104 protein-coding genes and 5 tRNA genes (1 of these 109 running past the window's edge) are annotated in these 113,485 nt (G+C 70.5%); 73 read left to right on the forward strand and 36 right to left on the reverse strand.

From position 1 onward, the window contains the following. Positions 1 to 43: 43 nt before the first annotated feature. Positions 44 to 913, forward strand: coding sequence for a thioesterase family protein (locus AB0I66_RS36820; protein ID WP_363212422.1), 870 nt, complete (start codon positions 44 to 46; stop codon positions 911 to 913). A gap of 236 nt (positions 914 to 1,149) precedes the next feature. Here the strand turns inward: AB0I66_RS36820 and AB0I66_RS36825 are convergent, their stop codons facing one another. The 3 genes from AB0I66_RS36825 to AB0I66_RS36835 all read right to left on the reverse strand — a co-directional run bounded on the left by AB0I66_RS36825 (position 1,150) and on the right by AB0I66_RS36835 (position 3,760). Then, the gene (locus AB0I66_RS36825; RefSeq protein WP_363212423.1) at positions 1,150 to 2,196 is read right to left on the reverse strand and encodes a putative sulfate exporter family transporter; all 1,047 of its coding nucleotides are present in this window, start codon (positions 2,194 to 2,196) and stop codon (positions 1,150 to 1,152) included. Continuing rightward, complete coding sequence (locus tag AB0I66_RS36830) at positions 2,196 to 2,765, reverse strand: cysteine dioxygenase family protein (protein WP_363212424.1); 570 nt, start codon at positions 2,763 to 2,765, stop codon at positions 2,196 to 2,198. Before AB0I66_RS36830 ends, AB0I66_RS36825 begins: the two co-directional genes overlap by 1 nt. A gap of 89 nt (positions 2,766 to 2,854) precedes the next feature. Next, a complete protein-coding gene (locus tag AB0I66_RS36835; protein ID WP_363212425.1) occupies positions 2,855 to 3,760 on the reverse strand; it encodes a LysR substrate-binding domain-containing protein in 906 nt (301 codons plus the stop codon). Positions 3,761 to 3,812: 52 nt separating this feature from the next. Between AB0I66_RS36835 and AB0I66_RS36840 the strand changes: the two genes are divergently transcribed. Next, complete coding sequence (locus AB0I66_RS36840) at positions 3,813 to 4,790, forward strand: YafY family protein (RefSeq protein WP_363212426.1); 978 nt, start codon at positions 3,813 to 3,815, stop codon at positions 4,788 to 4,790. Here the strand turns inward: AB0I66_RS36840 and AB0I66_RS36845 are convergent. Together AB0I66_RS36845 and AB0I66_RS36850 are read right to left on the reverse strand one after the other, a co-directional pair. Beyond that, positions 4,762 to 5,604 (reverse strand): alpha/beta hydrolase, encoded by an 843-nt coding sequence (locus AB0I66_RS36845; protein WP_363212427.1) that lies wholly within the window; start codon positions 5,602 to 5,604, stop codon positions 4,762 to 4,764. The genes AB0I66_RS36840 and AB0I66_RS36845 overlap by 29 nt on opposite strands. Positions 5,605 to 5,674: 70 nt before the next feature. Next, positions 5,675 to 6,316 carry a TetR family transcriptional regulator gene (locus tag AB0I66_RS36850; RefSeq protein WP_363212428.1) on the reverse strand — a complete coding sequence of 214 codons (642 nt, stop codon included), beginning with the start codon at positions 6,314 to 6,316 and terminating at the stop codon, positions 5,675 to 5,677. Positions 6,317 to 6,445: 129 nt separating this feature from the next. Between AB0I66_RS36850 and AB0I66_RS36855 the strand changes: the two genes are divergently transcribed. The 4 genes from AB0I66_RS36855 (at position 6,446) to AB0I66_RS36870 (ending at position 9,715) form a co-directional block, all read left to right on the forward strand. After that, positions 6,446 to 6,601 carry a hypothetical protein gene (locus AB0I66_RS36855; protein ID WP_363212429.1) on the forward strand — a complete coding sequence of 52 codons (156 nt, stop codon included), beginning with the start codon at positions 6,446 to 6,448 and terminating at the stop codon, positions 6,599 to 6,601. Positions 6,602 to 6,753: 152 nt separating this feature from the next. Further along, positions 6,754 to 6,972, forward strand: coding sequence for a DUF4190 domain-containing protein (locus AB0I66_RS36860; RefSeq protein WP_363212661.1), 219 nt, complete (start codon positions 6,754 to 6,756; stop codon positions 6,970 to 6,972). A gap of 48 nt (positions 6,973 to 7,020) precedes the next feature. Further along, positions 7,021 to 8,184, forward strand: a complete 1,164-nt coding sequence (locus AB0I66_RS36865) for a cysteine desulfurase family protein (RefSeq protein ID WP_363212430.1) — start codon at positions 7,021 to 7,023, stop codon at positions 8,182 to 8,184. Positions 8,185 to 8,482: 298 nt separating this feature from the next. After that, positions 8,483 to 9,715, forward strand: a complete 1,233-nt coding sequence (locus AB0I66_RS36870) for a cytochrome P450 (RefSeq protein ID WP_363212662.1) — start codon at positions 8,483 to 8,485, stop codon at positions 9,713 to 9,715. Between the two features lie 24 nt (positions 9,716 to 9,739). Here AB0I66_RS36870 and AB0I66_RS36875 read toward each other — a convergent pair whose 3' ends face one another. Continuing rightward, on the reverse strand, positions 9,740 to 10,417 hold the full coding sequence (locus AB0I66_RS36875) for an N-acetylmuramoyl-L-alanine amidase (RefSeq protein ID WP_363212431.1): 678 nt from the start codon (positions 10,415 to 10,417) through the stop codon (positions 9,740 to 9,742). 61 nt (positions 10,418 to 10,478) lie between these two features. Between AB0I66_RS36875 and mnmA the strand changes: the two genes are divergently transcribed. Continuing rightward, positions 10,479 to 11,615 carry a tRNA 2-thiouridine(34) synthase MnmA gene (mnmA, locus tag AB0I66_RS36880; protein ID WP_363212433.1) on the forward strand — a complete coding sequence of 379 codons (1,137 nt, stop codon included), beginning with the start codon at positions 10,479 to 10,481 and terminating at the stop codon, positions 11,613 to 11,615. Between the two features lie 21 nt (positions 11,616 to 11,636). On the opposite strand, the gene AB0I66_RS36885 is transcribed toward mnmA, so the two are convergent. Next, entirely contained in the window at positions 11,637 to 11,963 is a 327-nt protein-coding gene (locus tag AB0I66_RS36885) for a DUF427 domain-containing protein (RefSeq protein WP_363212434.1), read from the reverse strand. A gap of 80 nt (positions 11,964 to 12,043) precedes the next feature. Between AB0I66_RS36885 and AB0I66_RS36890 the strand changes: the two genes are divergently transcribed. The 17 genes from AB0I66_RS36890 (at position 12,044) to AB0I66_RS36970 (ending at position 34,073) form a co-directional block, all read left to right on the forward strand. Then, on the forward strand, positions 12,044 to 12,589 hold the full coding sequence (locus tag AB0I66_RS36890) for a TIGR00730 family Rossman fold protein (protein WP_363212435.1): 546 nt from the start codon (positions 12,044 to 12,046) through the stop codon (positions 12,587 to 12,589). Positions 12,590 to 12,631: 42 nt separating this feature from the next. After that, a complete protein-coding gene (locus tag AB0I66_RS36895; protein ID WP_363212436.1) occupies positions 12,632 to 13,321 on the forward strand; it encodes an SDR family oxidoreductase in 690 nt (229 codons plus the stop codon). Next, the gene (locus AB0I66_RS36900) at positions 13,318 to 14,313 is read left to right on the forward strand and encodes a methionine synthase (RefSeq protein ID WP_363212437.1); all 996 of its coding nucleotides are present in this window, start codon (positions 13,318 to 13,320) and stop codon (positions 14,311 to 14,313) included. Before AB0I66_RS36895 ends, AB0I66_RS36900 begins: the two co-directional genes overlap by 4 nt. A 30-nt stretch (positions 14,314 to 14,343) precedes the next feature. Continuing rightward, a complete protein-coding gene (ligA, locus tag AB0I66_RS36905; protein ID WP_363212438.1) occupies positions 14,344 to 16,527 on the forward strand; it encodes an NAD-dependent DNA ligase LigA in 2,184 nt (727 codons plus the stop codon). 249 nt (positions 16,528 to 16,776) lie between these two features. Further along, on the forward strand, positions 16,777 to 19,173 hold the full coding sequence (locus AB0I66_RS36910) for a bifunctional diguanylate cyclase/phosphodiesterase (RefSeq protein WP_363212439.1): 2,397 nt from the start codon (positions 16,777 to 16,779) through the stop codon (positions 19,171 to 19,173). A gap of 122 nt (positions 19,174 to 19,295) precedes the next feature. Next, positions 19,296 to 19,592: an Asp-tRNA(Asn)/Glu-tRNA(Gln) amidotransferase subunit GatC gene (gene gatC, locus AB0I66_RS36915; RefSeq protein WP_016642027.1), complete on the forward strand. Its 297-nt coding sequence runs from the start codon at positions 19,296 to 19,298 to the stop codon at positions 19,590 to 19,592. A 5-nt stretch (positions 19,593 to 19,597) separates the two neighbouring features. Continuing rightward, the gene (gene gatA, locus AB0I66_RS36920; RefSeq protein ID WP_363212440.1) at positions 19,598 to 21,103 is read left to right on the forward strand and encodes an Asp-tRNA(Asn)/Glu-tRNA(Gln) amidotransferase subunit GatA; all 1,506 of its coding nucleotides are present in this window, start codon (positions 19,598 to 19,600) and stop codon (positions 21,101 to 21,103) included. Continuing rightward, positions 21,100 to 21,342: a hypothetical protein gene (locus tag AB0I66_RS36925; protein ID WP_361838300.1), complete on the forward strand. Its 243-nt coding sequence runs from the start codon at positions 21,100 to 21,102 to the stop codon at positions 21,340 to 21,342. The genes gatA and AB0I66_RS36925 overlap by 4 nt, the downstream gene beginning before the upstream one ends. Positions 21,343 to 21,358: 16 nt before the next feature. Next, positions 21,359 to 22,870, forward strand: coding sequence for an Asp-tRNA(Asn)/Glu-tRNA(Gln) amidotransferase subunit GatB (gene gatB, locus AB0I66_RS36930; RefSeq protein WP_363212441.1), 1,512 nt, complete (start codon positions 21,359 to 21,361; stop codon positions 22,868 to 22,870). 94 nt (positions 22,871 to 22,964) lie between these two features. Further along, positions 22,965 to 24,257, forward strand: coding sequence for an SLC13 family permease (locus AB0I66_RS36935; protein ID WP_363212442.1), 1,293 nt, complete (start codon positions 22,965 to 22,967; stop codon positions 24,255 to 24,257). 128 nt (positions 24,258 to 24,385) lie between these two features. Beyond that, positions 24,386 to 26,491 carry a phosphocholine-specific phospholipase C gene (locus AB0I66_RS36940; protein WP_363212443.1) on the forward strand — a complete coding sequence of 702 codons (2,106 nt, stop codon included), beginning with the start codon at positions 24,386 to 24,388 and terminating at the stop codon, positions 26,489 to 26,491. Positions 26,492 to 26,705: 214 nt separating this feature from the next. After that, positions 26,706 to 28,949: an MMPL family transporter gene (locus AB0I66_RS36945; RefSeq protein WP_363212444.1), complete on the forward strand. Its 2,244-nt coding sequence runs from the start codon at positions 26,706 to 26,708 to the stop codon at positions 28,947 to 28,949. Next, entirely contained in the window at positions 28,918 to 29,520 is a 603-nt protein-coding gene (locus AB0I66_RS36950; RefSeq protein ID WP_363212446.1) for a GNAT family protein, read from the forward strand. Before AB0I66_RS36945 ends, AB0I66_RS36950 begins: the two co-directional genes overlap by 32 nt. Positions 29,521 to 29,555: 35 nt before the next feature. After that, positions 29,556 to 30,137 (forward strand): hypothetical protein, encoded by a 582-nt coding sequence (locus AB0I66_RS36955; protein ID WP_363212447.1) that lies wholly within the window; start codon positions 29,556 to 29,558, stop codon positions 30,135 to 30,137. A gap of 219 nt (positions 30,138 to 30,356) precedes the next feature. After that, entirely contained in the window at positions 30,357 to 30,542 is a 186-nt protein-coding gene (locus AB0I66_RS36960) for a hypothetical protein (RefSeq protein ID WP_363212448.1), read from the forward strand. A gap of 77 nt (positions 30,543 to 30,619) precedes the next feature. After that, positions 30,620 to 33,736: an AAA family ATPase gene (locus tag AB0I66_RS36965; RefSeq protein WP_363212449.1), complete on the forward strand. Its 3,117-nt coding sequence runs from the start codon at positions 30,620 to 30,622 to the stop codon at positions 33,734 to 33,736. A 79-nt stretch (positions 33,737 to 33,815) separates the two neighbouring features. Then, positions 33,816 to 34,073 (forward strand): DUF6191 domain-containing protein, encoded by a 258-nt coding sequence (locus tag AB0I66_RS36970; RefSeq protein ID WP_363212450.1) that lies wholly within the window; start codon positions 33,816 to 33,818, stop codon positions 34,071 to 34,073. A 24-nt stretch (positions 34,074 to 34,097) separates the two neighbouring features. On the opposite strand, the gene AB0I66_RS36975 is transcribed toward AB0I66_RS36970, so the two are convergent. Next, positions 34,098 to 35,273 carry a PQQ-dependent sugar dehydrogenase gene (locus tag AB0I66_RS36975; protein WP_363212451.1) on the reverse strand — a complete coding sequence of 392 codons (1,176 nt, stop codon included), beginning with the start codon at positions 35,271 to 35,273 and terminating at the stop codon, positions 34,098 to 34,100. Positions 35,274 to 35,397: 124 nt separating this feature from the next. Next, complete coding sequence (locus tag AB0I66_RS36980) at positions 35,398 to 36,390, reverse strand: aldo/keto reductase (protein ID WP_363212452.1); 993 nt, start codon at positions 36,388 to 36,390, stop codon at positions 35,398 to 35,400. Between the two features lie 97 nt (positions 36,391 to 36,487). Between AB0I66_RS36980 and AB0I66_RS36985 the strand changes: the two genes are divergently transcribed. The 6 genes from AB0I66_RS36985 to serA all read left to right on the forward strand — a co-directional run bounded on the left by AB0I66_RS36985 (position 36,488) and on the right by serA (position 46,251). Continuing rightward, a complete protein-coding gene (locus tag AB0I66_RS36985; RefSeq protein WP_363212453.1) occupies positions 36,488 to 37,438 on the forward strand; it encodes a 2-hydroxyacid dehydrogenase in 951 nt (316 codons plus the stop codon). A 361-nt stretch (positions 37,439 to 37,799) separates the two neighbouring features. Further along, complete coding sequence (locus tag AB0I66_RS36990) at positions 37,800 to 40,673, forward strand: EAL domain-containing protein (protein ID WP_363212663.1); 2,874 nt, start codon at positions 37,800 to 37,802, stop codon at positions 40,671 to 40,673. A 233-nt stretch (positions 40,674 to 40,906) separates the two neighbouring features. Next, positions 40,907 to 42,754 carry an acetolactate synthase large subunit gene (locus tag AB0I66_RS36995; RefSeq protein ID WP_363212454.1) on the forward strand — a complete coding sequence of 616 codons (1,848 nt, stop codon included), beginning with the start codon at positions 40,907 to 40,909 and terminating at the stop codon, positions 42,752 to 42,754. A 29-nt stretch (positions 42,755 to 42,783) separates the two neighbouring features. Next, positions 42,784 to 43,311, forward strand: coding sequence for an acetolactate synthase small subunit (gene ilvN / locus AB0I66_RS37000; RefSeq protein ID WP_160507374.1), 528 nt, complete (start codon positions 42,784 to 42,786; stop codon positions 43,309 to 43,311). A gap of 109 nt (positions 43,312 to 43,420) precedes the next feature. Then, positions 43,421 to 44,419 (forward strand): ketol-acid reductoisomerase, encoded by a 999-nt coding sequence (gene ilvC, locus AB0I66_RS37005; RefSeq protein WP_363212455.1) that lies wholly within the window; start codon positions 43,421 to 43,423, stop codon positions 44,417 to 44,419. A gap of 227 nt (positions 44,420 to 44,646) precedes the next feature. Continuing rightward, complete coding sequence (serA, locus tag AB0I66_RS37010; protein WP_363212456.1) at positions 44,647 to 46,251, forward strand: phosphoglycerate dehydrogenase; 1,605 nt, start codon at positions 44,647 to 44,649, stop codon at positions 46,249 to 46,251. A gap of 53 nt (positions 46,252 to 46,304) precedes the next feature. Here the strand turns inward: serA and AB0I66_RS37015 are convergent, their stop codons facing one another. After that, entirely contained in the window at positions 46,305 to 47,867 is a 1,563-nt protein-coding gene (locus tag AB0I66_RS37015) for an MFS transporter (protein ID WP_363212457.1), read from the reverse strand. A 97-nt stretch (positions 47,868 to 47,964) separates the two neighbouring features. Here AB0I66_RS37015 and AB0I66_RS37020 point away from each other — a divergent pair, with 97 nt between their 5' ends. Next, positions 47,965 to 48,561 carry a TetR/AcrR family transcriptional regulator gene (locus AB0I66_RS37020; RefSeq protein ID WP_363212458.1) on the forward strand — a complete coding sequence of 199 codons (597 nt, stop codon included), beginning with the start codon at positions 47,965 to 47,967 and terminating at the stop codon, positions 48,559 to 48,561. Positions 48,562 to 48,653: 92 nt separating this feature from the next. On the opposite strand, the gene AB0I66_RS37025 is transcribed toward AB0I66_RS37020, so the two are convergent. Both AB0I66_RS37025 and AB0I66_RS37030 read right to left on the reverse strand, forming a co-directional pair. After that, positions 48,654 to 49,022, reverse strand: a complete 369-nt coding sequence (locus tag AB0I66_RS37025; RefSeq protein ID WP_363212459.1) for a hypothetical protein — start codon at positions 49,020 to 49,022, stop codon at positions 48,654 to 48,656. 95 nt (positions 49,023 to 49,117) lie between these two features. After that, complete coding sequence (locus AB0I66_RS37030) at positions 49,118 to 50,287, reverse strand: helix-turn-helix domain-containing protein (RefSeq protein WP_363212460.1); 1,170 nt, start codon at positions 50,285 to 50,287, stop codon at positions 49,118 to 49,120. A 180-nt stretch (positions 50,288 to 50,467) separates the two neighbouring features. On the opposite strand from AB0I66_RS37030, the gene AB0I66_RS37035 reads away from it, so the two are divergent. Further along, a complete protein-coding gene (locus tag AB0I66_RS37035; protein ID WP_363212461.1) occupies positions 50,468 to 51,394 on the forward strand; it encodes a proline dehydrogenase family protein in 927 nt (308 codons plus the stop codon). A gap of 49 nt (positions 51,395 to 51,443) precedes the next feature. Then, the gene (gene pruA / locus AB0I66_RS37040; RefSeq protein ID WP_363212462.1) at positions 51,444 to 53,075 is read left to right on the forward strand and encodes an L-glutamate gamma-semialdehyde dehydrogenase; all 1,632 of its coding nucleotides are present in this window, start codon (positions 51,444 to 51,446) and stop codon (positions 53,073 to 53,075) included. An 84-nt stretch (positions 53,076 to 53,159) separates the two neighbouring features. On the opposite strand, the gene AB0I66_RS37045 is transcribed toward pruA, so the two are convergent. Then, a complete protein-coding gene (locus tag AB0I66_RS37045; RefSeq protein ID WP_363212463.1) occupies positions 53,160 to 54,029 on the reverse strand; it encodes an alpha/beta fold hydrolase in 870 nt (289 codons plus the stop codon). Positions 54,030 to 54,115: 86 nt separating this feature from the next. Then, positions 54,116 to 54,484, reverse strand: coding sequence for a MerR family transcriptional regulator (locus AB0I66_RS37050; protein WP_363212464.1), 369 nt, complete (start codon positions 54,482 to 54,484; stop codon positions 54,116 to 54,118). A gap of 74 nt (positions 54,485 to 54,558) precedes the next feature. Between AB0I66_RS37050 and AB0I66_RS37055 the strand changes: the two genes are divergently transcribed. Further along, positions 54,559 to 55,698, forward strand: a complete 1,140-nt coding sequence (locus tag AB0I66_RS37055) for an alkene reductase (RefSeq protein WP_363212465.1) — start codon at positions 54,559 to 54,561, stop codon at positions 55,696 to 55,698. Here AB0I66_RS37055 and AB0I66_RS37060 read toward each other — a convergent pair. Beyond that, positions 55,677 to 56,384 carry a nitroreductase family protein gene (locus AB0I66_RS37060; protein WP_363212467.1) on the reverse strand — a complete coding sequence of 236 codons (708 nt, stop codon included), beginning with the start codon at positions 56,382 to 56,384 and terminating at the stop codon, positions 55,677 to 55,679. The genes AB0I66_RS37055 and AB0I66_RS37060 overlap by 22 nt on opposite strands. A 138-nt stretch (positions 56,385 to 56,522) precedes the next feature. Between AB0I66_RS37060 and AB0I66_RS37065 the strand changes: the two genes are divergently transcribed. Further along, positions 56,523 to 57,050: a GNAT family N-acetyltransferase gene (locus AB0I66_RS37065; RefSeq protein ID WP_363212468.1), complete on the forward strand. Its 528-nt coding sequence runs from the start codon at positions 56,523 to 56,525 to the stop codon at positions 57,048 to 57,050. A 7-nt stretch (positions 57,051 to 57,057) separates the two neighbouring features. Here AB0I66_RS37065 and AB0I66_RS37070 read toward each other — a convergent pair whose 3' ends face one another. Next, on the reverse strand, positions 57,058 to 58,047 hold the full coding sequence (locus tag AB0I66_RS37070) for an NADP-dependent oxidoreductase (protein ID WP_363212469.1): 990 nt from the start codon (positions 58,045 to 58,047) through the stop codon (positions 57,058 to 57,060). Positions 58,048 to 58,148: 101 nt separating this feature from the next. Between AB0I66_RS37070 and AB0I66_RS37075 the strand changes: the two genes are divergently transcribed. Then, positions 58,149 to 59,099, forward strand: coding sequence for a LysR family transcriptional regulator (locus AB0I66_RS37075; protein ID WP_363212470.1), 951 nt, complete (start codon positions 58,149 to 58,151; stop codon positions 59,097 to 59,099). A gap of 191 nt (positions 59,100 to 59,290) precedes the next feature. Then, entirely contained in the window at positions 59,291 to 59,419 is a 129-nt protein-coding gene (locus AB0I66_RS37080; protein ID WP_268251300.1) for a hypothetical protein, read from the forward strand. On the opposite strand, the gene AB0I66_RS37085 is transcribed toward AB0I66_RS37080, so the two are convergent. Then, positions 59,413 to 61,014, reverse strand: a complete 1,602-nt coding sequence (locus AB0I66_RS37085) for a metallophosphoesterase family protein (RefSeq protein ID WP_363212471.1) — start codon at positions 61,012 to 61,014, stop codon at positions 59,413 to 59,415. The genes AB0I66_RS37080 and AB0I66_RS37085 overlap by 7 nt on opposite strands. 151 nt (positions 61,015 to 61,165) lie before the next feature. Here AB0I66_RS37085 and AB0I66_RS37090 point away from each other — a divergent pair, with 151 nt between their 5' ends. Then, positions 61,166 to 62,206 carry a 3-isopropylmalate dehydrogenase gene (locus AB0I66_RS37090; RefSeq protein ID WP_363212472.1) on the forward strand — a complete coding sequence of 347 codons (1,041 nt, stop codon included), beginning with the start codon at positions 61,166 to 61,168 and terminating at the stop codon, positions 62,204 to 62,206. A 244-nt stretch (positions 62,207 to 62,450) separates the two neighbouring features. Next, positions 62,451 to 63,566, forward strand: a complete 1,116-nt coding sequence (locus AB0I66_RS37095) for a branched-chain amino acid aminotransferase (protein ID WP_363212473.1) — start codon at positions 62,451 to 62,453, stop codon at positions 63,564 to 63,566. A gap of 69 nt (positions 63,567 to 63,635) precedes the next feature. On the opposite strand, the gene AB0I66_RS37100 is transcribed toward AB0I66_RS37095, so the two are convergent. Next, complete coding sequence (locus AB0I66_RS37100; RefSeq protein ID WP_363212474.1) at positions 63,636 to 65,060, reverse strand: cytosine permease; 1,425 nt, start codon at positions 65,058 to 65,060, stop codon at positions 63,636 to 63,638. A 162-nt stretch (positions 65,061 to 65,222) separates the two neighbouring features. Here AB0I66_RS37100 and ureA point away from each other — a divergent pair, with 162 nt between their 5' ends. The 8 genes from ureA (at position 65,223) to AB0I66_RS37140 (ending at position 75,077) form a co-directional block, all read left to right on the forward strand. Further along, positions 65,223 to 65,927: an urease subunit gamma gene (ureA, locus tag AB0I66_RS37105; RefSeq protein WP_363212475.1), complete on the forward strand. Its 705-nt coding sequence runs from the start codon at positions 65,223 to 65,225 to the stop codon at positions 65,925 to 65,927. After that, positions 65,924 to 67,645 (forward strand): urease subunit alpha, encoded by a 1,722-nt coding sequence (locus tag AB0I66_RS37110; protein WP_363212476.1) that lies wholly within the window; start codon positions 65,924 to 65,926, stop codon positions 67,643 to 67,645. Before ureA ends, AB0I66_RS37110 begins: the two co-directional genes overlap by 4 nt. A gap of 11 nt (positions 67,646 to 67,656) precedes the next feature. Beyond that, a complete protein-coding gene (locus AB0I66_RS37115) occupies positions 67,657 to 68,694 on the forward strand; it encodes an agmatine deiminase family protein (protein ID WP_363212477.1) in 1,038 nt (345 codons plus the stop codon). 14 nt (positions 68,695 to 68,708) lie between these two features. Continuing rightward, complete coding sequence (locus tag AB0I66_RS37120; protein WP_363212478.1) at positions 68,709 to 69,317, forward strand: TetR/AcrR family transcriptional regulator; 609 nt, start codon at positions 68,709 to 68,711, stop codon at positions 69,315 to 69,317. A 128-nt stretch (positions 69,318 to 69,445) separates the two neighbouring features. Further along, positions 69,446 to 70,705 (forward strand): hypothetical protein, encoded by a 1,260-nt coding sequence (locus AB0I66_RS37125; RefSeq protein WP_363212479.1) that lies wholly within the window; start codon positions 69,446 to 69,448, stop codon positions 70,703 to 70,705. Between the two features lie 366 nt (positions 70,706 to 71,071). Continuing rightward, positions 71,072 to 72,676, forward strand: coding sequence for a citramalate synthase (gene cimA, locus AB0I66_RS37130; RefSeq protein ID WP_363212481.1), 1,605 nt, complete (start codon positions 71,072 to 71,074; stop codon positions 72,674 to 72,676). A 62-nt stretch (positions 72,677 to 72,738) separates the two neighbouring features. Next, complete coding sequence (locus AB0I66_RS37135; RefSeq protein WP_363212482.1) at positions 72,739 to 74,106, forward strand: hypothetical protein; 1,368 nt, start codon at positions 72,739 to 72,741, stop codon at positions 74,104 to 74,106. Between the two features lie 77 nt (positions 74,107 to 74,183). Then, a complete protein-coding gene (locus AB0I66_RS37140; RefSeq protein WP_363212483.1) occupies positions 74,184 to 75,077 on the forward strand; it encodes an alpha/beta hydrolase in 894 nt (297 codons plus the stop codon). Positions 75,078 to 75,081: 4 nt separating this feature from the next. On the opposite strand, the gene AB0I66_RS37145 is transcribed toward AB0I66_RS37140, so the two are convergent. Together AB0I66_RS37145 and AB0I66_RS37150 are read right to left on the reverse strand one after the other, a co-directional pair. Beyond that, positions 75,082 to 75,288 (reverse strand): hypothetical protein, encoded by a 207-nt coding sequence (locus tag AB0I66_RS37145; RefSeq protein ID WP_363212484.1) that lies wholly within the window; start codon positions 75,286 to 75,288, stop codon positions 75,082 to 75,084. Between the two features lie 118 nt (positions 75,289 to 75,406). Further along, the gene (locus tag AB0I66_RS37150; protein WP_363212485.1) at positions 75,407 to 76,399 is read right to left on the reverse strand and encodes an SDR family NAD(P)-dependent oxidoreductase; all 993 of its coding nucleotides are present in this window, start codon (positions 76,397 to 76,399) and stop codon (positions 75,407 to 75,409) included. Positions 76,400 to 76,455: 56 nt separating this feature from the next. Between AB0I66_RS37150 and AB0I66_RS37155 the strand changes: the two genes are divergently transcribed. After that, the gene (locus AB0I66_RS37155) at positions 76,456 to 77,088 is read left to right on the forward strand and encodes a TIGR03086 family metal-binding protein (protein ID WP_363212486.1); all 633 of its coding nucleotides are present in this window, start codon (positions 76,456 to 76,458) and stop codon (positions 77,086 to 77,088) included. A 223-nt stretch (positions 77,089 to 77,311) separates the two neighbouring features. Here AB0I66_RS37155 and AB0I66_RS37160 read toward each other — a convergent pair whose 3' ends face one another. Beyond that, entirely contained in the window at positions 77,312 to 77,944 is a 633-nt protein-coding gene (locus tag AB0I66_RS37160) for a YceI family protein (RefSeq protein WP_363212487.1), read from the reverse strand. A gap of 343 nt (positions 77,945 to 78,287) precedes the next feature. On the opposite strand from AB0I66_RS37160, the gene AB0I66_RS37165 reads away from it, so the two are divergent. Together AB0I66_RS37165 and AB0I66_RS37170 are read left to right on the forward strand one after the other, a co-directional pair. Beyond that, complete coding sequence (locus tag AB0I66_RS37165; RefSeq protein WP_363212488.1) at positions 78,288 to 79,883, forward strand: acyl-CoA carboxylase subunit beta; 1,596 nt, start codon at positions 78,288 to 78,290, stop codon at positions 79,881 to 79,883. Positions 79,884 to 79,927: 44 nt separating this feature from the next. Next, complete coding sequence (locus AB0I66_RS37170; protein WP_363212489.1) at positions 79,928 to 80,125, forward strand: acyl-CoA carboxylase subunit epsilon; 198 nt, start codon at positions 79,928 to 79,930, stop codon at positions 80,123 to 80,125. 83 nt (positions 80,126 to 80,208) lie between these two features. On the opposite strand, the gene AB0I66_RS37175 is transcribed toward AB0I66_RS37170, so the two are convergent. The 8 genes from AB0I66_RS37175 to AB0I66_RS37210 all read right to left on the reverse strand — a co-directional run bounded on the left by AB0I66_RS37175 (position 80,209) and on the right by AB0I66_RS37210 (position 90,726). Then, a complete protein-coding gene (locus AB0I66_RS37175) occupies positions 80,209 to 80,793 on the reverse strand; it encodes an ATP/GTP-binding protein (RefSeq protein WP_190084708.1) in 585 nt (194 codons plus the stop codon). Next, the gene (locus tag AB0I66_RS37180) at positions 80,774 to 81,367 is read right to left on the reverse strand and encodes a DUF742 domain-containing protein (RefSeq protein ID WP_363212490.1); all 594 of its coding nucleotides are present in this window, start codon (positions 81,365 to 81,367) and stop codon (positions 80,774 to 80,776) included. Before AB0I66_RS37180 ends, AB0I66_RS37175 begins: the two co-directional genes overlap by 20 nt. Before the next feature lie 93 nt (positions 81,368 to 81,460). Beyond that, a complete protein-coding gene (locus tag AB0I66_RS37185; protein ID WP_135330751.1) occupies positions 81,461 to 81,874 on the reverse strand; it encodes a roadblock/LC7 domain-containing protein in 414 nt (137 codons plus the stop codon). A gap of 10 nt (positions 81,875 to 81,884) precedes the next feature. Next, on the reverse strand, positions 81,885 to 85,100 hold the full coding sequence (locus AB0I66_RS37190) for a nitrate- and nitrite sensing domain-containing protein (RefSeq protein WP_363212491.1): 3,216 nt from the start codon (positions 85,098 to 85,100) through the stop codon (positions 81,885 to 81,887). 340 nt (positions 85,101 to 85,440) lie between these two features. Continuing rightward, the gene (locus AB0I66_RS37195; protein WP_160507410.1) at positions 85,441 to 86,022 is read right to left on the reverse strand and encodes an ATP/GTP-binding protein; all 582 of its coding nucleotides are present in this window, start codon (positions 86,020 to 86,022) and stop codon (positions 85,441 to 85,443) included. Then, complete coding sequence (locus AB0I66_RS37200) at positions 86,003 to 86,407, reverse strand: DUF742 domain-containing protein (protein WP_363212493.1); 405 nt, start codon at positions 86,405 to 86,407, stop codon at positions 86,003 to 86,005. The genes AB0I66_RS37195 and AB0I66_RS37200 overlap by 20 nt, the downstream gene beginning before the upstream one ends. 119 nt (positions 86,408 to 86,526) lie before the next feature. Next, on the reverse strand, positions 86,527 to 86,946 hold the full coding sequence (locus AB0I66_RS37205; protein ID WP_098244998.1) for a roadblock/LC7 domain-containing protein: 420 nt from the start codon (positions 86,944 to 86,946) through the stop codon (positions 86,527 to 86,529). Beyond that, a complete protein-coding gene (locus AB0I66_RS37210; RefSeq protein ID WP_363212494.1) occupies positions 86,947 to 90,726 on the reverse strand; it encodes a nitrate- and nitrite sensing domain-containing protein in 3,780 nt (1,259 codons plus the stop codon). A 575-nt stretch (positions 90,727 to 91,301) separates the two neighbouring features. On the opposite strand from AB0I66_RS37210, the gene AB0I66_RS37215 reads away from it, so the two are divergent. The 8 genes from AB0I66_RS37215 to AB0I66_RS37250 all read left to right on the forward strand — a co-directional run bounded on the left by AB0I66_RS37215 (position 91,302) and on the right by AB0I66_RS37250 (position 94,649). Continuing rightward, positions 91,302 to 91,499 carry a hypothetical protein gene (locus AB0I66_RS37215; RefSeq protein WP_363212664.1) on the forward strand — a complete coding sequence of 66 codons (198 nt, stop codon included), beginning with the start codon at positions 91,302 to 91,304 and terminating at the stop codon, positions 91,497 to 91,499. A gap of 155 nt (positions 91,500 to 91,654) precedes the next feature. Then, entirely contained in the window at positions 91,655 to 92,443 is a 789-nt protein-coding gene (locus tag AB0I66_RS37220) for a fumarylacetoacetate hydrolase family protein (protein WP_363212495.1), read from the forward strand. Then, positions 92,436 to 93,917, forward strand: a complete 1,482-nt coding sequence (gene gltX / locus AB0I66_RS37225; RefSeq protein ID WP_363212496.1) for a glutamate--tRNA ligase — start codon at positions 92,436 to 92,438, stop codon at positions 93,915 to 93,917. Before AB0I66_RS37220 ends, gltX begins: the two co-directional genes overlap by 8 nt. 219 nt (positions 93,918 to 94,136) lie before the next feature. Next, positions 94,137 to 94,208: transfer RNA gene (locus AB0I66_RS37230), tRNA-Gln, on the forward strand. 21 nt (positions 94,209 to 94,229) lie between these two features. Next, positions 94,230 to 94,302, forward strand: a tRNA-Glu gene (locus AB0I66_RS37235). A gap of 62 nt (positions 94,303 to 94,364) precedes the next feature. Then, a tRNA-Glu gene (locus AB0I66_RS37240) sits at positions 94,365 to 94,437 on the forward strand. 28 nt (positions 94,438 to 94,465) lie between these two features. After that, positions 94,466 to 94,537: transfer RNA gene (locus AB0I66_RS37245), tRNA-Gln, on the forward strand. Between the two features lie 39 nt (positions 94,538 to 94,576). Next, positions 94,577 to 94,649: transfer RNA gene (locus AB0I66_RS37250), tRNA-Glu, on the forward strand. A gap of 43 nt (positions 94,650 to 94,692) precedes the next feature. Here the strand turns inward: AB0I66_RS37250 and AB0I66_RS37255 are convergent. Further along, positions 94,693 to 95,346, reverse strand: coding sequence for a MerR family transcriptional regulator (locus tag AB0I66_RS37255; RefSeq protein WP_363212497.1), 654 nt, complete (start codon positions 95,344 to 95,346; stop codon positions 94,693 to 94,695). Between the two features lie 133 nt (positions 95,347 to 95,479). Here AB0I66_RS37255 and AB0I66_RS37260 point away from each other — a divergent pair, with 133 nt between their 5' ends. Beyond that, positions 95,480 to 95,938 carry a DUF4188 domain-containing protein gene (locus AB0I66_RS37260; RefSeq protein ID WP_363212665.1) on the forward strand — a complete coding sequence of 153 codons (459 nt, stop codon included), beginning with the start codon at positions 95,480 to 95,482 and terminating at the stop codon, positions 95,936 to 95,938. A 99-nt stretch (positions 95,939 to 96,037) separates the two neighbouring features. Here AB0I66_RS37260 and ndgR read toward each other — a convergent pair whose 3' ends face one another. Beyond that, a complete protein-coding gene (ndgR, locus tag AB0I66_RS37265; protein WP_053137572.1) occupies positions 96,038 to 96,754 on the reverse strand; it encodes an IclR family transcriptional regulator NdgR in 717 nt (238 codons plus the stop codon). A gap of 180 nt (positions 96,755 to 96,934) precedes the next feature. Between ndgR and leuC the strand changes: the two genes are divergently transcribed. The 4 genes from leuC to AB0I66_RS37285 all read left to right on the forward strand — a co-directional run bounded on the left by leuC (position 96,935) and on the right by AB0I66_RS37285 (position 100,297). After that, on the forward strand, positions 96,935 to 98,359 hold the full coding sequence (gene leuC, locus AB0I66_RS37270) for a 3-isopropylmalate dehydratase large subunit (protein ID WP_363212498.1): 1,425 nt from the start codon (positions 96,935 to 96,937) through the stop codon (positions 98,357 to 98,359). Between the two features lie 5 nt (positions 98,360 to 98,364). Beyond that, entirely contained in the window at positions 98,365 to 98,958 is a 594-nt protein-coding gene (leuD, locus tag AB0I66_RS37275) for a 3-isopropylmalate dehydratase small subunit (protein ID WP_363212499.1), read from the forward strand. Between the two features lie 239 nt (positions 98,959 to 99,197). Beyond that, the gene (locus AB0I66_RS37280; protein ID WP_363212500.1) at positions 99,198 to 99,434 is read left to right on the forward strand and encodes a hypothetical protein; all 237 of its coding nucleotides are present in this window, start codon (positions 99,198 to 99,200) and stop codon (positions 99,432 to 99,434) included. A gap of 173 nt (positions 99,435 to 99,607) precedes the next feature. Continuing rightward, a complete protein-coding gene (locus tag AB0I66_RS37285) occupies positions 99,608 to 100,297 on the forward strand; it encodes an HU family DNA-binding protein (protein ID WP_363212501.1) in 690 nt (229 codons plus the stop codon). A 73-nt stretch (positions 100,298 to 100,370) separates the two neighbouring features. Here AB0I66_RS37285 and AB0I66_RS37290 read toward each other — a convergent pair whose 3' ends face one another. Then, on the reverse strand, positions 100,371 to 100,574 hold the full coding sequence (locus AB0I66_RS37290) for a hypothetical protein (RefSeq protein ID WP_160507421.1): 204 nt from the start codon (positions 100,572 to 100,574) through the stop codon (positions 100,371 to 100,373). A 13-nt stretch (positions 100,575 to 100,587) separates the two neighbouring features. Next, positions 100,588 to 101,223 (reverse strand): 2-phospho-L-lactate guanylyltransferase, encoded by a 636-nt coding sequence (gene cofC, locus AB0I66_RS37295; RefSeq protein WP_363212502.1) that lies wholly within the window; start codon positions 101,221 to 101,223, stop codon positions 100,588 to 100,590. A 159-nt stretch (positions 101,224 to 101,382) separates the two neighbouring features. Between cofC and AB0I66_RS37300 the strand changes: the two genes are divergently transcribed. From AB0I66_RS37300 to AB0I66_RS37310, 3 genes are read left to right on the forward strand one after another with little or no spacing between them, the layout of a single operon-like run. Continuing rightward, complete coding sequence (locus AB0I66_RS37300; RefSeq protein WP_363212503.1) at positions 101,383 to 102,174, forward strand: lysophospholipid acyltransferase family protein; 792 nt, start codon at positions 101,383 to 101,385, stop codon at positions 102,172 to 102,174. After that, the gene (locus AB0I66_RS37305; protein ID WP_363212504.1) at positions 102,171 to 103,181 is read left to right on the forward strand and encodes an NAD(P)H-dependent glycerol-3-phosphate dehydrogenase; all 1,011 of its coding nucleotides are present in this window, start codon (positions 102,171 to 102,173) and stop codon (positions 103,179 to 103,181) included. The genes AB0I66_RS37300 and AB0I66_RS37305 overlap by 4 nt, the downstream gene beginning before the upstream one ends. Before the next feature lie 34 nt (positions 103,182 to 103,215). Then, the gene (locus tag AB0I66_RS37310) at positions 103,216 to 104,355 is read left to right on the forward strand and encodes a D-alanine--D-alanine ligase family protein (RefSeq protein WP_363212505.1); all 1,140 of its coding nucleotides are present in this window, start codon (positions 103,216 to 103,218) and stop codon (positions 104,353 to 104,355) included. A gap of 16 nt (positions 104,356 to 104,371) precedes the next feature. Here AB0I66_RS37310 and AB0I66_RS37315 read toward each other — a convergent pair whose 3' ends face one another. Together AB0I66_RS37315 and AB0I66_RS37320 are read right to left on the reverse strand one after the other, a co-directional pair. Beyond that, positions 104,372 to 104,854 carry a DUF3515 domain-containing protein gene (locus AB0I66_RS37315; protein WP_363212666.1) on the reverse strand — a complete coding sequence of 161 codons (483 nt, stop codon included), beginning with the start codon at positions 104,852 to 104,854 and terminating at the stop codon, positions 104,372 to 104,374. A gap of 26 nt (positions 104,855 to 104,880) precedes the next feature. Then, positions 104,881 to 105,114 carry an Lrp/AsnC ligand binding domain-containing protein gene (locus AB0I66_RS37320; RefSeq protein ID WP_361720591.1) on the reverse strand — a complete coding sequence of 78 codons (234 nt, stop codon included), beginning with the start codon at positions 105,112 to 105,114 and terminating at the stop codon, positions 104,881 to 104,883. A gap of 209 nt (positions 105,115 to 105,323) precedes the next feature. On the opposite strand from AB0I66_RS37320, the gene AB0I66_RS37325 reads away from it, so the two are divergent. Further along, a complete protein-coding gene (locus tag AB0I66_RS37325) occupies positions 105,324 to 106,292 on the forward strand; it encodes a thiamine-phosphate kinase (RefSeq protein WP_363212506.1) in 969 nt (322 codons plus the stop codon). Between the two features lie 88 nt (positions 106,293 to 106,380). Here AB0I66_RS37325 and rpmB read toward each other — a convergent pair whose 3' ends face one another. Then, positions 106,381 to 106,566, reverse strand: coding sequence for a 50S ribosomal protein L28 (gene rpmB / locus AB0I66_RS37330; RefSeq protein ID WP_160507429.1), 186 nt, complete (start codon positions 106,564 to 106,566; stop codon positions 106,381 to 106,383). Positions 106,567 to 106,784: 218 nt separating this feature from the next. On the opposite strand from rpmB, the gene AB0I66_RS37335 reads away from it, so the two are divergent. From AB0I66_RS37335 to AB0I66_RS37360, 6 genes are all read left to right on the forward strand, one after another. Next, positions 106,785 to 108,452 carry a DAK2 domain-containing protein gene (locus AB0I66_RS37335; protein WP_363212507.1) on the forward strand — a complete coding sequence of 556 codons (1,668 nt, stop codon included), beginning with the start codon at positions 106,785 to 106,787 and terminating at the stop codon, positions 108,450 to 108,452. Between the two features lie 80 nt (positions 108,453 to 108,532). Further along, on the forward strand, positions 108,533 to 110,725 hold the full coding sequence (gene recG / locus AB0I66_RS37340) for an ATP-dependent DNA helicase RecG (protein WP_363212508.1): 2,193 nt from the start codon (positions 108,533 to 108,535) through the stop codon (positions 110,723 to 110,725). Positions 110,726 to 110,795: 70 nt separating this feature from the next. After that, positions 110,796 to 111,389 (forward strand): 16S rRNA (guanine(966)-N(2))-methyltransferase RsmD, encoded by a 594-nt coding sequence (gene rsmD / locus AB0I66_RS37345; protein WP_363212509.1) that lies wholly within the window; start codon positions 110,796 to 110,798, stop codon positions 111,387 to 111,389. A 26-nt stretch (positions 111,390 to 111,415) separates the two neighbouring features. Further along, the gene (gene coaD / locus AB0I66_RS37350) at positions 111,416 to 111,895 is read left to right on the forward strand and encodes a pantetheine-phosphate adenylyltransferase (RefSeq protein WP_363212667.1); all 480 of its coding nucleotides are present in this window, start codon (positions 111,416 to 111,418) and stop codon (positions 111,893 to 111,895) included. A 110-nt stretch (positions 111,896 to 112,005) separates the two neighbouring features. Next, positions 112,006 to 113,091, forward strand: coding sequence for a cell division initiation protein (locus AB0I66_RS37355; RefSeq protein ID WP_363212510.1), 1,086 nt, complete (start codon positions 112,006 to 112,008; stop codon positions 113,089 to 113,091). 166 nt (positions 113,092 to 113,257) lie between these two features. Then, positions 113,258 to 113,485 carry the beginning of a DUF177 domain-containing protein gene (locus tag AB0I66_RS37360; protein WP_363212668.1) on the forward strand. The gene runs 417 nt beyond the window's last position, so only the first 228 of its 645 coding nucleotides appear in the window; the start codon lies at positions 113,258 to 113,260; its stop codon lies beyond the right edge, outside the window.

A 113,485-nucleotide genomic window follows, 5' to 3' on the forward strand; every position in this document is an offset into this window, starting at 1 on the left:
GAATAAGCTACCGCTCAGTAATGAGATGTTGTACGTTGCTGGCATGGCAGAGGCAGCATCCATACCGGCAGCGGTGCCCGCGCGCATCGGCGACAGCGAGTTCGACCGCGACACCGCGGTCACCCGGCGGGAGCCCGGTGTCTACGACATCGATCTCTCCGCGGGCTGGACGATCATCAACGCCGTCAACGGCGGCTATCTCCTCGCGGTCCTCGGCCGCGCGCTGGCCGACGCCCTGCCGCACTCGGACCCCTTCACCGTCTCCGCGCACTACCTGACGGCGTCCCACCCGGGGCCCGCCGTGATCCGCACGGACACGGCACGCGCCGGGCGGACCCTGTCGACCGGGCAGGCCTCGCTCTTCCAGTACGACGAAGAGGGGCGCGAGGTCGAACGCATCCGGGTGCTCGCGTCGTACGGAGATCTGGCGGGCCTTCCCGACGACGTCCGTACGACGGCCAAGCCGCCGGCGCTGCCGCCGCTTGAGCAGTGCTTCGGGCCCCAGGACGCTCCGGACCACCGGCCGGTGCCCGGCAGTTCCGCGATCAGTGACCGGCTCTTCCTGAAGCTGGACCCCTCCACCCTGGGGTGGGCCCTCGGCCAGCCCTCCGGCAAGGGGGAGATGCGCGCCTGGTTCGGCCTCGCGGACGGCCGCGACGCGGATCCGCTGTCGCTGCTGCTCGCGGTGGACGCGTTGCCGCCGACTGCCTTTGAGCTGGGCATTTCCGGCTGGGTGCCGACGGTTGAACTCACGGTCCACGTCCGGGCGAGGCCGGCGCCGGGCCCTCTCCGGGTCTCGATCACCACGCGCAACCTGGCGGGGGGCTTCCTGGAGGAGGACGCGGAGGTCTGGGACTCCGCGGACCGCCTGGTGGCCCAGTCGCGACAGCTGGCGCGGGTGCGGTTGGGCTGAGGCCCGGGCGGTTCCCTGCGGGGCTTTCCCCAATCCCACCCTTTCCCGAACCTGGGGCTCCGCCCCAGACCCCGCTCCTCAAACGCCGGAGGGGCTGAAAGACGTGTCCGGACCGGCGGGAAATCTCAGCCCGTCCGGCGTTTGAGGACGAACTCGGCGAAGCCGGTGATGAAGGCACGCAAGGCCCTCGCGCCAGAGCGAGTTTTTGGGAAGGGGCGGGGTTGGGGACAAATCCCTTACCCCACCAGCCGCACGCCCCCGTAAGAAACCCCCGCCACCACCACCCACGCACACAGCCCAAGCGCCGCCACCCGCCCGCCCGTCCGGGTGAGCGACGGCAGGTCCACCGCCGAGCCGAGGCCGAACAAGGCCGCAGCCAGCAGGAGTTCCTGGACGTGGCCCGCCGCATCCAGGAGCGGCCCCGGCACCCACCCCGTACTGCGCACCGCGACCATCACCAGGAACCCCGCCACGAACAGCGGCAGCAGCGGCGGACGTCGACGGCCGGCCGCCCCACCCGAAGCAGCGGCGGCCCGCGCCCGCAGGGCGAACGCCACCCCCGCCACCAGCGGCGCAAGCATCGCCACCCGCATCAGCTTCACCAGCACCGCATCCCCCAGCGCGCCGGGCCCGGCCGTCTGCGCGGTGGCCACCACCTGCCCCACGTCATGCACACCCGCCCCGACCCACCGGCCGAACTCCGCGTCGCTCAGCCCCAAAGGCCCCTGCAACAGCGGCAGTACGGCGATGGCGAGCGTCCCGCACAGCGTCACGAGCGCCACCGAGACCGCCGCGTCCCGCTCCTCGCTCTCGCTCGCCTCACTGATCGCGCCGATCGCGGACGCCCCGCATATCGAGTACCCGGTGGCGATCAGAAGGGGCTGGTCGCCGGGCAGCCCCATCCGGCGGCCGAGCCACCACGTCCCGAAGAACGTCGCCGCCACCACCCCGAGCACCATCAACACCGTCGCCCAGCCGAGGCCGAGGACATCGTCCAGGCTCAGCTTCAGGCCGAGCAGCACGATGCCGAGCCGCATCAGCCGCTTCCCGGCGAAGGAGAGCCCCGCCTTGCCGGGGCCTCGTACGACCGCGCGCAGACCCGGCACGTGCGCCGCCGCGAGGCCGAGCACCACCGCCGCCGTCAGCATCGGCACGGCCGGGGCCAGGGCGTGGATCGCCCAGGCCGCCACGACACCGAGCGCGGCCAGGGCGAGCCCCGGCAGCGGGCGGGGCCCGAGAGGCGCGGCCGGGGAGATCTGCTGACGCTGTCCCAGGAGCGCCATCAGCGGTCGGCCGGCAGTTCGTACACCCGGCGCACGCTGGTGCCCAGACGGGAGATGTCCGCGCCGTAGACGTGAAGCGAGACCGCCTTCCCCGTACCGCCGTTCCAGACCCGGTGGATGTCACCGGGCGGCGCGAAACCGCATACCGTGCCCTGCCGGTTGACCAGGTCCTCGGTGGCGACGAGCCGGGCAGGGGTGTCGGCCGACGCAGGGACGAGGCGGTAGCGCCGCTCGTGTTCCGCGCCCTCGTGTACGCCGGTGACGCACCACGACACGTGGTCGTGGACCGGCGTGTGCTGGCCCGGCAGCCAGACGATGCCGACCACCGAGAAGCTGCCGTCGTGCTCGGCGTGCAGCAGATGCTGCCGGTAGCGCTCGGGATCGCCGGAGCGTTGCTCGTCGGTGAGGAGATCGGTGGCGCCCAGGTGCGGCGCGAGCCGTTCGCCGACCAGGTACGCCGTCAGATCCGGCGGAAGCCCCCGGCCGACGGCCTCGCGTACGCCGGAGACGAGGGCGTCAAGACGCCCGGTGGTGCGGGCCGCTCGGTACGCGGTGGTGGAGGCACTCATAGGGGCAGCGTCCTGCCGCCCTTCCATCACGTCCAACGACAGTTTCTAAGCCACTCCCCAACTTTTGCTTATGGGTAGGGGGGCCCGCCTCAGCAGCCCACGCGGTTCGCCGCGACCGCCTTCAGCTCGTCGAGCGCCAGCGCCGTCGCCGGAATCCGCAGATGCTCCCGCAGCGCGTACGCCGAGACCTGCCGCCGCGACGCCGGGTCGAGGGCCCGGCCCGTCACCTGGCGGTGGCGCAGGAAGTCGAGGACGAGCCCCGGCATCATCGCGATGCCGAGCCCCTCGGCGACCAGGCTCTGGATGACGAGGTTGTCGTCCGTGGTGAAGGCGATGTCGGGCGTGAAGCCCTGCTCGGCGCACTCGTGCAGGAAGTTGGCACGGCAGCGCAGGCAGCCCGCGATCCAGCGCTCGCCCGCCAGGTCGACGAGCCGGACGGAACGGCGCCGGGCCAGCGGGTGCCGGGACGGCATGAGGACCGTCAACTGGTCCTCCATCAGCGGGATCTCCACCACCTCGTCCGGCACGTCCTCGTGCAGCCCGGGGTAGTGGAAGGCCAGGGTGATGTCGCAGTCGCCGTCCACCAGGCGCTGGAGCGACTCGGGCGGTTCGTTCTCCTGGAGTTCGACCCGCACCCCGGGGTGGCTCGCCGCGAGCCGGGACAGCGCCTCGGGGATGAGGGTGGCGTTGGCGCTGGGGAAGGCGCAGATGCGGACGCGGCCGGTGCGCAGGCCCGTGATCGCGTCCATCTGCTGCTGGGCGGCGTCGATGTTGCCGAGGATGATCCCCGCGTGCCGGGACAGCGCCTCGCCCGCCTCGGTCAGCCGCATCCTGCGGCCTACGCGGGTGAACAGGACCGTGCCGACGGACCGTTCGAGCGCCTTCATCTGCTGGGTGATCGCGGGCTGCGTATAGCCGAGCGAGCGGGCGGCGGCGGAGTAGGAGCCGGTCCGGACCACTTCATGGAATGACCTGATGTGCCGGGAATCGAACACGCCTGAATCATAAGCATGATCCGCGGAGGGCCGACAGGCCATCCTTGACCGCGTGAAATCCGACCGGCTGCTCTCGATCCTGCTGCTGCTCCAGACCCGCGGGCAGGTCCCCGCCCATGAACTCGCCGACCGCCTCGAAGTCTCCGTACGCACCATCTACCGCGACATCGAGGCGCTCTCCACCTCCGGCGTCCCGGTCTACGCGGAGCGCGGGCGGCACGGCGGCATCGCGCTCCTGCCCGGCTTCCGTACGGACGTCACGGGGCTCACGGCGGACGAGTCACGCGCGCTGTTCATCCTGGCCGCGCAGGGCGCGCACGCCGCGCTCGGACTCGACGAGGCGCTCGGCTCCGCGCTGCGCAAGGTCATGGCGGCGCTGCCCGCCCCGCACCGCCCCGCCGCCGAGCTGACCAGCCGGCGCATCCTCGTCGACTCGGCGCGCTGGATGCCGGGGCCCCGCGGCTCGGATGCGGTGACCGTCGATCTCGACGTGCTGCAGGACGCCGTCTTCAGCGACCGGCGGCTGCGGCTGCGCTACCGGCACAGCGGCGACGCGGAGCCGAGCGCCTACACGGTGGATCCGTACGGCCTCGTCTCCAAGGCGGGCGTCTGGTATCTGGTCGCCGACCGGCGCGGCACCCCGCGGCTCTTCCGTGCCGACCGCGTGCAGGCCGCGACCCTCACGGACCAGGCCGTCCGGCACAGACCCGGCGTCGAACTGGCCGATGTCTGGGGCGTCCTGAAGCGCCAGGTCGAGGACCGGCCGGTCGGCGTCGACGTGACGGCACGGGTCGCGCGGGAGCGTTACGCCCAGTTCCTGCGCCTCAAGGGGCAGTTCCTGAGCGCGCCTCCCGAGGACGACGGGGAGAGCGAGTGGATCACCGTCCGGCTCGGGTTCGGCGACGTAGGTGACGCCCGCACGCTGCTCCCGTTCGCCGCCAGTGTGGAAGTCCTGTCGCCGCCCGAGGTCCGCGCCGAGCTGGCGGGCGCCGCCGCCGCCGTCAGCGGCCTGTACGCAGGAACCGGCTGAGCTCGCCGGTGAGCTCGGCGGGCGCGTCCTCCTGCACGAGATGTCCCGCGCCCTCGATCAGCCGCAGCTCGGCGCCGGGGATCAGCTTGGCGAGCTCGTGGCCGCGCTCCACCGGGATCCAGGTGTCGTCCGTGCCCCAGCAGATGAGGACGGGCAGGTCCAACTCCCCGTAGCGTCCCTGGACTTCATCCGTGTACCGCTGGTCGTTCTGCTCGATCTGCCGGTAGAACGCGGGCCTGCCCTCCTCGGTGCACCAGGGCTCGACCAGGCGGTCGAGGACCGCCGGGTGCAGGCCGCGGTGGCTCGCCGAACCGACGTACTCGCGCACGAGTGCCTCGTGCAGGGCGGGCGGCAGCTGGGCGAAGACATCGGCGTGCGCGCCGAGCAGGCGGTAGGTGGGGGAGCCCCAGGGGGCGAGGGCCACCGGGTCGACGACCGCGAGACGTTCGTAGCGGGCGCCGTGCAGGAGGTGGGCGCGCAGGGTGATGCACCCGCCGAAGTCGTGGGCCACGACCGCCGGCCGGTCGAGACCCCAGTGCGCGAGGAGCTCGGTGAGGACGCGGGCCTGCGCGGCCAGGGACACGTCCTGTCCGGAGCGCATCTCGGAGGCGCCGTAGCCCGGCAGGTCCCATACGTACACGCGGTGCTCCCGGGAGAGCGCGCGGGCCACGCCCCGCCAGACGTAAGAGGAGAACGGGGTGCCGTGGACCAGGACGACGGGCGGTGCGTCCGCGGGGCCGACGGCGGTCCAGCGGACGGCACCGGTCGGTCCCGCGAAGGTCTGGTCGAGTGTCCAGTCGCGATCGGTCGTCATGACCGTAAGGCTAGTAGCTCCTTACGGGGGTGTCGAGGGTCCCGGCCGATGGCCGTGTCAGGCGCTCAGATCACTGCTCGTCCAGCCAGTGGCGCCGCCCGAGCGAGACCAGGCGCAGCTGCCTGCGCGCGCCGGCCGCCACCCGTTCCTCGGTGCCGGGCGCCGCCTCCAGAAGCGCGGACGCGGTCATCACCATGTGGTCGACGTACATCCTGGCCAGCATCAGGAGATCGTCGTCGTCCCAGCCCGCGGACGCGGGCTCCAGGGCGAACTGCGCCTTCACCTCCTCGGCGAACAGGGCGAGTTGGTCGCCTATCGCGGAGCGCACGGCCTGCACGCCGCCGTGCTGCTCGCGTGCGATGAAGCGGACGTGCGCGGGATGGGTGCGCACATAGGCGACGATCAACTCGACCGTGGCGGCGATGCGTTCCTCGCCGTCATCGTCCCCGTCGCTGTCGCCGGTCGCCGCGAGGAGCGAGACGAGCGTGGTGTGCAGGCTGCTCAGCGCCTCCTCGACCAGTGCCACACCCAGGTCGGCCATGTCGCGGAAGTGCCGGTAGAAGGCGGTGGGGGCCACGCCCACGGCGCGGGTGACCTCGCGCAGTCCCAGGCTGCTCAGGCTCTGCTCCTCGAGGAGCTGGAGCGCCGCGTCGAGGAGTGCCTGCCGGGTTTTCTGCTTCTGGGCCTGCCGGATGCCGAGAGTGTGACTCATGCCATGCAGTTAACAACTGTTCTCCGGGATTGGAAAGCCGGAAGGGAGGTACTCTCTAACTCAGTGAACAGTTGTCACCACAAGCGTTCACCGAAAGCTTCGGTCGAGACCTCACACGAGAGGCATCCCATGCTGTTCCTCGTCGCCGCCCTCCTGCTGCTCGGTGTCGCGATGGGCTCCGTGGCCCACGCGCCGCTCCCCGTCAGCCTCGTGGCCGCCGTCGTGATCGGCGTCTGGCTCATGGTGTTCGCGGTCCGCGAGCGGCGCTCGCGCCGCCACTTCTGAGCACGCCACCGCATCCACGACCGATCCGCACGGCCCCTGAAAGGAGTCGCACCATGGCACTCACCACCACCAGGCCCAAGGCCGCTTCCGACGCCAACTCCACCTCTCCCGCCCCCGCCCCCACCCCCACGGGCCGGCGCGACACCGACGGCATGGCCGTCGCCTCGTTCGTCCTCGGGCTGCTCGGACTGCTCGTCCTGAACCTCTTCCTCGGCCCGATCGCGATCGTCCTCGCGAGCATCGCGCTCTGGCGCGGGACCCGCCGAAAGGGCCGCGCGATGCTCGGACTCGGGCTCGGTGTGGCCGACCTCGTCGTCCTCGCCGTGCTGATGTCCATGGACGACACCGTGTCCTGGGGTCTCGCGGGCTGACACCGCTTGGACGCGGGGCCCGGCGAGGCTCGTAGAATCGTGCCCACCATGGCCTACCTCGACCACGCAGCGACCACTCCGATGCTTCCGGAGGCGATCGCGGCGATGACCGCCCAGCTCGCCGTCACCGGCAACGCCTCCTCACTGCACGCGGCGGGGCGCCGGGCGCGACGTACCGTCGAGGAGGCCCGCGAGACGCTCGCCGAGTCACTCGGCGCGCGCCCCAGCGAGACCGTCTTCACCGCGGGCGGCACCGAGGCCGACAACCTCGCCGTGAAGGGCCTGTACTGGGCGCGGCGCGACGCCGACCCCGCGCGGACCCGCGTCCTTTCCAGCCCCGTCGAGCACCACGCCGTCCTCGACGCCGTGCACTGGCTCGGCGAGCACGAGGGTGCCACCGTCGAGTACCTCCCCGTCGACGCGTACGGCCGCGTGCACCCCGAAGCGCTGCGCGAGGCGATCGAGCGCGACCCCGACGACGTCGCCCTCGCCACCGTCATGTGGGCCAACAACGAGATCGGCACCGTTCAGCCGATCCGTGAACTGGCCGACGTGGCGGGGGAGTTCGATATCCCGCTGCACGCCGACGCGGTGCAGGCCTTCGGCCAGCTGCCCGTCGACTTCGGCGCGTCCGGGCTCGCCGCGATGACCGTGTCCGGGCACAAGATCGGCGGTCCCTACGGCATCGGGGCGCTGCTCCTGGGCCGCGAGTACAGCCCCGTGCCCGTCCTGCACGGCGGCGGGCAGGAGCGTCATGTGCGCTCCGGGACGCTCGACGTGCCCGCGATCGCCGCGTTCGCCGTCGCGGGGCAGCACGCCGCCGGGCAGCGCGAGTGGTTCGCCCGGGAGATCGGCGGCCTGCGGGACGACCTGATCACCGCGGTGCGCGCGGAGGTCCCCGGCGCGATCCTGGGCGGCGACCCGGTCGACCGGCTGCCCGCGAACGCGCACTTCACCTTCCCCGGCTGCGAGGGCGACTCCCTGCTGCTGCTGCTCGACGCCCAGGGCATCGAATGCTCCACCGGCTCGGCCTGCACGGCGGGAGTGGCCCAGCCGAGCCACGTCCTGCTCGCCACCGGCACCGACCCGGACCTGGCCCGCGGCACGCTCCGCTTCTCCCTCGGGCACACCTCGACCGGGGCGGACGTGGCCGCGGTGGCCCGGGCGATCGGGCCGGCCGTCGAACGGGCGCGGACGGCGGGTCTGAGCTGAGCCGGACGTGCCCCCGCCTTGGGACCTGCCCGCTGTGCGGCAGTGCGTGATGAGGCTAACGCCGGACTGGGCCGACCTCCCCCTGAGTTGATGCCGGTTTTCGGCCGCTATAGGCCGGACAGGCACGGGAGCGGGCGGCGAGGCCCACAGACCGCCGATCTATGCTTGCCGCTCGCGAGTCCGCTCCGCGCGTTCGGGGCCGCACGACAACCCCCTCTTCGGGGCTGCACGACCACCCCTCCTGGAGTTCACATTGAAGGCGAACCTCCGCTCTCGCATCGCCGCGCGGCTCGGACGCATGTACCTCTCGCGGATCCAGCGGAACGGGATCAGCGCCTCCACGATCTCGAAGCTGCCCGAGCCCCTGCTCGCGCCGATGCGCCGCGACGGGCTCGACCCGGTCGCCAGGCTCACCGAGCACCAGGCGGAGCAGCCGATATCCAAGGTGCCGCTGCCGTTCGGCATGGACGCCTGGGTGGTCACCGGCTATGACGAGGTGAAGGCGGTCCTCGGCGCGACCGACGGCTTCAGCAACGACTTCATGAACCTCGCGGGCAACGCCGGAGTGGTCGACGACCACCACCCCGGCGGCCTCGGCTTCAGTGACCCGCCGGTCCACACGCATCTGCGCCGCATCCTCACGCCCGAGTTCACGATGCGCAGGCTGCGCCGCCTCACGCCCAGGATCGAGGCCATCGTCGAGGAGCGGCTCGACGCGATGGAGGCGGCGGAAGGGCCCGTCGACCTCGTCCAGGCCTTCGCGCTGCCGATCCCCTCCCTGACGATCTGCGAGCTGCTCGGCGTGCCCTACGAGGACCGCCACGACTTCCAGCAGCTGGCCATGGAGCGCTTCGACCTCTTCGGCGGCGCGACCGCTCCCTTCGGCGCGATATCCGCCTCGCTCTCCTACTTCCGGGACGTCGTCAAGAAGCAGCGCGAGAACCCGGGCGACGGACTGCTCGGCATGATCGTGAAGGAGCACGGCGACACGGTCGGCGACGAGGAGCTCGCCGGACTCGCCGACGGCGTCCTCACCGGCGGCTTCGAGACGACCGCGAGCATGGTGGCCCTCGGCTCCCTGCTCCTCCTGCAGGACCCGGAGACCGCCGCGCGGCTGCGCGACGACGACGGGGCGGCCGCGCCCTTCGTCGAGGAGGCGCTGCGCTACCTCAGCGTCGTGCAGGTGGCCTTCCCGCGGTTCGCCCGCGAGGACATCGAGGTGGCCGGGGTGTGCATACCCAAGGGCGACCTGGTCCTGTGCTCCCTGAGCGGCGGCAATCGCGACGCCAAGTACACCCCCGACGGCGGCGGCTTCGACCCGCACCGCAAGGCCTCGGGCCACCTCGCCTTCGGCTACGGCATCCACCGCTGCATCGGCGCCGAACTGGCCCGCATGGAGCTGCGCGCCGCCTACCCGGCCCTCGTGCGGCGCTTCCCCGGGATGCGGCTCGCGGTCGCCCCCGAGGAGCTCGCCTTCCGAAAGCTGTCCATCGTGTACGGGGTGGAGTCGCTGCCGGTGCACCTTCGCTAGGTCACCTCACTTGAGGGCGGCACCTCACTTGAGGGCGGCGCGGGCCTTCCCGACGAGCTTCAGATACCGGTCCCAGTCCCAGTGCGGCCCCGGGTCCGTGTGATCCGTGCCCGGCACCTCCACGTGCCCGATGATGTGCTCGCGGTCCACCGGGATGTCGTACCGCTCACATATGCCTGCCGTCAGACGCGCCGACGACTCGTACATCGCGTCGGTGAACGAGGACTTCTTGTCGACGAAGCCCTCGTGCTCGATGCCGATGCTCCGTTCGTTGTAGCTCTTGTTCCCCGCGTGGAACGCCACGTCCAGCTCGCGGATCATCTGGGCGACGTGCCCGTCCTTGCGCACCACGTAATGGGCCGCCGCACCGTGGCCGGGGTCCTTGAACACCTTCAGCGCCGTCGCGTACCCGCCCTGGACGACGTGGATGACGACCATGTCGATGCCGTAGTCATCGGGGCGGTCCGCGCGTCGCCAGTTGTAGTCGGACGCCGCTATCCACTGCGCGCCCCGGGCGTCGACCTCGCCCTCCTTGCGCTTCTTCACCACTCCGGGCATCCGCCACCACAGGCGCCCCAGCTCGTCCGACGCGAGCACGGCCGTGCCGACGGCCGCCGCGGCGCCGCCGATCAGGAGCGTCCGCCGGTTGACGCCCCGGCGTCCCTGCCCCTGCTCCGCTGTCGAGTCCTGTTCTTCCCCCATGTGATCGTCAACGCTTACTCACGGGCGGCTGGTTCCCGCGGGCCCGTACCCTGTTAGAGCTATGACTGAGAACCGGACCCCGCAGCACCCCCGCCCCCTCCGCGTGCTCGCCGCCATGTCGGGCGGCGTCGACTCCGCCGTCGCCGCCGCGCGCGCCGCCGAAGCCGGGCACGACGTGACCGGAGTGCACCTGGCGCTCTCGGCGAACCCGCAATCGTTCCGCACGGGCGCGCGAGGCTGTTGCACCATCGAGGACTCCCGCGACGCCCGCCGCGCCGCGGACGTCATCGGCATCCCGTTCTACGTCTGGGACCTGGCCGACCGCTTCCGCGAGGACGTGGTCGAGGACTTCATCGCCGAGTACGAGGCGGGGCGCACCCCCAACCCGTGCCTGCGCTGCAACGAGAAGATCAAGTTCGCCGCGCTCCTGGACAAGGCCCTCGCCCTCGGCTTCGACGCGGTCGTCACCGGCCACTACGCCACGGTCGTCGTGAACGAGGACGGCACCCGCGAGCTGCACCGGGCCTCCGACATGGCCAAGGACCAGTCCTACGTCCTGGGAGTCCTGGACGACCGCCAGCTCGCCCACGCGATGTTCCCCCTCGGTGACACGCTCACCACCAAGGAGGAGATCCGCGCGGAGGCCGAGGAGCGTGGCCTCGCCGTCGCGAAGAAGCCCGACAGCCACGACATCTGCTTCATCGCGGACGGCGACACCCAGGGCTTCCTCGCGGACCGCCTGGGCAAGGCGGAGGGCGACATCGTCGACGCCGACGGCAACAAGCTGGGCACCCACGAGGGCGCCTTCGGCTACACCATCGGCCAGCGCAAGGGCCTGCGGATCGGCACCCCGGCCCCCGACGGCAAGCCGCGCTACGTCCTGGACATCTCCCCGGTGAACAACACCGTGACGGTCGGCCCCGCGGCCGCCCTCGACGTCACGGGCCTGACGGCGATCAAGCCCCGCTGGTGCGGCGCGGCCCCCACCGGCCCCGGCACGTACACCGCGCAGCTGCGGGCGCACGGCGGCGAGACCTCGGTGCGCGCGGAGCTGGTCGACGGCTCGGAGCTGCGCGTCACCTTCGACGAGCCCGTACGCGGCGTGGCCCCCGGCCAGGCGATCGTGCTCTACGACGGCACACGCGTGGTCGGCTCGGCGACGATCGCCACGACGGAGCGGGCGACGGCGGCTGTCTAGGCCCTCGTAGGGATCAAGGGATCACCCGGCCGTTTCCACCTCGTAGAAGCAGAAGTGGTCCTTGATCTGCGCCACCGCGTCCTTCGGCTCGGGGTACGCCCACACCGCGTCCTCGGCGTCGGGCAGCGACCAATAGGACGCCGTTCCCTTGAACGGGCAGTAGGTCGTCGTGTCCGAGGGGGTCAGGGCGTCGGTGCGTACATCCTCCGGAGGGAGGTAGTAGCGCACCGGGCAGCCCGTCTCGCGCAGCAGCAGCGGGCGGCGGCTTTCGGCCACGACCTCGCCTCCGCGCACCACGCGTACGAGGTCGGTGCCCTGCTCGATGGTGATCTTGTGCCCTGCTGTCACCGCGGTCTCCCTCTGTGAGTGATCAGGCCCTGCGAGCGGCCGTGTTCCACCCAGTCTGGGCCGGATCGTACGGTGAGGCCATGAACATCTGCGTCTTCCTCTCCGCGGCCGACCTCCCCGAGCGCTACACCCGCCCCGCGCGAGAGTTCGCCGAACTGCTCGGCAAGGGCGGCCACACCCTCGTGTGGGGCGGTTCGGAGAGCGGTCTGATGAAGGTCGTCGCCGATGGTGTGCACGAGGCGGGCGGGGGCCTCGTCGGCGTCTCCGTGGACTTCCTCGCCGCCAAGGCCAGGACCGTGACCGCGCCCGACGAGATGGTGATCGCGCGTGACCTCGCCGAGCGCAAGGCACTGCTCCTGGAGAAGTCGGACGCAATCGTGATCATGGTCGGCGGCACGGGCACGCTGGACGAGGCCACCGAGATCCTCGAACTGAAGAAGCACGGCAAGCACACCAAGCCGGTGGTCCTGCTCAACTCGGCGGGGTTCTACGACGGCCTGAAGGAACAGTTCCAGCGCATGGAGGACGAGGGCTTCCTGCCGGTGCCGCTGACCGGCCTCGTCTTCTTCGCCGAGGAGCCCGTGGGCGCGCTCGCGTACCTGGAAGAGGCCATGGGCACCCAGTGACCACACGCTGAGCTGCGGCTGCCGGGGTGCGACGATGGGCGCATGGCAACACATGTGATCACCGGGGCCGGCTCCGGCATCGGCGCGGCCGTGGCCCGCCGCCTCCACGCACGCGGCGACGCGCTCGTCCTGCACGCACGGGACGCGGGACGGGCCAAGGAACTCGCGGCGCAGTTCCCCGGGTCGGCCACGCTCGTGGGCGACCTCTCCGACCCCGACAAGCTCTCCTGGGCGTTCGGCCACCAGTCGCTGCCCGAGCGGGTGGACTCCCTGCTGCACATCGCGGGCGTCGTCGACCTGGGCCCGGTCGGTGACCTCACCCCGAAGTCCTGGCGCCACCAGCTCAACGTCAACCTCATCGCCCCCGCCGAACTGACCCGCCACTTCCTGCCCCAACTCCGCGCCACCCGGGGCCACGTGGTCTTCGTGAACTCCGGCGCCGGCCTGAGCGCCAGCCCCGCCTGGTCCGCCTACGCCGCCTCCAAGCACGGCCTCAAGGCCCTGGCGGACTCCCTGCGCGGCGAGGAGCACGCGAACGGCGTCCGCGTCACCTCCGTCTATCCGGGCCGCACGGCGAGCGCCATGCAGGCCAAGGTCCACCAGCAGGAGGGCAAGGAGTACGTCCCCTCCCGCTTCATCGACCCGGAGTCCGTCGCCACGACGATCCTGATGGCCGTCGACCTGCCGCGCGACGCGGAGGTCAACGACCTGACGGTGCGGCCCGGACAGTGAACGCGTTTCGTTGGGGCCCGGCCACCGGCATCGGGTCCATGCCCGGTGGTGACGCCCGCGAGGCCGCGAAGACCGTCACCGGCAGTTTCGAGGACTTCCCGTATCTGGCCGAGCTGCCCGCCCGAGGGCCCGGCGCCGACATGCTCGGACGGACCGCCGGAATGCTGGTCGAGCTCTACGCGCGCGTAGAGCCCAGCGGCTGGCGGATCGGCGACCGGCCGGGGCGCGACACGCGGCGCGCGAAGGCCTGGCTCGGCGAGGACCTCGACGCCCTGGAGGAGTTCACCCAGGGGTACGAAGGGCCGGTCAAGGTGCAGGCCGTCGGGCCGTGGACGCTGGCCGCGGGCCTGGAGCTGAAGAACGGCGAGGCCGCGCTCTCCGACCCCGGCGCCTGCCGTGACCTGGCCGGATCGCTCGCCGAAGGCCTGCGCGTCCACCTCGCGGACGTACGCCGCCGCATCCCCGGCGCGCAGATCGTGCTCCAGCTCGACGAGCCCTCGCTCATCGGCGTGCTGCGCGGGCACATCAAGACCGCGAGCGAGTACCGCACCCACCGCGCCGTGGACCGCCAGCTCGTGGAGAGCACCCTGCGGGAGGTGCTCGGCGTGCACGACGGGCCCGCCGTCGTGCACTCCTGCGCGCCGGACGTGCCGTTCGCGCTCCTTCGCCGGGCCGGCGCCGACGCGATCTCGTTTGACTTCTCGCTGCTCACCGAGCGTGACGACGAGGCGATCGGCGAGGCCGTCGAGGGGGGCACGAAGCTCTTCGCCGGTGTCGTGGCGGGCGTGGACGGCCCATTGTCAGACCCTGCCGGTAGCGTCATGGGTGTCAGGACGTTGTGGCGCAGGCTGGGGCTGAATCCGGGTTCTCTCGCGGAGTCGGTCGTGGTCACTCCGTCGTGCGGCCTCGCGGGGGCTTCTCCCGCGTACGCACGCGCGGTGCTCGCCCACTGCGCCCGGGCGGCGAGATCACTCGCGGACAACCCTGAGTAATTGGGTATGACGTAACGGGAGGATGTAACGGTGGCTGTCGAACAGCAAGGCTCTGTGCCCGCCGAGGCACGGGATCAGCATGCCCAGCTGGCCGAACAGATCGAGGAGCACCGCTTCCGGTACTACGTGAACGATCAACCGGTCGTCAGTGACGCCGAGTTCGACAAGCTCCTCCGCTCACTTCAGGCCCTGGAGGAGGAGTACAGCGAGCTGCGCACGCCGGACTCGCCCACCCAGAAGGTCTCCGGGGCGTACGAGACCGAGTTCACCTCGGTCCAGCACCGCGAGCGCATGCTCTCCCTGGACAACGCCTTCGACGACGCGGAGCTTGCCGCCTGGGCCGACCGCGTCGGCAAGGAGGTCGGCACCAGCGACCACCACTTCCTGTGCGAGCTGAAGATCGACGGCCTCGCCGTGAACCTCACGTACGAGGACGGCAAGCTCACCCGCGCGGCCACCCGCGGCGACGGCCGCACCGGCGAGGACATCACTCCGAACGTCCGCACGATCGCGGACATTCCGGACCGCCTCAAGGGCGACGACATCCCCGCCCTCGTCGAGATCCGCGGCGAGGTCTTCTTCCCCATGGAGAAGTTCGAGGAGCTCAACGCCCGCCTGGTGGAGGCCGGCGACAAGCCCTTCGCCAACCCGCGCAACGCGGCGGCGGGTTCACTGCGCCAGAAGGACCCGCGCGTCACCGCCACCCGCCCGCTGCACATGGTCGTCCACGGCATCGGCGCCCGCGAGGGCTTCGACATCGACTGCCTCAGCCACGCCTACGACCTCCTGAAGGCCTGGGGCCTGCCCACCGCCCAGCACAACAAGGTGGTCCAAGGGCTCGACGGCGTGCGGGACTTCATCACGTACTTCGGCGAGAACCGCCACTCCGTCGCGCACGAGATCGACGGCGTCGTCGTGAAGCTGGACGAGATCCCGCTCCAGGGCCGCCTCGGCTCGACCTCGCGCGCACCGCGCTGGGCGATCGCCTGGAAGTACGCCCCCGAGGAGGTCAACACCAAGCTGGTGAACATCCGCGTGGGCGTCGGCCGCACCGGCCGCGTCACGCCGTACGCCCAGGTGGAGCCCGTCACGGTCGCGGGCTCCGAGGTCGAGTTCGCGACCCTGCACAACCAGGACGTGGTGAAGAAGAAGGGCGTCTTCATCGGGGACACGGTCGTCCTGCGCAAGGCGGGCGACGTCATCCCGGAGATCCTCGGCCCGGTCGTGGACCTGCGCGACGGCACCGAGCGGGAGTTCGTGATGCCCGCCGAGTGCCCCGAGTGCGGGACGGCGCTGCGGCCCATGAAGGAGGCCGACATCGACCTCCGCTGCCCGAACGCCCAATCCTGCCCCGCCCAGTTGCGCGAGCGCCTCTTCTATCTGGCGGGCCGGAAGAGCCTGGACATCGAGAACTTCGGGTATGTCGCGGCCGCCGCGCTGACCAAGCCCCTGGAGCCGTCCGAGCCGCCGGTCCTGGACGAGGGCGACATCTTCGACCTCACCATCGAGCGCCTCCTGCCGATCAAGGCGTACGTACTGGATCAGGACAGCGGGCTGCCCAAGCGCGACCCGAAGACCGGCGAGGAGAAGATCGCCACGGTCTTCGCCAACCAGCAGGGCGAGGCCAGGAAGAACGCCCTGTCCATGCTGGAGAACATCGCGGCGGCCAAGGAGCGCCCGCTCGCGCGCGTCATCACGGGCCTCTCCATCCGCCACGTGGGCCCGGTCGCCGCCGAGGCGCTGGCCCGCGAGTTCCGGTCCATCGACCGGATCGAGCAGGCCACGGAGGAGGAGCTGGCCGCCGTGGAGGGGGTCGGCCCGACCATCGCCGCCTCCCTGAAGCAGTGGTTCGAGGAGGACTGGCACCGGGAGATCCTGCGCAAGTGGCGCGCCGCCGGGGTCCGCATGGAGGAAGAGGGCGGGGGAGAGGACGAGGGGCCGCGACCGCTCGAAGGCCTCACCGTCGTCGTGACCGGAACGCTGGAGCACCACACGCGGGATGGCGCAAAAGATGCGTTGCAGAGCCGGGGAGCAAAGGTCACCGGTTCCGTTTCGAAGAAGACGGCATTCGTGGTCGTGGGCGACAACCCCGGCTCGAAGTACGACAAGGCGATGCAGCTGAAGGTTCCGGTTCTCAACGAGGAAGGCTTCGCCGTCCTGCTGGAACAGGGACCGGACGCGGCAGCGGAAGTCGCGCTTCCGACCGAGGAGTAGCGGTTGAAGGCCACCCGTTCAGCGCATACCAGATGCATACGGGTGGCCGGGTCGCATTCGGGCAACCGTTGTGGACCGCTGCCCGTGGAAGCCTTCTGCGGCCTACTGTTGAGGTGTGCGCCTGCCGTGCCCCGCTGCGATTGGGGTATCCCCTGCTCATCGGGAGCACGGGGAAGGAGTTTCAGACGCGGCTGACTTCTGGAGCGAGTCCGCGTGGCTTGGGCACCGCCGGCTGTGAGAGGGACGGGAATGGAACCGACCGAGAGCGCCGCACCGGACTCCCGGCTGCGCGCGCGCCTGCGGCGCGGACCGGGCGCGTGGCTCAGCGGACGCAGAGCGGCACGGGGGACACGCGAAGCGGAGAGAGAGCGCCCCGCCGTCCCGAGCACGGCAGTTGAGCGGCGCGAACGCGCATGGAGCACCGTCGGCGGTTACGGCACGCAGGAGCTCGGTGTCGGCGAGAGCGCGGGCGGGCGGGACGCGGGGCCCTGTTCCACCCAGACCGGCGTCGAGGGGCGGCGCAGGCCGCTCTGGCGCGGCGCCGAGGCACACGGCCCGGACGACGGATCGAGCGAGCGGGACCCCTGGCCGGTGCTTCCGGTTGTCGTCGTGACGCTCGCCGCGGTGGTGCTCGGCACGGGCTTCTTCCACGCGTCCACCGGACGGGGCGCCCTGTTCCCCTCCGGCACGGTCGGCTGGTCCCTCGCCGTGCTCACGGGTCTCATCGTCGGCCATCTCGTGGCGCTCGGCCGCGACCGCTGGTGGGGCGGCACGGGATCGGGCGGCGCGCTCACGGTCGCCGTGCTCCTGCTGTACGGCTGGGTGCCCGCCGGAATGGTCAGCCTCACCGTCGTCGTCCTCGTCGGCGTCGCGCGCCGCCACCGCTGGCGCCAGGGCATCCTGCACGGCGCGGTCGACATCCTCGGCATCGGCGCGGGCGCGCTCGCCATGGCCGCGTTCGGCACCGCCCCGACGACGGAGTCGCCCTGGCTGCCCGAGACCTGGGACCTGTACTCCGCCCCCGAGGTGGCCCTCGCCGCCGCGGCGTACCTCGTGGTCACCCGCGTCCTGCTCTGGTACGTCCACGCGCCGCGCACCGGCGCCCTGCCCACGGTCACCCGAACGGCCCTGGTCCGCCAGGGACTCGTCGGCGTCGCGCTGCTCGGCATCGCGCCGCTGATCTGCGTGGTCGCCGCCTCGACGCCGATACTGCTGCCGCTCTTCGCGATCCCCCTCGTCGCGCTCGACTCGACGCTGTGGATAGCGCGGGCCAGGGCCGAGGAGCAGCTGCGCGACCCGCTCACCGGCCTGCCCAACCGCCAGTGGCTCCTCGAACGGACCTGGACGGCACTGGACGACGCCGAGCGGATCGGGGCCCGCTCCGCGCTGATGCTGATCGACATGGACCGCTTCCGGTCGGTGAACGACACCCTCGGTCACCTCGCGGGCGACCGTTTACTGCTGCAGATCGCCGACCGGCTGCGGCTCGCCCTGCCGCGCGGTGCGGAGGCCGCGCGGCTCGGCGGTGACGAGTTCGCCGTCCTGCTGCCCGTCGCCGACTCCACGACGTCCGCCACCCGCGTGGCACGGTCCCTTGTCGCCGCCCTCGGCTCACCCCTCGACCTCGACGGCCTGACGCTGGTCCTGGAGGCCAGCGCCGGACTCGCCGTCTTCCCCGACCACGCCATGGACGCCGAAGGGCTGCTCCGCCGGGCGGACGTCGCGATGTACCAGGCCAAGCGGGACCGCACGGGCGTCGAGGTGTACGAGTCCAAGCGGGACTCCAACACCCCCGACCGCCTCGGCCTGTTGGGCGATCTGCGCCGGGCACTCGACGCGGGCGACGTGGAGCTGCACTACCAGCCGAAGGTCCAGTTCGACGGACGGGTGGCGGGCCTGGAGGCGCTGGTGCGCTGGGTGCATCCCGAGCGCGGAAAGGTGCCGCCGGACGAGTTCATCGCCATCGCGGAGTCCTCCGGCCTCATGCCGCACCTCACGGAGTACGTCCTGGAGACCGCCCTCTGCCAGGTGGCGAAGTGGCAGGCGATGGGCCTCAAGGTCCCCGTCGCGGTGAACGTCTCGCCGCGTGACGTGCACACGCCCGGCTTCGCGGGCGCCGTCGCCGCGCGTCTGGCCCGTCACGGGGTCCCCGCGGGAGCGCTCCAACTGGAGATAACGGAACACGTCCTCCTGGAGGACCCGCAGCGGGCCGCGGACACCCTGGCCGGCCTGACCGGCCACGGCGTCAAGATGTCGCTCGACGACTTCGGCACGGGGTACTCCTCCCTGGTGCACCTGCGGCGGCTGCCGGTGAGCGAACTGAAGATCGACCGCTCGTTCGTCGCGCGCCTGGCCGTCGACAACGAGGACGCGGAGATCGTCCGCTGCACGGTCGACCTCGCGCACTCCCTGGGGCTGCTCGTCGTCGCCGAGGGCGTCGAGGACGACGAGACGTGGGAGCGGTTGCGCGACCTGGGGTGCGACGCGGTGCAGGGATGGCTGGTCGCCGCCGCGATGCCGCCGGACGAGACCACCGCCTGGCTGCGCGCCAGGGGCTCCCGAGGGTGGCGCCGCCCGGTCGACGTCGCCGCCGAGGAGGCCGCCGCCGCGGCAGCGGCCGAGGCCGGGGCCGACATCGCGAAGTAGGCCGGGCGGGCCCCGCGAGGAGGCGGCCCGGCCCGGCCGAGGCAATCCGTTTCACGGGCATGGGGTGTGGCCCCATAGGATTGGGGCCACAAACCACACACTCACCCCCAGAGGATCGCCGCATGCCTGGCATTACGCGCGAGGAGGTCGCCCACCTCGCCCGCCTAGCACGTCTTGAGCTGAAGGACGAGGAGCTCGACCACTTCGCCGGACAGCTCGACGACATCATCGGCGCGGTCGCCCGCGTCTCCGAGGTCGCCGACCAAGACGTACCGCCGACCTCCCACCCGCTGCCGCTGACGAACGTCATGCGCGCGGACGAGGTCCGTCCGTCGCTCACCCCCGAGCAGGCGCTCTCCGGCGCCCCGGCCCAAGAGCAGCAGCGTTTCAAGGTGCCGCAGATCCTGGGGGAGGACTAACCACCATGACGGACAGCAAGATCGACATCATCAGGCTCACCGCCGCCGACATCGCCGCGAAGGTCGCCTCCGGCGAGCTGACGGCCGTCGAGGTCACCGAGGCCCACCTCGCCCGCATCGACGCCGTGGACGAGAAGGTGCACGCCTTCCTGCACGTCGACCGCGAGGGCGCGCTCGCGCAGGCCCGCGCCGTCGACGCCAAGCGGGAGAAGGGCGAGAAGCTCGGCCCGCTGGCCGGCGTCCCGCTCGCGCTCAAGGACATCTTCACCACCGAGGGCGTACCGACCACGGTCGGCTCGAAGATCCTCGAGGGCTGGATCCCGCCGTACGACGCGACCGTCACCAAGCGCCTGAAGGCCGCCGACGTCGTCATCCTCGGCAAGACCAACATGGACGAGTTCGCCATGGGGTCCTCCACCGAGAACAGCGCCTACGGCCCCACCGGCAACCCGTGGGACCTCACCCGCATCCCCGGCGGCTCCGGCGGCGGTTCCTCCGCGGCCCTCGCTTCGTACGAGGCCCCGCTCGCCATCGGCACGGACACCGGCGGCTCCATCCGCCAGCCCGCGGCCGTCACCGGCACGGTCGGCGTCAAGCCCACGTACGGCGGCGTCTCGCGCTACGGCATGGTCGCGTTCTCGTCCTCCCTCGATCAGGGCGGGCCCTGCGCCCGCACGGTCCTGGACGCGGCGCTCCTGCACGAGGTCATCGCCGGGCACGACGAGCTCGACTCGACGTCCATCGACGCCCCGGTCCCGGCGGTCGTCGAGGCGGCCCGCAACGGCTCCGTACAGGGCATGCGGGTCGGCGTCGTGAAGCAGTTCGCGGGCGAGGGCTACCAGGCCGGTGTCGTCCAGCGCTTCCAGGAGTCGGTCGCGCTGCTCAAGGAGCTCGGCGCCGAGATCGTCGAGCTGGACTGCCCGTCCTTCGACCTGGCGCTCTCCGCGTACTACCTGATCGCGCCCTCCGAGTGCTCCTCGAACCTCGCGCGCTTCGACGCCATGCGCTACGGCCTGCGGGTCGGGGACGACGGCACGAAGTCCGCCGAGGACGTCACCGCGCTCACCCGTGAGGCGGGCTTCGGCGACGAGGTCAAGCGCCGCGTCATCCTGGGCACGTACGCACTGAGCTCCGGCTACTACGACGCGTACTACGGAAGCGCCCAGAAGGTCCGCACCCTGATCACGAAGGACTTCGAGAAGGCCTTCGAGCAGGTCGACGTGATCGTCTCGCCCGCGACGCCCACCACCGCCTTCCCGATCGGCGAGCGCGCCGACGACCCGATGGCGATGTACCTCGCGGACGTGTGCACCATCCCGTCGAACATGGCGGGCAACGCCGCCATGTCGCTGCCCTGCGGTCTCGCGCCGGAGGACGGCCTGCCCGTCGGACTGCAGATCATCGCCCCGGCCATGAAGGACGACCGCCTTTACAAGGTCGGCGCTGCCGTAGAGGCCGCCTTCGTGGAAAGGTGGGGTCACCCGCTGCTTGAGGAGGCACCGTCACTATGAGTCCTATGACTGCCAAGGCCCAGGGCTTCAAGAAGTCCAAGCCCGGCGCGTACCTGTCGATGGGCACCACCGCCTTCGGCGCGATCTCGGTCGTCAAGCAGGCCAGGCTGGCCCGCAAGGAGAACGACACGCTGCGTCTCATCGACGCCGCTGTCTCCGCCGCCGCCATCGTCACCGGTCTTGCTCTGCTCTATCGCGAGCTGAAGAAGCTCGGCGACGACGACGTCCTGCTGGGTTGAGAGGGAAAGTTTCACCGTGACTGCCACGACTGACCTGGTGTCGTACGAGGATGCCCTCGCGACGTACGACCCCGTCATGGGCCTTGAGGTCCATGTCGAGCTGGGCACCAAGACCAAGATGTTCTGCGGCTGCTCCACCGAGCTCAAGCAGGACGCCAACAGCCAGACCTGCCCGACCTGTCTCGGCCTGCCCGGCGCGCTGCCGGTCGTCAACGAGATCGGCGTCGAGTCCGCCATCAAGATCGGTCTCGCGCTGAACTGCGAGATCGCCGAGTGGTGCCGCTTCGCCCGGAAGAACTACTTCTATCCGGACATGCCGAAGAACTTCCAGACCTCTCAGTACGACGAGCCGATCGCCTTCAACGGCTATCTGGACGTCCAGCTGGAGGACGGCGAGGTCTTCCGCGTGGAGATCGAGCGCGCCCACATGGAGGAGGACACCGGCAAGTCCACGCACGTGGGCGGTGCGACGGGCCGTATCCACGGCGCCTCGCACTCGCTCCTGGACTACAACCGCGCCGGCATCCCGCTCATCGAGATCGTCACCAAGCCGATCGAGGGTGCGGGCGAGCGGGCTCCCGAGGTCGCCAAGGCGTACGTCGCGGAGCTGCGCGAGGTCATCAAGGCGCTGGACGTGTCCGAGGCCCGGATGGACAAGGGCCAGATGCGCTGCGACGTGAACCTGTCCCTGCGGCCGCACGGCCGTGAGGAGTTCGGTACGCGCTCGGAGACGAAGAACGTCAACTCGCTGCGTTCCGTGGAGCGTGCGGCGCGTTTCGAGATCCAGCGGCACGCGGCCGTCCTGAACGGCGGCGGAACGATCGTCCAGGAGACCCGTCACTTCCACGAGGAGGACGGCTCCACGACGTCGGGCCGCATCAAGGACAACGCCGAGGACTACCGGTACTTCCCGGAGCCCGACCTGGTCCCTGTCGCCCCGGCCCGCACCTGGGTCGAGGAGCTGCGTGCCGGTCTGCCCGAGATGCCGCGCGTGCGCCGCAACCGGCTCCGTGAGGAGTGGGGTGTCTCGGAGCACGACATGCAGTCGATCCTGAACGCCGGTGCGGTCGACCCCATCGTCGCCACGATCGAGGCGGGCGCCGATTCGGCTGCCGCGCGCAAGTGGTGGATGGGCGAGCTGGCCCGTAACGCCAACGAGACGGGCCGGGCCCTCGACGAGCTGCCGGTCACCCCGGCGCAGGTCGCCAGGGTCGCCGAGCTGGTCACCAAGGGCGACCTGAACGACAAGCTGGCGCGCCAGGTCTTCGAGGGTGTCCTCGCGGGCGAGGGCACGCCGGACGAGGTCGTCGAGAAGCGCGGCCTGAAGGTCGTCTCGGACGAGGGCGCGCTGTCCACTGCCGTGGAGGAAGCGATCGCCGGTAACCCCGCGGTCGCGGACAAGATCCGCAGTGGCAAGGTCGCTGCGGCGGGTGCACTGGTCGGCGCGGTCATGAAGGCCACCAGGGGTCAGGCCGACGCCGCCCGCGTCAAGGAGCTGATCCTTCAGAAGCTGGGCGTGGAGGGCTGAGCCCTCTCGCCGGTACGGCCTGAACCGCCGCTCGCGGCGGATCTGCCCCGCCCACCCATCCGATTGCCCCGGAGCGATCGAGTGGGTGGGCGGGGTGCTGTTCGAACCCCCCACCGGGCCACGGAGCGTCCCCCTGAACACCGTCACCGCCGAGGTCCTCTCCGTCGGCCTGCTTCTCGCTGTGCTCGCGTTCGCCGTCATACGGCCCAAGAAGTGGCCGGAGGCCGCCGCCGCGCTGCCCGCCGCGGGGATCGTCGTGGGGCTCGGGGCCGTCTCGCCGGAGCACGCGCTCGCCGAGGTGCAGAGTCTGCTGCCCGTGGTCGGGTTTCTCGCCGCCGTGCTCGTGCTCGCGCAACTCTGCGCGGATGACGGGCTCTTCGCCGCCGCCGGGGACCTCGTCGCCCGGATCTGCGGGGGGCGGACCCGGGCGCTGCTCGGCGGGGTCTTCGGGGTGGCCGCGGCGATCACCGCCGTGCTCAGCCTCGACGCCACCGTCGTCCTGCTCACGCCGGTCGTCTTCGCCACCGCGGCCCGCGTCGGGGCGAGGCCGCGCCCGCACGTCTACGCCACCGCGCACCTCGCCAACTCGGCGTCACTCCTGCTGCCCGTCTCCAACCTCACCAACCTCCTCGCCCTCACCGCCAGTGGGCTGAGTTTCACGCGGTTCGCGCTGCTCATGGCGGTGCCGTGGCTGGTCGCCATCGGGATCGAGTACGCCGTCTTCCGGCGGTACTTCGCCGCCGACCTGGACGCCGGCGCCGAAGAGCCCAAGGAGGCCGAGCCGACCCCCGTACCTGTCTTCACGCTCGTCGTCCTCGGGCTCACGCTCGCCGGATTCGTCGTCACCTCGTTCGCCGGCGCCGAACCACTGTGGGCCGCCCTCGCGGGAGCCGCGGTGCTCGCGGTCCGTGCGCTGCTTCGACGACGTACGAGCGCCACCGCACTCGTCCGCTCCGCGAACCCGCTGTTCTGCCTGTTCGTGCTCGCGCTCGGCATCGTCGTCAAGGCGGTCGTCGACAACGGCCTCGGCTCCGGCATCGAATGGCTCCTGCCGGACGGCGCCTCGCTGCCCGCGCTCCTCGCCATCGCGGGCCTCGCCGCCGTGCTCGCCAATCTCATCAACAACCTGCCGGCCATCCTGGCGCTGTTGCCCGCCGTCGCGCCCGCCGGGCCCGGGCCCGTTCTCGCCGCCCTGATCGGCGTCAACATCGGCCCGAACCTGACGTACGTCGGCTCGCTCGCCACCCTGCTGTGGCGCCGCATCCTGCACGACCACGGCACGGACGCCGAGTTGGGGACCTTCACCCGGCTCGGCATGCTGACCGTGCCCCTCACGCTGGCGGCGTCGACCGTCGCGCTGTGGGCGGGGCTGCTGATCGGCGCCTGAGCACCGGGCATCCGTTCACGTCGACTTCGTCCCCAAGTCTTCACACGGATACCGGACTTCACTAGCGTCCCGCCGAGTAGGCCAATGGATCAGCGGAGAACCATTGGCCGTCGACTGGAGGTCGTTACGTGTCCCCCGAGATTTCGCGCAGGCGACTGATGGCGGTCGGCGGTGGCGCGGTCGGCGCCGCCGCCGTCGGATCCTTCCTGCCGCCGTCGTTGCAGCTGGCACTGGCGCAGGACCGGCACAAACCCGGCAGCGGCGGGCTCGACTCGATCGAGCACGTGGTCATCCTGATGCAGGAGAACCGGTCCTTCGACCACTACTTCGGTGCCCTGCGCGGCGTACGCGGCTTCGGCGACCGCAACGCCGTCAGGCTCCCGAACGGCACGTCCGTGTTCGAGCAGCCGGGCGCGCTGCGCACCGTCCTGCCCTTCCCGGTCCGCGAGGCCGCCGCCGCGCAGAAGAAGGACCTGCAGTACATCGGCGCCCTCGACCACTCCTGGAGCGGCGGCGCCAAGGCCTGGCACGACGGCTGGAACGACGGCTGGATCACCGCCAAGACCGCGGCGACGATGGCGTACTACACGCGCGACGACATCCCGCTGCACTACGAACTCGCCGACACCTTCACCGTCTGCGACGCCTACCACTCCTCCGTCCACACCTCCACGAGCCCCAACCGCAACCACCTGTGGAGCGGCAAGACGGGTTACGAGGCGAACGGCAGGCGCGCCGTCGGCAACGACGCGTACGACGAGGGCAAGCACCCCGGCTACGACTGGGGGACGTACGCCGAGCGCCTGGAGAAGGCGGGCGTGAGCTGGCGGACGTACACGGAGTGGGAGAACTTCACCGACAACCAGATCGAGTTCTTCACCACCTTCAAGGCCATCGCCCGCAAGGTCCTCGCCAAGACCGAGCTGACCTACATGGAGGCCTTCTACGCCAAGGTGCGCGACGCCAAGGACGAGGCCGAGCGGGCGAAGCTGCTCGCCACCCTGGAGGAGGGCGTCGCGACCCTCACCAAGGCGGAGAGGTCGCTGTTCGAGCGCGGCCTGCGGCGCGTGCCCACCGGCAAGCTCGCGGAGGAGTTCGCGAAGGACGTCGCGGGCGGCAAGCTGGCCAAGGTCAGCTATCTCGTGCCCTCCGCCCTGGACTCCGAGCACCCCAGCGTCTCCTCACCGATCCACAGCGCGACCATCGTCTACAAGGTTCTGGACGCCCTCGCCTCGCACCCCGAGGTCTGGCGGCGCACCGCCGTCTTCATCAACTACGACGAGAACGACGGCTTCTTCGACCATGTCCCGCCGCCCGTGCCCGGCACGAATTCCCCCGAGGACCAGGAGGAGCGCTGGGAGGGCAAGCCCACCGGCCTCGGCGTGCGCGTCCCCATGCTCGTCGTCTCGCCCTGGACCGTCGGCGGCTACGTCACCTCCGAGGTCTTCGACCACACCTCCGTCGTGCGCTTCCTGGAGAAGTGGACCGGCGTCAAGGAACCCAACATCAGCGCCTGGCGCCGCAAGGTCACCGGCGATCTCACCGGCGCCTTCGACTTCCGGCGCGGCCACCGGCAGCCCGAGGTCGAACAGCCCGGCGCCATCCCGGAGTTCAGCGGCCGCTGGGCCCCGCAGCCGCCCCTGAAGCAGTCCATGCCGGTCCAGGAGCCGGGCACCCGCCGCGCCCGCCCCCTGCCCTACCAGCCCGACGCGTACGTGAAGCCGGGGCGTGACGGAGCCCTCTCCGTACGGCTGCGCAACGGCGGCCGCTCCAGCGCGCACTTCGCGCTCTATCCGTACGCCGGTGAGTTCGCGGTCCCGCAGCACCTGGACGTCGTGCGCGAGGGCTCCTGGACCGTGCCGGTCGCCAAGGACACGTACGCCTTCACGGTCACGGGGCCGAACGGCTTCCGGCGCGAGTTCGCGGGCGGCAAGGACGGCGGCGCGCAGCTCTCCTCCGCGATCACCCGCCGTGAGCTCCACGTGACCCTGGCCAACCGGGGCCGCAAGGAGCTCGTCTTCACGGTCAAGCCGCTCGGATACGTGGACGAGGACGACGTCAGGAAGCGGACCAGGATCGTCCGGGTGAAGGCGGGCAGCAGCCGCACGATCGCCTGGCGGACGGACGACGAGCACGGCTGGTACGACTTCCAGGTCACGTCCGCGGGCGAGCCCGCCTTTCGGCGCCGTCTGATGGGGCACATAGAGAACGGACGCGCGAGCGTATCGGGCTGAAGCCCTCACTTCTCAGGGTGTGCGAGGTCCCGGTGGGGCCTCGCACACCTTTTGTGCTCTTGTGAGGAAACCCACGAACCGGACCAACGATCTCCAGGCCCTGTCAAAGTGTCTCTGGCGCACATGTCGTCGCTCATACGTTCTTTGCGGGCTTTTCAGGTCATTCACGACTGTTCCCGATGAAGATCCACGAACCACCCCAGGGAGCAGGTCAGTGGCAGCACTCGCACGGTGGTGTGTGAAGCATCGCCTCCTCGCAGTACTGCTCTGGCTCATCGCCCTCTTCGGCGCCGCGGGCGCCGCGGCGCTCGCCGGCTCCGCGTACTCGAACGACTACGAGGTGCCGGGCACCGAGTCCGGCCGTGCGACCGAGCTCCTGAACGAGGGGTTCGAGGGACTCGGCGGCGACAGCGACACCGTCGTCTGGCGGACCGAGGCGGGCGCGACGGTGCGCGCCGCCGACGTCGAGCAGACGATGACCGACACCCTCGACCGCATCGATGACATGCCGGCTGTCGCCTCCGTCAGCAGTCCGTACGGACAGCACGGCGCCGCGCAGATCAGCGGCGACGCGCGCATCGCGTACGCGACCGTCACCTTCCGCGAGCAGGCCGACGCCATCGAGAAGGCGGACGCGCAGGCCCTCGTCGACACCGCGAAGGCCGCCGATTCGGACCACCTGGAGGTGGAGCTCGGCGGCAGCGCCGTCGCCCTCACCGAGTCCAAGAGCGCGCAGACCGCCGAGATCGTCGGGGTCGCCGTCGCCGCCGTGGTGCTCTTCCTCGCCTTCGGCTCGCTCGCCGCCTCGATCCTGCCCATCGCCACGGCGCTGGTGTCGGTCGGCACGGCCTACGCGGGCATCGTGCTGCTCGGGCACGTCATGACCGTCGCGGACTTCGCCCCGATGCTGGGCACCCTGATCGGACTCGGCGTCGGCATCGACTACGCGCTGTTCATCGTGACCAGACATCGCAAGGGCCTCAAACAGGGCCTTCCGGTGGCCGTCGCCGCCGAGCGCGCGGTCGCCACCACGGGGCGCGCGGTCGTCTTCGCGGGCGCCACCGTGTGCATCGCGCTGCTCGGCATGCTCATCCTGCGGCTCAGCTTCCTCAACGGCGTCGCCATCGCCGGATCGCTGACCGTGCTCCTCACGGTCGCCGCGTCGGTGACCCTGCTGCCCGCGCTCCTGTCCTGGATCGGGCCGCGGGCGCTCAGCCGCCGCGAACGGCGCGCCCTCGCCGAACACGGCCCGGCCCCGGAGCTGCCCACCGGGCTCGCCGCCCGCTGGTCCGCCTTCGTCGAGCGGCACCCGAAGCTCCTCGGCGGGATCGCCGTCGCCGTCATGGCGGTGCTCGCCCTGCCCACGCTCTCCCTCCACCTGGGCACCTCCGACCAGGGCAACAACCCGGCGTCCGCCACCACCCGGCAGGCCTACGACCTGCTCGCGGACGGCTTCGGCCCCGGCGTGAACGGCCCCCTCACGCTCGTCACGCACGTCGACGGAGCGGGCGACCGGCTCGCCCTCACCAACCTCGGCAACACCCTCGAATCGACCCAGGGCGTTGCCTCCGTCAGCCCCGTCACGTACGGCGCCGACGGCACGGTCGCCCACCTCACCGTCGTACCGGACTCGTCCCCCCAGTCGCAGCGCACCAGCGATCTCGTCGACCGGCTGCGCGACGACGTCCTTCCGCGAGCCGAGGCCGACACCTCGCTGGACCTCAAGGTCGGCGGTGTCACGGCGAGCTACGACGACTTCGCGGAGATCATCGTCGGCAAGCTGCCGCTCTTCGTGGGCGTGGTCATCGGGCTCGGCTGCGTCCTGCTGCTTCTCGCCTTCCGGTCCATCGGCATCCCGCTGAAGGCCGCCGCGATGAACGTGGCGGCGGTGGCGTCCGCCTTCGGGGTCGTCGTCGCGATCTTCCAGTGGGGCTGGGGGAGTGAGCTCCTCGGCCTCGGCTCGGCAGGACCGATCGAACCCTTCCTGCCCGTGATCATGGTGTCGGTCCTCTTCGGGCTCTCGATGGACTACCAGGTCTTCTTGGTCAGTCGGATGTACGAGGAGTGGCTGGAGACCGGCGACAACCGGCGGGCCGTCCGCGTCGGCCTCGCCGAGACGAGCCGCGTGATCAACTCCGCGGCCGTCATCATGATCTCGGTCTTCCTCGCCTTCGTCCTCAGCGGCGACCGGGTCATCGCGATGTTCGGCATCGGCCTCGCGGCAGCGGTCGCGCTCGACGCCTTCGTCCTGCGCACGCTGCTCGTGCCCGCCCTGATGCACATGCTCGGCGGCGCCAACTGGTGGCTGCCGCGCGGCCTCGACCGCTGGCTGCCGCGCATCAGCATCGAGCCGCCGGAATGTCGTTCGAGTAAAACCGTCCCTGGTGCGAGGATCCCCGTACTGCCGGACGGAGTGAAGGAGCGGGATGTTCGCGATATCGCTGGGAGAGGGCGCTGAGCTGCGGCCCATCGAGCCGTGGCAGGCCGAGGAGTTCCTCGCGCACGTCGAGCGCGCGCGGGAGTACGCGGGGCCGTGGGTGCCCCTGACCGTGCGGGCGAAGGACCTCGACTCGGCCCGGGAGCTGCTCCAGATGTTCGCGGACAGGCAGGCCGCCGACACGGGGCGCCTGTACGGCGTCTGGCTGGACGGCACGCTCGTCGGGGGAGTGCTCTTCCGGATCTTCGACACGGCCATGGAGAGCTGCGAGGTCGGCGTCTGGCTCGAGCCTTCGGCCGCCGGGCGCGGTCTGATCACCAGGGCGAGTGAGGTCCTCGTCGACTGGGCGGTGTTCGAGCGCGGCATGCACCGCGTGGAGTGGCTGGTCTCCACGGCGAACGACCGCAGCAAGGCGGTGGCCAAGCGGCTCGGGATGACCAAGGACGGGGTGCTGCGGGAGTGCTTCCCCTGGCAGGGGGTGCGGCACGACATGGAGGTGTGGTCGGTGCTCGCGCCGGAGTGGCGCAAGGCGCGCGAGGCGCGTGAGACGGCGGGCGCCGGGGGCCCCGATCACACGGATGTGGCTCGTTAAGAAAGCTCTCAGACTCCGTCCGTACGGTGCGGGGCATGGGAACTAAGACAGAGGACGAGACCGCGGCCGAGGCGGCCGCGAAGCCCGCAGAGCCGGAGGCCGCGGACACCAAGGACGCCACGAAGGTGGACGCCACGAAGGTGGACGCCGTCGAGGCCGATGACGTCGAGGACGACGACGCCGATGAGCTCGTCGTGGTGGAAGAGGTCGCCCCGGCCAAGTCCACCGGCGTGTTCCAGGGCGCCGCGGCCGTCGTCTCCGCCGCTCTCGGTGTGATCGGCCTGTCCGGCGGCTGGCTCGGCACGGTCGCCGCGGCGCGCTCGAACATCGTCGGGCAGCTGGAGACCAAGCAGTCGGCGAGCGTCGCCGACCAGATCCAGGCGCTGTACGGCGACTCCTGGCAGGTCACGGCGCTGATCGCCGGCGCCTTCGCGCTCGCCGCGCTGGTCGTCGGGTTCGTCGTCCTGGTCCGGCCCGCGTTCGGTGCGCCCGACCAGGTGCAGGCACCGTGGATCAAGTCGGGCGCGTGGGCGGGTGTCGCCCTGGGCGTCATCGGCCTGCTCCTTGCCATCGCCAAGTACTCGGACCTGATCTACGGGCTGCCGTCGACGAGTTGATGACGGGCCAGGTACTCAGAACGCCGAAGGGGCTGCATCGCAGCCCCTTCGGCGTTTTCGCGTACCTGAGGAACGAGAGTCCTAAGGCCCCCTCCCACCCTCCTAAGGCCCCTTGAGCCCTCAAGATGCGGCACTCTCCCGATGTGCCACCCCTCCCTGGCAGACGAAAGTAGCGGTCAGAAGGAAGCCAGCAGCCACTCAGAAAGCCAGGGAGTTCTCATGTTCGAGTACGAAATGCACCAGCTGCGCGCCGCCGACCTCGTCCGTGAGGCCGACCGCCGCCGCCTGCTGCGCGAGGCCCGTGCGGCCAAGGCGGCCCGCGCAGCCCGCCGTTCGGCCCGCCACGGAACCGAGGGGCAGGTGAGTACGGCCCAGTGGAGAAGCCTCTTCTCCCGGGCCGCGTGATGAGCGCGGCGGGGGCGAACGGAGCGGCGGTCTCTGCCCTTGGGATATCCGCTGCCACCGAGCACTCACCCTGTGCAATGCTCACCGCTGTGGAGACCAGGTCCGTAAGTCCCGTGTTCGTCGGCCGTTCCGACGAGCTGGGCGTACTGAAAGACGCACTCGCCCGTGCCAAGGGGACGACCCCCGGCACGGGCGAGCCGCAGGCCTTGCTGCTCGGCGGCGAGGCCGGCGTCGGCAAGACCCGCCTCATCGAGGAGTTCACCGCGGCGGCCCACGCCGAAGGCGCCGTCGTCGCCCTTGGCGGCTGCGTCGAGATAGGCGCGGACGGCCTGCCCTTCGCCCCCTTCTCCAGCGCCCTGCGCTCCCTGCGCCGCCAGCTCCCCGACGAGGTGGACGCCGCCGCCGCCGACCAGGAGGGCGAGCTCGCCCGGCTCCTTCCCGAACTCGGCGAGGCACCGCAGCGCCGCCGGGGCACCGACGCCCAGCACGACGAGGAGGCCATGGCCCGCCTCTTCGAGCTGACCGTCCGCCTCCTGGAACGCCTGGCCACCGACCGCCCGGTGGTCGTCGCCCTGGAGGACCTGCACTGGGCCGACGCCTCCACCCGCCACCTCCTCGCCTACCTCTTCCGCACGCTGCGCAGCGGCCGCCTCGTCGTCGTCGCGACATACCGCGCCGACGACATCCACCGCCGCCACCCGCTGCGCCCGCTCCTGGCCGAGCTCGACCGCCTGCGCACGGTGCGACGCATCGAGCTGTCCCGCTTCAGCAAGATCGAGGTCGCCCGCCAGATGGCGGGAATCCTCAGCGCCGAGCCCGCGCAGAAGCTGGTGGACGACATCTTCGACCGCTCGGACGGCAACGCCTTCTTCGTCGAGGAGCTCGCGGTCGCCACGCATGGCGGCAGCTGCGCCGGCCTCACGGACTCCCTGCGCGATCTCCTGCTCGTACGCGTCGAGGAGCTGCCCGAGGACAGCCAGCGGGTGGCCAGGATCGTCGCCGAGGGCGGCTCGACCGTCGAGTACCCGCTGCTCGCCGCGGTCGCGGGCCTCGCGGAGGACGACCTGATCGAGGCGCTGCGGGCCGCCGTCGGCGCCAACATCCTGCTGCCGTCCCCCGACGGCGACGGCTACCGCTTCCGGCACTCCCTGGTGCGCGAGGCCGTCGGCGACGACCTGCTGCCCGGTGAGCGCTCCCGGATCAGCCGCCGCTTCGCCACGGTCCTGGAGGCCGACCCCTCACTCGTGGCCGCCGACCAGCGCGCCGCCCGCCTCGCCAGCTACTGGTATCACGCGCATGACGCCGCCAAGGCGCTCCCCGCGGTCCTGCGGGCCTCCGTCGAGGCCCGCCGCCGCTACGCGTACTCCGAGCAACTGCGCCTCCTCGAACGGGCGATGGAGCTGTGGGACGACGCCCCCGAGGACATACGCCTCGCACTGCGCCCCCTCGACTACGCCGAGGTCTACCCTCCCTGCGCCTGCGACCCCGCCACCACCCCCCTGCGCTACCTCGACCTCATGGCGGAGGCCGCCGTCGCGGGCCGCCTCAGCGGGGAGCGGGAACGCGCCCTGAAGATCACCAAGCGTGCGCTGCGGCTCCTCGAGGACGAGCAGGACCCCCTGCGCGCCGCCTGGTTCTGGATCCAGCGCTCCCGGCTCACCTCCACGCTCGCCCGCGGCGACGGCTGGGCGGAGATCGCCACCGCGCAGGACCTGGTCCGCGGCCTCCCGCCGTCCGAGGTGCACGCCGAGGTCCTCACGAACGTCGCCTCCTGGGGCATGCTCCACAACCCCGGCGCCGAGACCCTGGCCGCGGCCCAACGTGCCGTCGAATACGCCCGGATGGTCAAGGCCGAGGAGACCGAACTCAACGCCCGGCTCATCCTCGGCGGCCTCATGGTCGACGCGGGCGACGTCGAGGACGGGCTCGCGGAGATGTACGCGGTGCGGGACCGCTGCATGGAGCCGCCTCCCCTCGTCTCCCGTGTCCCGCACATCCACGTCAACCTGCCGTCCGTGCTCGAAGGGGCGGGCCGCTCCCTCGAATCCCTGGAGGTCGGCGAACAGGGCCTCGCGCTCTGCCGGAAGTACGGCCTCACGGACACCGAGAGCTGGGTCCAGGTCAACAAGGCGGAGACCCTTGTCTCGCTGGGCCGTTGGGACGAGGCGGTCGACGCGTCCGAGGCGGCCCGCCGCGGCGCGCTCAGCGTCAAACCGCGGGGCGGCGCGGCCCTGCAGCTCACCTCCGTCGCCCTCGGCCGCGGTGACATGGCCGAAGCCGCCGCCCAACTGGCCACGGCCCGCGCCCACTACGGCTCGCACGACCTGATGCCGCAGTACTCCCTGCCCATGGTCACCGCCGCCATCGGCATCGCCGCCGCCGACCCCGACCGCGCGGCCGGGGTCGCCGAGGCACGCGCCGAGCTCGAACGGGCCGTTGCCACGGGCTTCCCGCCCGGCACCCAGCGCTACACCTGGGCCCTGCTGCTCGCCGCCGCCACCTCGGAGGCCGAATCGCGCGGCCTGCCCGCCGCCGAGCCCGGCCGGGCCGAGGCCATCGACAGCATCCGCCGGGTCGCCAAGAACCTCCCCTCACCCGTGCCGGTCTGGGTCGCCCACGAGAAGTGGGTACGCGCGGAACTCCTGCGCGCCGAGGACCGCGACACCCCCGACGACTGGTCCGCCACGGTCACCGCCTTCGAACCCCTCGGCCGCCCCTACGACGTGGCGCGGGTCCGCCTCCGCCTCGCCGAGTCCCTCCTCGCGACCACTGCGGGGACGGGCCCGGCCACCGAAGCGGATCGCGAGCGCGCCGCCGGGCTGCTGAGACAGGCCCTCGAAACCGCCGAGGGGCTACGGGCCCGGCCCCTCGCCGAGTCCGTCGCCGGGCTCGCCCAGCGTGCCCGCCTCGTCCTGAACGACGACGATCACCACACCGCGAGCCCGCACCTCACGCCGGTCGACCCCGCCGAGGCCCTCGGCCTCACGAGCCGGGAGCGTGACGTGCTCCGCCGCGTCGCCGCCGGCCGCAGCAACCGGCAGATCGCCGAAGAGCTCTTCATCTCCCCGAAGACGGCGAGCGTCCACGTCTCCAACATCCTCGCCAAGCTGGGCGTCGCCGGCCGGGGCGAGGCGGCGGCCCTGGCCCACCGCCTGCGCCTGTTCCCCGCAGATCGCGCACAGTCCACGGGCTGACCTGCGCTTTCCCGCCCCCGGAGGGTTTCGCGGCCGCTCGCTTACGCTGGAAGGAGGAACCCGGCCGCCAGGAGGCGCAGTGTTCAACCCGATCGAGCTTTTCCAGCCCGGCCGCAAACACACGGACGACGAGCAGAAGCGGCTGGAACTGAGCCGGGTCGACGTGGCCGACGGCGACCCGAGCCGCGGCCCCATAGACCTGACCTCCGGCAAGGTAGTGGTGAGGGTCCCGCAGCAGCCGACCCAGGAGCCCCAGGAACCGGCCGCCGCAGCCGCCCCCGCCGACACCGCCGACACGCCCCCGGAGACCGCGGCGTACACCGAGCACCAGCGTTAGCCCAGCCCCACCCCCGGCGGTTCCCTACTTCACCGTCACCTCGAGAATCTTGTCGTCCCCCTTCTCCGGGGTGCCCCGGGAATCCGTTTCGTTCGTCACCAGCCACAGCTTGTCCTTGCCCGCCGCGACCACCGTGCGCAGGCGGCCGTGCTTGCCCTTCAGGAAGGACTGGGGCTCCACGGTGCCGTCCACGCCGCGGACCGGAATGCGCCAGAGGCGCTCGCCGCGCAGGCCCGCCATCCAGATCGACCCCTCGGCGTAGGCGATGCCGCTGGGGGAAGCGTCCGAGGTCTTCCACTGGGCCACCGGGTCGTCGTAGCCCTCCTCGTCGCCCTTGCCCTCCACCTCCGGCCAGCCGTAGTTGCCGCCGGCCTTGATTTCGTTCAGCTCGTCCCAGGTGTCCTGGCCGAACTCCGCCGCCCAGAGCCGCTTCTCCTCGTCCCAGGCCAGCCCCTGCACGTTCCGGTGGCCGTACGAATAGACGGGGGAGTCGTCGAAGGGGTTGCCGGGGGCCGGATCGCCGTCCGCGGTCAGGCGCAGGATCTTGCCGCCCAGTGACTTCTTGTCCTGGGCGAGACCGGTGTCACCCGTCTCGCCCGTGCCCGCGTACAGCATCTTGTCCGGGCCGAAGGCAATCCGGCCGCCGTTGTGGACCACGCCCTTGGGGATGCCCTTGAACACCGTGTCGGGCGCGCCCAGTTGCTCGCCGGAGGGCTTCTTCTCGTCGTACAACATGCGGCTGATGCGGTTGTCCGACTCGGTGGTGAAGTACGCGTAGACCATGTGATCCGACGCGTACGAGGGAGAGACGGCCAGGCCCATCAAGCCGCCCTCGCCCGCGGGGGAGACGCCGGGGACCGAGCCCAGCTCCGTCTTCTTGCCCGTCTCGCCGTCGACGCGGGTGATGGTCCCCTCGTCGCGCGAGGAAACCAGCAGGTCCCCGCCCGGCAGTGGTGCGAGGCCCCACGGCGACTTCAGGTTCTCGGTGAGTGTCTTGGTGACCGAGGCCGAGCCCTTTTTCGGCGGGGCGTCGCCGGCGCGCGCCTTGCCCGAGGGTGTCTCCTCCGGCCCCTCCGACTTCGCGGGGCTCGACTCGGCGCTCTTGCCGTTGTCCGGCGTGTCCGAGCCCCCGGACGAGCAACCGGCCGTGAGCACGAGGGCGGCGGCAGCCAATGCGGCCGTGACAGCAGTCCGTTGCACGATCAGGTTCCCTTCGACGCAGCGCTTCTACTGTTCATACACCGCTCGGTCCCCGCAGGTTCCCAACCCTGCTCCACCGTCTCGCGGATGCCACCGACCCGCGACCGTAAGCGACGAGCGGACGTCACTCCCAGGATCCCATCGCCGACGGCAGCGCAGCGATCTCGGCCAGGTCCGCCCCGGTCAGCCGCACCACCGCCGCCCCCGCGTTCTGCACCGCCCACCGCTCCCGCTTCGCCCCCGGTATCGGCACCACATCGCGGCCCTGCGCGAGCACCCACGCAAGCGCCACCTGCGCCGGAGTCGCCCCGTGCCGCTCGGCCACCCGGCGCAGACCCACCACCAGCGGCTGGTTGGCGGCCATCATCTCGGCGGTGAAACGCGGGTGCCGGGCCCGCAGGTCGTCCGGCTCGAAGCCCTGCCCCGGCGTCAACGTCCCCGTGAGGAAACCGTTCCCCAGCGGCATCGCCGCCAGGAAACCGATCCCGCGCGCCGCACACCACGGCAGCAGCGTCTCCAGGGCCTCGCGCGACCAGACCGAGAGCTCCGCCTCGACCGCGCTGACCGGAAAGACCTGCTGGATCCGCTCCAGCTGCCGGATCGTTCCCTCGTGCAGCCCCATGCCCTCGCGCCGGGAGGCCCGCGCCCCCACCGCGCACAGCCCGAGCGCCCGCACCTTCCCGGCGGCGACGAGCTCGGCCATCGCGCCCCAGGTCTCCTCGACGGGCACCTCGGGATCGGCGCGATGCAGCTGGTACAGGTCGATCGTCTCGGTCTGCAGCCGCCGCAGCGACGCGTCGCAGGCCCGCTTCACATAACCGGGGCGGCCGTTGGCGACGATGTGCTGCTCACCCACGAGGAGCCCGCACTTGGTGGACACGAAGGCCTCGGCCCGCCGCTCCTTCAACGCCCTGCCCACAAGCAGCTCATTGGTGAACGGCCCGTACATGTCCGCGGTGTCGAGGAGGGTCGAGCCCTGGTCGAGCGCGGCGTGCACGGTGCGCAGCGACTCCTCGCCCCGCTGCCGTGAGCCGGTGTACGCCCAGCTCATCGGCATGCAGCCGAGCCCGACCGCACCCACCTCGAGCGCTGCCGCGCCGATCGTCCTGCGGTCCACCTGGCCGTGCCCTCCCACCTCATGTCCGAGCGGCCCCCAACGTAACCTCTGCCTCCCTCCACGCGGCGTGCGCCCTCCGCGCATTAGCCTCCTGACCATGACGACAGACGTATGGCTCCCCTATGCCGAGGACGAGATCGAAGGCCTGCCCCCGGCAGCCGAAGCGGGGATCAACTACCGCTTCTGGGACGGCGGCGCGGACTTCCCCGCGGACCCGGCCGACTGCGCCTTCTATGTGGTGCCCTATCTGAAGGGTCCGGAGGTCGCCGTACGCCCCCTGCCGGAGATGACATCCGTGCGCGCCGTACAGACACTCTCCGCGGGCGTCGACCAGATGCGGTCCGGGCTCCAATACCTCGCGCCCGGCGTGCAGTTGTGCAACGCCAAGGGGGTGCACGAGGCCAGCACGGCGGAACTGACGCTCGCCCTGGTCCTCGCGTCGCTGCGGGGCATCCCCCGCTTCGTGGAAGGGCAGCGGCTGGAGGACTGGCGGTCCGGTTTCTATCCGGCGCTCGCCGACAAGTCCGTGCTGATCATCGGATACGGATCGATCGGTTCCGCCATCGAGGACAGGCTCGCCCCCTTCGAGTGCGCGCGGGTGGCGCGCGTCGCGCGCTCTGCCCGTGCCACGGAGCGCGGCCCCGTGCATCCGCTCGCCGAACTGCCGTCGCTGCTGCCCGACGCCGACGTGGTCATCCTCTCCACGCCCCTCACCGACACCACCCGAGGCCTGGTGGGCGCCGATTTCCTGGCCCGCATGAAGGACGGCGCACTGCTCGTGAACGTCGCGCGCGGCCCCGTCGTCGACACCAAGGCGCTCCTGGCCGAACTGGAGAGCGGCCGGATCACCGCCGCCCTCGATGTGACCGACCCGGAACCGCTGCCCGCAGGTCATCCCCTGTGGCAGGCTCCTGGAGTGCTCATCAGCCCGCACGTGGGCGGATCGACCTCCGCCTTCCAGCCACGCGCCAAGCGCCTGCTCGCCGCGCAGCTGACCCGTCACGTGGCCGGGGAACCCCTCGGCAACGTCGTCCTGACGACCGAGTAGGTCACCGAGCCACGGTCACTCAGGGACCGTTCGAGCACACTCCGCACCTGTTTGTGTGCGCCCCGTGTCCACAACACCTCCGACCGTCACGGAGCGTAGAGAAGCTATGTCCCTGAGTGACGAGACTGGTGTATCGTCCCGACAGGGGCTGCGCCGTGGAGAGTTCGTCGGCGCCGGGGACGAGACAGCAGACGCGAGGGGGGCGACGGGCGATGGACGGCCAATGGGCGAACCATCCGACGCGGCGAGGCCGCCGACGACGACTCTCACGCGGACCGGCGCCACGGATCAGGGCGGCCCGGTGAGCACCCGCCCGTCAGCCGCCACCGCCCTGGAGGGCGGCGGAGGGCTGACGGCGCCGATGCCGCCCGGCTCGCCGCTGACCCGGCGACCCGCCTCCGGCGCGAGCCTGGCCTCGCAGATCGCGCTCCTCGTGGTCTGCGGCGGGTATGCCACCGGAGCCGCGTTCGGCTGGGGATCACCCCGGGCCGCGCTGATCATGGGCGACTTCGGTCTGAGCATCGCGGCGGCGGCCGCGGCGGTCTCCTGTTTCCGCTACTCACGCACCCGGCGCAGCCGCTTTCGACCCGCATGGCTGCTGTTCGCGCTCTCCTCCGCGATGGCGGCCCTGGGCAACGGCGTATGGGGCTGGTACGAGGTCGTGCTCGAACAGCCCGTGCCGAGCCCGGGCCTCGCCGACCTGTTCTTCCTCTGCTTCGCGCCGCCCGCCATCATCGGCCTGCTCGTGCTCGCCAAGCGCCCGGTGACGAAGGCCGGTTGGGTCTGCCTGTCGCTCGACGCCTGGCTCATCGGCGGCTCACTGCTCACGCTCTCCTGGAGCCTCGCGCTCGCGCACACGGCACAGTTCGAGGGCCAGAGCGTCGCGCACGCCGCGCTCTCGCTCGCCTATCCGCTCCTCGACATCGCGCTGGTCAGCATGGTCCTCGCGCTGCACTTCAGACGGTCGTCCGCCAACCGCACGGCGGTGAACACGGCGATCGGCGCCCTCGCACTGACCGTCATGTGCGACGCGATGTTCACCTCGCCGCTCCTGCACGCCAGTTACCGCTCGGGGCAGATGCTGGACGCGGGCTGGTTCGCCGGCTCCCTGCTCCTCGCGTACGCGCCCTGGGCGGTGCCCTGGCACAAGCAGGGGGAGGACGCGCAACCGCACGCGCGCGTGCGCCGCGAGGACGCCCCCAAGGACGCCCGGTCCGCCCCCACCCGGCCCATCGCCGGGTCGCTGGCCGCACTGACGCCCTATCTGGCGGCCGCCGTATGCACGTTGGGAATCCTCTACAACGTGCTCAGCGGCCGCAGCGTCGACGAAGTGGTCCTCTTCACCGCGGGGACGGTCGTGCTCGCCCTGGTCGTGCGCCAGGGCATCATGCTCCTGGACAACATCACCCTCACCCAGGAACTGGCCCAGAAGGAGAACCACTTCCGCTCCCTGGTCCAGGGCTCCAGCGACGTCATCATGATCGCCGCGCCGAACGGCATACTCCACTACGTCAGCCCGGCCGCCTCAGGGGTCTACGGCCGCGAGGCCGAGGAGCTCGTCGGCTCCGAACTGGCCTCGCTCATGCACCCCGAGGACCTGGGCCGCGTGGTCCACGAAGTCCGCAGATTCCTCACCGCGAACCCCGCCGAAGAGCCCACGACCCGCATCGAGTGCCGCTTCAAGTCCGGCCACGGCGACTGGCTGAACGTGGAGTCCACGGTCAACCGCCACCAGGGCGGACTCCTCTTCAACAGCCGCGACGTCACCGAACGGGTGCGCCTGCAGGCGCAGTTGCAGCACAACGCCGAGCACGACCCCCTCACCGACCTGCCCAACCGCTCCCTGTTCACCCGCCGGGTGGGCCAGGCGCTCACCGGCCGCAGGGTCACCGACCGGGGCACCGCCGTGCTCTTCATCGATCTCGACGGGTTCAAGGCGGTCAACGACACCATCGGCCACCAAGCAGGAGACGAACTCCTGATCCAGGCGGCCCGCCGCCTTCAGGAGGCCGTCAGGTCCGGGGATTGCGCGGCCCGGCTTGGCGGCGACGAATTCGCCGCGCTCATCGTGGGTGACGGCACCCGCGACCAGGCCGCACGCGAGCAGCACATCTACGAACTCGCCGACCGTCTCAGAATCACCCTCTCCCAGCCCTACGCGATCGACGGGAACGACGTACGCGTGGCGGCTTCCATCGGCGTGGCCTTCGCCGAGCCCGGCATCGGCGCGGGCGAACTGCTGCGCAACGCCGACCTCGCGATGTACCGCGCCAAGGCCGCCGGAAAGGGCCGTGTCGAGCTGTACGCACCCCAGATGCAGGCCGACGTCGTGCGCAAGGCGGAGCTGGCGACACGGCTGCGCACCGCCCTGCACGACGGCGAGTTCGCGCTGCTCCACCAGCCGGTGGTCTCCCTGGACGACGGTCGCATCACCTCCGTCGCCGCCCAGGCGCGCTGGCGCTCGGCGCAGGGCATCCTCTTCACGCCCGCCGAGTTCCTGCGCGTGGCCGACTCGTCGGACGCCCAGGAGGGCGCCCGTACCGCCGAGCTGGGCCGCTGGGTGATCGAGGAGGCCGTCCAGCAGGCCGCCGAGCGCGGCCGCACGGGTCATGCGACGCCCGTCGCGGTCCGTATCAGCGCGCGCCGCCTCCTGGACCGCTCCATGCCGCTCGGGTCCATCGAGGCGCTCCTCACGCGGTACGGACTGCCGTCCGGGGCGCTCATCATCGAGCTCGCCGACAGCGACCCGCGGGTGTCCCTCGACGACCTGGAGCGCAGGCTGACCACCTTGCGCAGGCTCGGCGTACGGATCGCCCTCGACGGCTTCGGGAGCGGCTATGCCGCCATCACCGCACTGCGGCGGCTCCCCGTGGACGTACTGAAACTGGACCGCGGTCTCATCGAGGGTGTCGTCGAGTCCGCGCGGCTGCACAAGATCACCTCTGGTCTGCTGCGCATCGCCGGCGATCTGGGGCTGTGCTCGGTGGCCGACGGCGTCGATCTCCCGGAGCAGGTCATCGCCCTGCGCGCGATGGGCTGCACGCACGGGCAGGGCATGGCGTTCTCCGGTCCGCTCGACGAGTACCGCCTGCGCCGCGCGCTGTCGATCGGGCGGTATCCGGTCCCGCACGGGCCCGCGGAGCCGGTCCTCGCGGGCGGTCCGCAGGTGGCGTACGGGGGAGGTGTCGAGGCGTTCGCCCGCTCACATAATGAGACCCCCGTCCCACCTACTTGACAGGCACAGTGCGCCGGGGAGAGGGTCAATGCCATGCGCACCCGAATTCTCGTACTTGGAAAGCGCGTCGGCTGAAGCTGGGACCCACCGGTTCGAACTCCGGAATCCCTGCACCCGCTCCGACGCGCTCCCCTCGCTTGCCTCACGGCACGAGGGGTTTTTTGTTGCACAGGCACCTGCCAAATCCCCGCAAACACCCCGCAAAAACCCTCAGCTTCGAGAAGAGAATGCCGATGACCGAGCAGGCCACCGGGGCCCACCATCCGCAGCCGCGGCCCCGATCCTCAGGACAGCAGCCCGCCCCCGTCGAGCACGTCACGGGTGCGAAGTCCCTCATTCGTTCTCTCGAGGAAGTCGGGGCCGACACGGTATTCGGCATTCCCGGCGGTGCCATCCTTCCCGCGTACGACCCGATGATGGACTCCACCCGCGTCCGTCACGTCCTGGTCCGTCACGAGCAGGGCGCGGGCCACGCCGCCACCGGTTACGCGCAGGCCACCGGCAAGGTCGGGGTGTGCATGGCGACGAGCGGCCCCGGTGCCACCAACCTGGTCACCCCGATCGCCGACGCCCACATGGACTCCGTCCCCCTGGTCGCGATCACCGGCCAGGTGGCCTCCAAGGCCATCGGCACGGACGCCTTCCAGGAGGCGGACATCGTCGGCATCACGATGCCGATCACCAAGCACAACTTCCTGGTCACCAAGGCGGAGGACATCCCGGCGACGATCGCCGAGGCCTTCCACATCGCCTCCACGGGCCGCCCCGGACCGGTCCTGGTCGACATCGCCAAGGACGCACTCCAGGCGCAGACCACCTTCCAGTGGCCGCCCACCCAGGACCTGCCCGGCTACCGCCCGGTGACCAAGCCGCACGCCAAGCAGATCCGCGAGGCCGCCAAGCTGATCACCGCCGCCAAGCGGCCCGTCCTCTACGTCGGCGGCGGCGTCCTGAAGGCCCAGGCCACCGCCGAGCTGAAGGTTCTCGCAGAACTGACCGGAGCGCCCGTCACCACCACACTGATGGCGCTCGGCGCATTCCCCGACAGCCACCCGCTGCACGTGGGAATGCCGGGCATGCACGGTGCGGTCACCGCCGTCACCGCGCTGCAGAAGGCCGACCTGATCGTCGCCCTCGGAGCCCGCTTCGACGACCGCGTCACCGGCAAGCTGGACAGCTTCGCGCCCTTCGCGAAGATCGTCCACGCCGACATCGACCCGGCCGAGATCGGCAAGAACCGCGCCGCCGACGTGCCGATCGTCGGAGACGCCCGCGAGGTCATCGCCGACCTGATCCAGGCGGTCCAGGCCGAGCACACCGCCGGGGCGCAGGGCGACTACACCGCCTGGTGGGCCGACCTCAGCCGCTGGCGCGACACCTACCCCCTCGGCTACACCCAGCCCGAGGACGGTTCGCTCTCCCCGCAGCACGTCATCGAGCGCGTCGGCCAGCTCGCCCCCGAAGGCACGATCTTCGCGGCGGGCGTCGGCCAGCACCAGATGTGGGCCGCCCACTTCATCCAGTACGAGAAGCCCGCCACCTGGCTCAACTCCGGCGGCGCGGGCACGATGGGGTACGCGGTCCCGGCCGCGATGGGCGCCAAGGCCGGAGCACCCGACCGCACGGTCTGGGCGATCGACGGCGACGGCTGCTTCCAGATGACCAATCAGGAACTCACCACCTGCGCCCTGAACAACATCCCGATCAAGGTCGCCATCATCAACAACGGCGCCCTCGGCATGGTCCGCCAGTGGCAGACCCTGTTCTACAACCAGCGCTACTCCAACACCGTGCTGCACAGCGGTCCCGAGGACATCGGCCCCAACAAGGGCACCCGCGTCCCGGACTTCGTGAAGCTGTCGGAGGCGATGGGCTGCGTGGCGCTGCGCTGCGAGCGCCCCGAGGACCTCGACAAGGTCATCGCCGAGGCCAACGCCATCAACGACCGCCCCGTCGTGGTCGACTTCATCGTCCACGAGGACGCCCAGGTGTGGCCGATGGTCGCCGCCGGCACCTCGAACGACGAGGTCATGGCCGCCCGCGGGGTCCGCCCCGACTTCGGCGACAACGAAGACGACTGAGACCGGACGCGAAAGAGAGACCACGAGTCATGTCCACCAAGCACACGCTCTCCGTCCTGGTCGAGAACAAGCCCGGTGTCCTCGCACGGATCACCGCCCTGTTCTCCCGCCGCGGCTTCAACATCGACTCCCTGGCCGTGGGCGTCACCGAGCACCCCGACATCTCACGCATCACCATCGTCGTGAACGTCGAGGACCTGCCGCTCGAACAGGTCACCAAGCAGCTCAACAAGCTCGTCAATGTCCTGAAGATCGTCGAACTGGAGCCGGCCGGCGCCGTGGCGCGCGAACTGGTCCTCGCCAAGGTCCGCGCCGACAACGAGACGCGCTCGCAGATCGTCGAGATCGTCCAGCTGTTCCGCGCCAAGACCGTGGACGTCTCGCCCGAGGCGGTCACCATCGAGGCCACCGGATCCAGCGACAAGCTGGAGGCGATGCTCAAGATGCTGGAACCCTTCGGCATCAAGGAACTCGTCCAGTCCGGCACCATCGCCATCGGCCGCGGCTCCCGCTCCATCACGGACCGCAGCCTGCGGGCGCTCGACCGCTCGGCCTGAATCAGCCGGCCGAGCCGTCGGTCCCGCCCGTATGGCGAGACCTGAAAACTTTCTTCCCCCCGCCCGCCGTACGGTGGGTCGCAACACCAGCACACATAGGAGATTTCCAGTGGCCGAGCTGTTCTACGACGACGACGCCGACCTGTCCATCATCCAGGGCCGCAAGGTCGCGGTCATCGGATACGGCAGCCAGGGCCACGCCCACGCGCTGTCGCTCCGTGACTCGGGTGTCGACGTCCGTGTCGGTCTGCACGAGGGCTCCAAGTCCAAGGCCAAGGCCGAGGAGCAGGGCCTGCGCGTGGTGACTCCCTCGGAGGCCGCCGCCGAGGCCGACGTCATCATGATCCTGGTCCCGGACCCGATCCAGGCCCAGGTCTACGAGGAGTCCATCAAGGACAACCTCAAGGACGGCGACGCGCTGTTCTTCGGTCACGGCCTGAACATCCGCTTCGGCTTCATCAAGGCCCCCGAGGGCGTCGACGTCTGCATGGTCGCCCCGAAGGGCCCCGGCCACCTCGTCCGCCGTCAGTACGAGGAGGGCCGCGGCGTTCCGTGTATCGCGGCCGTCGAGCAGGACGCGACCGGCAACGGCTTCGCGCTGGCTCTCTCGTACGCCAAGGGCATCGGCGGCACGCGTGCGGGCGTCATCAAGACGACCTTCACCGAGGAGACCGAGACCGACCTGTTCGGTGAGCAGGCCGTGCTCTGCGGTGGTACCGCGGCGCTGGTCAAGGCGGGCTTCGAGACGCTGACCGAGGCCGGCTACCAGCCGGAGATCGCGTACTTCGAGTGCCTCCACGAGCTGAAGCTCATCGTCGACCTCATGTACGAGGGCGGCCTGGAGAAGATGCGCTGGTCGATCTCCGAGACCGCCGAGTGGGGCGACTACGTCACCGGTCCGCGCATCATCACGGACGCCACCAAGGCCGAGATGAAGAAGGTCCTGGGCGAGATCCAGGACGGCACGTTCGCCAAGCAGTGGATGGACGAGTACCACGGCGGTCTGAAGAAGTACAACGAGTACAAGACCGCGGACTCCGAGCACCTCCTGGAGACCACCGGCAAGGAGCTCCGCAAGCTCATGTCGTGGGTCGACGAAGAGGCCTGAGGCACCCCGGAAACGCCGGAGGGGGCGCTCTCCCTCCGGCGTTGTCCACCTCGTCCAGCCACGGACGAGTGATCCTTCCGCGGAGGCGTAAGACAGCCTCCGCCGCGCCACTAGACTGCTTTCAACATTCGCGTCGGGCCCACAGCGTCGTGCGTCTTCCACGCGGCTAAGCGACACCGCATGCGGCCGTCGGGACGGCCGTCCGCATTGGACTTGTGAGGACTCACGTGAGCACTGCTGCCAACGGCAAACCGGTCGTACTCATCGCTGAAGAGCTGTCGCCCGCCACTGTCGACGCTTTGGGCCCGGACTTCGAGATCCGGCAGTGCAACGGCGCGGACCGCGCCGAGCTGCTGCCCGCCATCGCCGACGTCGACGCGATTCTGGTCCGCTCCGCGACCAAGGTCGACGCCGAGGCCATCGCGGCCGCCAAGAAGCTGAAGGTCGTCGCCCGCGCGGGCGTGGGCCTGGACAACGTGGACGTGTCCGCCGCCACCAAGGCCGGCGTGATGGTGGTGAACGCACCCACCTCGAACATCGTCACCGCAGCCGAGCTCGCCTGTGGCCTGCTCATCGCCACCGCCCGCAACATCCCCCAGGGCAGCCAGGCCCTGAAGGCCGGCGAGTGGAAGCGCTCCAAGTACACGGGCGTCGAGCTCGCCGAGAAGACCCTCGGTGTCGTCGGTCTCGGCCGCATCGGTGCTCTTGTCGCCCAGCGCATGAGCGCCTTCGGCATGAAGGTCGTCGCCTACGACCCGTACGTGCAGCCCGCGCGTGCCGCGCAGATGGGCGTCAAGGTCCTCACGCTCGACGAGCTGCTCGAGGTCTCTGACTTCATCACCGTGCACCTGCCCAAGACCCCCGAGACGGTCGGTCTGATCGGTGACGAGGCCCTGCACAAGGTCAAGCCCGCCGTCCGCATCGTGAACGCCGCGCGCGGCGGGATCGTCGACGAGGAAGCGCTGTACTCGGCGCTGAAGGAGGGCCGCGTCGCGGGCGCCGGTCTGGACGTGTACGCGAAGGAGCCCTGCACGGACTCCCCGCTGTTCCAGTTCGACCAGGTCGTCTGCACGCCGCACCTCGGTGCCTCGACGGACGAGGCGCAGGAGAAGGCCGGTATCGCCGTCGCCAAGTCCGTGCGCCTCGCGCTCGCGGGCGAGCTCGTCCCGGACGCCGTGAACGTCCAGGGCGGCGTCATCGCCGAGGACGTGCGTCCCGGTCTGCCGCTCGCCGAGAAGCTCGGCCGCATCTTCACCGCCCTCGCGAGCGAGGTGGCCGCCCGCCTCGACGTCGAGGTGTACGGCGAGATCACCCAGCACGACGTGAAGGTGCTCGAACTGTCCGCGCTCAAGGGCGTGTTCGAGGACGTCGTCGACGAGACCGTGAGTTACGTGAACGCGCCTCTCTTCGCCCAGGAGCGTGGCGTCGAGGTCCGCCTCACCACGAGCTCGGAGTCCCCGGACCACCGCAACGTCGTGACGGTGCGCGGCACGCTGACCGGCGGCGAGGAGATCTCGGTCTCCGGCACGCTGGCCGGCCCCAAGCACCTGCAGAAGATCGTCGCCATCGGCGGGTACGACGTGGACCTGGCGCTCGCCGAGCACATGGTCGTCCTGCGGTACGCGGACCGTCCCGGTGTCGTCGGCACCGTCGGCCGCGTCCTCGGCGAGGCGGGCATCAACATCGGCGGCATGCAGGTCGCTCGCGCCGACGTCGGCGGGGAGGCCCTTGCCGTCCTCACGGTGGACGACACTGTGCCGCAGTCGGTCCTCAACGAGCTGGCCGAGGAGATCGGCGCGGAGTCCGCGCGTGCGGTGAACTTGACCGACTAGGGGACCCCGAAGCCTCGGCCGCCGGTTCATCACCGGCTCCGCCGAGTTCGTCCTCAAGCGCCGGACGGGCTGGACATCTCCAGCTCGTCCGGCGTTTTCCGTGCGGGCTCGGACCGCCGCAGCGTCACGGCCGCCAGTACCGCCGACGCGAGCAGCAGCACCGCCCCCGCGAGCGCCGCGACATGCATCCCGCTCGTGAACGCCTCCCGGGCCGTGTCGACCAGAGTGGCAGCCGCCTTGTCCGGCATCTCGCGGGCCACCGCCAGCGCGCCGCCCAGCGTCTCGTGGGCCTCGGCCGGGGCCGTGTCCGCGATCTCGTTCCGGTAGACCGCGTTGCCGATGGAGCCGAGCAGGGCCATGCCGAGCGCGCCGCCGAACTCCTGGCCCGTCTCCAGGAGCGATGAGGCGGAGCCGGCCTTCTCCGCCGGGGCCGAACCCAGGGCCAGATCGGTGAGTTGAGAGCCGACGATCACGGCGCCGCAGGCGAGGAGCCCGGCGGCCGTGAGGACCGTCCACATCGAGTCCGTGCCGGTCAGGGCCAGCAGGCCGAATCCGCACGCCGAGACGGCGAAGCCGGACGAGACGACATGGGCGCGGTTCATCCCCCGCTGCACCATGGCCGTGGCGACCGGAGCGGCGAAGCCGATGAGGACCGAGGGGAGCAGGGCCCACAGGGCGGCTTCCATGGCGCTCTTGCCGAGGACCGACTGCAGGTACTGCGTGGTGAAGTAGGCCGAACCCATCATCGCCAGCGCGGAGACGAGGTTCAGGAGGACGGCGGGGGCGAAGCCGCGGCCCCGGAACAGCGCGGGGGAGATCAGCGGGGATTCGGCCGTGCGCTGGCGGTGCACGAAGAGGGCGGCGAAGGCGAGGCCGACGGCGAGCGACGCGACGTACACGGGGTCGGGGCCCTCGGCGGCGATCTCCTTGACGCCGTAGACGACGGGCAGCACGGCGGCCATGGACAGCGGGACGCTCAGCAGGTCGAAGCGGCCCGGCCGCGGGTCCCTGGACTCCGGGATGAGGACCGGGGCGAGGATCAGGAGCAGCACCATCGCGGGCAGGTTGACCAGGAAGACCGAGCCCCACCAGAAGTGCTCGACGAGGATGCCGCTCATCACCGAGCCGAGCGCGACCCCGGCGACCATCACGCCGCTCCAGATGCCGATCGCCTTCGCGCGCTGCCCGGCATCGCGGAACATGGTGCGGACGAGGGCCATCGTGGACGGCATCAGAGTCGCGCCGCCGATGCCGAGGACCGCGCGGGCCGCGATGAGCAGCTCGGCGCTGCCCGCGTAGGCGGCGGTCAGGGAAGCCGCGCCGAAGGCGAGCGCCCCGAACATGAGCAGCTTGCGGCGGCCGATGCGGTCGCCGAGCGACCCCATCGTCATGAGCAGGCCCGCGAGGACGAACGCGTAGATGTCGAAGATCCACAGCTGCTGGGTGCCGCTCGGCTCCAGGTCGGCGCTGATCGCCGGTACCGCGAAGTAGAGGACCGAGACGTCCATGGAGACCAGGAGCAGCGGCAGCATCAGGACGGCGAGAGCGGTCCACTCCTTGCGGCCCGCGCGCTCGGGGACCGCCGAATTCGCTTGGTCGTGCGTCGAGTTCGTCATGCCGAGGACTGTACGAGCGTCATAAACACTTGTCTAGTACGAGCGTATAAAACAAGCGTCTAGTACGTGCGTATGGACGGGCGGTACGCTGGCGCGCATGGGACACCGTGAGGATCTGCTCGAAGGCGCCAAGCGCTGCCTGCTGGCGAAGGGCTTCGTGAGCACGACGGCCCGTGACCTCGTGAAGGAGTCGGGCACGAATCTGGCATCGATCGGCTACCACTACGGGTCCAAGGACGCGCTCCTCGTGGAGGCGTTCATCGCGCTGGTCGAGAAGGCCGGCGATGGTTTCGACGACGCTCCCGCAAGGGAGAGCGGGACGAGCGGCGAGACGAAGGGTGGCTCGCTGGAGCGTTTCGAGCAGATCTGGGCGAACGTCCTGCGCGACTTCCCCCAGTCCCGCTCCATCTGGATGCTGACCTTCGAGGTCATCACCCAGGGGGAGCGCCTCGCCGGGGTGCGCGAGCTGCTGGTCAAGGCGCAACGGGAGGGCCGCAGCGGGCTCGCGGCGGCCTTCACCGGGATCGAGGAGAGCGACATCCCCGACGACGTGGTGGAGACCGAGGGCCGCCTCTACACGACGCTGCTCAACGGCCTGATGGTGCAGTGGCTCTTCGACCCGCAATCGGCGACCACGGCCGAGCAGTTGACCGAGGGGATGCGGCGGGTCATGGGGCGCATGTCCGAGGAGTGAGGCGGACGGCCGGGGAGAGGAACGAGAGGAGCGGTGCGGGCGGCTGGTGAGCCGCCCGCACCGCTCCTCTCATGCTGCTGAGACGTCCTTGGCTACCACTTCATGCAGGCGCGGGGGACGTACCCCTTCTTGTTCGTGCTGTTCGTGATGCCGTAGAGCCATTCGGTGCTCGTCTTGCCGCAGAGCGTGTACTTCTGGCCCTTGATCGACTTGCCGTCGTTGCAGATGAAGCCCTTCTGGCCCTTGGCCCACAGGCCGACGGCCGTGGCGCTCAGCTTCGGCGACGTCCGAATCTTGACGCTTTCCTTGGCCGGCACGTTCGTGAGGCCGTTGCCGCAGCTGGGCGCCGCGGTGGCGGACACGGGCGCCGAGGGCGTCTGCGCCACGGCGATGCCGCCCGTCAGGGTGGTGCCGACGAGGGCCGCGGCGGCGACGGCAGGTGCCAACAACTTGAATCGCATGGGGTGTTAGGTCTCCCTGTGGAGTGGTGCCTGAGTGATCAAGGCGAGACGCTACCCGGCCATGGTCACGTCAGAAGCCGCCTGTAGCCGTGCTCTTACAGTCGTGACGCCTTCAGGACCATGTGCAGGAGCAGGCGGTCCTCGCCGTCGTCCAGGTCCAGGGTCGTGAGTTGCTCCACGCGGGAGAGGCGGTAGTAGAGCGTCTGGCGGTGGATTCCCAACTCCGCCGCCGCGCGGCCCGCTTGGCCCGCGCAGTCCAGGAACACCTCTGCGGTGCGGGCGAGTTCGCGGTGGGCGGGGGAGAGCAGGGCGCGGGCCGCCGGGTCCTGTGCCGCCTCCGCGGGCAGGGAGGTCAGCAGGCGGTAGGGGCCCACCTGCGACCACTGGGCCACCGGGGCGAAGCGGGGTTCGGCGCGGGCCGCGCGGGCCGCCGTCGACGCCTCCCACCAGGCCGCGCCCAGCTCGTCCAGGCCGTGCCGGGCGTTCGCGATGCCCGCCGCCGCGTGCGGTGCCGTCTCCAGGAGCCGAGTGGCCGCCGAGACCGCCGGGGTCGGTACGTCCGCCGAGCGCAGCCGGACCAGGATCGCCAGGCTCTGGCCCGCCGTGCCCCACGGCACGGTGCACAGGGCCGTCGCCCCCTGCACCGTACGGACGGAAGGGGCGGAGTCCGGGTCGGCGGAGGGCCACGGGGCCACGCACACCACCGCGTGCAGGCCCTCGGCGCGCGGGCCGAGCGCCGTGCGCAGGTCGGCCACGGCCATGTCCCGCTGCCAGCCCCGCTCGGCGGTGAGGACGGCCCGGAACTCCCGGGTCAGATCGGCGCCCGCCTGCACCTCGTCGGCAAGGAGTGCGCCGATGCGGGCGGCGACCTCCATGGCGGCGGTCAGCTGGGCGTCCGTGGGCCCGGAATCGTCGTCGAGCAGCCATACGTAACCCAGGGCGAACCCCCGATGCCGTACGGGAAGGCAGATCCGCCCGCGGTGGACGCCCGCCTCCGGAGTGGGCGGGATGCGGACCGGCCCCGTCGCGCGCGTGATGCCGAAGCTCTCGAACCAGGTGCGGACCCCCGCCGTCGAGCGGCGCGTGAGGATCGAGCGGGTGCGCACCGGGTCGAGCGCCGCCGCGTCGAAGTCGCTGTCGCCGCCGCTGTCGTGCGCGCCGAAGGCGATCAGCTCGAAATCGCGGTTCTCCAGCGTCGCGGGCGCGCCGAGCAGGGCTGAGATCTCGTCGACCAGTTCCTGGTAATCGCCTTTCACGCTGTCCATTCTGACGTAGTTCGCCCCCCGCTTCAGACAGATGTCTGAGATCCAGGGCACGGATGCGTGACAGGTGTCGATGGCCCCGGATCGGAGGGATCCTTAAGTTTCACGGTGGTTCTCCGTGCCGTACCGCTTCGTTACGCATATCCAGGTACGGCCCTGTTTCTACTCTCCGTGGAGGTGCCCGTGCTGGGTCCCGTGATCCTCGCCGCGTCGCGCAGCGACCAGATGCGCCGCTTCGTCTCTGCGGCCCCGGGCACCAAGCAGGTCGTGAGCCGCTTCATCGCCGGTGAGACCGTCGACCAGGTCGTGCCGATCATCACGGACGCCGCCGACAAGGGCCTCGAGGTCACCCTCGACGTCGTCGGCGAGGACATCACCACGCCCGAGCAGGCCGCCGCCGCGCGCGACGCCTACCTGGAGCTCGTCGAGCGCCTCAAGGACCTCGGCCTCGGCACGAAGGCCGAGATGTCCGTCAAGCTGTCCATGTTCGGCCAGGCGCTGGAAGGCGGGCACGAGCTCGCCCTCGGCAACGTCCGCCCGGTCGTCGAGGCCGCCGCCGCCATCGGCACCACGGTCACCCTGGACGCCGAGGACCACACCACCCTCGACTCGATGTTCGCCATCCACGAGGAGCTGCGGAAGGACTTCCCGCAGACCGGCTGCGTCATCCAGTCCTACCTCTTCCGCACCGAGGACGACGCCCGCCGCCTGGCCGCCGCGGGCAGCCGCGTCCGCATCGTGAAGGGCGCCTACAAGGAGCCCGCCGAGGTCGCGTACCAGGACAAGGCCGAGATCGACAAGGCGTACGTGCGGATCATGCGCATCCTCATGGAGGGTGACGGGTACCCGATGATCGGGTCCCACGACCCGCGCCTGATCTCCATCGCCCAGGAGCTCGGCCGCCGTGCCGGTCGCAAACTGGACGAGTACGAGTTCCAGATGCTGTACGGCATCCGCAGCGACGAGCACCTGCGGCTCGCGGCCGAGGGCCACCGGATGCGCGTGTACACCGCCTACGGCACCGACTGGTACGGATACTTCATGCGCCGCCTCGCGGAGAAGCCGGCCAACCTGCTCTTCTTCGCCCGCTCCATCCTCACCAAGGGCTGAGCGCTCCTCTCCCGACTTCCCCCGACCCCCCTTAAGGAGAACGGAACTCATGGACGCCGTCACCCAGGTCCCCGCGCCGGTCAACGAGCCGGTGCACGGCTACGCCCCCGGTTCCCCGGAGCGTGCCCGTCTCGAGACCAAGCTCAAGGAGCTCTCCGAGAACCCCATCGAGCTGCCGATGACCATCGGCGGCGTCAAGCGCCTCGGTGGCGGTGAGCCCTTCAAGGTCGTGCAGCCGCATAACCACCAGGCCGTCATCGGCACCGGCCGCGGCGCCACCAAGCAGGACGCCCAGGACGCGGTCGACGCCGCGCTCGCCGCCGCCCCGGCCTGGCGCGCGATGTCCTTCGACGACCGCGCCGCGATCATCCTGCGCGCCGCCGAGCTGCTTTCCACGACGTGGCGCGAGACCCTCGCCGCCTCGACGATGCTCGGCCAGTCGAAGACCGCCCAGCAGGCCGAGATCGACACGCCCTGCGAGCTCATCGACTTCTGGCGCTTCAACGTCAAGTACGCCCGTGACCTGCTCGCCGAGCAGCCCCCGGCGAACGCGACCGGCGTCTGGAACCGCCTGGACCACCGCCCGCTCGAGGGCTTCGTCTACGCGATCACCCCCTTCAACTTCACCGCCATCGCGGGCAACCTCCCCACCGCCCCGGCCCTGATGGGCAACGTGGTCGTGTGGAAGCCGTCCCCGACGCAGACGCACGCCGCCGTGCTGCTCATGCAGCTCCTGGAAGAGGCCGGTCTGCCCAAGGGCGTCATCAACCTCGTCACCGGTGACGGCATCGCCGTCTCCGAGGTGGCCCTGACCCACCGCGACCTGGCGGGCATCCACTTCACCGGCTCGACCCCGACCTTCCAGCACCTGTGGAAGACGGTCGGCGAGAACATCGCCAACTACCGCACGTACCCGCGCCTGGTCGGCGAGACCGGCGGCAAGGACTTCGTCGTCGCGCACCCGTCCGCGGACCGCGCCATCCTGAAGACCGCGCTGACCCGCGGCTCCTTCGAGTTCCAGGGCCAGAAGTGCAGCGCCTCGTCGCGTGCGTACGTCCCGGCCTCGATCTGGAACGACGGCTTCAAGGAGGAGTTCGCGGCCGAGGTCGACGGCATCAAGATGGGTGACGTCACCGATCTGTCGAACTTCATCGGCGCCGTCATCGACGAGCGCGCGTTCGCCAAGAACAAGGCGGCCATCGACCGCGCCGCGGCCGACCCGACCTGCACGATCGTCGCGGGCGGCACGTACGACGACTCGGTGGGCTACTTCGTCCGTCCGACGGTCGTCGAGTGCTCGGACCCGGCCAACGAGGTCTTCACGACCGAGTACTTCGGCCCGTTCCTGGCGATCCACGTCTACGAGGACGACAAGTACGAGGAGATGCTGACCCAGATGGAGTCGGCCTCGGACTACGCCCTCACCGGCTCGGTCATCGCGGGCGACCGCGCCGCCGCCGCGCACACGATGGAGAAGCTCCGCTACGCCGCGGGCAACTTCTACATCAACGACAAGTCGACCGGCGCCGTCGTCGGCCAGCAGCCCTTCGGCGGCGGCCGTGCCTCCGGCACCAACGACAAGGCCGGCGCCCCGCAGAACCTGCAGCGCTGGACGCTGACCCGCGCCATCAAGGAAACGCTGGTCCCGCCGACGGAGTACTCGTACCCGCACATGGGCTGACGCCCCCAGGGGCCTCGACGCCCCCTCTGAACCCCGCCTCCGACCTGGGCCCCACCCCGGTCGGAGGCGGTGCTGCTTCCCGGCTCAGGGCAGGCGCCGGGTCAGGAAGCCGTCGATCAGCGCGGCGATCTGCGCCGCGTGGGTCTCCAGGGCGAAGTGGCCGGCGGGCAGCAGATGCACCTCGGCCTGCGGCAGATCGCGGAGGAAGGCGACGGCGCCGCCCCGCACGAAGATCTCGTCGTGGGCGCCCCAGGCCGCGAGCAGCGGGACCTGGGAGGCGCGGAAGTACTCCTGGAACGCTGGGTACAGCGCGATGTTGCTGCCGTAGTCGCCGATCAGGGAGAGCTGGATCTCGTCCTGGCCCTCGCGCGCCATCAGTGCGGCGTCGTGCAGCCAGGCGTCGGGGCTGACCAGGGTCGGGTCCGGAACGCCGTGCGTGTACTGCCACTTGATGCCTTCGGGGGAGCGGATCTCCCGTACGGGCGCGGCGGTCTTCTCGTTCGGGTCCGCGATGTACGCGAGGACGGGTGCCCAGGCCTCGGTGCCGAGACCCTCCTCGTACGCGTTGCCGTTCTGCGTGACGATCGCGGTGACGCGCTCGGGGTGCGCGAGCGCCAGGCGCAGGCCGATGGGAGCGCCGTAGTCCTGGATGTAGAGCGCGAACCGCGTCAGGCCCAGTTTCTCGGTGAACTCCGCGGTGAGGTCGGCGAGTTCGGCGAAGGAGTACGTGAAGTCCTGTGTCGACGGGGTGGCGGAGCGGCCGAAGCCCAGATGATCAGGGGCGATGACGCGGTAGCGGTCGGCCAGGAGCGGGATGAGGTCGCGGAACATGTGCGAGCTGGAGGGGAAGCCGTGCAGCAGGAGGAGGACGGGGGCGTCGGCGCGGCCGGCCTCGCGGTAGGCGATCTCGTGGCCCCGGACGGTGATGGAGCGGTGGTGCGTTCTGTTGCTCATCTCTAACCCCTCAGGCGCGTTTTGGTGGTTGCCTCGGAGATGAGTAGAGCACGCGTCGACATAACCAGTCAACACGCTTTAAGGGGTTAGGCGTTGCTCTTCCCCGCCGCCGCGGTGATCACTTCGTCCAGCACGTCTCTGGCCCGCAGCAACTCCTCCACCATGCCGTCGATCCGCGCCCGCTCCACCGAGAGCTCCTCCACCAGCCACGGCGTCGCCTTCTCCGACGGGCCGCCGTCCTGGTCCCGCATGCAGGGCAGCAGCTGCACGATCTTCGCGCTGCACAGGCCCGCCGCGAACAGCTCCTGGATGTGCACGACCCGGTCGACCGCGGATTCCGGGTAGTCGCGGTGGCCGCCCGGTGTACGGTCCGCGTGCAGCAGGCCCTGCTTCTCGTAGTAGCGCAGGGACCGCTCGCTCACAGCGGTACGCTTCGCCAGCTCGCCGATCCTCATGTCACGCGTACCTCCGCACTTGAAGTACCTCCGCACTTGAATCTGACACCGGTGTCAGCTTCTACCGTTCCGGCATGACGAACACCAAGCTCCTCACACCGTATTCCGCCCCCACCGCCCACGGCCTGCGTCTGCCCAATCGCATCGTCATGGCCCCCATGAGCCGCCACCGCGCCACGGAGGACGGCACCCCGCTGCCGGTGGTCGCCGACCACTACGCCCAGCGTGCGAGCGCCGGCCTCATCGTCACCGAGGGCATCTGGCCCAGCAGCCGGGGCCAGAGCGGCTGGCGCTTCCCCGGCCTGGAGACCGCCGCGCACATCGAGGGATGGCGGCGGGTCACCGAGGCCGTGCACGCCGCGGGCGGCCGCATCTACGCCCAGCTGATGCACGGCGGCAGACACGGGCACCCGCTGTCCCGGATCGACGAGGACATTCCCGCGGCGCCGTCCGCCGTGCTCGTCGACCCGAGCCGCGTCCACGTGCGTGACGGCGGCAAGGCCGACCCGGTCACCCCGCGCGAGATGAGCGTCGACGAGATCCACACGGCGGTCCGGGACTTCGCCGACGCCGCGCGCAACGCCATCGCGGCGGGCTTCGACGGCGTCGAACTGCACGGCGCCAACAGCTACTTGATCCACCAGTTCCTCGCGGACAACTCCAACCTCCGTGACGACGAGTACGGCCGGAACACGATCGCCGACCGCATCCGCTTCGCCGTGGAGGTCGTCCGCGCCGTCGCCGACGCCATCGGCGCCGAGCGCCTGGGCCTGCGCCTCTCCCCGGGCAACCCGCAGTTCGGCATGACGGAGGCGGACCCCGGCCCCGTCTACCGCGCGCTGCTCGACGAGATCGACGGCCTCGGCCTTGCCTACCTCCACCTCACCGACAACGACAGCTACCCGGCCCTCACCGACCTGCGCCCCCACTGGCACGGCACCCTCATCGGCAACGTCGGCGAGAACGGCGACCCGACCACACGGGAGGCCGGGGAGGCGGTGCTGGCCGAGGGTCTCGCGGACCTCGTCTCGTACGGCCGTGCCTTCATCTCCAACCCCGACCTGCCGGAGCGGTTCGCGGTGGGCGCGCCGCTCCAGGAGATCGACGCGAGGCACCTCTACACCCACGGTGCCGAGGGCTACACCGACTACCCGTCCCTGGAGAGTCTGTTGGTCTCCGCTCAGGCCTCCGCTCAGACCTCCACGAGCACCTGATCAAGGGACTTCCGTACGAGGTCGGGGACCTGGCAGTCCGGCGCCGGGTAGCCCACGGGAATCACCGCGAACGCCTTCTCGTTCTCCGGCCTGCCGAGCACCTGCGACAGGAACCGCATCGGGCTCGGCGTGTGGATCAGCGCGGCGAGGCCGGACAGATGCAGCGCGGACAGCAGCATTCCCACCGCGATGCCCACCGACTCGTCGACGTAATAGTGCTTGTGCTTGGTGCCGTCCTCGCCCAGCCAGTAGCGCTGCTGGAAGACGACGATCAGGGCGGGGGCGTCCGTCAGATGCGGCTTCACCTCGTCCGTGCCCAGCGGGCGCAGGGCCGCGAGCCACTCCTCGCCGAGCCGCCCGTCGTACGAGACCTGCTCCTCGTGCTCGGCGGCCTCGCGGATACGGCGGCGCACCTCCGGGTCCTGGACGAGGACGAAGGTCCACGGCTGCTGGTGCGCGCCGGACGGCGCGGTCGCCGCGCACGCGACGGCGTCCCGCACGACCTGCGCGGGCACGGGGTCCGGGGCGAACTGCCGTACGGTGCGGCGCTCCCGCATCCGCTCGCGCAACTCGGCGGAACGGGTCAGGGACTGCGACTCGGGCATGCGCTCGGGGCGGTACGGAACGGAGCGGTAGGGCTCGCCGTGGATGGGGGTCCAGGGCCGTTCTGCGGTCTCGTCAGCCATGGTCCCGAGTGTGCCCCGGTCAGCTCCACCCCGTCACGATCAATGAGAGCCCGAGCGTGAATCCGCCCCCCAGCAAGGCCGGATACCGCCCGGGAAATCGGCGTGCGTACTCAGATATGGCCTGAGTACGGTGGAGAGGTGACCACGTTGCGTACGGCCCATACCTGTGACATCGACCCGGCCGAACTCCGTGCCGCCCGCGCCCTGATGGACGAGGCGTTCGACGGGGACTTCAGTGACCAGGACTGGGAGCACGGACTCGGCGGCATGCACGCGCTGGTGCACGACGACTCCGGCCTTCTCCTCGCGCACGGCTCCGTGGTGCAGCGCCGCATCCTGCACAACGGCCGTTCGCTGCGCGTCGGTTACGTCGAGGCGGTCGCCGTCCGCCCGGACCGGCAGCGGCAGGGTCTGGGCGGGCAGGTGATGGGCGCCCTGGAGCGGGTGATCGACCGGGCGTACGTCCTGGGCGCGCTCTCGGCGTCGGACGAGGGGGAGCGGCTCTACCTCGGGCGCGGCTGGCAGCGGTGGAAGGGTTCGGTCGGCACCCTCGGCCCGCAGGGCGCGGTCCCCATGCCGGACGAGGAACCCCCGTTCCTGTGGGGCGCCGACCTCGACCCGGCGCACGAACTCCTCATCGACTGGCGGGACGGTGACATCTTCTAGGCTCGTCTCAGGCGGTGACGATGATCTTGCCGAGGTTCTCGCCCCGCAGCATCCCCAGGAACGCGTCCACGATGGAGCCGAAGCCCTTCACCACGGTCTCGTCGAGCCCGACGTGCCCGCTCTGCAGATGCGGCACCACGAACTCGTACAACTCCTCCTGCACCGCGTAGTGGTCGCGGACCAGGAAGCCCTCCATGCGCAGGCTCTTCTCGACGATGTCGGGGAGGTTGCGCAGGGCGTACGGCGTGCCGGTGCTGTTGTACTGGGCGATCGTGCCGATGCGCACGATCCGTCCGAACTCGCGCAGCGAGGAGATCGCCGCTTCGAGGTGCTCGCCGCCGACGTTGTCCATGTAGAGGTCGATTCCCCCTGGCGCCGCCTTCGCGAGCAGCTCGGCCGTCGGGCCCGCGTGGTAGTCGAAGACCGCGTCGTAGCCGACGTGTTCCGTCAGGTACGCAGCCTTCGCAGCGGTGCCCGCGCTGCCGACGAGCCGCCCCGCGCCCATCAGCCGGGCGAGCCGCCCGGTGGCCGTGCCGACCCCGCCGCCCGCCGCGGAGACGAACACGTCCTGTCCCGGGCGGAGTTCGGCGATGCGGGTGAGGCCGACGTAGGCCGTGAGGCCGGTGCCGCCGAGGATGCTCAGGTGCGCGGAGAGCGGTACGCCCTCGAAGCGGGGGACGGCGCGTGCCTCCTCGGGGGTGACGACGGTGTGCGTGCGCCAGCCCTGCCGGTGGAAGACGATCTCGCCCTCGCGGAGCGCGGGGTCGCGGGACTCGATGACGCGGCCGAGGGTGCGGCCCTCCAGGGGTGCGTTCAGGGCGAAGTCGCCGTCCATCATTTCGCGGTGGTAGGGGTCCACCGACCAGTACAGGTTCTCCACCAGGGCGGTGCCCGGCCTGGGCCGGGGCAGCGCCGACTCGACGAAGGCGAAGTGGTCGCGGGTGGGGAAGCCGTGGGGGCGGGCGGTCTGGTGCACGGTGAGCGCGGTCTCGGTCATGGCGGTGACCGTACGGAGGAATGCGGGGGTGGGGCAGTGGGTTGCGCTCATGGAACGGCCCGAACCATGAAGAGCCCTCATAGAAGCAGGTGGAACCCCCGATGAGTGCTGCCGGAACAGCGCGTACGGCGAACACGGCGAGTGCGACCGCCGCCGCCACCGACCTTGCCCCGCACGAACTGCGCATCCTCGTCGCCGTCGACCGCGAGCGCGGATTCTCGGCGGCGGCCCAGGCGCTCGGGGTGACCCAGTCCGCGGTCTCGCACTCCATCCGCGGCACGGAACGCAAGGTCGGGGCGGTGCTCTTCGAGCGCGGCCGCAAGGGCGCGACCCCGACCCCGGCCGGCGTTGCCGCCGCCGCCCATGCCCGGCGCGTCCTGCGGCTTCTGGACACCCTGGCCGCGGAGGCCCGCGGCGCCGCACAGGGCACGGCCGCGGGAGTGCTGCGCATCGCCGCCTTCCGCAGCGTGGCCCTGCATCTGCTGCCGCCCGTCCTGGAGCGGCTCACCGCCCGCCATCCCGGCATCGAGCCGCAGGTGCGCGTGGTGCGTGAGCTGGGGTCCGGGACCGCGGGTGAGGTCGCCGAGGGGCGGGCGGACGTGGGCATCGCGACGATCGGAGCTTCCTCGCCGGTGCCCGCCGGGCTCATCGGTGACGTACTCATCGAGGAGCCGTACTCGCTGGTGCACCCGGCGGGACACCCCGACCCGCGCTCCCTGCCCCTCGTGGACTGGCACGAGAACTGCGGCTCCTACACCCGGCAGTGGTGGGCCGGACAGGACTGGATCCCGAGGGCGACCGTGCTGACCGAGGACGACGGAGCGGTGCTCTCGATGGTGAGCAGGGGGCACGGCATGGCGATCATGCCCGCGCTCTCGCTGAACGGAGCACCGGACGGAATCGAGATCACCGATCTCGGTCCGGAGCGCCCGACGCGTTCCGTGGGCTACGTCACCACGCCGGAGCTGGCCTCCACGGTCGCTGTCCGCGCCCTCATCCGCGAGCTCAGGGCCTCCAAAGGAGGGGCCGTGGAAGAAGGCCGTCTCAGATAGTAGGAAGTCCGAGTAATTGTGGAGACAGACGCTCCGTCCTCGCTTAGCTTTGTAGGAGCCGAACGTCTCGCTCGATCAAGCGAATGGCGGTCGTGAGCCGGAGCCCCTTGCAGGCAACCCCTGCGGGCTCCACCGCTCCCCGCCCCTCCGGCGTCTCGAAATACCCCCTTCCCTCAAGGAGTGGATCCCCCATGGCCGAGACGACCGCACGCCGAGTCCGCCACGCCTCCCGTACCAGCGATTCCGACCGCAGGAAGGCCGCCGCAGCCCTGCAGCGCGCCCTCGACCGCAGGGACAACGGCGGCGAGACGGGTCACTGAACCCCGCGCACCACCTCGAAGTGGTCCACGCGCTCTCCGCTCTCGGCGAGCGCGGAGACCGTCAGCTTCGGGTGCGCGCCGGCCGTCACCTCCACCGCGAGGAACGAGAAGCCGGTGTACCGCACCCGTGACCACTCGACGCTGTCCGGATCGTGCCGGCGCGACTTGGTCCAGTGGAACGACTTGATCGCATCCCGGTCGTCGACGTGGCCCTCGTAGCTGTCCTTCACGCCCGCCGGAAAGCTGTAGAGGTCCTTGCCCGCGCCGCCCGCGGTGACGTACACGATGCCGTCGCGCGTCGGATCAGTCGACGCGCCGACCGGTACGGGCTTGCCGACCTCGCTGCCCCTGATCGCGTCGGTGCGTTCGTAGACGTGGTTGTGGCCGTTGACGACCAGGTCCACCTGGTGCCTGGTGAACAGTTCGAGCCACGCGTCGCGCACCCCGCCGTCGGACCCGTGCGTCGCCGTCGAGTACATGCAGTGGTGGAAGAAGACCACGACGAAGTCGATGCCCTCCTCCGCCCGCAGCTCGCCGAGGCGCTTGTCCAGCCACGCCGTCTGCCTGCCGTCCGTGTAGCCCTTGTTGGCCGGGATCTCGTACGAGACGTCGTTCGCGTCGAGCGCGACGACGCCGACATTGCCGTACGTGAAGGAGTAGACGCCCGGCGCGTTCTTCGGGTCGAAGCCGTTCTCGGGCAGTGACCAGCGGGCGGACTGCCCGCCGTAGCCGTTCGGCGAGTACCAAGCCTCCATGTCGTGGTTGCCGGTCGTCACCATCCACGGGACCGACTTCGCCACGGACTCCGTCTGCGCGAGGAAGGTGTCCCAGACGCGTGCGTCGTACGTGTCGGACTCCTTGCCGTGCCCGGTGCTGTCCGCGTAGCAGATGTCGCCCGCGTGCAGATGGAAGGACGGGTTCTGGGCCAGGATCAACTGGTCGTTGGCGAGCGCGTCGTAGCTCACGCCCTGGTCGCCGAAGGCCGTGAAGACGAACTTCTCCGCCGTCGCCGGCGCCGTGCGGAAGGAGCCGATCGTCGCCATCCGCTCGGGCGAGGCAGGGTCGAAACCCTCGTGGCCGACGCCGTAGTAGTACGTCGTGCCGGGCCGCAGGCCGTCGAGCGCCGCGTGCAGGTAGTACTGCTCGACCGCGGGCAGCTTCTTCGACAGGGACGGGGTGTGCAGATCGCGCACCTCCGCCTCGATCTTCCGGCTCAGTTCCCAGGGCTTCAGCCCCACCCGCAGATACGGGGACCTGACCGCGAACGGCACCTGCCAGGAGACGCGCATCTGCGTCTTCGGGTCGGCCCCGAAGGCGAGATGCCGGGCGAAGGGCGCCACCAGCCTGCCGTCGACCTTGACCGGCGCGGACGGCGCGGAGGTCGCGGTGAGCGGGCTCGACGCCGAAGCGCTCTCGCCCTGGGTGCCGCCCGAACTGCCCGCGAGCAGGCCGATGCCGCCGACCGTCCCGGCCGCGGCGAACGAACCGGCCAGGACCTTGCGCCGGGACAGCTTCCTGCGCAGGTACTCGTGCTGCTCCGGCATGCTCATCCCGGCCGCGAGCCGTTCCGGTATGCCGACGTTGGGGGTGTCCATGTCCCTACAAGTTCCCGGTGACTTCCAACTACCGCCAGGCCTGAGGGTGAAGGGCGGGTGGCCATGTGGTGACGCACCCATGGCGTGACCAGGGGTGTCCGCATGCCGGACTGCGTGTGTCATCCCCTGGGACGACGCGTACGCTGCTGGCATGTCTCGCAGCATCAATCTCGCAGTGATCCCCGGTGATGGAATCGGCCAGGAAGTCGTGGCCCAGGGGCTCAAGGTCCTCAATGCCGTCCTCCCGCAGGATGTGAAGCTGGAGACCAAGGAGTTCGACTTCGGCGCCAAGCGCTACCACGCGACCGGTGAGACCCTCACCGACGCCGACGTCGAGGCCCTCAAGCAGTACGACGCGATCCTCCTCGGCGCGATCGGCGACCCCTCGGTCCCGTCCGGCGTCCTGGAACGCGGCTTCCTGCTGAAGCTCCGCTTCCTCTTCGACCACCACGTCAACCTGCGGCCCTCGAAGCTGCTCCCGGGTGTGGCGACCCCGCTCAAGGGCCAGCCCGAGATCGACTTCATCGTCGTACGCGAGGGAACCGAGGGCCCGTACACGGGCAACGGCGGCTCGATCCGCACGGGCACCCCGCACGAGGTCGCCACCGAGGTCTCCGTCAACACCGCCTTCGGTGTGGAGCGCGTGGTCCGTGACGCCTTCGCCCGCGCGCAGGCCCGCCCGCGCAAGAAGCTGACGCTGGTCCACAAGAACAACGTCCTCGCCTACGCCGGTCATCTCTGGACGAACGTCTTCAACGAGGTGGCGAAGGACTTCCCGGACGTCACCACCGACTACATCCACGTCGACGCCGCGACGATCTACCTCGTCACCGACCCGGGCCGTTTCGACGTGATCGTCACCGACAACCTGTTCGGCGACATCATCACCGACCTCGCGGCCGCCGTCTCCGGCGGCATCGGCGTCGCGGCATCGGGCAACATCAACCCGAGCCGCGAGTTCCCGTCGATGTTCGAGCCCGTGCACGGCTCCGCGCCGGACATCGCGGGCCAGGGCAAGGCCGACCCGTCGGCCACCGTCCTGTCCGTCGCGCTGCTCCTGCGGCACCTGGGCCACGAGGACCAGGCGGCGCGCATCGAGACCGCGGTCTCCACCGACCTGGCGGAGCGCGGCGACACGGTCCGCACCACCGAGCAGATCGGCGACGCGCTCGCCGTACGAGTAGCCGGCTGACCCGGCGGCTCATCCCTTTGCACAGAAGCCGCCGGGTCTGGTTCACCACCCGGCGGCTTCTCGTATGCGGCTCCGGGTGCCACCATCGACCCCTGGGCCGCATTCACGCTGTTTCTTCCTCGGCGCCCCGCGAGCGATAATCGAACGTGGGGCCGCGGAATGCAGGGTTACTCGGACGTCCTAGTACGACAAGTACTGGCGTGAGCGCGGTCCGTCACCATCACACCGTGAAGGACTAGTACTCATGACGACGACGCCGACACCCACGATCGAGCTCAAGCCCACCTCGAGCCCGCTGTCCAAGGCGGAGCGAGAGGCGATTTTGGCCAACCCCGGGTTCGGCCGCCACTTCACCGACCACATGGTGACGATCAAGTGGACGGAGGGGCGCGGCTGGCACGACGGCCAGCTCGTGCCGTACGGCCCGCTCTCCCTCGACCCGGCGACCAACGTCCTGCACTACGCGCAGGAGATCTTCGAGGGCCTGAAGGCCTACCGGCAGCCCGACGGCTCGGTGGCCTCCTTCCGCCCCGACGCCAACGCGGAGCGCTTCCAGCGCTCCGCGCGGCGGCTCGCGATGCCGGAGCTTCCGGTCGAGACGTTCATCGAGGCGTGCGACGCGCTGGTGAAGGCGGACAAGGCGTGGGTGCCGGCGCACGGCGGCGAGGAGTCGCTCTACCTGCGGCCGTTCATGATCGCCAGTGAGGTCGGCCTGGGCGTGAAGCCCGCCAACGAGTACCTCTTCATCGTCATCGCCTCGCCCGCGGGCGCGTACTTCCCCGGTGGCGTCAAGCCCGTCTCCATCTGGCTGTCGGAGGACCGCGTGCGCGCCGTCCCCGGTGGCGTGGGCGACGCCAAGACCGGCGGCAACTACGCGGCGTCCCTGCTCGCGCAGGCCGAGGCCGCGGAGAAGGGCTGCGACCAGGTCGCCTACCTGGACGCCGTGGAGCACAAGTGGGTCGAGGAGCTCGGCGGCATGAACCTGTACTTCGTGTACGGGGCTGAGTCCAATGAGAAGCCTGTGATCGTGACGCCGACCCTGACGGGCTCGCTGCTCGCCGGGATCACCCGTGACTCGCTGCTCACGGTCGCCCAGGACCTCGGCTTCAAGTCGGAGGAGTCGCGGGTCTCGATCGACCAGTGGCAGGCGGACACGGCCGAGGGCACGCTGACGGAGGTCTTCGCGTGCGGTACGGCCGCGGTGATCACCCCCGTGGGCACGGTCAAGTGCCGCTCGGGCGAGTGGACCCAGAGCGGCGGCGAGCCGGGCCCGGTCACGATGAAGCTGCGCGAGGCGCTGCTCGACGTGCAGCGCGGCACGTCGGAGGACAAGCACGGCTGGATGCATGACCTCGGCTGAGGGCTTCACCCAGTAGGACCGCAGGAGGCCGGGCCCGGAAGCAGAACTTCCGGGCCCGGCCTCCTGCGTCTACGGCGTCGGCACGCTGACCGCGGGTTCACCGGCCGGTTCGGGCGCCCCCTGGCGTTCCAGGACCGCGTACGCCACACCCCCCACCACCCCCGACAGCAGGAAACTGCAGTCCACCCCGCCGGTGAGGGAGAGCAGTGGCCCCTCGTAGGAGGGGAGCGAGACCGCCGCGAGGCCGACCACCGCGCCCAGCGCCCAGCTCACCGTCGCCGGGATGTTCCAGCCCGCGCGGTACCAGTAGATCCCGCCCCGGGAACGGCGGTTGAAGACCTGGAGCGCCTCCGCGTCGTACGCGCCCCCGCAGCGGACGAAGCCGATCAGGGTGATCACCGCCCACGGTGTGCCGATGGCGGTGAGCAGGAGCACGAAGGACGTCATCGCGTCCTGTGCCTCCCACGCGTAGTGCCCCACGAACACGCACCCCGTGGCGACCACCGCCACGGTGTACGTCGCGCGGGCCCGCGACGCCCGGGGCAGGATCGCGTCGAGGTCCAGGCCCATCGAGTACAGCATCAGGCCCGCGTTGCCGACCGAGCCCGCGGAGGCGGCCAGGAGCAGCGGGACCAGGTACCAGCCGGGGGCCGCCGAGACCAGCGGCCCGGCGTAGTCGAGCGCCGCGCCCGCCGCGTACGCCGTGAACGTGCCGAAGAGCTGGGGGACGAGGAGCCCGGCGAGCAGGCCGGCCCACGACGCCCGCAGCACCGTGCGGGAGCTGTGGCGGGCGGGAGAGACGTAGCGCGTGTAGTCGCCCAGGAGGGTGATGAACGCGATCGGGCCGCTCAGGCCCGCCGCCACCAGGGCGAGGAGCCACGTCGGCCAGAACGAGCCGAGGAGGTAGCCGCCCGCGTCGGGGAGCGGCGACGTCGTGAAGTCGGGGGCGTAGGCCACCGCCCCGAGGATCAGGAGCGCCGTCATGCCGACCGCGAGGACGCGCGAGAGGCGCAGCAGCACCCGGTAGCCGTAGACCGCGCCCGCCACCGTGGCGGCGGCGAGGAGCGCGTACACGAGCCCGTACGAGAGGCCGTTCGCGGGAAGTCCCGTCAGGCGGTGCAGCACGCCCACCATCACGTCGCCGCCGATCCAGACGGTCAGCGCGGTGTAGCCGAGGGACAGCAGGAGGCCGACGACCGAGCCGACAAGCCGGCCACGCACGCCGAACTGGGCTCCGGACGAGGTGGAGAGGTTCGTGCCCGTACGGAGCGAGACCAGGGCCAGCGGCGCGGTCAGGGCCGTGCCGATGACCGTGCCCGCCACCACCGAGGTGACCGACGCCCACCAGCCGAGGCCGAACGACACCGGCAGCCAGCCGAAGACGATCACCCCCAGGCAGAGGTTGGAGCCGAGCAGGATCGAGATGAGATCGCGGGGGCCGCTGGTGCGTTCCCCGTCCGGGATGGTGTCGACTCCGCGCTGTTCTATCGGCATGAGGGTGCCCCTGACGCTCGATCGTGGCCGCCTGCGCACACAGGCTGCCGGACGACTGTTTGAGTGCCGCTCAATGTGACCTGAGTCAAGCTCACACGTCAATGTTTCCGCCGCATCAATCTCATGGTTAGAGTGTCATTCAAACGATGGAGGTGTGGTGGCGTGCGGCTTACCCCCACGGAACGCGACCGGCTGCTGCTCTTCGGGGCCGCCGAGCTGGCCAGGGCCCGCAAGGCGCGCGGCCTCAGACTCAACGTCCCCGAGGCGACCGCCCTGATCGCGGACACGGTGTGCGAGGCGGCCCGCGACGGGGCCAGGCTCGCCGAGGCGATCGAACGGGCCCGCTCGGTCCTCGGGCCCGACGACGTCCTGCCGGGCGTCGCCGACGTGGTGACCGAGGTGCATGTGGAGGCCGTCTTCGACGACGGGTCCCGGCTCGCGGTCGTCTCGCAGCCCATCGGGGAGGGGCTCGGCAGCGAGGCGCCGGGCGCGCTGCTGCCCGGTGCCGAGCACGAGGAGCCGTCGCCCGTCGCGACGATCGCCGTGCACAACACGGCCACCGTGCCCGTCTCCGTGACCTCGCATTTCCACTTCTTCGAGGCCAACCCCCGGCTCGACTTCGACCGCCCGGCCGCGTACGGCATGCGGCTCGCGGTGCCCGCCGGGTCCTCGGTCCGCTTCGGGCCCGGCGAGAGCGCCGAGGTCGGGCTTCTTCCGATCGGCGGCGAACGGATCGCGATCGGCTTCGCCGGTCTCGTCGACGGGCCGCTGGACGCGCCGGGTGCCCGCGAAGAGGCCCTGCGCCGCGCCGCCGCCTGCGGCTACCTCGGCATTCCGGAAACGACTGAGCAGGAGGTGGAGCGATGAGCCGCCCCGGAGGACACCCCGCCGAACCGCGCCGCCTCACCCCGTACGAGTACGCCGCCACGCACGGCCCCCGGGCCGGTGACCGCGTCAGGCTCGGCGACTCGGGCCTGACCGTCCGCGTGGAGTCCGACGCGCAGAAGTACGGCGAGGAGTTCCTCGCCGGGTTCGGCAAGACCGCCCGCGACGGACTGCACCTGAAGGCCGCCGCGGTCCGCGAGACCTGTGACGTCGTGATCAGCAACGTGCTGGTGATCGACGCGGTGCAGGGCATCCGCAAGGTGTCGATCGGCATCCGCGAAGGCCGTATCCACGCCATCGGGCGCGCCGGCAACCCGGACACCCTCGACGGTGTCGACGTCGTCGTCGGCACCGGCACATCCATCGTCTCGGGCGAGGGGCTCATCGCCACCGCCGGAGCCGTGGACACGCACGTCCACCTGCTCTCGCCGCGCATCATGGAGGCCTCGCTCGCCTCCGGCGTCACCACGGTCATCGGCCAGGAGTTCGGGCCCGTGTGGGGCGTGGGCGTCAACTCGCCCTGGGCGCTGCGGCACGCGTTCAACGCCTTCGACGCCTGGCCGGTCAACATCGGCTTCCTCGGCCGGGGTTCGTCCTCGCACGACGCCCCGCTGATCGAGGCGCTCGCCGAGGGCGGGGCCTCGGGCTTCAAGGTGCACGAGGACATGGGCGCCCATACGCGTGCGCTCGACACCGCACTGCGGGTCGCCGAAGAGCATGACGTGCAAGTCGCCCTGCACAGCGACGGGTTGAACGAGTGCCTCTCCGTCGAGGACACCCTGAAGGTCCTCGAAGGCCGCACCATTCACGCCTTCCACATCGAGGGCTGCGGCGGCGGGCACGTGCCCAACGTCCTGAAGATGGCGGGCGTGCCGAACGTGATCGGCTCCTCCACCAACCCCACGCTGCCCTTCGGGCGCGACGCCGTCGCCGAGCACTACGGCATGATCGTCTCGGTCCACGACCTGAAGACCGACCTGCCGGGCGACGCCGCCATGGCCCGCGACCGCATCCGCGCCGGGACCATGGGCGCCGAGGACGTGCTGCACGACCTGGGCGCCATCGGCATCACCTCGTCCGACGCGCAGGGCATGGGGCGCGCGGGCGAGACCGTACGCAGGACCTTCGCGATGGCCGGGAAGATGAAGGCCGAGCTCGGCCCCATGGCTGGCGACGGCGACGGCGACGACAATGCGCGCGTCCTGCGCTACATGGCCAAGCTGACCATCAACCCCGCCATCGCCCACGGCCTCGCCCACGAGGTCGGCTCCATCGAGGTCGGCAAGATGGCCGACATCGTGCTCTGGCGGCCCGAATTCTTCGGCGCCAAACCGCAGTTGGTCCTCAAGTCGGGCTTCCCCGCCTACGGCGTCGTGGGAGACCCGAACGCGGCGACCGACACCTGCGAGCCCCTCGTCCTCGGCCCGCAGTTCGGCGCGTACGGCTCGACGCCCGCCGACATCTCGGTGGCCTTCGTCGCCCAGGCCGCCGTCGACCAGGGCAACGACAAGATGCCCACGCGCCGCAGAAGGGTCGCCGTGCGCGGCACCCGCGGCATCGGCCCCGCCGACCTGCGCCTCAACTCCCGCACCGGGGCCGTCGACGTCGACCAGCGCTCCGGCCTGGTCACGCTCGACGGCGACCCGCTCCGGTCCGAGCCCGCCGACTCCGTCTCCCTCAACCGCCTCTACTTCCTTTAAGGGTGTACGTCATGAGCGCAGCCGCCGACGGCTTCCGCATGCCCGCCGAGTGGGCCCCGCACGAGCGCACCTGGATGGCGTGGCCGTGCCCCAACCCGACCTTCGACGACCCCTCGGGCCTGGACGAGTCCCGCCTCGCCTGGGCGAACGTCGCCCGTGCCGTACGCCGCTTCGAGCCGGTCACCGTGGTCTGCGGACCCGCGCAGTCCGCGTACGCGAGCGAGCTCCTCGGCCCGGACATCGAGGTGGTGGAGCGGGAGCTCGACGACGCCTGGATGCGGGACATCGGGCCGACCTTCCTCACCGACGGGAAGGGCCGTCTTGCCGCCGTCGACTGGACGTTCAACGGCTGGGGCGCCCAGGAGTGGGCCCGCTGGGACCACGACGCGAAGATCGGCGCGTACGTCGCCGACCTCGCCGGGGCCCGGACGTACCCCTCGACGCTGGTGAACGAGGGCGGCGGCATCCACGTCGACGGCGAGGGCACCGTCCTGCTCACCGAGACGGTGCAGCTGGGCCCCGAGCGCAACCCCGGGTGGACCAAGGAGCAGGTCGAGGCGGAGATCCACGCCCGCCTCGGCACCACGAAGGCGATCTGGCTGCCGCGCGGCCTCACCGCCGACTATCCCGGGCACGGCTTCGGCACCCTCGGCCACGTCGACATCGTCGCCGCCTTCGCCGCGCCCGGTGTCGTCCTCGTGCACGCCCAGCGCGACCCCGCACACCCGGACTTCGAGGTCAGCAAGGAGGTCGTCGCCGCCCTGACCGGACAGACGGACGCGCGCGGCCGCACCCTGCGGATCGTCGAGGTGCCCGCCCCGACCGTCCTGAAGGACGACGAGGGCTGGGTCGACTACTCCTACATCAACCACTACCTCTGCAACGGCGGCGTCGTCCTGTGCGCCTTCGGCGACCCCCACGACGAGCTCGCCGCCGGCATCTTCCGCGGCCTCTTCCCCGACCGTACGGTGACGCTCGTCGACGCCCGTACGATCTTTGCCGGGGGTGGTGGCATCCACTGCATCACCCAGCAGCAGCCGAAGGTGTGATCAAGGAGAACGCAATGGCAGGCCAGGCCCGCGCGCGGAAGAACGCCCCACCGCGCGAGGACGTCCTCGCCGCCGCCATGGAGATGATCGCCGAGCGCGGCCTGGAGAAGCTGACCATGGCCGCGCTCGGCCGTGAGGTCGGCATGAGCAGCGGCCATCTCCTCTACTACTTCCGCACCAAGGACGAACTGCTCCTGCGCACCCTGGAGTGGAGCGAGTCCGCGCTCGGCGCCGAGCGCGGACGGCTGCTCGCCCGGCAGGGCACGGCCCGCGAGCGCCTCGACGCGTACGTCGACCTGTATGTACCCGACGCCCCCGGCGACCCCCACTGGACGCTCTGGCTGGAGGTCTGGAACCGCTCCCTGAACGCCGACGACGACGAGCGCGACCGGCAGGTCGCCATCGAGAGCGCCTGGCACCGCGACCTGGTGGCGCTGCTCGCCGAAGGCGTGTCGCGGGGCGAGTTCCGCGCCCTGGACCCCGACCGGTTCGCCGCCCGGCTGCGGGCGCTGCTCGACGGCTTCTCCATCCATGTGGCGATCGGCCTTCGCGGCACGGGACGTGACCAGATCCTGGGCCACGTACGGGAGTTCCTCGACGGAGCGCTCGGCTCAGGATCGTAAGACCCGGAGAACCCCGTCTAGGTTGTACGCATTTCTGCGGATTGTGTGTTTCCTGGTGGTGCGCTTGTATCCCCGTGGGCCCTTGGTCCATCCGCACCGAACTCTGATCAACCACGGGGGAATTGAGCATGCACAGCACCAAGCGCCGCGCCGCGCTGGCCGCCGCCGCACTCGTCGCGGCGGTCACCGCCACGACGTTGCCCGCCGCCTTCGCCGCGCCCGCCGCCGACGCGCCCCGCACCGAGGGCGTCAGCGTGACGGCCGAGGGCAAGGCCGCCGACGACCGCTCGGCGGGGGCCGTGATCAGCCGCAACGGCAGGTACGCCGCCTTCGACTCCGCCGCCACCGACCTGGCCGCGGGCGACGCCAACGGCCAGAACGACATCTTCGTACGCGATCTGCGCACCCGGAAGACCGAGCGGATCACGCTCGAAGGGCGCGACGTCAGGAGCCCCTCGCTGAGCGCCGACGGGCGTTACGTCGCCATGATCACCAGCCCGGCGGACGCCTACTCGGTGACCGACGTCCGGCTCTACGACCGCAGGACCAAGAAGTTCGAGCGCCTCGACGTCGAACTGCCCGACGGCTACCCCGGGGACAGTGCGGGCGGTGTCTCCCTGAGCGCGAACGGCCGCTACGCCGTGTTCAACACCGACGGGCCGCAGTTCGACGGCACGGCGGTCTTCCTGCGCGACCGGAAGACCGGCACCACCGAGAAGGTCAGCCACCCGTACACGGGCGGCGACGGGGAGCGCAACGCCCACTCGCCGACCGTCAGCGACGACGGCCGGCGCATCGCGTACGCGACCTCCTTCGTCAACGGCCCGCGCGGCGACGACTGGAGCGACCTCTGGGTGCGCGACCGCGGGACCGGAAAGGTGACGCAGGTCGACCGTTCCCACGACGGCTCCAAGACCGAGAAGGAGTCCCTGGACGTGTCCATCAGCGGCGACGGCCGCACCGTCGTCTTCGAGTCGCGTGACACCCACCTCGTCCCGGACGACGACGACGTCGCCTGGAACGTCTTCGTGCACGACCTCGCGTCCGGCGAGAACCAGCGCATCCACGGCACCCAGGGCGGCCCCGGCGAGGCCTACACCCGCTCGCCCGCCATCAGCGCCGACGGCCGCCATCTGACGTTCATGTCGGAAGTCACCGAAGCCGGTTCCGAGTACGGCAAGGAGTGGCCCGTCTACCTGCGCGACCTGAAGAAGGGCGGCACCACGCTGCTCACGCCGGACACCACGGGCGGCGCGGCCTCGGCGAAGGTGGCTCCCGGCGGCATCTCGGCGGACGCCCGCCGCATCGCCTTCCTCAGCGGCGACGCGACCCTGCTGAGCGGCGACACGAACGACGGCTACGACGCCTTCGTGCGCCACGTGCGCTGACGCCTCACCGCCGTGCGGGCGGCGCGTCCCACGCGCCGCCCGCATCGAGGTGTCCCATGACGTCCACGTACGCCCGCATCGTGAGACGGGGCAGCGCGGTGTGTGCGGCCTGTGGCAGGCTGCCACCGTGCTCTCGTTCGCCATGATTATTGGCAGCAGGCGCGCCGGTCCGCAGTGACCGTCTCGTACCACCATGTACGGGCGGACACCGTCGTCTCTCAGACCCGCGCGCAAACCTCTCGTACCCACGAGGGGTTTTTTCGTTTCCTGGCCCAACATCAGCCGGACGCGGAGCGCGGGGGATCATTGAGGCGGTGGAGCCGGTCATTCCGGTAGACCGAGATCCGACACAGGAGCCAGATCAGCATGACGGAAACCAGCACACCCGACGATTCGTTCCACGTCTTTGACACCACGCTGCGCGACGGCGCGCAGCGCGAGGGAATCAACCTGACCGTCGCGGACAAGCTGACCATCGCCCGGCACCTGGACGACTTCGGCGTGGGCTTCATCGAGGGCGGCTGGCCGGGCGCCAACCCCCGCGACACCGAGTTCTTCGCCCGCGCCCAACAAGAGATCACCTTCCGGCACGCCCAGCTCGTCGCCTTCGGCGCCACGCGCCGCGCCGGTGGCTCGGCGGCCACGGACCCGCAGGTCAATGCCCTGCTGGAGTCCGGCGCCCCGGTCATCACGCTCGTCGCCAAGGCCCATGACCGGCACGTCGAGCTCGCCCTGCGCACCACCCTGGAGGAGAACCTGGAGATGGTGCGCGACACCGTCTCCTACCTCCGCGACCAGGGGCGGCGCGTCTTCGTCGACTGCGAGCACTTCTTCGACGGCTACCGCGCCAACGCCGAGTACGCGAAGGCCGTCGTCCGCACGGCCTGTGAGGCGGGCGCCGACGTCGTCGTCCTGTGCGACACCAACGGCGGCATGCTCCCCGCCCAGGTCAAGGCCATCGTCGGCACCGTCATCGCCGACACCGGCGCACGGCTCGGCATCCACGCGCAGGACGACACGGGGTGCGCGGTCGCCAACACCCTCGCCGCCGTCGACGCCGGCGCCACCCACGTGCAGTGCACCGCCAACGGCTACGGCGAGCGGGTCGGCAACGCCAACCTCTTCCCCGTCGTCGGCGCCCTTGAGCTCAAGTACGGCAAGCAGGTCCTGCCCGAGGGCGCGCTGCGCGAGATGACCCGCGTCTCGCACGCCATCGCCGAGGTCGTGAACCTCACCCCCTCCACCCACCAGCCGTACGTCGGCGTATCGGCCTTCGCCCACAAGGCGGGCCTGCACGCCTCCGCGATCAAGGTCGACCCGGACCTCTACCAGCACATCGACCCGGACCTGGTGGGCAACCGCATCCGGATGCTCGTCTCGGACATGGCGGGCCGTGCCTCCATCGAGCTCAAGGGCAAGGAGCTCGGGATCGACCTGGGAGACGACCGGGCGCTGGTCGGCCGGGTCGTGGAGCGGGTCAAGGAGCGCGAGCTCAGCGGATACACGTACGAGGCCGCCGACGCGTCCTTCGAGCTGCTCCTGCGCGAGGAGGTCGAGGGCCGGGCGCGCCGCTACTTCCGCGTCGAGTCCTGGCGGGCCATCGTCGAGGACCGCCCCGACGGCACGCACGCGAACGAGGCGACCGTGAAGCTGTGGGCCAAGGGCGAGCGCATCGTCGCCACGGCGGAGGGAAACGGCCCGGTCAACGCGCTCGACCGCTCGCTCCGTGTCGGCCTGGAGCGGATCTACCCCCAGCTCGCCAAGATGGAGCTGGTCGACTACAAGGTCCGCATCCTGGAGGGCAAGCACGGCACGTCGTCCACGACCCGGGTGCTGATCTCCACCAGCGACGGTGACGGCGAGTGGTCGACGGTGGGCGTGGCGGAGAACGTGATCGCCGCTTCGTGGCAGGCGCTGGAGGACGCCTACACCTTCGGTCTGCTGCGGGCCGGCGTCGAGCCGGTGGAGTAGTCGCCGAACATCTGTGTGGTCACGGACCGCCGTCGGGGGCCCGGCTGAGTTAGCTTCGAAGTATGAGCAATGGGGCGAAGCGAATATTTGTCGCGCTGTCCGGGCTTCTCGTGTCCCTGGGTGCCGTGTCCTTCACGGCGGCGCCCGGGGCCGCGGCCGCCACCAGTGTCCCGGCTGTGGCCGACGCCTGGGAGAAGAGCCCGGTGTACGTGGATCCGGCCGCCTCGGACCAGCTGTCCGGGGCCGATGCGGATGCCATCGCGGAGAAGATCAAGGACGCCGACAAGCCCGTCTTCGTGGCGGTGCTGCCCTCGGACTTCCCCAAGCAGGACCTCTTCCAGAAGCTGCGCACCGAGACCGGCGTGACGGGTGTCTACGGGATCCGGCTCGGCGACGCGTTCGACGCCAAGGCCGATGAGCAGGTCCTGAGCAAGGCGGCCGTCTCGAACCTCGTCACGACGTACGGGGACGAGGCCGACACCAAGACCCAGCTCAACGCCTTCGTCGACCAGGCGGTGAAGGACGCCCGCGGCTCGGCGCCGGCCTCGTGGGACGCCGGCGGCTCCGACAGCGGCACTCCCGTCGGCGCGCTGATCGGCGTCGGCGCGGTGCTCGTCGCGGGCGGCGGTGCCGCGTACGCGGTGGTCCGGCGCAACCGGCGGCGCAAGGCCGAGGAACAGCGCGTCGCGCTGGAGAAGCTGCGGGTCGTGGTGGACGAGGACATCACGGCGTACGGCGAGGAGCTGGACCGGCTCGACTTCCACCCCGCCGAGGCCGGTGCGGACGACACGATGCGCGCGGACTACGAACGGGCCCTCGACTCGTACGAGAAGGCGAAGTCGTTCATGGCGGCGGCGGAGCGGCCCGAGGAGGTACGGGCCGTCACGCAGTCCCTGGAGGACGGCCGCTTCTCGCTCGCCCTGCTCGCCGCCCGACGTGAGGGCCGGCCGCTGCCGGAGCGCCGCGCCCCCTGCTTCTTCGACCCGCGGCACGGCCCGTCGGTGAAGGACGCCCAGTGGGCGCCGCCGGGCGGGGCCGAGCGGACGGTCCCGGTGTGCCTGGCGGACGCGACGCGCCTCGCGGACGGCGAGGAACCGATGTCCCGGACGGTGGCCACGGAGTCGGGGGAGCGGCGGCCGTACTGGGAGGCGGGCCCGGCGTACGGACCCTGGGCCGGCGGCTACTTCGGCGGCGGCATGCTGCCGGGCCTGCTGGTCGGCACGATGCTGGGCAGCATGATGGCGAGCCCCGCGTACGCCGCGGACTACGGCGGCGGTTACGGCGACTTCGGCGGGGGAGCGGGCGCCGGGTACGAGGGCGGCGACTACTCGGGCTCGGACTTCGACCCCGGCGACTTCGGAGGCGGCTTCGGGGGCGGGGACTTCGGCGGGGGTGGGGGTGGTGGGGACTTCGGGGGAGGCGGGTTCTGAGGGGTTGACGGCACCGGGGCTTTGCGAGACGATACGTATCGTCTCAGCTAAATGTCCGTTGCTACGGAAGGTCCCTCATGCAGCCACAGCAGCAGTACGTCGATGCGGCCCCCGGCATCCGCCTCTGGACGGAGCGGCGTGGCGCGCCCGACGCCCCCGCGCTGCTCCTGGTCATGGGCGCCCAGGCTTCGGGTCTCGGCTGGCCCGACGCCCTGGTCGACGAGCTCGCCGCCCGCCATCAGGTCATCCGTTACGACCACCGGGACACCGGCCGCTCCACGACCACCTTCGACGAAAACCCGTACCCCATCACCGACTTGGCCAGGGATGCCGTGGCGGTCCTGGACGCCTGGGGAGTGGAGCGTGCGCACCTGGTGGGCATGTCCCTCGGCGGCATGCTGACCCAGCTGGTCCTCGCCGACCACCCCGAGCGCGTCCTCAGCGCCACGCTCATCGGCACCTGCGCCCTCAGCGAGACCCCGTACGTGGCACCGGACGGGACCAGCGTCCCCGTGGGCGAACTCCCCGGCATCGCCCCGGAGGTCCTGGAGATGTGGTCCCGCCCGGTCGAGGACACGGGAATCGAGGGCGAGCTCGACCGCAGGGTGGAGCACTGGCGCGTCCTGAACGGCCGCCAACTCGACGTAGAAGACGCGTACTTCCGCGACCTCGAACGCCGGATCATCGAGCACACCGGCACCCACGTGGCCTCCACCGCCCACGCCCGCGCCGACGACTCCCACATGGTCCGCACCGACGAACTGGCCCGCACGAAGGTCCCCACGCTCGTCGTGTCCGGCCCGGCCGAGCCGGTGTTCCCGCCCCCGCACCCGCACCACCTGGCACAGGTCATCGGCGGTGGCAGCGCGCACGTGGTGGAGATCGCGGGCATGGGCCACGCGCTGCCCCCGGCGGTCCAGGGCCCGCTCGCCAAGGCGATCCTGGCCCACACGGACTCCGTCCACACCTAGGGCGCTACCGTCCGTACCGCCGTTCCGCCGCCGCGTGCCACCAGCCGGGCGGCGAGGGGCCGACCACGCGAGAGGCAGGCTGGGTCGGGTGCAGACCCAGCGGGCGCAGGGCGTCGGCCCGGACATGGATCACGAAAGAGCCGCGCCAGCGACCGTCGGGACCGGGGCCGCACATGAGGTCCCAGTACACCTCTTCCGGTGTGAACGGCATCCAGTCGATGCCCCGCTCACGCAGTCAAGCGCGGACGGCCGCCGGGGGCCGCGGGCGTCCGGACGCGTTCTCGTACGACGCGATGGTGATCCACTCGTGCTGGTCCGGGTCCATGCGGTCATGGTGTCAGATGCCCCAACTCCGTTCCGCACCCCGTCAGTTCGGCGGAGAGCCGCCACAGGCGCGCCGCCGCATCGGGGTCGGTCGCCCACGGCTTGACGCCGCCGATCAGCATGTCGTCCGTCAGGGCGGGCTCCGCCACATCGCAGTCCTGGCAGTACGCGCCGCCCCGCGCGTCGAGCAGCGGTGACGTCGCCGCCCACACCGCCGTGGCCGCACCCTGCGCCGGGGTCTTGAAGCCCTGCGCGGGTGTGCCGTCGGCGCTCATCCAGCCCTGCGCGATCTGTTCCTCACGGGGGATGTGGCGCTGGAGGGGCGTGAGAATGCTGCCGGGGTGTACGGAGAAGGCACGCGGGCCGCTGCCCGCCGTGCCCAGGGAGTCGAGGTGCACGGCGAAGAGCGCGTTCGCCGTCTTGGACTGGGCGTACGCGAGCCAGCGGTCGTAACCCGCGTCGAATTGCGGGTCCGTCCAACGGATGTCGGAAAGAAAATGCCCGGACGAGGCCACCGACACCACCCGTGCGGCCGTGCCCCGACTCAGCGCCGGGTAGAGGCGGTTGACCAGAGCGAAGTGGCCCAGGTGATTGATCGCGAAGTGGGACTCCCACGCGCCGCCGGGGCCGACACGGGCCTCTGGGCAGGCCATGACGCCCGCGTTGTTGACGAGGATGTCGAGGGTGCGGTGGGCGGCGAGGAATTGTTCCGCGAAGTGCGCGACGCTGCCTTGGTCCGCCAGGTCCATCGCCCGCACCTCCACGCGGTCCATGCCCCGCATGGCCTCCTCCGCGACACGAGGCCTGCGCGCCGGGACGACGACGCGCGCGCCCGCGTTCGAAAGTGCCCGGGTGATCTCCAGGCCGAGCCCGGAGTAACCGCCGGTGACCAGCGCCGTCCTGCCCGAGAGGTCGATCCCGTCGAGCACGTCGTCCGCCGTAGTGAGCGGGCCGAACCCGCTGCCGATCCTGCGCTGTCGCTCCTGCTGTGTGGTCATGTGCGCGACGCTAGAAGCTGGACCGCGCTCTAGGGCAAGGTGAGGTGGTCCGGTCGGTGGGTTCCACGAGAGGCGGGGACGACGTGAGCGAGCACGGCACGACGAACACCAACTGGGCCATCCTCGACGACGCACACGCGGCACTCCGCGCGGCCGTTCGGGGCGTACCGGCAGGGGACTGGGAGCGCCCGACGCCCTGCGCGGAGTGGAACGTCACCCAGGTCCTGCAGCACGCCGCGGGAGACCAGCTGGGCTACGCGTCGGCCCTCACCGGAGGCCCCGGCCCGGAAGAAGACCCCTTCGCCCCCTCCGGCAAGCTGACGGATTCCCCGGAGGCCCTGCTCGAACCGGCGCTGACGGCGGCAGCCGAAGCCTGGGCGGCGGTCGACGAGGCGTCGCAGGAGGTACGGGTACCGCTGCCGCCCGGCACCATGACGGCCACCCTCGGGGTCGGCGCCTGCGCACTGGACGCGGCGGTCCACGCCTGGGACCTAGCGGTGGCCACAGGCCAAGGTTCCCCACTCACCGACGAGTTGGCCCGCCCCCTGCTGGAAGTGGCCCACCAAATAGTCGAACCCCTCCGAGCCTTCGCTTTCGCACCACAGGTAGAGCCATCGCAGAACACCGAACCCGAGAGCGAAACAGCAGCGCTACTACGTTACTTGGGCCGCAACCCAACGTGGCCGTAGCGCAAAAGCAGCCGAGGCTACGCACGCCCCAACAAACGAACCCACCCACCCCAAATCCCGAACGCCCCAACCCCACCTACCCGCCCACCCCAAGTCGCGTACGAAAGCAACGAACCCACCCACCCCACCCCTGTTACGCGGGGTAATCGGGTGGGTGGGTGGGCAAGCATCCGTCGCGAAGCGGCGGCCCAGAAACCGCCCAAGGCTCAGGAGCCAGCAAAGGTCAGGAGCCAGAGCGAATCGCCGAAATGTCAAAGCGCAGCTTGATCTTGTCCGAGACCAGCACCCCGCCCGTCTCCAGCGCCGCGTTCCACGTCAGGCCCCAGTCCGAGCGCAGGATCTCCGCCTTGCCCTCGAAGCCGACCCGCTCGTTCCCGAAGGGGTCGGTGGCGGAGCCGTTGAACTCCAGGTCGATGGAGAGCGGCTTCGTGGTGCCGAGGATCGTCAGGTCACCGGTGATGCGGTAGTCGTCGCCGCCCAGCGCCTCCGCCTTCGTGGAGCGGAAGGTCATCTCGGGGAACTCCTCCGTCTTAAAGAAGTCCGCGCTTTTCAGGTGACCGTCACGGTCGGCGCTGCCGGTGTCGATGCTCTCCATCTGTACGTCGATGGAGGCCGTCGACTGACCGGGGTCCGTGCCGTCCAGGTGCAGCGTGCCGGCGACGTCGGTGAAGGAACCCTTGACGTTCGTGACCATGGCGTGGCGGGCGACGAAGCCGATCGACGTGTGCGAGGGGTCGATCGCGTAATCGCCGGTGAGGGCGGCAAGCTCCGGGCTGACCGGGGCGATGGCCGTGGCGGTGGCACCGGCGGAGGAGGACGAGGTGACGGTTTCGTTCTTGCGGCCGAAGAGACCCATGACTGCTCCTTGGGGACGAGCTACGGGCGGGAGGCCCGAGCTGCGAGCTACGGGGGATGAACCTGTTGAATGTTCAACGAGATTGACTCTAACGCGATTCAGTTCAACATTCAACCTATAGCTTTGCGTGGTGCACCACTCACTCTCAGCACTCACGCCTCACCCGCCCTGTGAGCTGTCTCTCACGCACCCCTTTGTGGAATCCCTACAGCCGCAGACCGCCCTGAGCAGTCACTTCGCGCGTACGGCGAAGGGCTTCTGTTCGGGGGTGCCAGGAAAACGGGCCGGAGACTGTGCAGAGTCGACGGTCCGTTTCTCTAGGTGCACTTCGTAAGGTCACTACATGACCGTTTTGGACGACACCGCTTCTTCTCCCGAAGGCGAGCCCACCGACGCACGCGGCCGCGTGGCCGAGCTGCACGCGATCCGTGCCGAGGCGCTGCGCGGCCCCAGCGAGAAGGCGACGAAGGCCCAGCACGCCAAGGGCAAGCTGACCGCGCGCGAGCGGATCGAGCTGCTTCTGGACGCGGGGTCGTTCCAGGAGGTCGAGCAGTTGCGCCGGCACCGGGCGACCGGTTTCGGCCTGGAGGCGAAGAAGCCGTACACCGACGGTGTCATCACCGGCTGGGGCACGGTCGAGGGCCGCACGGTCTTCGTGTACGCCCACGACTTCCGCATCTTCGGCGGCGCCCTCGGCGAGGCCCACGCCACGAAGATCCACAAGATCATGGACATGGCCATCGCGGCCGGTGCCCCGCTGGTCTCCCTGAACGACGGCGCCGGCGCCCGTATCCAGGAGGGCGTCTCCGCGCTCGCCGGCTACGGCGGCATCTTCCAGCGCAACACCAAGGCCTCCGGCGTCATCCCGCAGATCAGCGTGATGCTCGGCCCGTGCGCGGGCGGCGCGGCCTACAGCCCCGCCCTGACCGACTTCGTGTTCATGGTCCGCGAGACCTCGCAGATGTTCATCACCGGACCGGACGTGGTCCGCGCGGTGACCGGCGAGGAGATCACCCAGAACGGCCTGGGCGGCGCGGACGTGCACGCCGAGACCAGCGGCGTCTGCCACTTCGCGTACGACGACGAGGAGACCTGCCTCGCCGAGGTCCGCTACCTCATCGCGATGCTCCCCTCGAACAACCGCGAGAACCCGCCCACCCACGACTCCGACGACCCGGCGGACCGCCGCTCGGAGGTCCTGCTCGACCTGGTCCCGGCCGACGGCAACCGTCCCTACGACATGGCCAAGGTCATCGAGGAGCTCGTCGACGACGGCGACTTCCTGGAGGTCCACGAGCGCTGGGCGCGCAACATCATCTGCGCCCTGGCCCGCCTGGACGGCAAGGTCGTGGGCATCGTCGCCAACCAGCCGCAGTCGCTGGCCGGTGTGCTGGACATCGAGGCCTCCGAGAAGGCGGCCCGCTTCGTCCAGATGTGCGACGCCTTCAACATCCCGATCGTGACCCTCCTGGACGTCCCCGGCTTCCTGCCGGGCGTCGACCAGGAGCACGGCGGGATCATCCGGCACGGCGCCAAGCTCCTGTACGCGTACTGCAACGCCACCGTGCCGCGCATCTCGCTGATCCTGCGCAAGGCCTACGGCGGCGCCTACATCGTCATGGACTCCCAGTCCATCGGCGCCGACCTCACCTACGCCTGGCCCACCAACGAGATCGCGGTGATGGGCGCCGAGGGCGCCGCCAACGTCATCTTCCGCCGGCAGATCGCGGCCGCCGAGGACCCCGAGGCCATGCGGCAGAAGATGGTCAAGGAGTACAAGGCCGAGCTCATGCACCCCTACTACGCGGCCGAGCGCGGCCTGGTCGACGACGTCATCGACCCCTCCGCCACCCGCGAGGTACTGATCAACTCCCTCGCGATGCTCCGCAACAAGCACGCAGATCTGCCGTCACGCAAGCACGGCAACCCCCCGCAGTGACCACGCAGTAATTCCTGCAGTAGCCCACAAGGAGAACGCTGCACATGAACACTCCCGACATCCGCGTCGAGAAGGGCCACGCCGAGCCCGAGGAGGTCGCCGCCATCACGGCGATCCTGCTGGCCCGTGGCGCCGCCGCCACCGCGCAGGCCCCCACGCCCCGCCGAGGCCGCGACAAGGCCGGCTGGCGCCGCCTGGAGCGCTCACCCGGCTTCCGCGCCCCGCACAGCTGGCAGGGCTGAGCCCCAGCCGCCTGACGGCACACGTCGAAGGCCCCGGTACTCCTCGGAGTACCGGGGCCTTCGCGGCGTATGGGGGAGAACCGCTAGCGCAGGCGCGCCATCAGCGCGTGCTCCACGAGCGTGATCAGCCCGCTCTTGGCGTCGGCGCGGTGCCGCGCGTCCGTCGTGATGATCGGGGTGTCCGGGCCGATCTGCAGCGCCTCGCGCACCTCGTCCGGCGTGTACGGCTGGTGGCCGTCGAAGCCGTTGAGGGCGATGACGAAGGGCAGGCCGGAGTTCTCGAAGTAGTCGACGGCGGGGAAGCAGTCGGCGAGCCTCCTCGTGTCGACCAGGACCACCGCGCCGATGGCGCCGCGGACGAGGTCGTCCCACATGAACCAGAAGCGGTCCTGTCCGGGCGTACCGAAGAGGTACAGGATCAGGTCCTGGTCCAGGGTGATGCGGCCGAAGTCCATGGCCACCGTGGTGGTGGTCTTGTCGCCGGTGTGGGTGAGGTCGTCGATGCCCGCGGAGGCGGACGTCATGACGGCCTCGGTGCGCAGCGGGTTGATCTCAGAGACCGCCCCGACGAACGTGGTCTTGCCCACGCCGAAGCCGCCCGCCACCACGATCTTCGCGGAGGTGGTGGAGCGAGCTGTTGCTCCGCCGCTAGAGCTTGCGAAGTCCACTGAGCACCCTTTCGAGCAGTGTCACGTCTGGCTGGCCGCCGGCGGACTCGTCGCCGCCAGGCTGATGGATGGCGACAAGTCCGGCCTCCGCCAGGTCGGCTACGAGGATTCGGGCGACGCCGAGAGGAATGGTGAGAAGTGCCGAGATCTCAGCGACTGACTTGATCTCGCGGCACAGATTGCAGATCCGCTGATGCTCGGGCAACTGGCCCTGCAACTGGTGCGGTTGGGCGGTGGTGTGCACCAGCGCCTCGATGGCGAGCTGGTACCGGGGCCTGGTGCGTCCGCCCGTCATGGCGTACGGGCGCACCAGGGGGTTGCTCGCAGCGGGCGCCGACTCGGGCGCGCGTCGCTGTGGTTGCACTGGCTGGATCCTGGGGGTGTGAGGCTGCTCGTACGGGCTCTGGCGGGGGCCCGGCTGCTGCGGCTGCTGGTAAGGCCTGCGGTGCTGGCTGGGTGCGGAGGGGAAGTTGTAACGGTTGGGCGCCCCGTCGTGCGGTCCCTGCCCCTGGCCGTGACCAGGCGACCAGTTGGCCGATGACGAACCGTCCGGGGGTGTTCCTGAGCCTGCCACGTACTCCTCCTCCGACTGTGCCGGGCACCATCATTCTGGAGCCGCGTCCCGAAACCTTACGGCCACGGGACGCGAAAACGCACCGTACGTCTACTAGTTGAGAAGGCTCCCCTGCAGCTCCGCACGCAGGTCGGGCGTGAGTACGGTGCCGGCACGGTCCACAAGAAGTGCCATCTCGTACCCAATGAGACCGATGTCCGCATCCGGGTGGGCGAGGACGGCCAGCGAGGAGCCGTCAGAGATGGACATGAGGAAGAGAAATCCTCGCTCCATCTCCACAACGGTCTGGGTCACGGAACCGCCCTCGAAGATCCGGGAGGCCCCGGCGGTGAGGGAGGTCAGACCGGATGCGACGGCCGCGAGCTGGTCGGCCCGGTCGCGGGGGAAGCCTTCGGACATCGCCAGAAGGAGTCCGTCGGCGGAGACCACCACCGTGTGGGACACCCCAGGGGTGTTGTCCACGAAGTTGGTGATCAACCAGTTCAGGTTCTGCGCCGCCTGGCTCATCGGGCTCACACTAACGCTCCTGGTTGTAGGTGCTGTCAGGGCCGAGGCCCTGGCCATTCGTGGTGTCACTGCCTGCGCTGCGTCCCCGCTGGACGCCGCGGCGCAGGTTGCTCAGCCGACCCCGAACGTCCTCGGGGTCGCGGGAGACCTGAGGGCCGCCCTGTGGGGTCTGTTCCGCCGTGCCCTCGACCAGATTGGCCTTGGGCACCCGCTTCGGGAGACCGGACGGGGTGACGCCACCCGCCTTGGGCTCCTTCAGCGACTCGGCGCGCAGCCAGCGGTCGTCGTTGGACGACGAACGCCAGTTGCTCTCGCTGTTGCCGACATTGTTCCCGAACGCGTCGCCGGAGGTGTTCCCGAACGCGTCGCCCATCGGGGCCGAAGCGCTGTCGTTGCCCGTCGCACCGGTGGACCCGCGGCGCGGGAGGCCCGCGGCGGTGGTGTCGTGGACTGCGGACGGGACCGGTCCGGGACGCTCGAAGCCTACGCGCTCGGCGCCGTTCGCGGGAGCCGCCGGACCGGATTCCGGTTCCGGAGAGTACTCGGCCTGATACGCACCCGAGTTGTTCTCGTATCCGTCGTTCGACGGCCAGTCGTCCTGGTGAGAGCGGTCGGGGTAGGCCGCGAACGGCTCGGAGACAGCACCCGTACGAGCGGCGTGATCGTCGTGACCGGCCTCCGTATAGGGGGCGCCCTGGTATCCGTCGCGCGCCGGGTAGTACGCGTCGTCGTACGCCGGCTGCGCGGCCTGGCCCTGGTTGTACTCGTCGTACGCCGGGGCCTGCTGGTCGTACCCGGGCTCGTAGTTGCCCTGCTGCTGCTCGAAGCCCTGCTGCTGCGGGGATATCTCGTCGCGGAAGAGCGGGCGGCCGTCGGTGGACTGCGCCTGCGCCTCCAGGGCGGCACGCCGCTCCTCGCGCATCAGCGAGCGGCCGACGGGGTCGAGGTCAGCGGGTTCGACGGCGTCGCCGTTGTACCGGCTGTCGTCGAAGCCCAGTTCGGCCGCCGTACGCATCGGCTGGTGGTTGAACGCGGGCTGCTCCGGGGCCTGCTGCTCCGGCATGATCGAGGAGACCGTGAACTCGGACTCGGGCAGCTGGTGATCGCCGCCGCCACCGTGCGTGATCCCGTCGGGGAGCATGACGAGCGACGTCGTGCCGGCCTGCTCGCCCGAGGGACGCAGCTGGACGCGGATGCCGTGCCGGTCGGAGAGGCGCCCGACCACGAACAGACCCATGCGCTGGGAGATCGCGGCGTCCACCGTCGGCGGGTTGGCCAGCTTGTGGTTGATGTCCGCGAAGTCCTCGGCGGTGAGGCCGATGCCCTTGTCGTGGATCTCGACCATGATGCGGCCGTCGGGAAGACGGGTCGCGGTGACGCGGACCTTGGTCTGCGGCGAGGAGAACGTGGTGGCGTTCTCCAGGAGCTCGGCGAGCAGGTGCACGAGGTCGGTCACGGCCAGGCCGTGGATCTCGGCCTCCGGGACACCGGAGAGCTCGATGCGCTCGTACTGCTCCACCTCGGAGGAGGCGGCGCGCAGCACGTCGACCAGCGGGACCGGCTGGTCCCAGCGGCGGCCCGGCTCCTCGCCGGAGAGGACCAGGAGGTTCTCGCCATTGCGTCGCATACGGGTCGCCAGGTGGTCCAGGCGGAAGAGGCTCTCCAGCTGGTCCGGGTCGGCCTCGTTGTTCTCCAGGTCCGTGATGAGGGTCAGCTGGCCCTCGATCAGGGACTGGTTGCGGCGCGAGAGGTTGGTGAAGATCGCGTTGATGTTGCCTCGCAGCAGGGCCTGCTCGGCGGCGAGCCGGACGGCCTCGCGGTGCACCTGGTCGAAGGCGCGGGCGACCTCGCCGATCTCGTCCGTGGAGGAGATCGGGATGGGCTGCACCCGGGTGTCCACGCGTCCGGGGTCGGTGCGCGAGAGCTGGTCGACCAGCATCGGGAGGCGCTGTTCGGCGATGCCGAAGGCGGCCGTACGCAGCTGGCGCATCGCCTTGGACATCTGGCGGGCCATCATCCCGGCCAGGATGAACGCGGCGAGCAGCGCGATCACGACGATGGCGCCGGTGATGTACGCGTTGCGCTGGGCGTCGGAGGCGATGTCCGAGGCCTCGGTCACCGCCTTGTCGGCGAGGTCGGACTCGATGGTCCGGTACGCGTCGAACTTGGCGGATGTCGTGGCCCACCAGGCTTCCTTGGTGACGCCCTTGCCGGCCAGGGTGACGCGGGCGCTGGGCTGCGTGCTCGGCAGCGTCGCGATGGCCGAGACCATGTCCTCGGCGGACGGCGGCGGGACGAACGTCTTGCCCTGGGCCTTCGCGGCGGCGGCGGCCTGCTTGGCCTGCTTCTCGCCGTCGGCCTTCAGCTTCTTCTTGGCGGCCTCGAGCTTGGCGACGTCCTGCGGGGTGCCACCACCGGTGTACTCCTCGATGGCGATGCCTTCGAGGTACGCGTACGAGGAGAGGGCCACCTTCTGCTTGCCGAAGCTGCTCGCGGTGGGACCCGGCTTGACCAGCAGGTGCATGCCGATGGAGCGCTCGAGGGAGAGCGCGGCCTTGGTCAGCGAGATGGCGTAGACGGTCCGGCCGTAGCTGGTGATGTTTCCGGTGCCCAGACCGAGCTCGTTGGCGAACTCCATCAGGGGGTGCTGGATGCCGACGTAGGCCTCTTCGGTCTGCGCGCCGGGAAGCTTGGAGGTGTACGCGGCCTGGCGCAGGGACTGGAGGCCCGGCTCGACCTTGTGGAAGCCGTCGAGGCGGCGCTTGAGGCCTTCCTTCTGCGGCATGTTCTCGGCGGCGGCGTCGAACTCGTCGGCGGCCTTGTCGGTGGCCTTGCGGGCCTTCACGACGGCCGGGGCGTTCTTCTCGCCGCGCAGCAGCGGCGCGGCGGAGATGTCGCGCTCTTCGATGAGGCGGTTGCCGTAGTTCAGCGAGGCCTGCACGAGGCGGGCCGTGTTCTCGGCGTCCTGGGCCTCGCTCCAGGTGTCGATCGAGCCCTTGACCTGGAAGCCGCCCATGACGAGGCCGACGAGCACGGGTATGAGGAGGATCGCGTTCAGGCGGGTCGGCACGCGCCAGTTGCGCGGGGACATTCTGCCGCCGGAGGGCGCCGGCGGTTCCATGCCCTGCACATCGGCGGGGGACGCCGCTGTGCGCGGCGGCGGGGTGAAGTTGCCCCGCGTGTCCCGCGTCTGCGGCGGTGCGGGGCTCGTCTTGCTTCGCCTCACTCGACCAACAACCTCTCGGCGGCGGGACCTACACCGGTCCCGCTGTCGTCTCCAAGGCCCGTGCTACTGGGCAGTTCAGCGCATTCCAGCACGTCAGGGGGTCCTCTACCAAACAGTGGGAAGGGTAACTTCCGAGTGGTGTAAGCCTCAGATAAAACGGTCAAAAAGAGCGAGCCCCGCCAAAAGGCGGGGCTCTTGTGCGCGCAGCGACACCGAATGACCGCGACGCGTGGCGGCGCCCGGCGAATTCTCTGTCGAAACGTTATGAACAGAGCGGTCATCCGTGTCAAAAGACACAGACCACTCTGTGGAATCTACGGCAACTGCCGTACGCCCTCGTCTACTTGAGTCGGGCCATAAGTGCGTGCTCGACCAGTGTGATCAGGCCACTCTTTGCGTCCGCACGGTGTCGGGCGTCGGTGGTGATGATCGGGGTGTTGGGACCGATCTGGAGAGCTTCGCGCACTTCATCGGGGGTGTACGGCTGGTGGCCGTCGAAGCCGTTGAGGGCGATGACGAAGGGCAGGCCGGAGTTCTCGAAGTAGTCGACGGCCGGAAAACAGTCGGCGAGACGGCGGGTGTCGACGAGCACGACGGCGCCGATGGCGCCGCGGACGAGGTCGTCCCACATGAACCAGAAGCGGTCCTGTCCGGGTGTACCGAAGAGGTACAGGATCAGGTCCTGGTCCAGGGTGATGCGGCCGAAGTCCATGGCGACGGTCGTCGTCGTCTTGTCGCCGGTGTGGGTGAGGTCGTCGATGCCCGCGGAGGCGGACGTCATGACGGCCTCGGTGCGCAGCGGGTTGATCTCAGAGACCGCCCCGACGAACGTGGTCTTGCCCACGCCGAAGCCGCCCGCCACCACGATCTTCGCGCTGGTGGTGGAGCGGCCTCCGCCGCTGCTAGAGCTTGCGAAGTCCACTGAGCACCCTTTCGAGCAGTGTCACGTCTGGCTGGCCGCCGGCGTTCTCGTCGCCGCCGGGCTGGTGGATGGCGACGAGCCCGGCCTCGGCCAGGTCGGCCACGAGGATTCGGGCGACGCCGAGCGGCATGGAGAGCAGCGCCGAGACCTCGGCCACCGACTTGACCTCGCGGCACAGGTGGCAGATGCGCTGGTGCTCCGGGAGCAGCCCCATCAGCTGCGCCGGGTCGGCCGTCGTGCTCACCAGCGCCTCTATCGCGAGCTGGTAGCGGGGCCTTGTCCGGCCGCCGGTCATCGCGTAAGGACGCACCAGCGGCTGGTCGCCTTCATAGCCGTACGACGCCTGAGAGCCGTACGGTTCGTGAGAGGCGTTGGGCGGGGTCATGGATCCTCCGGGCGGGACAGCAGGTGGTCTGCGTGCCGTCTGATAGAGCCGGTGGGGGGCACCAGGTTGGCCGGACGGTGGTCAGTACGTTCGGTCGGTGGGGCGGCCGATGAAGAGAGCTAGTGCAGCAGGCTGCCCTGCAGTTCGGCGCGGAGGTCCGGGGTCAGGACGGCGCCCGCGCGGTCGACGAGGAGTGCCATCTCGTAGCCGACGAGGCCGATGTCGCACTCGGGGTGCGCGAGCACGGCGAGGGACGAGCCGTCGGAGACCGACATGAGGAAGAGGAACCCCCGCTCCATCTCCACCACGGTCTGGGTGACGGCGCCGCCCTCGAAGATCCGCGAGGCCCCGGCGGTGAGGGAGGTCAGCCCCGACGCGACTGCGGCCAGCTGGTCGGCACGGTCACGCGGGAAGCCCTCGGACATCGCCAGAAGGAGGCCGTCGGCGGAGACCACGACGGTGTGGGACACCCCGGGGGTGTTGTCCACGAAGTTCGTGATCAACCAGTTCAGATTCTGTGCCGCCTGGCTCGGACTCAACTAACGCTCCTGCTGGTGAGTGGGGAAGCTGCCGGTCTGGCCGGTACCGGCCTGGCGACCCTGCTGGATGCCCCGACGGAGATTCGTCAGCCGGCCGCGCACGTCGTCGGGCGCACGCGAGACCTGCGGACCTGTGCTGTCCTGCTGCTGCTGAGCGGTGCCCGCGACGAGGTTGGCTCGCGGGACGCGGCGCGGCAGGCCGGATGTGGTGACGCCACCGGCGGACGGCTGCCGGACGCGCTCGGCCTGGCGGCCCAGCTCGTCGTTGGGCGAGGTGCGCCAGGAGGCGGCACTGCCGTTCGTGACGTGGCCGCCGTTCCCGCCACCGGTTCCGTTGGCCGTCGACGGGGCGGGCGTTCCGGCCGGGCGCTGGGGCGCGGCCGGGTTCTGCGGCTGCTGCCGCTGCGGGCGCTGGGGCTGCTGCTGCTCGGGCGCGCCGCCCTGGGGCTGCTGCTGCCCTTGCTGCTGCTGTTGCTGCTGGAACCAGTTGGTCTCCAGCGTGTCGAACAGCGGGGTACGGCCGTCACCGGGGCCGGCGGGCGGCAGCTCGTCCGGCTGCGAGGGCCGTACGGGCTGCTGGGGCTGCTGGGGCTGCGGAGGCACCGGCGGAATGCCGAGCTGACCGCCCTGGCTTTGACCGCCCTGGCTCTGACCGCCCTGGCCCTGCGCACCCTGGCCCTGGCCGGGGTTCTGCCCGCGCCGGGGTGCCCCGCCGTTGTAGCCGGGAGCGCTGGTGCCGGGACGCTGGAACTGGTTCGTGCCCGAGGAGGCGTCCTGGCCACCGAAGACGTCCGGCCGGACGAACTGACCGGTGCCCTGCTGACCCTGGCCCTGGCCTTGGCCCTGACCCTGCTGGCCCGCGTTCTGCGGTGAACCCGTGCCGGGCGGCGGCCCGTTGAAGTCAGGCCGCGCGAACTCGGCGGTCGAACCGGGGCCTTGTGCGGCGCCGGCCGAGGGGTGCGGGAACTGTCCGGTGGACTCCGGCTCCTCGTGCCCACGGGGGGTGTCGAACGGCTCGCGCGATATCTGCGGCTGCGCGTTCTCGTCGCTCCAACTGGGCACGCGCGGCTGCGGGTTGCCCCCCGGAAGCTCGGCACGCGGCCCACCGCGCGGCGGCAGCTGCGGCCTGCGCCCCTGGTCCCCGGCGTCGTTCGCGGAGGGGCGCGCCGGACCTGTGGGGTTCGCGGGCCCAGCGGGGTTCACCGGGTTCGTACGCTGCTGGGGCACCGGAGGCTGCGGCGCGGAGGCCTGACCGCGGCCACCGCCCTGCCCGCCCCCGAAGAGGCTGCCACCGGACGAGCCGGGGGCGCCGGCACCCTGTCCGGGCGGACCCTGGCGGGGAGGCTGCTGACCGGACGGCGGGCCCGCCGGAGCGGACGGCGAACCGTTGCGCGGCCCCGGTCCCGCGTCACGCGAGGGCAGCGCGGCACGCGGTCCCGTACCCGTGACCTGACCACGGGGCGGACCGGCGCCGAGCCTGCCCTGGGAACCGGCCGAGCCGGGAGCACCGTTTCCGGGCGCGCCGTTTCCGGCACCGACTCCGCGGCGTGCTGCCGCGGCACCCGCGGACGCCTGCGCGGCGACCGGGCCACCGCCCTGGCCGGGGCCGGGCGCACCGGGCTTGTTCGGCGCCTTCTTGCCGCCCTGGGCGACATCGATGGGCAGCATGACCAGCGCGGTCGTGCCGCCGGAGTCCGACGGGCGGAGCTGGATGCGGATGCCGTGACGCTGCGACAGACGACCGACCACGAACAGACCCATGCGGCGCGAGACCGAGACGTCCACGGTGGGCGGCGACGCGAGCCGCTCGTTGATCGCGGCGAGGTCCTCGGGGGAGAGGCCGATGCCGGTGTCGTGGATCTCGATCAGCACACGCCCGTCGGGCAGCGCGTGACCGGTGACCTTGACCTTGGTCTGCGGCGAGGAGAACGACGTCGCGTTCTCGAGGAGCTCGGCGAGCAGGTGCACGAGGTCGTTGACCACGCGTCCGGCGACCTCGGTCGTCGGGACCGCGGAGAGCTCGATGCGCTCGTACTGCTCCACCTCGGACGCGGCGGCACGCAGCACGTCGACGAGCGGGACGGGCCGGGTCCAGCGACGGCCGGGCTCTTCACCCGCGAGGACGAGGAGGTTCTCGCCGTTACGGCGCATGCGGGTCGCGAGGTGGTCGAGCTTGAAGAGCGAGGAGAGCTGATCGGGGTCGGCCTCACGCGACTCCAGCTCGGAGATAAGAGACAGCTGGCGCTGGATGAGGCCTTGCGAACGGCGCGAGAGGTTGGTGAACATCGCGTTGACGTTGCCTCGCAGGAGCGCCTGCTCGGCGGCGAGGCGGACGGCCTCGCGGTGCACGTCGTCGAAGGCCGCGGCCACCTGGCCGATCTCGTCCCGGGAGTGCACACCGACGGACTCGACCGAGGTGTCGACGTCCTGCGGGTCGGCCTCGGAGAGCTGCTTGACGAGCTCGGGCAGCCGGTCCTGGGCGACCTTGGTCGCGGTGTCCTGGAGGCGCCGCAGCGAGCGGATCATGGACCGGGCCACGACGAAGGCGCCGACGAGCGAGACACCGAGGACGAGCAGGATCAGCGCACCGTTGAGGATGGCGGCCTGCTCGGACTCGTTGCGCAGCTCGCGGGCCTTCTGCTCCATCTCGTTGAGCAGCGTGAGCTCGATCTTGGACATCGCGTCGATCTTGGTGGTGTCGGCGTCGACCCAGTCCTTGTACGACCGCTTGTCCTGGAGCTTGATGCCGCCCTCCTGCTCAAGCACACGCTTGGCGTAGGAGTCGGCGCCCTTGATGGAGGAGTTGCCGCCGTCGATGGGCTTGGTCAGCTCGTCGGGATTGCCCGAGTAGATGCCCTTGAAGGCATCCAGTTCGGAGTTCTCCTTGTCGAGGGCGGACCAGCCGTAGCGCCGGTCGGTCTCGGAGATCTTGCCGAACGTGCTGTCACCCGCGGGGAGCGAGGCGGCGATCACGGCGCGCTGGACCGAGGCGTACTCCTTGGCGGAGGAGAAGGCCGTCAGGGCGCGGGTGCGCTGGATCATGTCCGGGTTGCTGGTCGCCTGCGCCATGTCCGAGGACAGGGTGAGCAGCTGCTCGATGAGCTGGCTGTAGGCGTCGACCGTCTGCGACGTGGAGTTCTTGTCGTCGTAGGCGCTCTTGCGTACGTCGTTGATCTTCTGCAGCTGCTGGGTGATCTCGACGGTGTTCGCGCGGACGCCGAGGAGGCCCTTGTCGCCGTCGGTGTTGTCGAGGTCCTGCGTCTCCTGCAGGAAGCGGTTGTACGCGCGGTCGGTCTTCTGCCGGGCGCCCTTGACCACGTAGTCCGAGGAGTTCGCGCCGTGCGCGAGGGGGCCTGCCGAGCGGTCGCGCTCCTCCTGGAGCGCGGAGGCCAGCTCGGTGGCGCGCTTGGTCATGTCGGTCAGCAGCTTCATGTTGTTGAGCTGCTGGATCTCGTCCATGGACTCGTTGATGCGGAGCGCACCGAGGGAGGTCGCGGTGATCACGGGGAGCGCGAGCAGCGAGACCAGTCGGGTGGAGATGCGCCAGTTGCGCAGGGCTATTCGCGAGCCGGGCCCGGTGGGCGACTTCACGGTGCCCGTCGTGCCGCCCGACGACGCGGTGGCCGTGGGCAGGCTCACGCCGCCGACTGCGCGGCCGGTCTCTCCGGACGGTACCTGCCCGGGGTTCTGGGCGTGCTGGGCCGAGGAGCCGCGGTCGGTCCCGCCGCGCTCCGGCTCTGCCGCAGCGCTGCTGCCATCCCTCTTGAAACGTCCCTGCACTAGCGTCGCAACCTCTGGACCAGGCGTCCCTCCGCACAAACGGCGGGACGGTGTCGGCGTCGTGGGGCGCAGAACGCCCCATGGTGGTCGTGAGTGACCGGCGCTGGCTCCCCTTTCCCGCCGCCACTCGGCGCTGCGTTGCGCCCCTGCGCGCCGGTTCGATCCCGCGGCGGTCCCGGGAATTCCAGCACAGTGCAGGATCTCCAACAAGGCCCGTGTGCCGCGTCGCGACCGCCGTGACTGGGCGTGAGTGGCGCGTCACGAGACGTAGAAAGTGATCTGGGGCAAAACGGTCCATTGAGCCCAGTAAAGCTATGGCCGACGGGTGTCCCAGTGTTCATGATCGGGAGCGGAATGATGGGTTCAGTGGCGCAATGTCCGATTCCAACAAGGCCTTCACGGGCCTGAATTGACCCTTTTGCCCGCTACCTCGTGAGCAAACTCACATCAAGATCAAGGCCTCAACCGGTCTTTGGGCGGGAATTGGATGTTTAGCCTGACGCTTTACAGGGATGGCGAATCCGACAACCGGCGTCCACCACACGGCGCCTCAACTGACAGGGCACGAACAGCAGATGAAGACCGTCAAGTCGGCGATGTTCCGCAACATAGCCAACCCGCGCCGCACCACCCTCGCCCACCTCACGGACGCGCAGGAGGTCGCCCCGGCCGCCGGGCAGCCGGACCACGCGACGGAACTCCCGGCGGTGACGGCCAACCCGAAGCGCACGATCCTGATGGACGCGCCGGAGCAGTTCAGTCCGGCTGTCTGAGCAGACAGGCCCGTCCGGCGTGTGAGGACGAGCTCGCGCAGCGGCGACGGACGGGGCGCCGACGCGGGGTCACGTGAGATCCGGTCGCAAGCCGGCCGCAGGCCACCGCGTTAGCCTGGGGTGTCAGTCTCCCCCTCCAGCAAAGGGCACCGCTCTTGCGCATCGCCAGGTTCTCCATCGACGGCAACGTCGCCTTCGGCGCGGTCGAGGGCGAAAGTCCCCCCGGAACGACCGACGGGCTCGTCCTCGACATCATCAAGGGCATCCCGTTCGCGGACTTCGAGCTCTCCGGCACGAAGGTCCCGCTGAGCAAGGTCAGGCTGCTGCCTCCGGTGCTCCCCAACAAGGTCGTCGGCATCGGCCGCAACTACGCGGACCACGCCAAGGAGCTCGGCAACGAGGTCCCCGACATCCCGGTCGCCTTCTTCAAGCCGTCCACCTCGGTGATCGGCCCCGGCGACGCCATCGCGTACCCCTCCTTCTCGCAGGAGGTGCACTACGAGGCCGAGCTCGCCGTGGTCATCGGCCGCATGTGCCGCGAGGTCCCGCGCGAGCGCGCCCGCGACGTCATCCTCGGCTACACCTGCGCCAACGACGTCACCGCGCGTGACGTCCAGCAGCGGGAGAAGCAGTGGGCCAGGGCCAAGGGCTTCGACAGCTCCTGCCCGCTCGGCCCCTGGGTGGAGACCGACCTCGACCCCTCCGACCTCACCATCCAGTGCACGGTCAACGGCGAACAGCGCCAGCTGGGGCGTACGACCGACATGGTCCGCTCCATCGAGGACCTGATCGTGCACATCTCCGAGGCCATGACGCTGCTCCCGGGCGACGTCATCCTCACGGGCACCCCGGCAGGGGTCGGCCCCCTGAACGTCGGCGACGAGGTCGCCGTCACCATCGAAGGCATCGGCACTCTCACCAACAAGGTGATCAAGCGTGGCTAACGCGACTTCCGTACGCGTACGGTTCTGTCCCTCGCCGACCGGCAACCCCCACGTGGGCCTGGTCCGCACCGCTCTCTTCAACTGGGCCTACGCCCGGCACAACGAGGGCTCCCTGGTCTTCCGCATCGAGGACACCGACGCGGCTCGCGACTCGGAGGAGTCGTACGAGCAGCTCCTGGAAGCGATGCGCTGGCTGGGCTTCGACTGGGACGAGGGCCCCGAGGTCGGCGGCCCGCACGCGCCGTACCGCCAGTCGCAGCGCATGGACATCTATCAGGACGTCGCCGCCAAGCTCCTGGAGTCGGGCCGCGCGTACTACTGCTACTGCTCCACGGAGGAGCTGGACGCCCGCCGCGACGCCGCCCGCGCCGCCGGCAAGCCGTCCGGCTACGACGGCCACTGCCGCGACCTGACCGCCGAGCAGCGTGCCGCGTACGAGACGGAGGGCCGCAAGCCCATCGTCCGCTTCCGCATGCCCGACGAGGCGATCACGTTCACGGACCTGGTCCGCGGCGAGATCACCGTCCAGCCGGAGAACGTCCCGGACTACGGCATCGTCCGCGCCAACGGAGCACCGCTCTACACCCTGGTGAACCCGGTCGACGACGCCCTGATGGAGATCACCCACGTCCTGCGCGGCGAGGACCTGCTCTCCTCGACCCCCCGCCAGATCGCCCTCTACAAGGCGCTCGCGGACCTGGGCATCGCCAAGGAGACCCCGGTCTTCGGCCACCTCCCGTACGTCATGGGCGAGGGCAACAAGAAGCTGAGCAAGCGCGACCCCCAGGCCTCGCTCAACCTCTACCGCGAGCGCGGTTTCCTCCCGGAGGGCCTGCTCAACTACCTCTCCCTCCTCGGCTGGTCGTTCTCGGCCGACCAGGACGTCTTCTCGATCCCCGACATGGTCGCCAGGTTCGACCTCGCGGACGTGAACGCCAACCCGGCCCGCTTCGACCTGAAGAAGGCCGAGGCGATCAACGCCGACCACATCCGCATGCTGGACGTGAAGGCGTTCGCGGCGGCCTGTGAGCCGTGGCTGAAGGCCCCGCACGCCAACTGGGCGCCCGAGGACTTCGACCAGGCCGCCTGGGAGGCCATCGCCCCCCACGCCCAGACCCGCATCAAGGTCCTCTCCGAGATCACGGAGAACGTGGACTTCCTCTTCCTCGACGCACCCGTCGAGGACGAGGCGTCCTGGACGAAGGCCATGGGCAAGGGCGACCCCGCCGCGCTCCTGACGACGGCCCGCGCCAAGCTGGCCGACGCCGACTGGTCGGACCCGGAGTCCCTCAAGAACGCGGTCCTGGCCGCCGGCGAGGAGCACGGCCTGAAGCTCGGCAAGGCCCAGGCCCCGGTCCGCGTCGCCGTCACCGGCCGCACGGTCGGCCTGCCCCTCTTCGAGTCCCTGGAGATCCTGGGCAAGGAGAAGTCGCTGACCCGCATCGACGCGGCCCTGGCGAAGCTGGCCGCGTAGCCGCGAGAGCCGCGCGTACGCCGACGGAAGGACCCGGGAGCCACCATGGCTCCCGGGTCCTTTCTGCTGTGCCGACTGCCCTTGGTGCTCCGCGGCGATACCCGTTTTGGAGCGCCGTCCACCTTCGGGTAATGTTCTTTCTGCGCCGCCCGAGAAGGCCGAAAGGTCCGACCAGGAGGCGCAAGTCGAGCAAAACCCCCGCGAGGGGTTGCGTATCGATGGCCTATGGTGTAATTGGCAGCACGACGGTTTCTGGTTCCGTTAGTCTAGGTTCGAGTCCTGGTAGGCCAGCTCGCAGAGCTTATCTGCAACGCCCCCGTTGTGTAGCGGCCTAGCACGCCGCCCTCTCAAGGCGGTAGCGCCGGTTCGAATCCGGTCGGGGGTACAGATCCTTCCCATGGAAGCAGTCAGGGTCGCACCCACTGCTACCGATGCAGGATCGCTAGGGCCCCCGTTGTGTAGCGGCCTAGCACGCCGCCCTCTCAAGGCGGTAGCGCCGGTTCGAATCCGGTCGGGGGTACGCAGTGTCTAGCTGGTCTAGACCACAGTGGGCTATGGTGTAATTGGCAACACGACGGTTTCTGGTTCCGTTGTTCTAGGTTCGAGTCCTGGTAGCCCAGCGCAGTACAGCAGGACGACGCAGTACAGCAGTAAAGCTAGCCCCCGTTGTGTAGCGGCCTAGCACGCCGCCCTCTCAAGGCGGTAGCGCCGGTTCGAATCCGGTCGGGGGTACAGAAGAGAAGGGGCCTTCCCGCAAGGGAGGGCCCCTTCGTCGTTACTCCGAAGTCCCTTGCCCGAAGCGGTGGTTGGACTCCTCCGCCTGGGCGATCCGGCGCAGCGCGAGCAGTACCGGCTCGTACAGCACGGTGAGCGCGACGGCCGCCTGCAACTGCTCGTCCGGGGACTCGTACCGCTCGATCAAGTCCAGGTCCGCGACGGCCAGTTGGCGTCCCGCGCGCGCGTAGGGCGCCAAGTCGTCGACGGAGCACGGGTATCCGAGCCTGGCCAGGCTGGTGACCGCGGTCACCAGCATCCCGTACGCCGGTGAATGGGCCCCGTATGCCTGGGCGTACTCCCAGTCGAGCCGTTCGAGCAGTGCGTCGACCGTGCGCCGTGCCGCCTGCGCGTGCGCGTCGTCCTCGGTGGACTCGGGTCCGTGGGGGAGTGCCCAGACCGCCGTGCCCAGGCGGGAGTTGTGGTCCAGGGAGTCGTCCTCCAGGGCGGTGAGCACCTCCCTGGCCGACGCGATCGGGACGCGCCCCACCTGGATGAGTGCCCGCACCAGGCGCAGCCGCCGCAGGTGCTGCTCGTCGTACTCGGCCTGGGTGGCCGTCACGCGGCGGCCCGGCGGGAGCAGCCCCTCGCGCAGGTAGTACTTGATCGTGGCCGTCGAGACCCCGCTGCGCGTGCTGAGCTCAGCCAGTCGCATCGGCTCGCTCCTTCTCTTGGTTCTCTCTTGCGCTTCCCTTTGGGGAGTGCCACTATCCAAGCATGGATAGCAAAGCTATCCAACGCTTTCCGAAGGGGGATCCGTCGTGAGCACCAAGCCGATCGAAGGGCGCATGACCGCCGACGCGCAGGGGCCGGTCACCGTCTTCAACATCGGGATGCGCATCAACAACTTCCGTGCCGTGCGCAGCTGGTGGCCGGTCTTCCGGGCGATGCCCCGGATGCTCAAGGAGCTGTCGCAGGACCCGGGGAGCGGCATGCTCGGCTATCAGCTGCTGCTCGGCAACCCCCGGCTGCTGTACGTCGTCCAGTACTGGGAGTCGCCGGAGAAGCTCCTCGCCTACGCGTCCGAGCAGGGCAAGGAGCACCGGCCCGCCTGGGCCGCCTTCAACCGGCGGCTGCGGGAGGGCAAGGGCAAGGTCGGCTTCTGGCACGAGACCTACGTGGTGCCGCCGGGGGCGCATGAGGCGGTCTACATCAACATGCCGGAGTTCGGTCTGGGCAAGGCCGTCGGCGTGGTGCCGGTGGGGCGCCGGGGGGAGAGGGCCGCCGACCGGCTCAAGGCGGTCTGAGGGCGTCCCGGAGACGTACGGAAAAATGCCCGAGGGGCCGCCGCGGCGTTGAGGCGGCCCCTCGGGCGTTTCTGTGTGCGGGGACGGGAGCGGTGCGGGTCAGCCCGTGCGGCGCAGGGCCTCGGACAGACGTCCCGCGGCGTCGATGATGGCCTGGGCGTGCATCCGGCCCGGGTGGCGGGTCAGGCGCTCGATCGGCCCGGAGACCGAGACGGCGGCGACCACGCGGTTCGAGGGGCCGCGCACGGGGGCGGAGACGGACGCGACGCCCGGCTCCCGCTCGCCGATCGACTGGGCCCAGCCCCGGCGGCGTACGCCCGAGAGGGCCGTGGCCGTGAAGCGGGCGCCCTGGAGGCCGCGGTGCAGGCGCTCCGGCTCCTCCCAGGCCATCAGGATCTGCGCGGACGAGCCCGCTTTCATCGTGAGCGTCGAGCCGACCGGGACCGTGTCCCGCAGGCCCGAGAGGCGCTCGGCCGCCGCGACGCAGATGCGCATGTCGCCCTGGCGGCGATAGAGCTGCGCGCTCTCGCCCGTCACGTCACGCAGGTGCGTGAGGACCGGGCCCGCCGTGGCGAGCAGGCGGTCCTCGCCGGCCGCCGCCGCGAGTTCCGCGAGCCGGGGGCCGAGAATGAAACGGCCCTGCATGTCGCGCGCCACCATCCGGTGGTGTTCCAGTGCCACGGCGAGACGATGTGCCGTGGGTCGTGCGAGTCCGGTGGCCGCGACCAGCCCCGCGAGGGTGGCCGGACCGGACTCCAGGGCGCTCAAGACGAGAGCCGCCTTGTCGAGAACGCCGACGCCGCTAGAGTTGTCCATGCGTCGATACTCGCGTCTCACTCTGTGAAACGCAAGTTCAATTTTCGATGGAACACGTCACCCTGTAGGTGCGATCCGCGGACCAACGGAAAGCGGTCCACGCGCGGCACGAGGGGTACGGGCGTGGACGAACAATTCTCTAGTTGGGCCGGCCCAACACAGCCGGTCGGAGGGAAAGCGATGGGTAGGACACTCGCGGAGAAGGTCTGGGACGACCACGTCGTCCGGCGCGCCGAAGGCGAGCCCGACCTCCTCTTCATCGATCTGCACCTGCTGCACGAGGTGACGAGCCCGCAGGCCTTCGACGGCCTCCGCCAGGCAGGCCGCCCGGTGCGGCGTCTCGACCTCACCATCGCCACCGAGGATCACAACACCCCGACCCTCGACATCGACAAGCCCATCGCGGACCCCGTCTCGCGGGCGCAGTTGGAGACGCTGCGCAAGAACTGCGCGGAGTTCGGCGTGCGACTGCACTCGCTGGGCGACGTCGAGCAGGGCGTCGTCCACGTGGTGGGCCCCCAGCTGGGCCTGACCCAGCCCGGCACCACCGTGGTCTGCGGCGACTCCCACACCTCCACGCACGGCGCCTTCGGCGCGCTGGCGTTCGGCATCGGCACCTCCCAGGTCGAGCACGTCCTGGCCACCCAGACGCTGCCGATGGCCCGCCCGAAGACGATGGCCATCACCGTCGACGGCGAACTGCCCGACGGCGTCACGGCCAAGGACCTGATCCTCGCCATCATCGCGAAGATCGGCACCGGCGGCGGCCAGGGCTACGTCCTGGAGTACCGCGGCTCCGCCATCGAGAAACTCTCGATGGAAGCCCGCATGACCATCTGCAACATGTCGATCGAGGCCGGTGCCCGCGCGGGCATGATCGCCCCCGACGCCACCACCTTCGACTACATCGAGGGCCGCGACCACGCCCCGAAGGGCGAGGAGTGGGACGCGGCGGTCGCGTACTGGAAGACCCTGAAGACGGACGACGACGCGGTCTTCGACGCCGAGGTCTACATCGACGCCACCAAGCTCGCGCCGTTCGTCACCTGGGGCACCAACCCGGGACAGGGCGCGCCGCTCTCGGCCCACGTCCCCGACCCTGCTTCGTACGAAGACGCTTCGGAGCGGTTCGCCGCCGAAAAGGCCCTGGAATACATGGGGTTGACCGCGGGACAGGCGCTGCGCGACATCAAGGTCGACACCGTCTTCGTAGGTTCGTGCACCAACGGACGCATCGAGGACCTGCGTGCCGCGGCCTCGATCGTCGAGGGCCGCAAAGTCGCCGACGGCGTACGCATGCTGATCGTCCCCGGCTCGGTCCGGGTCGCCCTGCAGGCCATCGAGGAGGGCCTGGACAAGGTCTTCGTCGCCGCGGGCGCCGAATGGCGGCACGCCGGCTGCTCGATGTGCCTGGGCATGAACCCCGACCAACTGGCGCCCGGCGAGCGCTCCGCGTCGACCTCCAACCGCAACTTCGAGGGCAGGCAGGGCAAGGGCGGCCGCACCCATCTGGTGTCGCCCCAGGTCGCCGCCGCCACCGCGGTGACGGGCCACCTCTCCTCGCCCGCCGACCTGACCGACGCCCCCGTCACCGCCGGAGTCTGAGAGCCATGGAAGCATTCACCACGCACACCGGCCGGGCCGTTCCGCTGCGCCGCAGCAACGTCGACACCGACCAGATCATCCCCGCCCACTGGCTGAAGAAGGTCACCAGGGACGGATTTGAGGACGGGCTCTTCGAGGCCTGGCGCAAGGACGGCGAGTTCATCCTGAACAAGCCCGAACGCCAGGGCGCCACGGTCCTGGTGGCAGGACCCGACTTCGGTACGGGCTCCTCGCGAGAGCACGCCGTCTGGGCGCTGCAGAACTACGGCTTCAAGACCGTCATCTCCTCGCGCTTCGCCGACATCTTCCGCGGCAACTCGCTGAAGAACGGCCTGCTCACCGTGGTGCTCGACCAGAAGATCGTGGACGCGCTCTGGGATCTGACGGAGGCCGACCCGCAGGCCGAGATCACCGTTGACCTGCAGGATCGCCAGGTCCGCGCGGAGGGCGTCACCGCCGACTTCGAGCTCGACGAGAACGCCCGCTGGCGTCTCCTGAACGGCCTGGACGACATCAGCATCACGCTCCAGAACGAGCCGGACATCGCCGCGTACGAGGCCGGCCGACGCTCGTACAAGCCGCGGACCGTGCAGGTCTGACGCCCCCGCAACACCCTGGTGTACCCCCAATCGTGGACGGTTGGGGGTACATCTGTGTCCGGGGCCGGGAGGGGGGCCGCTGACCTGAACGGGTGGTCTCAACTCCCTTGATCCGGACGGCAGAAGAGGCTTGAAATCCCCTTGTACTCGGTCTGCTCGGGTACCCTCAGGAGGGCGCCGGATGTGGGTAGTTACCCCCTGCGGAGGCGACAACTCGCCCCAGATGGCACAATCGGTGCATGGAACGTGACAGCCAACTCGAGCTCTACGGGCTTGTTGCGGACCAACTGAAGGAAGCGCACTCAAGGGTGCGTGCACTGCAAGTCCCGGAGGGCGTACGGATGGCGCTGACCCGGAAGCTGCTGGTCATTACGGCCGCGGCCAAACACGATCTCGCCGATGCGGCAAGGCGTCTGGAGCGATTGATGGCGTCCCTCGACGAAGCTGAAGAGGGCCGATTCCCCGAAGATGCCTGAGCCGCAAGGCTCAAACGGCCCTTCGAGGAACCTTCGAGGAACTCATGGACAGCCGAGTTCGTTGCGGCACAAGGGTGATTAGCCCGTTTCGTGTTTGATTTGCGGTATATATCTGCCTAACGTGCGAAAAAGCCTGGCGAATACGCTCGGGCGAGGTCTCCGAAGGGGAAGACGTGAACAAGGCGCAGCTCGTAGAAGCGATTGCCGACAAGGTGGGCGGCCGCCAGCAGGCCGCCGACGCCGTGGACGCGGTTCTGGACGCAGTCGTCCGTGCCGTGGTCAGCGGAGACCGTGTTTCGGTCACCGGCTTCGGCTCGTTCGAGAAGGTTGACCGTCCGGCCCGTTACGCCCGCAACCCGCAGACCGGGGAGCGCGTTCGGGTCAAGAAGACCTCGGTTCCGCGCTTCCGCGCCGGTCAGGGCTTCAAGGACCTGGTGAGCGGCTCGAAGAAGCTCCCGAAGAACGACGTCGCGGTCAAGAAGGCGCCCAAGGGCAGCCTTTCGGGCGGCGGCGCCTCGGCGACCGTCAAGAAGGCCGCGGCCAAGAAGGCCACCACCGCCAAGAAGGCGACGGCGAAGAAGGCCACCACCGCCAAGAAGGCCACCGCCAAGAAGACCACGGCGACGGCGAAGAAGGCGGCGACCGCCAAGAAGGCCACCGCCAAGAAGACCACGGCGACCGCCAAGAAGGCGGCCACGGCCAAGAAGGCGACGGCCAAGAAGGCCACCCCCGCCACCAAGAAGGCCACCGCCAAGAAGACGGCGCCGGCCACCAAGAAGGCCACCGCCAAGAAGACCGCTCCCGCCAAGAAGTCGACGGCGCGCAAGACCACCGCCAAGAAGGCGACCGCCCGCAAGAAGTAAGGGCACCAGGGCACTCACGCGCCGGGCCGGGCTCCCCACTGGGAGCCCGGCCCGCGGCGTGTGCGGGGGCTTGTCAGAAGGTCTGCAGCGTCACCAGCGTGATGCGGCGGCCCTCGCCCTCCCCCTCGACCTCGATCCGCACCCGCTGGCCGGGCCTGAGCAGCCGCAGGCCGCCCGCGTCGAACGCCGGGGGATCGAAGGGCACCGGAGTGCCGTCGTCGAGCAGCACGCTGCCGCTGCGGGTCTCGGAGTCGTACGTGTACGCGGTCGCCTGCATGGGGGAAGCGTACTCAGTCGGCGATCAGCAGCCTCGCGGCAGCCGCCGCGGTGCGCGGCCCCACGCCCAGCGCGAGCGCGGCCCGCAGGTCGTCGCCGGTGTCCACGTCCTGGCGCACGGAATCGACGCCGCCGAGCCGAAGTTCCACCGCCCCCGAGGCCGTGTGCCGGGAACGGGACGCCGCGCCGAATGCCGGACGCAATTCGATGCCGGGGGCGGCGGAGAGCAACGTCGTACCTATTTCGGCGGCATCCGCGAGGAAAGAACGGGGAAAACGGGCCGCGCTGTCGAGTACCCGGGTCAATTCCGCGGGGCGCAGTGCGGGGAGATCGGCATTCAGCGCCGCGACGGCTGTCGTGGGCCGTCCGGCGCGCACGTCCGCCGCTCCGTGCGCCAGCGCCGCGTTGAGGCCCCCCGCGGGCTCGTCACGGACGATCCTGGCCCCCAGCGCCGCCAGCTCGCGCCCGGCGAGGCCGTCGTCCGTGACGACCACCACATCCCGCACCGCCGGGCAGGCCGTCGCGGCGGCCACGGTGTCCTGCGCGAAGGCGAGGGCGAGGCCGGGCCGCATCGTGTCTCCGGTGGCGGCGGTGAGCCTGCTCTTGGCGCGCTCCAGCGGTTTCAGGGGTATCACCAGGGTCCACTGCACGGGTGGCGGCTCCGTCCTTCGCGTCGCGCCCATTGTGACCTGCTGGGCGGGGCACTACCGGGGCCGGGCTCCGGGCGCGGGCGTACGGTGTTCTCGACAGACAGACAGCCTGGGGCGACACTTGTGCGGCCGACCAGGTTCATGGAGGAAGGTGTCCGAGTGTCCCGCCGCAGAATCGGCTTCTGGTACCGCCTGGCGGCGGTCATCGCAAAACCGCCGCTGGTGGTTCTGTTCAAGCGGGACTGGCGCGGAATGGAGCACATTCCGGCCGACGGTGGATTCATCACGGCGGTGAATCACAACTCGTATATCGACCCGCTCTCGTACGCGCATTTTCAGTACAACACCGGACGAGTCCCTCGTTTCCTGGCAAAGGACGGCCTTTTCAAGGACGGCTTCGTCGGCAAGGTCATGAAGGGCACGGGCCAGATCCCGGTCTACCGCGAGACCACGAACGCGCTCGACGCCTTCCGTGCCGCGGTCGACGCGATCGAGCGCGGCGAATGCGTGGCGTTCTACCCCGAGGGCACCCTCACCAGGGACCCCGAGATGTGGCCGATGACCGCCAAGTCCGGTGCCGCGCGGGTCGCCCTGCGGACCAAGTGCCCGGTGATCCCCGTCGCCCAGTGGGGCGCCAACCTCGCGCTTCCCCCGTACAGCAAGAAGCTCAGCCTCTTCCCGCGCAAGAAGCTCCAGGTCCTCGCGGGCAAGCCGGTCGACCTCTCGCGCTTCTACGACAAGGAACCCACGCCCGAGATCCTGCGGGAGGTGACCGAGGAGATCATGGCCGGGGTCACCGAACTCCTCGAGGAGATCCGGCAGGAGAAGGCCCCCGCGGTTCCCTACGACCCGCGCAAGGCGCGGCTCGCGCAGCGCCGCAAGGCGACCGGCCTGAGCGGTTCAGGCGTCCCCGAGAACAGCCCCGAGAACACCACGGAGGACAGCAAGTGACGAACCCGGTGAGGGCCGCCGTCTTCGGAACCGGATCGTGGGGAACTGCCTTCGGCATGGTGCTCGCCGACGCCGGCTGCGACGTCACCCTGTGGGCCCGCCGCGCCGAACTCGCCGACGCCGTCAACTCCTCGCACAGCAACCCGGACTACCTCCCCGGTGTCGAACTCCCGGACAACCTCAGGGCGACCGACGACCCGGCCGAGGCCGCCGCCGGCGCCGATTTCACCGTGCTCGCGGTGCCCTCGCAGACGCTGCGCGGCAACCTCGCCGAGTGGGCGCCGCTGCTCGCCCCCGACACCGTGCTCGTCTCCCTCATGAAGGGCGTCGAACTGGGCTCCGCGATGCGGATGAGCGAGGTCATCGAGGACGTCACGAAGGTCGCCGCCGACCGCGTCGCCGTCGTCACGGGCCCCAACCTCGCCCGCGAGATCGCCGCGCGGCAGCCCGCCGCCGCCGTGGTCGCCTGCCGGGACGAATCGATCGCGCAACGCCTGCAGACCGCCTGCCACACCCCGTACTTCCGCCCGTACACGAACACGGACGTCGTCGGCTGCGAACTCGGCGGCGCCGTCAAGAACGTCATCGGTCTCGCCGTCGGCATCGCGGACGGCATGGGTCTGGGCGACAACACGAAGGGCTCGCTCATCACGCGCGGGCTCGCCGAGACCACCCGCCTGGGCATGGCGATGGGCGCCGACCCGCTGACGTTCTCCGGACTCGCGGGCCTGGGCGACCTGGTGGCCACCTGCTCGTCGCCGCTCTCGCGCAACCACACCTTCGGCACGAACCTCGGCAAGGGCATGACCCTCGAGGAGACCATCGCGGTCACCAAGCAGACCGCGGAGGGCGTCAAGTCCTGTGAGTCGGTGCTCGATCTGGCCCGCAGGCACGGCGTCGACATGCCCATCACCGAGACGGTCGTGGGCATCGTGCACGAGGGCACGCCCCCGGTGGTCGCCCTCAAGGAGCTGATGTCGCGCAGCGCCAAGCCCGAGCGCCGCTGACTCTCCCCGGGCCAGCGGGTACCCTCAAGCCGATATGAGCAGCGAGAACCTCCCCCAGAGCCCCAAGCCGCGTGTGGCCGTCGTGTTCGGCGGCCGCAGCTCGGAGCACGGCATCTCGGTCGTCACGGCGGGTGCCGTACTGCGTGCCATCGACCGCACCAAGTACGACGTCCTGCCCATCGGCATCACGACGGACGGCCGCTGGGCCCTGACCGCCGACGATCCCGACCGCATGGCGATCACCGACCGGCAGGTGCCCAACGTCGACGCGCTGGCCGAATCGGCCGAAGGCGGCGTGGTGATGCCCCTGGACCCGAGCAACCGTGAGGTCGTCTACAGCGAGCCCGGCTCCGTGCCCAAGGCGCTCGGTGAGGTCGACGTCGTCTTCCCGATGCTGCACGGCCCCTACGGAGAGGACGGCACCCTCCAGGGACTCCTGGAGCTCTCCGGAGTGCCGTACGTGGGCGCCGGAGTGCTCGCCTCGGCCGTCGGCCAGGACAAGGAGTACATGAAGCGGGTGTTCACCTCCTTCGGGCTGCCCGTCGGCCCGTACCTGGTGATCCGCCCGCGCGAGTGGGACCGCGACCAGCAGGCCGCCCGCAAGAAGATCGCCGAGTTCGCCGGCGAGCACGGCTGGCCGCTGTTCATCAAGCCCGCGCGCGGGGGCTCTTCGATGGGCATCACGAAGGTCGACTCCTTCGAGGGCCTCGACGAGGCGATCGAGGAGGCCCGCCGCCACGACCCCAAGATCCTCGTCGAGTCGCTGCTGCGCGGCCGCGAGATCGAGTGCGGGGTCCTGGAGTTCGAGGACGGGCCGCGCGCGAGCGTGCCCGCCGAGATCCCGCCGGTGCAGTCGCACGACTACTACGACTTCGAGGCGAAGTACATCGACTCGACGCCCGGGATCGTGCCCGCCCCGCTGACCCCCGAGCAGACCGCCGAGATCCAGCGGCTCGCGGTCGACGCCTTCGAGGCCACCTCCTGCGAGGGCCTGGTGCGCGCGGACTTCTTCCTCACCGAGGACGGGTTCGTGATCAACGAGATCAACACGATGCCGGGCTTCACGCCCATCTCGATGTACCCGCAGATGTGGGAGGCGAGCGGCGTCAGCTACCCCGAGCTGGTGGACCGCCTCGTCCAGGCGGCCCTCAACCGGTCGACGGGGCTGCGCTAGCCCCTCGCGGGAGGCGCTAGGCGATCCCCTTGGGGATCGTCTTCTTGACGGGGGCGGCGAAGTCCGTCAGCGGGCTCACGCCGCTCCCCGCGCGCTCCTCGGGCAGCGTGATCTCCACGTACGCCTTGCGCAGCGTGGACGTGAAGCGGAACGAACCGTCGTCCTGCTGCTCCATCAGCCAGTTGACGCCGTCAGCCGTCACGCCGTCCGCCTCGGGGTCGTTCATCTTCGGCGGTCTGGCGACACCGCAGCGCAGTATGATCGCCGGGTCTCCCCACCCGGCGGTCAACTCCGACTTCGGCTCGGGATCAACGCGCTTCAGACCGTCGACCTTCTTCGGCAGCCGCTTGTCCAGGTTCCGGCACAGTTCGGTGACCTTGCCGTCCGGGGAGGGAACCGCGGCCTTCACCGTTTCGTCTGCTGAGGAGCAGCCCGCGGACGCGATCAGCAGTGCGAGGGCGGGAGCGGAGACGAGGCAGCGACGCCGGCGACGGGAAATCTTCACCGGCCAAGGGTAGACGGGGGCTACAGGTGCACGACGGGGCAGGTCAGGGTCCGGGTGATGCCGTCCACTTGCTGGACTTTGGCGACCACCATGCGACCGAGTTCGTCGACCGTGTCCGCCTGGGCGCGCACGATGACATCGTAGGGTCCGGTCACGTCCTCGGCCTGGATCACTCCTGCGATCTTGCCGATCAGCTCGGCGACGGTCGACGCCTTGCCGACCTCTGTTTGGATCAGGATGTACGCCTGTACCACGGAACCTCCAGGGCGGCCACGAGGATCATGTGGGGAGAAGGGACGCCACGGTACCGCGTCGCCGCTTCTCACGGGGAGACCCGGGGGAGCTGTGGCGCGCACATCGCGGTGGACGGACAACCGAAGTTGACGGTCATATCGACCGTACCTATGACAGTGACGGCTCGCGACCGCAAGCCGAGCAGCGTGAAAGGGCATGGTGAGTCCCGGTGAAGGGAACCGTCGGCGAGTTGGGGGAGTTCGGGCTCATCAGGGAACTCACCTCCCGGCTCACGTCCACCCCGGCCGTCCGGCTCGGACCGGGCGATGACGCCGCCGTCGTGTCGGCCCCCGACCGCAGGGTCGTGGCGAGCACCGACATCCTTCTTGAGGGGCGGCACTTCCGGCGCGACTGGTCGACCGCGTACGACGTGGGCCGCAAGGCAGCCGCGCAGAACCTCGCGGACATCGCCGCCATGGGCGCCGTGCCCACCGCGCTCCTGCTCGGCCTGGTCGTGCCCGCCGAACTCCCCGCCAGCTGGCCCACCGAGCTCATGGACGGCCTGCGGGACGAATGCCAGGTCGCGGGAGCGGCGGTCGTGGGCGGAGACGTCGTACGGGGCGACACCATCACCGTCGCGATCACCGCGCTCGGCGATCTGCGCAACCACGAGCCGGTCACCCGCGCGGGAGCGCAGCCCGGCGATGTCGTCGCCGTCACCGGCTGGTTGGGCTGGTCCGCGGCCGGGCACGCGGTGCTCTCCCGCGGCTTCCGCTCTCCGCGCGCCTTCGTGGAGGCCCACCGCAGGCCCGAACCGCCGTACCACGCGGGCCCCGCGGCCGCCGGTCTCGGCGCCACCTCCATGACGGACGTCAGCGACGGACTCATCGCCGACCTCGGCCACATCGCCGACTCCAGCAAGGTGCGCATCGACATCCGCTCCGGAGACGTCGACGTGCCCACCCAGATGAACGACATCGGCCAGGCCGTCGGCGTCGACCCGCTGCAGTGGGTGCTCAACGGCGGCGAGGACCACGCCATCGTGGCGACGTTCCCGCCGGACGTGAAGCTGCCCGCCCGCTGGAAGGTCATCGGCGAGGTCCTCAACCCCTCGGCGCTGCCCCAGGTGACGGTGGACGGCGCACCCTGGACCAGCAAGGGCTGGGACCACTTCGGGGACAACGGAGACGTCGAGTGAGCACCTGAGCGAGGGCACACGAAAGAGCCGGCCCCCCGAAGGGGACCGGCTCTTTCAGCAACCAGCTAGGTGGCCGCGCTTACATGCGTCAGCGCGAGACCTTGCCGGCCTTGATGCACGAGGTGCAGGCGTTGAGCCGCTTCGGCGTCCCGCTGACCACGGCACGAACGCGCTGGATGTTCGGGTTCCAGCGACGGGACGTACGGCGGTGAGAGTGCGAGATGTTGTTGCCGAAGCTCGGCCCCTTGCCGCAGACGTCGCAGTTGGCAGCCACGGGTCACTCCAAGACTTCAGATGCACTTACGGGTAATCCCGGCATGCCGGGATCAGTGCAATGATCGTGGGTGGCGTTGCCAGGAGGATTGGCCCGATGGGTATCGGGCAACCGGAGCAGCATACAACGACTGCTTCGGTAGAACGAAACTACCATGTCTCGCCCCGGCCCCGCCCCGGGCCTTTGGCCCTTCCCGGTCTACGCTGCGTCCATTCCGGATGCCCTTAGGAGGCGAGCAGGTGCCGCAGAACCTCGACGCCGTCGCGGTGCGCGCCTGGTGCGGCCTCGCTCTGGACGCCCTGGGAAGGGCCCGCGAGGAGATCGACGCGATCAACGTCTATCCGGTCGCGGACGGAGACACCGGAACCAACCTCTACCTGACCGTGGAATCGGCGACCCAGGCGGTCGACGCCGCCTTCACCGGCCTCGATCCGACCCACCCCACCCTGGCCGAGGCCGCGCGGGCGATGGCCCACGGGGCGCTGATCGGGGCCCGCGGGAACTCGGGCACGATCCTGTCGCAGCTGCTGCGGGGCATGGCGCAGGTCTTGGGCGCCGACCGTGACACTGCTCACGCCGACGGCCCGGCGCTGGCGCTCGCGCTGCGCCGGGCCGCCGAGGCGGCCTACCAAGCGGTGGCCCACCCCGTGGAGGGCACGGTCCTGACGGTGGCGGCCGCCGCAGCCGACGCGGCCTCGGGTGCCGACGGCGACTGCGGGACTGTGGCACGGGCCGCGTACGACGGAGCGTGCCGGGCACTGGACGCGACGCCGGAGCAGCTCGCGGTGCTCGGCCGCGCGGGAGTGGTGGATGCCGGGGGGCGCGGGCTCGTGGCGGTGCTCGGAGCGCTCGTGCGAGCCCTGTCGGGCGGGACGCTGCCGCCGAGGGCCGCGTCCTCGCGGACGGCAGAGAGCGCGGGCAGCGCCGCCGTCGAGTGCCAGGACGCCCCGGCCGACGGAGCGGCCCCCGCCTTCGAGGTCATCTACCTCCTGGAGGCCGACGACACGGCCGTGGACCGGCTGCGGACGCGGCTCGACGGGCTCGGGGACTCGCTCGTCGTCGTCGGCGGCGACGGCCTGTGGAACGTCCACGTCCATGTGGACGACGCCGGTGCCGCCGTCGAGGCGGGCGTCGAGGCAGGACGGCCCCACCGCATCCGCATCACGCACTTCGGGGTGGGCGACGCGCACACCGCGGGGGCCGCGCAGCCGCCCCGCGAGCGCGTGCAGCGCGGGATCGTCGCCGTCGTGCCGGGGGAGGGGCTCGCCGGGCTCTACGCCGACGCCGGGGCGACCACCGTGCCCACGCGCCCCGGGGAGCTGCCCGCCAGCGGCGAGCTCGTCGAAGCGATCAGGCGGGCCCACGCGCGCGAGGTGGTGCTCCTGCCGAACGACGCAGAGCTGCGCCACACCGCGGCGGCCGCGGCCGAACAGGCCCGCACCGAAGGGGTACGGGTCGCGCTGATCCCGACCCGGTCCGCGGTCCAGGGCATCGCGGCGCTGGCCGTGCACGAGTCGGACCGCCGCTTCGACGAGGACGTCGTCGCGATGACCTCGGCGGCCGGCGCGACGCGATACGCCGAACTGGCCGTCGCCGAGCGCCAGTCGTGGACCATGGCGGGCATCTGCCAGGCCGGGGACGTCCTCGGCCTGATCGACGGCGATGTCGCGTTGATCGGCGACGACACCACGCGCACCGCACGGTCCGTCCTAGACCGGATGCTGGCGGCGGGCGGCGAGATGGTCACGCTGGTGCTCGGCGACGACGTGCCCGACAGCCTCGGCGACGACCTGGAGAAGCATGTGCGCGAGGTGCATCTGGCGGTCGACACGGTGGTCTACCGAGGCGGACGCCAGTCGGCCCTGCTGCTGATCGGCGTCGAGTAGCGTGCGACAGCCGGGCCTTCGGCCTTCCTGACCAGCGGATTTCGGGGACGTACGCCGAATTGTCAGTGGCGTGGTGTGCAATGGATCTCGTGCCCGCGCTCGAAGAACCCCTGAAGAAAGTGGTCGGTCCCGCCACCGCGAAGGTGATGGCCGAGCACCTGGACCTGCACACGGTCGGCGACCTGCTGCACCACTACCCGCGGAGGTACGCGGAGCGGGGCGAGCTCACCCGCCTCGCCGATCTCCCGCTGGACGAGCACGTCACGGTGGTCGCCCAGGTAGCCACCGCGCGCATCCTGACGTTCAACGGCGGCAGGGGCCAGCGCCTCGAAGTGACGATCACCGACGGCAGCGGCCAGCTCCAACTGGTCTTCTTCGGCCGGGGCATCCACAAGCCGCACAAGGATCTGCTGCCGGGCACGCGCGCGATGTTCGCGGGCAAGGCATCGGTCTTCAACCGCAAGATGCAGCTCGCACACCCGGCGTACGAACTGCTCAAGGGCGACGCCGATGAGGCGGTCGACTCCTGGGCGGGCGCCCTCATCCCGATCTATCCGGCCACGGCGAAGCTGGAGTCCTGGAAGATCGCCAAGTCCGTCGACGCGGTCCTGCCCAGCGCCCAGGAGGCCGTCGACCCACTGCCGCCCAGCCTGCGCGAGGGACGGGAGCTGATCCCGCTCCCCGAAGCGCTCCTGAAGATCCACCGCCCGCACACCAAGGCGGACATCGAATCCGCCCGCGCCCGCCTGAAGTGGGACGAGGCCTTCGTCCTCCAGGTGGCGCTCGCGCGCCGGAGGTACGCGGACGCGCAACTCCCCGCGACCGCCCGCCGCCCCCGCGAGGGCGGCCTGCTCGACGCCTTCGACGCCAAGCTGCCTTTCACCCTCACCGAGGGCCAGGAGAAGGTCTCCAAAGAGATCTTCGACGACCTGGCAACCGAACACCCGATGCACCGCCTCCTCCAGGGAGAGGTGGGCAGCGGCAAGACGATGGTCGCCCTGCGCGCCATGCTCGCCGTCGTGGACGCGGGCGGGCAGGCCGCGATGCTCGCGCCCACCGAAGTCCTCGCACAGCAGCACCACCGGTCGATCACCGAGATGATGGGCGAGCTCGCCGAGGGCGGCATGCTCGGCGGCTCGGATCTGGGCACCAAGGTCACGCTGCTCACCGGCTCCATGGGCGTCGCCGGCCGCCGTCAGGCCCTGCTCGACCTGGTCACCGGTGAGGCCGGGATCGTCATCGGGACGCACGCGCTGATCGAGGACAAGGTCCAGTTCCACGACCTGGGCCTGGTAGTCGTCGACGAACAGCACCGCTTCGGGGTCGAGCAGCGCGACGCCCTGCGCGGCAAGGGCAAGCAGCCCCCGCACCTCCTCGTCATGACGGCCACGCCCATTCCGCGCACGGTCGCGATGACGGTCTTCGGCGACCTGGAGACCTCGGTCCTCGACCAGCTCCCGGCCGGCCGTTCACCGATCGCCAGCCACGTCGTGCCCGCCGAGGACAAACCCCACTTCCTGGCACGCGCGTGGGAGCGCGTGCGCGAGGAGGTCGAGAACGGCCACCAGGCGTACGTGGTCTGCCCCCGGATCGGCGACGAGGACGACGACCCGAAGAAGGCCAAGAAGAAGGCCGAGGAGGAGGCCACCGCCGAGAAGCGGCCGCCGCTCGCCGTCATCGAGGTCGCCGAGCAGCTCGCCCGCGGACCGCTCAGCGGTCTCAGGGTCGAGGTCCTGCACGGCCGCATGCAGCCCGACGACAAGGACGCGGTGATGCGCCGCTTCGCCGCGGGCGAGACCCAGGTCCTGGTCGCGACGACGGTCATCGAGGTCGGCGTGAACGTCCCGAACGCCACCGCCATGGTGATCATGGACGCCGACCGCTTCGGCGTATCGCAGCTGCACCAGCTGCGCGGCCGCGTCGGCCGTGGCTCGGCCCCCGGCCTCTGCCTCCTGGTCACCGAGATGCCGGAGGCCAGCCCCGCCCGCGGCCGCCTCGGGGCGGTGGCCGCCACGCTCGACGGCTTCGAGCTCTCCCGGATCGACCTGGAGCAGCGCCGCGAGGGCGACGTCCTCGGCCAGGCACAGTCCGGGGTCCGCTCCAGCCTGCGCATGCTCGCCGTCATCGAGGACGAGGAGATCATCGCCGAGGCCCGCGAGGAAGCCGTCTCGGTGGTCTCGGCCGACCCGGACCTGGACAACCTGCCCGAGCTGCGCACCGCCCTGGACGCCCTCCTGGACGACGAGCGCGAGCAGTACCTCGACAAGGGCTGACAGGCGCCGCGGCCACCGGGGCTGAGAGACTGGGGCCGGACCACCCGTACGTACACCGACAAGGACTCAGATGACCCGCGTGATCGCCGGTGTGGCCGGCGGACGTCGCCTCGCCGTCCCGCCGGGAACCGGCACACGGCCCACGACCGACCGCGCACGCGAGGGCCTGTTCTCCACCTGGCAGGCCCTGCAGGGCACGCTGGACGGCGCGCGCGTCCTCGACCTGTACGCCGGGTCCGGAGCCATCGGCCTCGAGGCGCTCTCGCGCGGCGCTGGCCACGCCCTGCTCGTCGAGGCGGACGCCCGCGCGGTGCGCACCGTCCGGGAGAACGTGAAGTCGATCGGCCTGCCCGGCGCCGAGGTCAGGGCGGGCAAAGCCGCCCAGATCATCCAGGGCGGTGCCCCCTCCACCCCGTACGACCTGGTCTTTCTCGACCCTCCGTACGTCGTCACCGACGACGATCTTCGCGAGATACTGCTCACACTCCGCGCGGGGGGCTGGCTCACGGACGATGCGCTCGTCACCGTTGAACGCAGTACCAGAGGCGGAGAATTCAGCTGGCCCGACGGCTTCGAAGCACTGAGGTCCCGTCGCTACGGCGAAGGCACGTTTTGGTACGGTCGCGCCGCCTCTACGTGCGACGACTCAGTGATCGCGCCATGACCGGACCGGAGAGCGAGGGAGTTCAGTTGCGCCGCGCCGTCTGTCCGGGGTCCTTCGACCCCATCACCAATGGACACCTCGACATCATCGCCCGCGCCTCCAGGCTGTACGACGTGGTGCACGTCGCGGTGATGATCAATCAGTCGAAGCAGGGTCTGTTCACCGTCGACGAGCGGATCGAGCTGATCCGCGAGGTGACCGCCGACTTCGGGAACGTGGAGGTCGAGTCCTTCCACGGCCTCCTCGTCGACTTCTGCAAGCAGCGCGACATCCCGGCGATCGTCAAGGGTCTGCGCGCGGTCAGCGACTTCGACTACGAACTCCAGATGGCCCAGATGAACAACGGCCTCTCGGGTGTCGAGACCCTCTTCGTGCCCACCAACCCCACCTACAGCTTCCTGTCCTCCTCGCTCGTCAAGGAGGTCGCGGCCTGGGGCGGCGACGTCGCCCACCTGCTGCCGCCGGTGGTCCACGAGGCGCTCACCGAGCGCATCGGCAAGAAGTGACGGCCCTCCGGGCGAACTGACAGCCCGTCACCCGGTGTCGGACGGCCGCCGACTGGCCTTACAGTCGTGCCGTCCGTCTCCAACCAGCTGTAGAGAGTGGCGAGCACACGGTGGACGTGCAGAAGAAGATCGACGAGATCGTCGACGCGGTCGGCAGTGCCCGGTCCATGCCGATGTCGGCCTCGTGCGTGGTCAACCGCGCCGATCTGCTGTCGATGCTCGAAGAGGTGCGCCAGGCGCTGCCCGGCTCCCTCGCCCAGGCCCAGGAGCTCATCGGCGGGCGCGAGCAGCTCGTCGAGCAGGCCCGCCAGGAGGCGGAGCGGATCATCGAGACCGCGCACGCCGAGCGCGGTTCGCTGATCTCCGACACGGAGGTCGCCCGCAACTCCCAGGGCGAGGCCGAACGCATCCTCGCCGAGGCCCGCCAGGCCGCCGAAGAGGTCCGCGTCGAGGCCGACGACTACGTGGACAGCAAGCTGGCCAACTTCGAGGTCGTCCTCACCAAGACCCTCGGCTCGGTCGGCCGCGGCCGCGAGAAGCTCCTCGGCACCGGCCCCGGCCTCGACGAGCAGGGCTACGAGGACGAGGACGCCCCGCAGCGCAGCCACGACCCCGAGACGCTGCGCCGCGACGCGGACGCGTACGTCGACGCCAAGCTCGGCGCCTTCGAGGCGGTCCTCGCCAAGACCCTGGAGGCGGTCGGCCGCGGCCGTCAGACCCTGCACGGCCGGGCGCCCGCCGACGACCTCGCGGGCCTCGCCGACGGCGGCCTCGGCCCCCAGGCGCACACCACGGACGCCGAGTACCTCGCGGGCCTCACCGACCCCACGGCGCCCGCGGCGCCCGCGGCCCCCGCGGCTCCCGCCCCCGTGGCCCCGCAGCCTCCCCAGGCGCCCCCGCAGATCCCGGCCCAGCAGCCGTACGCCCCGCCCCAGCAGGAGCCGGACCCGTACGCGTACCAGCAGCAGGATCAGTACGGCTACCAGCAGCAGTACGCCCAGCACGACCCGTACGGCTATCAGCAGCAGGATCCGTACGGCTACGCGCAGCAGGGGTACGACCAGTCCCAGCAGCAGGGGTACGCGGAGCCGCAGCAGCAGCATCACCAGGCGCCCGGCGTGCTCGACGAGACCAGCCTCTTCGACACCGGCATGATCACGGCGGAGCAGCTGCGCCAGTACGAACAGGGCCGCTGACGCCGGGTCCGTGGTCCGCGCGGGACCGGATTGGGCCGTGAGCGAAAGGTCCAGTATCCTGGTTCTTCGGTCGCGCGTACGTCCGCGATCCAGGCTGCCCGGCTGACGAGCGAAGCTCGTTTGGGGGCGGCCCTTGAACTTCCAGGATTCGAAAGCAGGAAAAGCCCTGAGTGCTCGCCTTGACCACCGCAACCCACTCGTGTTCGACACACACGAGCTGGGTCGGCGTCCCGGTGCGCTGCAGCGGCTGACCCGTTCCGTCGAAGCGCCCGGTTCGCCGGCCGTCCTCGGCATCGAAGGGGTCATCGGAGTGCCGGCAGGCGCTCCGGTCGAGCTGAAGATCCGCCTTGAGTCGGTCATGGAAGGGGTGCTTGTCACAGGCACCGCCCGTGCG

The organism is Streptomyces sp. NPDC050439 (assembly GCF_040655335.1).
Lineage (GTDB): Bacteria > Actinomycetota > Actinomycetes > Streptomycetales > Streptomycetaceae > Streptomyces.

Bases quoted from the DNA above. Each gene is read 5' to 3' on its own strand.
- AB0I66_RS36950 (WP_363212446.1), top strand. From the start codon at position 28,918: ATGTTCGCGATATCGCTGGGAGAGGGCGCTGAGCTGCGGCCCATCGAG.
- AB0I66_RS37095 (WP_363212473.1), top strand. From the start codon at position 62,451: ATGACGACGACGCCGACACCCACGATCGAGCTCAAGCCCACCTCGAGC.
- gatC (WP_016642027.1), top strand. From the start codon at position 19,296: ATGCCTGGCATTACGCGCGAGGAGGTCGCCCACCTCGCCCGCCTAGCA.
- AB0I66_RS37020 (WP_363212458.1), top strand. From the start codon at position 47,965: ATGGGACACCGTGAGGATCTGCTCGAAGGCGCCAAGCGCTGCCTGCTG.
- AB0I66_RS37080 (WP_268251300.1), top strand. From the start codon at position 59,291: ATGGCCGAGACGACCGCACGCCGAGTCCGCCACGCCTCCCGTACCAGC.
- cimA (WP_363212481.1), top strand. From the start codon at position 71,072: ATGACGGAAACCAGCACACCCGACGATTCGTTCCACGTCTTTGACACC.
- AB0I66_RS36960 (WP_363212448.1), top strand. From the start codon at position 30,357: ATGTTCGAGTACGAAATGCACCAGCTGCGCGCCGCCGACCTCGTCCGT.
- recG (WP_363212508.1), top strand. From the start codon at position 108,533: ATGGATCTCGTGCCCGCGCTCGAAGAACCCCTGAAGAAAGTGGTCGGT.
- AB0I66_RS37185 (WP_135330751.1), bottom strand. From the start codon at position 81,874: ATGAGCCAGGCGGCGCAGAACCTGAACTGGTTGATCACCAACTTCGTG.
- ndgR (WP_053137572.1), bottom strand. From the start codon at position 96,754: ATGGACAACTCTAGCGGCGTCGGCGTTCTCGACAAGGCGGCTCTCGTC.
- AB0I66_RS37055 (WP_363212465.1), top strand. From the start codon at position 54,559: ATGACGAACACCAAGCTCCTCACACCGTATTCCGCCCCCACCGCCCAC.
- AB0I66_RS37255 (WP_363212497.1), bottom strand. From the start codon at position 95,346: ATGCGACTGGCTGAGCTCAGCACGCGCAGCGGGGTCTCGACGGCCACG.
- AB0I66_RS37310 (WP_363212505.1), top strand. From the start codon at position 103,216: ATGAGCAGCGAGAACCTCCCCCAGAGCCCCAAGCCGCGTGTGGCCGTC.
- AB0I66_RS37260 (WP_363212665.1), top strand. From the start codon at position 95,480: ATGACCGCCGACGCGCAGGGGCCGGTCACCGTCTTCAACATCGGGATG.
- AB0I66_RS37290 (WP_160507421.1), bottom strand. From the start codon at position 100,574: ATGCAGGCGACCGCGTACACGTACGACTCCGAGACCCGCAGCGGCAGC.
- AB0I66_RS36855 (WP_363212429.1), top strand. From the start codon at position 6,446: ATGCTGTTCCTCGTCGCCGCCCTCCTGCTGCTCGGTGTCGCGATGGGC.
- AB0I66_RS37030 (WP_363212460.1), bottom strand. From the start codon at position 50,287: ATGGACAGCGTGAAAGGCGATTACCAGGAACTGGTCGACGAGATCTCA.
- AB0I66_RS37215 (WP_363212664.1), top strand. From the start codon at position 91,302: ATGAAGACCGTCAAGTCGGCGATGTTCCGCAACATAGCCAACCCGCGC.
- gatA (WP_363212440.1), top strand. From the start codon at position 19,598: ATGACGGACAGCAAGATCGACATCATCAGGCTCACCGCCGCCGACATC.
- AB0I66_RS36860 (WP_363212661.1), top strand. From the start codon at position 6,754: ATGGCCGTCGCCTCGTTCGTCCTCGGGCTGCTCGGACTGCTCGTCCTG.
- AB0I66_RS37050 (WP_363212464.1), bottom strand. From the start codon at position 54,484: ATGAGGATCGGCGAGCTGGCGAAGCGTACCGCTGTGAGCGAGCGGTCC.
- AB0I66_RS37125 (WP_363212479.1), top strand. From the start codon at position 69,446: ATGCACAGCACCAAGCGCCGCGCCGCGCTGGCCGCCGCCGCACTCGTC.
- AB0I66_RS37045 (WP_363212463.1), bottom strand. From the start codon at position 54,029: ATGAGCAACAGAACGCACCACCGCTCCATCACCGTCCGGGGCCACGAG.
- AB0I66_RS37075 (WP_363212470.1), top strand. From the start codon at position 58,149: ATGAGTGCTGCCGGAACAGCGCGTACGGCGAACACGGCGAGTGCGACC.
- AB0I66_RS37115 (WP_363212477.1), top strand. From the start codon at position 67,657: ATGAGCGCAGCCGCCGACGGCTTCCGCATGCCCGCCGAGTGGGCCCCG.
- AB0I66_RS36985 (WP_363212453.1), top strand. From the start codon at position 36,488: ATGACGACAGACGTATGGCTCCCCTATGCCGAGGACGAGATCGAAGGC.
- AB0I66_RS37120 (WP_363212478.1), top strand. From the start codon at position 68,709: ATGGCAGGCCAGGCCCGCGCGCGGAAGAACGCCCCACCGCGCGAGGAC.
- pruA (WP_363212462.1), top strand. From the start codon at position 51,444: ATGGACGCCGTCACCCAGGTCCCCGCGCCGGTCAACGAGCCGGTGCAC.
- AB0I66_RS36850 (WP_363212428.1), bottom strand. From the start codon at position 6,316: ATGAGTCACACTCTCGGCATCCGGCAGGCCCAGAAGCAGAAAACCCGG.
- AB0I66_RS36820 (WP_363212422.1), top strand. From the start codon at position 44: ATGGCAGAGGCAGCATCCATACCGGCAGCGGTGCCCGCGCGCATCGGC.
- AB0I66_RS37090 (WP_363212472.1), top strand. From the start codon at position 61,166: ATGTCTCGCAGCATCAATCTCGCAGTGATCCCCGGTGATGGAATCGGC.
- leuD (WP_363212499.1), top strand. From the start codon at position 98,365: ATGGAAGCATTCACCACGCACACCGGCCGGGCCGTTCCGCTGCGCCGC.
- AB0I66_RS37140 (WP_363212483.1), top strand. From the start codon at position 74,184: ATGCAGCCACAGCAGCAGTACGTCGATGCGGCCCCCGGCATCCGCCTC.
- AB0I66_RS37025 (WP_363212459.1), bottom strand. From the start codon at position 49,022: ATGCGATTCAAGTTGTTGGCACCTGCCGTCGCCGCCGCGGCCCTCGTC.
- mnmA (WP_363212433.1), top strand. From the start codon at position 10,479: ATGACTGAGAACCGGACCCCGCAGCACCCCCGCCCCCTCCGCGTGCTC.
- rsmD (WP_363212509.1), top strand. From the start codon at position 110,796: ATGACCCGCGTGATCGCCGGTGTGGCCGGCGGACGTCGCCTCGCCGTC.
- AB0I66_RS36965 (WP_363212449.1), top strand. From the start codon at position 30,620: ATGCTCACCGCTGTGGAGACCAGGTCCGTAAGTCCCGTGTTCGTCGGC.
- AB0I66_RS36830 (WP_363212424.1), bottom strand. From the start codon at position 2,765: ATGAGTGCCTCCACCACCGCGTACCGAGCGGCCCGCACCACCGGGCGT.
- AB0I66_RS37280 (WP_363212500.1), top strand. From the start codon at position 99,198: ATGGAACGTGACAGCCAACTCGAGCTCTACGGGCTTGTTGCGGACCAA.
- AB0I66_RS37015 (WP_363212457.1), bottom strand. From the start codon at position 47,867: ATGACGAACTCGACGCACGACCAAGCGAATTCGGCGGTCCCCGAGCGC.
- AB0I66_RS36990 (WP_363212663.1), top strand. From the start codon at position 37,800: ATGCCGCCCGGCTCGCCGCTGACCCGGCGACCCGCCTCCGGCGCGAGC.
- AB0I66_RS37110 (WP_363212476.1), top strand. From the start codon at position 65,924: ATGAGCCGCCCCGGAGGACACCCCGCCGAACCGCGCCGCCTCACCCCG.
- AB0I66_RS36845 (WP_363212427.1), bottom strand. From the start codon at position 5,604: ATGACGACCGATCGCGACTGGACACTCGACCAGACCTTCGCGGGACCG.
- AB0I66_RS37160 (WP_363212487.1), bottom strand. From the start codon at position 77,944: ATGGGTCTCTTCGGCCGCAAGAACGAAACCGTCACCTCGTCCTCCTCC.
- AB0I66_RS36825 (WP_363212423.1), bottom strand. From the start codon at position 2,196: ATGGCGCTCCTGGGACAGCGTCAGCAGATCTCCCCGGCCGCGCCTCTC.
- AB0I66_RS37135 (WP_363212482.1), top strand. From the start codon at position 72,739: ATGAGCAATGGGGCGAAGCGAATATTTGTCGCGCTGTCCGGGCTTCTC.
- AB0I66_RS37335 (WP_363212507.1), top strand. From the start codon at position 106,785: ATGCCCTTAGGAGGCGAGCAGGTGCCGCAGAACCTCGACGCCGTCGCG.
- AB0I66_RS36865 (WP_363212430.1), top strand. From the start codon at position 7,021: ATGGCCTACCTCGACCACGCAGCGACCACTCCGATGCTTCCGGAGGCG.
- AB0I66_RS36925 (WP_361838300.1), top strand. From the start codon at position 21,100: ATGAGTCCTATGACTGCCAAGGCCCAGGGCTTCAAGAAGTCCAAGCCC.
- AB0I66_RS37150 (WP_363212485.1), bottom strand. From the start codon at position 76,399: ATGACCACACAGCAGGAGCGACAGCGCAGGATCGGCAGCGGGTTCGGC.
- AB0I66_RS37170 (WP_363212489.1), top strand. From the start codon at position 79,928: ATGAACACTCCCGACATCCGCGTCGAGAAGGGCCACGCCGAGCCCGAG.
- AB0I66_RS37100 (WP_363212474.1), bottom strand. From the start codon at position 65,060: ATGCCGATAGAACAGCGCGGAGTCGACACCATCCCGGACGGGGAACGC.
- leuC (WP_363212498.1), top strand. From the start codon at position 96,935: ATGGGTAGGACACTCGCGGAGAAGGTCTGGGACGACCACGTCGTCCGG.
- AB0I66_RS36910 (WP_363212439.1), top strand. From the start codon at position 16,777: ATGGAACCGACCGAGAGCGCCGCACCGGACTCCCGGCTGCGCGCGCGC.
- AB0I66_RS36870 (WP_363212662.1), top strand. From the start codon at position 8,483: ATGTACCTCTCGCGGATCCAGCGGAACGGGATCAGCGCCTCCACGATC.
- ilvN (WP_160507374.1), top strand. From the start codon at position 42,784: ATGTCCACCAAGCACACGCTCTCCGTCCTGGTCGAGAACAAGCCCGGT.
- AB0I66_RS37085 (WP_363212471.1), bottom strand. From the start codon at position 61,014: ATGGACACCCCCAACGTCGGCATACCGGAACGGCTCGCGGCCGGGATG.
- AB0I66_RS37145 (WP_363212484.1), bottom strand. From the start codon at position 75,288: ATGCCGTTCACACCGGAAGAGGTGTACTGGGACCTCATGTGCGGCCCC.
- AB0I66_RS36875 (WP_363212431.1), bottom strand. From the start codon at position 10,417: ATGGGGGAAGAACAGGACTCGACAGCGGAGCAGGGGCAGGGACGCCGG.
- AB0I66_RS36890 (WP_363212435.1), top strand. From the start codon at position 12,044: ATGAACATCTGCGTCTTCCTCTCCGCGGCCGACCTCCCCGAGCGCTAC.
- AB0I66_RS37200 (WP_363212493.1), bottom strand. From the start codon at position 86,407: ATGACCCCGCCCAACGCCTCTCACGAACCGTACGGCTCTCAGGCGTCG.
- AB0I66_RS37165 (WP_363212488.1), top strand. From the start codon at position 78,288: ATGACCGTTTTGGACGACACCGCTTCTTCTCCCGAAGGCGAGCCCACC.
- AB0I66_RS37060 (WP_363212467.1), bottom strand. From the start codon at position 56,384: ATGGCTGACGAGACCGCAGAACGGCCCTGGACCCCCATCCACGGCGAG.
- AB0I66_RS36955 (WP_363212447.1), top strand. From the start codon at position 29,556: ATGGGAACTAAGACAGAGGACGAGACCGCGGCCGAGGCGGCCGCGAAG.
- AB0I66_RS36995 (WP_363212454.1), top strand. From the start codon at position 40,907: ATGACCGAGCAGGCCACCGGGGCCCACCATCCGCAGCCGCGGCCCCGA.
- AB0I66_RS36895 (WP_363212436.1), top strand. From the start codon at position 12,632: ATGGCAACACATGTGATCACCGGGGCCGGCTCCGGCATCGGCGCGGCC.
- AB0I66_RS37070 (WP_363212469.1), bottom strand. From the start codon at position 58,047: ATGACCGAGACCGCGCTCACCGTGCACCAGACCGCCCGCCCCCACGGC.